Raw genomic sequence first — 115,343 nt, forward strand, 5'->3', positions numbered from 1 at the left:
ACCAATGCCGCGGTCGTCTCGGCGCTGAGGTTGCCCTGCAGCACCAGCATGTCGCCGGGATGGCCCGCCTCGATGGCAGCACAAGCCACCTGCGGGGTCAGTGCGACGGCGGCGGCATTCGTCGTGATGACCGCATTCTCGCCCTCCCGCACTTGCAGGATCGTCGAGGCGTCGCTGGTCACACCGTCGAGTTCCACCAATCGGGCGGTCAGCGGCTCCCGCCGCAAACGGTCCGCGATTTCCGTGCCGCGAGCATCGCGCCCGACCGGCGCAAGCAGCGTCACGCCAACCCCACACCGCGCCAGAACGACCGCCTGGTTCACCCCCTTGCCCCCCAGATCCCGGGCGATCTCGTGCCCGAGGATCGAGGCGCCGGGCTGGGGCAGCGCCGAAACCGCAAGTGTCTTGTCCATGGCCGCGTTGCCGACGACAAAGGCCTGCATGAAAAGCTCCATTGGAGAAAAAGAATGACGAAGCAGCGGATATCCGACCGATCCTCCAACGCCATAAAAGACATCTTCGGACGCGACAAGGCGCTGATCGGGATGGTGCACTGCCCGGCCTTTCCCGGCGCACCACGGTATCGCGGCGAAAGCGTCGACGCGATCTATGACGCCTGCATGCGCGACGCCGAACATCTGGTCGCGGGCGGCCTTCACGGGTTGCTGGTGGAAAACCACGGCGACATCCCGTTCTCCAAACCCGAGGATATCGGTCCCGAAACGGCCGCCTTTCTGTCCGTTGTCACGGACCGTTTGCGCAGCGGCTTCGGCGTGCCGCTTGGCATCAACGTTCTGGCAAATGCGCCCCTGCCCGCCTTTGCCACCGCGATGGCGGGCGGGGCGGCGTTCATCCGGGTGAACCAATGGGCCAATGCCTATGTCGCCAACGAAGGGTTCATGGAGGGGCGTGCCGCCGAGGCGCTTCGCTATCGCTCCGCCTTGCGGGCGGACCACATCCGCGTCTTTGCAGATGCCCATGTGAAACACGGCAGCCACGCCATCGTTGCCGACCGCTCGATCCCGGAACTGGCCCGCGATCTGGCCTTTTTCGACGCCGATTGCATCATCGCCACCGGCCAGCGCACCGGCAATTCCGCCACGATGGAAGAGATCGAAGAGGTCGGCGCGGCAACCCACCTGCCGCTGCTGGTCGGATCCGGGGTCAGCGAGGACAACGTGCTCGACATCCTTGCCCGGACCAGCGGCGCCATCGTGGCGTCGTCCCTCAAGGAAGGCGGGGTCTGGTGGAACCCGGTAGAGCCCGCAAGAGTGCGCCGCTTCATGGAGCGGGTGCGAGAAGGCTTCGATGTCTGAGCGCCGGGCTTCAGCGATCTAGTCGGCCGCGCCCGTCCAGTCCGCCAGAAGCGCTTCATAGATCGACTGCGCCTCGATCAGCCTCGAAATCAGCACGAACTCGTCGGTGCTGTGGGGCTGATCCATCGACCCAGGCCCAAGGATCAGGACGGGAATGTTGCCCATTGCCGGCTTCAGTACGGCAGCGTCGGTGAAATAATTTGCTACCTCGGGCGTGGCCGTCACGCCGGTGATCTCTGCTACCACCGCGGATGCGCGCGCGCACCAGGGGTCATCGGGTTCGCTCCAGACCGCCGGCAGATCGAGCAGGGTTTCGATCCTGACCTCTGGCCCGGCCAGCCGTTCCAGCCCTGCGCGAAGTTCATCGTGCGTGATACCGGCGACAGAGCGAAGATCGAGCGTCATCTCGCACCGGTCCGGCACGGAATTGGTGTTGATCCCGCCATGGATCGTTCCCAGATTGGCGGTTGCCCTGCCCATGATCGGATGGCTGGCCTCCGGGTCGAATGTGGCAAGCCGGGTCATCAGCGGCAGAGCCTTCAGGATGGCGTTCTCTCCCAGCTCCGGCGTCGCGCCGTGGGCAGTTCGCCCCTGCACGCGAAACCGCAGCCAACAGACCCCCTTGTGGCCCAGCAGGGGGCGGTTGTCGGTCGATTCCGCAACGATCATTGCCCCCGCGGGCGGGAGCGCACCCGCCTCCACCAACCAGCGCGCGCCGTCGCAGCCGGTCTCTTCTCCGACACTCAGCACGACCGCGACCCCGCCCCGAACCCGAGGCACCGCCTGACAGGCCAGAATGAACGCGGCGACGCCGCCCTTCATGTCGCTCGACCCCCGCCCAAACAGGTGATCCCCCTCGATATCGCCCGCAAAGGGGTCGTGGCGCCACGGAGCGTTTCCAAGCGGAACGGTATCCAGATGGCCACTGAAGCAAAGCGGAAGGCCGTCCCCCGTGCCACGGGTCGCGACAATGCTGAATCGCGTGTCTGAATGCCGGTGACGGGTGCAGCAGAACCCGGCTTCCTCCAGCCTCGCCGCGGCGAATTCCATGCAATCGGTTTCCTGCCCCGGCGGGTTGATGGTGTCGAAGCTGACGAGCTTTCGGGTCAGGTCGACAAGATTTCCGGCTGTTCTGGTCATCTGGCAGCTCTTGTTCGGGACGGTGTGGCGATGTCCTACATCCGTGGCGCGGCTCATGAAAGGCCCGCACCCGGATCAGGCATCATGCCGAAACCTCGGCCATGAACAGCAGCCGCCACTCCGCCCGGGCCAAACCCAACCACTCATCGAAGCCGGAGGCCGTTTTCGCCGAAACACCGGATATCGTCCGCCATCGCGGTGACGTTCAGCACCGCGCCCTGCCGCGTATCCACGCTTCGATCGACCTCCATCACGCAGTCCACACCCTCTGCGACGGCGCCGTAAAGATAGGTGGTGCCGCCGAGGAATTCTGCAAACTGGGCCGTCACGGTCAGCGCCGGCTCGCCGGGTTTTGCCAGCCTCAGATGCTCGGGCCGGATGCCCAGCAACAGTTTGGTGCCTTCGGCGGGCCGGCTGCGCAGCCCCGGGTCCGGCACCGGGTGGCCTGCGACACGGATCGCCCCGCCCCGCACCTCTGCCGGCAGGAAGTTCATCTTCGGCGACCCGATGAAACCCGCCACAAAGAGGTTGTCGGGATCGTCGTAAAGCTCTGCCGGACTACCCACCTGCTCGATCCGGCCGCTGCGCAGCACCACGATCTTGTCGGCCAGCGTCATCGCCTCGGTCTGGTCATGCGTGACGTAGATCATGGTGTTGCCGAGGCTCTGATGCAGCCGCGAGATCTCGATCCGCATCTCCACGCGCAATTCGGCGTCGAGGTTGGAGAGCGGTTCGTCGAACAGGAACACGTCCGGGTCGCGCACGATGGCGCGCCCGATCGCCACGCGCTGCCGCTGCCCGCCCGAAAGCTGGCCGGGGCGCCGGTCGAGGTAATCGGTCAGTCGCAGCACGTCGGCGGCGGCCGCGACCTTGCCGGTGACCTCCTGTTTCGACCGGCCGGCAACCTTCAGCCCGAAGCCCATGTTCTGGGCCACGCTCATGTGCGGGTAGAGCGCATAGGTCTGGAACACCATTGCGATGCCCCGGTCCGAGGGATCGGCGTCGGTCACGTCGCGGCCGCCGATGCGGATCTCGCCCTCCGTCACCTCCTCCAGCCCCGCGATCAGCCGCAGCAAGGTGGATTTGCCGCAACCCGAAGGACCCACGAACACGACAAATTCTCCGCTCTGGATGTCGAGATCGATATCGCCCAGCACCTGCACCGCGCCGAACCACTTGTTGACGCCCTGCAGCGAGACGCCCGATGTCTTGCGCTCGCCAGCGACGTGGTCGATCCGCGTCATTGGCCGGCCTCCCGGCGCACCCAGACCAGCATCTCGCCGGGCGCGCGGTTGTCCCAGGCATAATAGGGCACGGCCGACAGCACCGTCGCCTCGCGGCTTGGCGGCGCGGTGCGGTAGAGCGCGTTGCCGGGCCAGACCTCGCGCTGCGCTCTGGCGGTCAGGCGGACGATGCCGCCGAGGATATCCTCTTCTGCCGCTTCGAGTGTCACATCATCCCCAAGCACCACCGAATTGAGATCGCTGCCATTGTCCACGCCCTCGAGGCAATAGACAAGCGGCCCCCGCATCAACGCTGTGCGACCCTGATCGGGACTGACCTTGGGATGGGCAAAGACCCGCCGCGGCGCCATGTCGAACGAAAGCTCCACCCGGTCGCCCGAGCGCCAGCGCCGCGAGATCCTGAGATAGCCATCCCGCACTTCGGCGATCTCGGTCTCGCCATTGAGCCTGAGCGTGGCGCCGTCGGCCCAGCCGGGCACCCGGAGCGACAGCGCGAATTCTACCTCCGACGCCGTCCTGAGCGTGATCGCAACCGCGCCGTCGAGCGGATAGCGGGTTTCCTGCGTCAGCGTCACATGTCCGCCCGCGACGTCGATCTCGGCCGTGCCGGCGTTATAGAGATGCACCGCGATCTCGGTGTCGGCCACGCCATAGAAATAGGTGCCGATCGAGGCCACCAGCCGCGAGATGTTCGGCGGGCAGCAGGGGCAGCGGTGCCAGACCCAGCGGTGATGATCGCCCCGGCTTTCGAGCGGATTGTCATAGAAAAACGTCTCGCCGTCGAAGGACAGCCCCGAGAGCGCGCCGTTATAGAGCGCCTGCTCCATGATGTCGCCATAGCGCGCATCCGGCCGCCGCCCCAGCATCCGGCTGGCCCAGAACACCAGCGCCACCGCGGCGCAGGTCTCGGCATAGGCGGTCTCGTTCGGCAGGTCGTAATCGAAGGTCAGCCCTTCGTTCAGCGCCGATGGGCCGAAACCGCCGGTGACGTAAAGGTTCTTCTCCGTCAGGTGCGACCAGAGCCGTTCCAGCGGTGCATCAAGCGTCGTGTCGGCGAACTCGGTGGCGACATCGGCCATCCCGGCATAGAGATAGGCCGCGCGCACGGCGTGGCCCACCACCGCGTCCTGCTCCCGCACGGGCCTGTGGGCCTGGCAATATTCCAGAGTGCGGAAGTGGAAGTCTTCGGGGGTCTCGCCGCGCGCGCGCGCTTCGAGGTCGAAGTAGAGCGGCGGCTGACCGCGTTCGTCGACAAGGAACCGTGCGAGGTCGAGATAGCGCTGCGCGCCGGTGGCCCGGCCGAGTTTTACCAGCGCCAGTTCCAGTTCCGGATGGCCGGGATAGCCGTGTTTCTGCCCCTCGCCCGGGCCGAAGACCTTCGCGATGCAATCGGCATAGCGGCACAGGATGTCGAGGAACCGGCGCTTGCCGGTGGCGTGGAAATAGGCAACTGCGCCCTCGATCAGGTGGCCGGCATTATAGAGTTCGTGCTGGTCGCGCAGGTTGGTCCACCGCTTGCCCGGTTCGATGCGGATGAACCAGGAGTTGAGGTAACCATCTTCCTGCTGCAGCCGTCCGTAGGCGTCGATCACCTCGTCCACCCGCGCCTCCAACTCGGCGTCCGGGGTGCGGTTGAGCGCGTAGGCCGCCGTCTCGATGCTCTTGCCGAAGTCGGAATCCCAGAACATCTGCGTGGTGACGTGCGGATTGTCGTCCTGATAGGGGATGACGATGCCGGGGTTGGGCCGGTCGGGGTCCACCTGGTCGAGCATCCCCGCCTCGATGCAGCGGTCAAACAGCATCTTCGCGGTGGTGGTGGAAATCGTGTCGAGGCGCGGGCCGAAGAAGCCGCCAACCTCGATCTTGTCCACAGACAACGGGCGGAACCTGGAGCGGGTCTTGCCGGCGGCCCTGGGATCGAAGGGTTCGTTCATGTCGTGTCCTTTCGTTGCAGGCGGCTCACTTCACCGCGCCGGCGGTCAGCCCGCGGATGTAGGAGCGTTGCAGGATGAGAAAGAGGATCAGGCAGGGGATCATCATGACGGTCACGCCGGCCTGCACCGCCCCCCAGTCGATGGAGCCGAAACGACCCGAGCGGACGGCGGTCATCAGGACCGGCAGGGTAAACTTGCTCTGGTCGGTCAGCAGGACCAGCGCGGCGAGAAACTCGTTCCAGGCATTGAGGAAGGCAAACAGGCCGACGGTGACAACGCCGGGCAGCACCAGCGGCCCCATGACCTGAACCAGCATCCGCACACCCTTCACACCGTCGATCCGGGCCGCCTCCTCGATCTCTCGCGGCACCGCGTCGAAGGCGTTGCGCATCATGAAGACCGAGAATGGCAACTGAAGGGTGGTGTAGATCAGGACGAGCCCGATCAGCGTGTTCTGCAGGCCGAGCTTCGCCAGCAGCAGGAACAGCGGGGTCAGGATCGACTGGAAGGGCACCATGATCGTCGCCAGGATCAGCAGGAAGACCAGCCCCTTCAGCGGGAAGCGGAAGCGGGAGAACCCATAGCCCGCAAGTGTCGAGACGACGATGGTCAGTGCCGCCGTGCCCACCGCGACGAAAAGCGAGTTGCCGGAATAGTGCAGGATCGACTGGCCGAATTTCTCCAGCCGCAGGTAGCTGTCGATGCTGAACCCCTGCGTCGGCCAGGGGGGCAGCGGCGGCTGGCCGGATTCGGCGGGCGTGCGAAAGCTTGCCGCAACCACCCAGAAGATCGGCGCCAGAAACAGCAGTGCGACCAGCACTGCGGTGACGTGAAAGAGGAGCCGGTGATACCTGATCCGGCCGCGGCCACGGGCGCGCACGGGCGCGCGGACGGCGGGATCCATCGTGGCGCTGCTCATCAACTCTCCCTCCTGTCACGCAGCAGCCGAAGCTGGATGGCGCTCAGCACCATCAGGATCGCCAGCAACACGACCGACAGTGCCGAGCCATAGCCGAGCCGGAACGAGACGAAGGACTCGTTGAAGATGTAGTAGACCGCCGTCACCGTGCGGTTTTGCGGCCCGCCGCTGAGGATGATGTAGAACTGATCGAACGCCAGCATCGAGCCCGAGACGCAGAGGATCAGCGCCAGCGCAAAGGGTCTGCGGACCAGCGGCAGCGTGATGTAACGGAACCGCTGGTGGGCTTTTGCGCCGTCGATGCGGGCGGCCTCGATGTAGTCGGTGGGGATCGATTGCAGCCCGCTCATCAGGATCACCATGTAGAAGCCGGCCATCTTCCAGACCACCATGATGGTGACCGACCAGAAGGCGGGGCCGAAGGTGGCAAGGATGTTGACCGGCTGGGCGGTCAGCCCGAGCATCTGGGCAAGCGGCGAGAAAAGGCCCGAGTCGACGTTGGAAAGCCAGGCCCAGAGCAGGCTCGCCGAGGCGAAGCCCGTCACCACGGGCAGAAAATACGCGGTGCGGTAAAGCGCGACACCCCGGGAGGGGCGCTCTACCATCAGCGCGAGGATCAGGGCGACGCCCAGCAGGCCGACGGTGGCGGCGAGGGTGTATTGCGCGGTGAAGCCAAGCGCGCCCCAGAAGTCGCGATCGCCGAGCATCCGGGAATAGTTGTCGAGCCCGATCCAGCGGGGCTTTCCCATAAGCGGCCATTTGTGAAGCGACATCCAGATCGTCATCCCGAGCGGGATCATGAAGAAAACGATGACCAGCGCGGCGGCGGGCAGGACATAGATCAATCCCTCCCAGCCGGATCCGCGGCGCCTGCGTCGCCGCGGCGGAGGCTTTCCGGCCGGGGTCGCGGCAGGGTCGATTTCGGTCGTGTTGGTCATCTGCGGACCTCTCGCAATGCGATTGGGCTTCGGGCACCGGCGAGGGGGTGAGTGTCGCCGGTGCCCCGTTCGCGGAGCCGTTCCCGGCTCAGCGTGCGGCGTCGATGATCGACTGCATCTCTTCCTGGCCGTCGTCGATGGCCTGCTGCACCTCTGCGTCATCCTTGGCGAAGAATGCCCGGTTCAACATCGTCACCCAAGGGCCGTTGCTCGAGTTGATGAGGTCGTTGAAGACGATGCTGAAGGGCGTGCGCCCGACCGTCATGGCCTTGGCCGATACGAGATAGCGCGCGTCGAGCCCGGCAAGCGCCGCCTCGGCCACGTCTGCGCGCACCGGAAGCGAGCCGTTGTGCGAAAGGATCGTCTGGCCCTCGACCGAATAGGCGAACTCGAGGAACGCCTTGATCGCGTCGATCTTGTCGGTGCCTTCAGAGACAACGAAGTTGTCGCCGCCGGCGAAGGAGGACACGCCGCCGTCCTGCCCGGGCAGGAGCGTGACGCCATAATCGAGGTCGGGATACTGATTGTTCAGTGCGCCGATCGCGAAGGAGCCGGAAGGCGTCACACCGATGTTGCCGTTGGCGAAGGCCGCGAAGAAGTTCGCGCCGGTATCGGTCTGCGCCCCCGGAGGCACCACGCCGTCCTTCACCATGCCGCGGTAGAGATCGATCGCTGCATGCATCTCGGGCGTATCGAGCGTCGCCTTGTTGCCGTCGTCGGCAAAGATATCGCCGCCCGAGGCCCAGATCAGCGGCGTGAAGGTGAAGATGTTGCAGCCGCCGCAGTTGCCCGAGAAATAGAAGCCATAGGTGTTATCGCCAAGCGCGCCGACCGCCGCCGCGGCCTCGCGGATCTCGGCCCAGTTGGTCGGGCCCTTCTCCGGGTCGAGCCCGGCCTTGCGGTAGAGGTCCTTGTTCCACAGCAGCACCGAGGCATCCGCCGAGAACGGCAGCCCATAGATCTTGCCCTCGAAGGTGCCCACCGACAGGTGCGCCGGCGAGAGCTGGTCGAGGTAGGGCAGCGACTTTGCCAGCTCGGTGATGTCCTTGAGCTGGCCGGAACTGGCGAAAGCCGGGGTATAGATCAGGTCGAGCGAAAGCGCGTCTGGCGCCGAGCCGCCGGCCGCCGCGATGGCGTATTTCTGGACCAGTTCGTTCACCGGCACGATCTGCAACTCGGCCTGGTCCCCGCCCTTGGCGTTGAAGGCCTCTACCAGCTTCGGCATGAATTCCGAGCCGTCCGAGCGCACCCACATTGTGAACGTGTCGGCCTTTGCGGCACCCGAAACACCGATGGCGGCAAGAATGAGCGCGCCCGTGAGCGTTGTGATTTTCATTGTCTTCCTCCCTAAGTTGTCCACCCGAGCGGGCGGGTAAGAGTTTCGCGTCTGTGTTCGGCCGTCCGGCGCCTCCTCGCGCACGGGCGGACCGTCATCATTTTTCCGGCAGCGGCACGCTCGAGTCTCGCACGACCAGCCGGCACGGCGTGCGGACGATCCCCGGCTCGACCGCCTTGCCGTCGATCATGTCGAGCATCGCGTGCCCTGCCGTCTGGCCGAGGTCGAACAACCCCATGTCCACCGTCGTCAGCGGCGGGCGCGTGGCCTTGGCAAAGATCTCCCAGTTGTCGTAACCGACCACCGACACGTCCTGCGGCACCCGCAGGCCAAGCAGGGTCAGCCCGTCGATCACGCCGCGCGCGATCTGGTCGTTGCCACAGAAGAAGGCGTCGGGACGCTCTGCCGGACTGTCGGGCCCGAACATGGCTTGCGCCGTGCGATAGCCGAAATCCTCCGACCAGTCCCCGAACATGGCATGACCGAAGGGCGCGAGCCCGTGCTCGTGCAGAACCTCTTGCCAGCCCTGCGCGCGCACCCCGGTGGCCGCAAACTCCCGTGGCCCGGTCAGGTGGGCAATCCGCCGCCGCCCGACCTCGACCAGATGCGTCACGGCGGCGCGCGCACCGCCGAGGTCGTCGGGCACGAAGCCCACCGCACCGGGCGGGCAGGCCGCGTTGACATAGATCACAGGAACGTTCTGCTGCGGCACCTCGATCGGCAGTGCGCGGTCGATACGCTTGCCGGCGACGATCAGCCCGTCGACGCATTTCTCTTCCATCGCCTGAAGGTTCAGCCGCGTCCGCTCCGGGTCGTTCTCGCCGGCGCAGAGGAACACCGAGACACCCCGGTCGACCATGCCCGTGGCAAGTCCCGCGGCGATCGGAAGGGTGAAGCGGCCATAGGTGTCGGTGGTCAGCAGTCCGAGGGTGAACGACCGCCGCCTGACCAGCCCGCGCGCCATCGAATTCGGCCGGTACCCCAGCTGGCCGGCGGCCGCGCGCACCCGTTCCCGCGTCGCCTCGGTCATGCGCCCGACATCGTTCAGGGCACGCGAAGCCGTCGTGACGCTGACGCCCGCAAGGGCCGCGACGTCCCGAATCGTGATCCGCGCAGTCATCCTGTGGCCCGGTTCGGACCCCCGAGGAGTCAACGGCTCCGACTCATCATCCGGCAAGAGAATGTCCTCCAGCTTCCCAAGTGAGCAATCGTTGTCTCAACTTGGGATAACGTTTGCGCACTCAACGTTTCACAATGGGTTTGGCCTGTCAATCCCGCATTGGCGACCCGCCAGCCGCGCCACCCGCGGGGGAACCGGAACTCCGTCGGGCACGTTCCGGGGTCCATGGGTGCTGTAAAGCGCTGCTATCCGCCCTCAGTCGGCTCCTCCGCCCCGCCCACGACACCGGCCGATGCAGCATCGATCGATTGCATTCCGGCCCCTCGATCTGGCGCTATCGGATTGTCCATGACCGTCGAGGGGCCTATTCATCGCGTGACCGGGAACACCCGATCGAGCCTGATTCGACAGGTTGACGTCCGAAGCCACGACAGCGTAACCGGGACCGACGCCTCCGAAGAGGCGCCAGAAGTCCGTTCAGACATCCGAGCCTCCGCTTTGGACACAGCCCCTGGAGACCAAGATGCCGCCACGTGCCGCCAGGACCATCGTCGCCTTTGCCGGTCTCCTGACCGTCGCCGCCTGCTCGGTTTTCGGGGGTCAGGCGGCACCCGAACCGAAATACACCGTGGTCATCGCGGAAGACCCCTTCGAGGTCCGCGACTATGGTGAAATGGTCGTCGTGAAGACGACGATAGCCGATGGCTCGAACCCCGCGTTCCGGCGTCTGTTCGATTACATCTCGGGCCAGAACGAGGGCTCCCGCAAGATCGCCATGACCGCGCCCGTTTTGACCGGCGACGCGGCAGAGGGAACGAAGATTGCGATGACGGCCCCCGTCCTGCAAAGCCGCGAGGGACCCCGCGAAATGATCTTCATCCTGACCGACGCGTTCACCGCTGAAACCGCTCCGGTGCCGACAAACCCGAAGGTCTCGCTGGGCGCAATCCCGGCACGCCGGGTTGCTGTGGTGCGCTATTCGGGTTCGATGAACGGCAAGGCGGCCTTTGCGGAAGCCCGGTTGCGGGAGTGGATGGGGATCAAAGGCCTGCAGCCCAGGGGTCCGGCCGAGGTTGCAGGATATAACCCGCCCTGGACCGTGCCCGCCTATCGCCGCAACGAGGTCATGATCCCGGTCGCAACCGAAAAGTGACATGCGGCACAATCGCTATCATCACCTCAGTTGGCTTCACGGGATCGAACTTTTCGAAGCCGCGTTCAGCACCCAGACCTTTGCGCGACATGCACATGAAGGTTTCGCCATCGGTGCCATTGCCGAAGGTGCAGGTGGTTACGTCTGCCGGGGCGAAAGCATGGTGCTGCCTGCCGGATCCCTTTCGTTGATGAACCCCGAAGAGGCCCATACCGGCCACGCCGCATCCGACCGGGTGCGCTATAACATGCTCTATGCATCCGAGGCAGCCGTGCGCAAGGTACTGGGGCTGCGCGACCTGCCTGGCTTTCCGGCCGTTGCGCCACAGGATCGGGGGCTGAATCTGACTCAGGCGCTTGCCCGTCTGGCCGGATGTCTGAACGACGCCGAGTCCATCGATCATCGGCTTGCGACCGAAGAAGCGGTGCACGAGGTTCTGGCGCGCGCCTTCACCCATTACGGCCGGGCAGAGCTGCGCCCGGCAGGCCGTGAACCGGCCGCCATCCGCCTCCTTCGTGACCGCATCGCCTGCGGGGTCGCCGAGGGCCGGGCCCTGTCGCTCGCCGATCTGGCCGCCGAGACCCGATTGAGCCCATCCTATCTGATCCGCGCGACCGTCCGGGCAACCGGCGTCACACCGCATGGCCATGTGCTGCGCACCCGGCTCGATCATGCGCGTCGCCTGCTGCTGGAGGGCGCACCCGCGGCCGACGCCGCCGTTGCCGCAGGGTTTTGCGATCAGGCGCATCTGATCCGTCAGTTCCGGCGCCACTATGGCGTGACGCCCGGCGCGTTGATCCGGCACTGATCAGGTCAATTTCGTCCAATCCCCACTGACCGAAGACATGGCAAAGCGCCTCCGAAAGGAACCACGCCCATGTCATTCAAACCCGTCATCATCCTTGCCGACGATCTGCCCATTGGCCTCAAGGCCAATTTCGCTGCCGTCCTCGGCATGAGCCTTGGCCAGCTTTGCCCCGACCTGGTGGGGGCGGATACACCGACGCAGGACAGCGTCCAGATTGCAGGCATCACCACCGTCGCGCTGCCGATCCTTTGCGCCCCGGCCGCCGATCTGCCCGCATTGTTCGAGGCCGCGGCCGATCTGCCGGTGCGCCTGGCCTATATGCGGGCCGCATTCGAGGCGCGGGACTATGCGGATTATACCACGCGTATTGCCGCTGCACCGCTGACAGGGCACGAGCCGCAGGCGATCCTGCTGGCCGGACCGCGCAAGGCGGTCGACCGCACCTGTGGCCGCCTGCCGCTGCTGCGCTGAATGGGCAACGGGCGGGATCAGATCTCCCGCCCGGTGCAGAAACTTTCGCCGACAGACGCTTCGAGGCTGCGTCCGTCCGCTATCCGCCTAGACGCCGATCTTGCCGGCGTCGGTCCGGGTCAGCACGACCAGCGAGGGTCGTGCCTGCCCGCCTTTGGCAAAGTCCGGCCAGGTCGTGCCCTGTTCGTCATAGGCCTCGGCATCCTCGTCGTCCTCAAGGCGCAGCTCGCCCGGATGCTGCACCGAAATGAACAGCGATGTCCCGTCCGGCGTGAAGGCCGGCGAGCAGCATTCCGAACCGACGGGCGGCACATAGAACAGTTTCGACAGGCCGCGGGTCTCGCCAACCGTGTCGACCACGAACAAGGCGTCGGCGCCCACCGGCGGCGGGCCATCCGTGGCCACCCAGAGCCGCCCTTCGGGATCGACGGCAAGGTTGTCGGGGTCGGTGAACCAGCCGTTCTCGCTGGTGCCGGGATGGAACATCGCGCCGTCCTCGGGGTTTTGCGGATCGCCGCAGAGCACGAAGACGTCCCAGGCAAAGGTGTCGGCTGCGGCATCGCGCTGGCCGTCCTCGCCCGGAGGCGCGAGCTCCAGGATATGTCCGTGCGGGTTGGGCGCCCGCGGGTTGGCGGCGTTGACCTGCTCGCGTTCGTCGCCTTCGCCTGCCGGCAGACGGTCCTCGCCCTCGGTCATGGCGACATAGATCCGGCCCGTGGCGGGATGCACGATAAAGCCCTCGGGGCAGTCCATCGGCGTGGCGCCCGTCAGATCGGCCGCGACGCGGGTGTTCAGCACAACCTCGGTCTGACTGGCAAATCCGGCTTCGGCGGTCAGCGGACCCTCGCCCGCGATCAGCGGCAGCCAGGTCACCGATCCATCGGCATCGAACCGGGCAACCGACAAGGTGCCGTTATCCAGCAGATCGCGATTGGCGGCGCGATCCGTCGGGTTCCAGGGATCGCGGGTGACAAAACGATAGAGGTATTCGAAGTCGTCATCATCGCCCATGAACACCACGACGCGGCCGTCCGGCGCCACGCAGCATTGCGCCCCTTCGTGGGTGAACCGGCCGAGCGCGGTCCGCTTGACCGGCGCAGCCTCGGGATCGAAGGGGTCGACCTCCATCACCCAGTCGAACCGCATCCACTCGTTCGGCTCGTCTTCGTAGCGCAGGCGCGGTTCGACCCGCGAGGCCGCATATTCGTCGTTTTCATCCTCGTCCCAGCCCTGGCGCTCGACCAGTTCCTGATTGGCAAGCGTGGTATAGTCGCCCGCGAAGACATCCATGCCGCCTTCTTCGCCGGACAGGATCGTGCCCCAGGGGGTGACGCCGCCATTGCAGTTCGAGATCGTGCCGAGCACCAGCTTGCCGGTCGGGTCAGCCTTGGTCTTCAGCCGGTCGTCGCCGGCGGCGGGGCCCGAGATCGCGATCGGCGTCGACAGGTGGACGCGGCGGTTGAACTTGCTGTCGGTCACAACCCGCCAGCCGTCCTGATCGCGCCTCACCTCGAAGATGCTAAGACCGGTCGCGGCCATGGCGGCGCGGATCTGATCCTCGGTCATAGCCTCGCGATAGGTCTCGATGTCCATCCCGGGGAACATCAGCCAGGGCGAGGCATATTCGTGGCTGACAATCATCAGGCCATGCGCAGAGGCTTCCGCACCCTCGCCGAGGGGCAGGTAGACGGTGAAGTCATTGTTATAGCCGAACTGGCGCGCGGCGGCGGCACCGTTCAGCGTCTTGATATCAAACTCCGGCGCGTCGGCGAAAAGCGGGTCGCCCCAGCGCAGCAGGATCTGACGCGCGTAGCCCTCCGGCCAATGGTCGGCGCGGTCGCGCATCCGTGTCAGTTCCGGAAATCCGGCTGTCGGGGAAGCCGCGGCGCTGCGGGGGGCAAGTCCGCCGCCGATTGCGACCAGACCGGCGCCGGCGACAAACCCCTTCAGGACGCTGCGGCGCCCGTAGCCCTTTTCAAGAATCGAGCCGTAGCTTTCGGCAATGCTGCGCCGCGCGGTCGGGCGCGGTCTGCTCTTGTTGCGATCGGTCACGAAACTCTCCTTCAGAGCATCTGCGTCGCGGCACTCTTGACGACGCAGATGACCCGGGAGTGACGGTTCGATGACATTCCGCCCGCAGTGGAACGATAACCCGCGCCTTGAGAGTGTATTGCCAGAACTCCTGCGGGCTGTCCTGCCAGGGATTGCTCGTCCACCCCTTGTCAGAACCCGGCGGGTGGCGGCGTCGAACGGCGCAGCCCGAACAATCGCCCGCCGGGGTTGCCAGCGTCGGCTTGGCGGTGTCCGCGTTCGGCCCGGAACATGCGCGTAGCGCGCAGGTGCCATCGGGCAGGCGCGGCAGGGTCCGCACCGATCTGTAATCGCAACCGGCCTATGTGGCGGCGCCCGCTGTCAGGACGACGACACTTTGCCAGCCGACGGTCAGGCAGTGCCCGCCCAGCTCCGGCAAGGCATCGCCCTCGCCCCGGCTGTCATAGCGCGGGGTCCAGTCGGCATCGGGCAGAGTGAATTCGATATCGTCGCCGCCATTCAGAATGGTCAGAACCTCCGGCCCGTCCTCTGTCCGCACGCGCAGCGCAAAGCAGGTGAGCCCCGCTTCCAGCCAATCATCCTGCGACATCTCGTGCCCCGCCGGGTGGTGCCAGGTCGTGCGATTTCGCCCTGCCTTGTCCGCGCCGGTGGCAAAGCGGGGGTGAACCATTTCGCCGAGTTCCGCGCGCAGCGCCATGACCCGGGACACCCGATCCAGAAGTCGCGGGTTGGCCGCGTCCCAATCAAGCCAGGTCGTTTCGTTGTCCTGACAATAGCTGTTGTTGTTGCCGTTCTGGCTCTGGCCGAATTCGTCGCCAGCGAGGATCATCGGCACGCCCTGGGCGATGGCGATGGTCGAGAGCATGGCCGCGACGCGGCGTTCGCGCGCCTCCAGAATGCCGGGAGCGTCTGTCGGCCCTTCGACGCCGAGATTGTCGGAGATATTGTTGTCATGCCCGTCCCGACCATCCTCGCCGTTCGCCTGATTGTGCTTGTCGCGATAGCTGACCGTATCCCAAAGCGTGAAACCGTCATGTGCGGCAACGAAGTTGACCGATGACGTGGCGGGGCGCTGGCTGTGGTTGAACTGCACGGGCGAGCCCGAGAGCCGCTCGGCCAGCGCCGGGACGAGGCCGGGATCGCGCCGCCAGAAAGCCCGTATGTCATCGCGCGCCTTGTCGTTCCACTCGCGAAACGGCCAGGGGAAACCGCCGACCTGATAGCCGCCTTCGCCAATGTCCCAGGGCTCGGCAATCAGCTTGACCGAAGACAGGACGGGATCCTGCCGGATGGCCGCGAAGAACGCACCATCGCGTTCGAACCCCATGCTCTCGCGCCCGAGGGTCGAGGCAAGGTCAAAGCGGAAACCGTCGACATGCATCACCTCGACCCAATAGCGCAGGCTGTCCAGCACCATGCGCAGGACCATGGGATGCGCCACATTGACCGTGTTGCCGGTGCCGGTGGTGTCGAAAGTGTGGCGCGGATCGTCCGGCGACAGCAGGTAATAACTCGCGTTGTCGATACCGCGGAACGACAGGGTCGGGCCCTTCTGGTTGCCCTCGCAGGTGTGGTTGTAGACCACGTCGAGGATCACCTCGATGCCCGCGCGATGAAAACGGTCGATGGCCGACTGAACCTCGCGGATATGCCCGGTCTTCAGATAGGGGGCGTGGGGCGCAAAGAACGACAGCGTGTTATAGCCCCAATAGTTCGACAGACCCTTGTCGATCAGATGGCGGTCATTGGCAAAGGCATGGATCGGCAACAGCTCGATCGCCGTCACGCCGATCCGGTGCAGGTGTTCGATGATCGGATCGGAGGCAAGCCCGACGAAATTGCCCCGGTCCGCCTCGGCGAGCCCGGGATGGCGCATGGTCAGGCCCTTGACGTGCGCTTCGTAGATGACGGAGCGTTCCCAGCGGTGTCTGAGAGCGTTGCGCTGATCCCATTCATAGCTTGCATCGACGACGACACCCTTCGGGACGAAGCCGGCCGAGTCGCGGTCGTCGAAGGTCCTGTCGTCCTCGCCGACCTTGTAGCCGAACAGACTGTCATCCCAGACAATCGCGCCGCTGATCTCGCGCGCATAGGGATCGAGCAGCAGCTTGTTGGGGTTGAAGCGGTGCCCCTGATCGGGCGCATAGGGGCCATGGACACGGTAGCCATAGACCTGACCGGACCCGATGCCGGGGACAAAGCCATACCAGATGCCGCCCTCCATCTCCGGCAAGGCGATCCGAGCCGTTTCAACCTGCCCCGTCTCGTCAAAGAGGCAAAGCTCGACCTTCTCGGCATTTTGCGAGAACAGGGCAAAATTCGTCCCGTCGTCGCGCGGGGTGGCGCCAAGCGTGTCAGGGCGCGCAAGGGTCTTGTCGAAGGCCGGTGCCGGCCAGGTCTTGTCATTCATCACGATACCCGGATTTTCTGGTAAGAGCGGTAGGCGAGCGCCGAGGCTGAGTGAATTTCGGACGCCCGGTCTCGGGGTCCGGTCTCAGGAATGGTGGGTGTTATGCGCCGCATGGCGCCCTGACCGACACGACACCACCCGGCAGCAGCACGTTGCTGCGATGGACAGAACTCGTTGCAGATTGACGGCATGCCGGATCCGGCCGGCGTGCCGACATTGCGCCCGACAACGGCCCCTCGTCATCCGCTGGCAGACAGACCGAGGCGAGAGCCTCCGCGATGGTGCCAGCACGGATGTCCGGCCGAATTCAGTGCCCTCAGAGCGTCTCGGTCTGCGACCGCGGTCCGGCGAACAGCCAGATCAGGAAGCCGATCAGCGGCAGAACGATCACCAGAAGGCACCATAGCACCTTCGATCCGGTGCCGACACGCGAGCCCACGATCGAGACAATCGCCCAGATGTCGAGCACGAGGACGATCAGCCCTCCGATACCACCAAATGCCATAACGGAACTCTCCTGTTTTTCCGGTGTGCCCTGTAGCGAGGGTCTGCAGGGTAATTCCGGTGGAGCGGAAATGTTCCACACTTTGCCGCTTCGGGCAGAGGTCTCGGGCCGGGGCTGACGTGGCGGCGTCGCCCAAAAGGAAATCCCGCGCGCCAACGCGCGCCATCAAGACGCGCACAAATCCGGGGCGGGAAAGTTTCGTCCCTACCCCAGAAAGCGGCGCAGTTGCACCGGATCGAGCGGTTTGTGCAGCAAGGCCGCCCCGATCTGCGCGCAGGCGGCATCAAGCTCGGTCGATCTGTTGGCCGAGATGATGCAGGTCGGCAGCGCCCCGAAGCGGCGGATGAAATGGGCGATGGCGTCGGTTCCAAGCGCCCCGTCGTCCAGTTGGTAGTCGGCCACAACGGCGTCAGGCGCGATGTCGATTTCGTCGAGCAACGCATCCGCCTCGGCCAGGCCCGCGCAGGGCAGGACATCGACGCCCCAGCCTTCGAGCGTGATCGCAATGGCATCGCGCAGGTCGGCGTCGTTCTCGATCAGCAGCACGATCCGGTGCAGCAGAGTCTGATCGGGCGGCGGCGCCGGAACCGGCCCTTTCATCGGCTTTTCGGTCTGCGCCGGCATCAAGGGCACCTCGACCCGGAAACAAGTGCCTTGCCCAACCGTCGAGCTCAGCTGCAATGGATGTCTCAGCAACCGGCAGGCACGCTCGACGATCGCAAGGCCAAGGCCCATGCCGTCGGCCGGACTGGCCGAGGCGTTCAGGCGCAGGAATTCCTGAAACACCCGTTCCTGCTCGTGCTCGGGGATGCCGGGGCCGGTATCCCAGATCTCCAGCCGCAGCGCGCCGCCGACCCGGCGCGCGCCCACCAGCACCTTGCCGCGGTCGGTATAGCGGATCGCGTTCGAAATCAGGTTCTGCAGGATCCGCCGCAGATAGGTCGCATCGCTCTGCACCGTTGCGTGGGTCGCAACCACCCGGAATTCCAGCCCCTTCTGCTCGGCTATCGGCCGAAGTTCGTCGTGCAGCTGACTGAAAAGACGATCGAGTGCCACCGGCCCCACATGCAGCGCCGCGCGACCTGAATCGAGCTTCGAGATATCCAGAAGCGCGCCGAGGATGTTCTCGACGCTCAAAAGCGCGCTGCTCGCCTTGGCGAGCCGCTCGGCCCGGTCGGGGGTCATCGCCTCGCTTTCGAGCGAAGAGACATAGAGCTTGGCCGCCGACAGCGGCTGCAACAGATCGTGGCTGGCCGCAGCCACGAACCTCGATTTCGAGGCATTGGCGCGCTCGGCCTCGGCCAGCGCATCTTCCAGCTCCAGCGTGCGCTCGGTGACCCGGCGTTCCAGCGTCTCGTTGGCCTCGTTCACCGCCTGCACTGCGGCGCGTTCGGCGGTGACGTCGGTGAAGCTCATCACAAAGCCCTCGTCGGGCATCTGCTGGGCAAAGACGGCAAGCACCCGGCTGCCCATGCCGATCTCGAACGACAGCGGCACCCGCCGGCCGGGGCTTGCCACCCAGCGTTCGATCAGGCCCTCGTCGACGGTGCCGGCGAACCGGACCTCGGGGCGGATACGATCATAGAGCGTCCCGAAACTGGCGCCGAGATGAAACCGGTGGATCGGGATCGACAGCAGTTCGCCCGAGCGCCGGTTCCAGCCGACCAGCCGGCCCTGCCGGTCAAAGATGCAGACCCCCTGGTTCAGATGTTCGAGCGTCGCCCGGATCAGCTTGGCCTGATCGTCCAGCAGCCGCTCGCGTTCCTGGCGTTCGAGCCGCATCATGTCGGTGACGTCGGTCTGCAGGATCACGGTGCCACCGTCCTGCGTGCGATGTTCGCTGACCTGCAGCCAGCGGCTGCCGGCCATCCGGGCATTGAACATCACATGGTTGTCCTTGTGGCGATCCATCCTTTGCGCCGCCCAGGTCTCGGGCGTCAACCCGGCCGGCAGCGACAGGAACGGGCTGGTCGAAACGATGCGGACATATTCGGCAAAGGCGAGCCCGGGCTGAAACTGGTGATAGATATCGCGCATGTGCTTGCCAAAGCGGCTGTTGCACATCACCAGCCGGTCCTCGGCGTCGAACAGCGCAAACCCTTCCTGCACGGTCTCGATCGCGTTCGTGAGGTTGGCACGCGCGGCTTCGGTTTCGGCATTGGCGAGCGCGAGGCTTGCGTTCGATGTATTCAGCAGATCGAGCGCGCGTTCCAGTTCCTGGGTGCGGGTGCGCACGACCTCTTCCAGCATCGCGGCGCGCTGGAAATGCGCATAGGCGACCCCGGAACTGTCTGTATCATTCTCGACACGGCGCATCAGCGCTTCCGAGATCTGGCGCAGCTTCTCGTTCTCGCGTTCCAGTGAATCCTCGCTGTTAAGCAGGGAATTCAGCATGGCACCTCCTCGGGCGGATAGATGGCGACACCGGTCAGGGTCTGGTTGACGTGCATCGAATTGATCTGCTCGCCATAGGTCGAGAACCCGATCACCCGGTTGTCGCGGAATATCTGCGAGATCCGCCCCGACATCTGCTTCTGTTCGGCCTCGATCCGGCGAAAGATGCATTCGCAGGCAAGGATCGTGTCGGGTGGGCCGTTGCGTGCCAGCGCGGCAAGCTCGGCCTCGAGGTGCACGGCCATGTCGGTCGCCTCGGCCAGTGTCAGAACCAGCCCCTCGTCGATTGCCGAAAAGAAGATAAGATCGCCGTTTTCGGCCACCTGCTGGATCGAACGCACATGATGCTGGCCGCCGACGCGCACCACCAGCGGGTGCGCGGCGAAGGTGAAGGAGGTCATCTGATAAGGATCCTTGCCGACGAGTCGCGCGTATTCCCGCGCCGCGGGTTCGGCATTGATCTCGTGCACGATCCGGCGTTCGGGCGAGGCGCGGGTGATCACCATGCGCCGGTCGGTCGGCACGAAATGGTCGGTCTTGAACACCTCGACCCGGCAGGCGGTGCGCACCTGCGTGACCACGGCGGCATTGTTCATGACCCGGCCCCCGCACAGCAGATAGGTCGCGCCGAAGCGTTCCTCATCGCCGGCCGAGCCGCCGAACAGCGGCACCGGCCCGAGGCCCGCGGCAATCTTGGCGGTCAGGGCATCCTCGAGTTTTGACATCCCGTCGATCAGCATGAAGTTGAATTCGTTGCTCCACTCCGGCCGCTCTGCCCGCAGCGCGTTGCGCGCCTGGCTCATGCGCTCTACCACCTGACTGCCATCGAAATGGCTCAGGTCCTCGACCAACAGACAGCGGGCCCGGAACTGTGCCTTCGGCAGACCGACGGCAACGATCTTACCCTCGGAATAGCCTTCGCTCGAGATCTCGCCCGCGGTGGTGCAGCCAATCACCTTGACACCTTCGAACACCGACTGCGCCTCGAGCGCGATCGCCCGTATGTCGGCCCGGGGCGAGATGAACAGCGCCACCAGCTCCAGCGGCTCTTCGCCCATCGACCGGGCCAGCCGGGCCACAGGATTCACGGTATCGCGGTCGACCATTGCGGCGCGCACGATCTTCGGGGCGCTATCCTGCGCCCCGGACGGACCCGACTCCTGGTCCATCGCGTCTCCTCCCCCCTCGATCCAGACCGTTCCGGATCCGGATGATCCGAACAAACGGTCTGTTCCTGTTCCCTCGCCCGAAGCGGGATGAATGGGATCAGAGCCATCCGATCCGCTTTCGGCCGCAAAATGTCTGCAAGCTTAAGCGTGACCGCCCTGGATCTGCAATACGCTTGCAAAGCTTGCCTCGCCCGCCAGCAACACCGCCTGGGTCCGGCTTTGCACGCCGAGCTTGCGCATGATCGCGGTGACATGGGCCTTCACCGTCGTTTCGGCAATCGACAGCTCGAAGGCGATCTGCTTGTTCAGTTTGCCCTCGCAGATCAGCTGCAGGATTCGCGCCTGCTGGGCGGTCAGCAATGCGAGCCGCTGGATCGCGTCCAGCCGGTCGGCGGTGCCGCCGGCTTCCAGCAGATCATAGCCCGCCGGGATATAAATCCCGCCACGCGCCAGCGTGTCCATGGCCTCGCGGAACACCTCGCGCGGGCTGTGTTTGGGCACGAACCCCGCGGCGCCGGCCTGGATGACCGAAGTGATGATGCGGTTGTCGGCCATCGAGGACACCACGACGATCGACGCCCGTGTCGCATTGCGCAGCCGCACAAGGCCGTCGAGCCCGTTCACGTCCGGCAGGTTCAGGTCCAGCACCACCAGATCCGGCTGGCCCGCCGTTTCGATCCGGTCGAGCGCGGCCTGCAGGCAGCTGGCAGTCGCGATCTCGTCAATCGGCGACAAGGCCTTCAGGGTCATCGAAAGGGCGTCGCAGAACAGCGGGTGATCGTCGATGATCAGAACGCTGCGGAACGCTGCTCCGGTCGTTTCGGCGGTCGTTGTCGCCAGCATGGCATGCCCCCTTTCTCTGCGTGATCCGCTCCGTGGTATCGGTCAGCATAGCCCGGCGCGCAGCCGGGCCAAATACGCCGAAGGTCGTAGAGAGTCGATTGTACACCATAGAATGCAAAACGCGCACCCAATCCGGGTGCGCGCCGCAATAGTGAAGAAAGGTCGGGGGGTCAGTTGGCCATTGCCATCTGCTTTGGCAGCTTGAACGTCCAGACCATGCCGCCCTGGTTGAGATAGTTCACCTTCTTGGCAACCTCGCCGCCCCACAGCGGCACCGCGCCGCCCCAGCCCGACAGGATGGAAACATATTGTTCGCCGTCCATTTCCCAGGTGACCGGCTGGCCGACGATGCCCGAGCCGGTCTGGAAGCTCCACAGCTTCTCGCCGGTCTCATCGTCGAGCGCGATGAATTTGCCCTCGGGGGTGCCAAAGAACACGAGGCCCCCGGCCGTCGTCATCACGCCACCCCACAGCGGCGCCTCGTTCTGGTATTCCCATTTCCATTCGCCGGTGTTGGGGTCGATCGCCTTCAGCGACCCGATGTGGCTTTCATAGATCGGCTTGATGGTGAAGCCGGCGCCAAGATAGGCCGCGCCCTTCTTGTAGCTGATCGGCTCGTCCCAGATGTCCATGCCCCATTCGTTCGACGGCACATAGAAATTGCCGGTCTTCTGCGAATAGGACATCGGCATCCAGTTCTTGCCGCCAAGGAACGACGGCGCGGAAAAGACCACCTCGCCCTTCTTGCCATCGACCGAAGCCGCCGGGTTGCCCGGCCGTCCCGCCTCGATAAAGATCGGGCGTCCGGTCTCGTCGATGCCCTCCGCCCAGGTGATGTCGCGGACAAAGGGTTTGGCGCTGACAAAGCCGCCATCCTCGCGGTTCAACACATAGAAGAACCCGTTGCGGTCGGCGGTGGCAAAGCGCTTGTTGCCGTTCGCGTCGACGAAGGGCACCACCTCGTTGACGCCGTCGAAATCCCAGCCCTCGCGCGGCGTGGTCTGGAAATGCCACTTGATCTCGCCGGTATGGGGGTCGATGCCGATGCGGCTCGCGGCATAGAGGTTGTCGCCCTTGTTGCCCTCGGTCGGCTCGCCCGCGTTGCGCAGCCAGCTGTTCCAGGGCGAGGGGTTGCCAGCGCCAAACACCAGCGTGTCGGTGTCCGCGTCATAGGAGCCGCCAAGCCAGGTCGCCCCGCCGCCGGTCTTCCACATGTCACCCGGCCAGGTGGCGTTCAGCGTACCGGTCATGGTCGAAGGCTCGCCGTTCAGCTCGCCCATGTTGCCCTCGATGGTGGGCCGCTTCCAGATCAGATCGCCGTTTTCGGCGTCAAAGGCATAGACCGCGCCGACAACGCCAAATTCGCCGCCCGAGTTGCCGACGATCACCTTGCCGTCGACGATCAGCGGGGCCGCGGTATAGGAATAGCCTTCCTTGTAGTTCTCGATCTTCTTGTTCCAGACCACCTTGCCGGTCTTGAGGTCGAGCGCGACAATGCGGGCGTCGAGCGTACCGAAATAGAAGTTGTCGCCGTAAATGGCGCCGCCGCGGTTGATCACGTCACAACAGGGCAGGATGCCCTCGGGCAGGCGGGCGTCGTATTGCCAGATCTCGTCGCCGGTCTTCAGGTCGATGGCATAGACCCGGCTGTAGGAGCCGGTGACATACATCACCCCGTCATAGATCAGAGGCTGGCTTTCCTGGCCGCGCTGCTTCTCGCCACCGAGGCTGAAGGCCCAGGCGGGGACGAGGTTCTTCACGTTGTCCTTGTTCAATGTCTCCAGCGGGCTGTACCGCTGCAGGCTGCGGCCCATGCCGTTGGTGACCACCTGGGTGGTGATGGTCTGGTCGTTCTTCAGATCGTCCTCGGTCACACCTGCCTGGGCCATGCCCGCAACCAGTGTGCCTGCGACCGCTGCCGCAATTAGTCGTTTCATGAGCATCCTCCCGCCGGAATTCGGTTTGCGCCGGCGCCACGCTGTTGCGCGGCTTCCGGCATCGGCACTGTCGCGTGAAACGCGATTTTGTGAAATTGCACAAAGGTCGTAATAGGTTAGATGGAATTTCTAACACGCAGATCGCCGCCCCGCACCGGCGTGACCGGACGGGGTGGCAAGGTCAGGGTGCCAGGCACAGTTATCGCCTGGCCGCGTTCCGTCGGCGGATCCGAAAGGCTTCAGATCCCGCCGGGACGCGGGATCACTGGTCGATCTGTGATCCGTCGCGGGTCGTGATCGAGGCCAGATAGGCCAGGATGAAGTCCTGCACCGTCGGGTCGGTGATGCCGACGTGGCGCATCTTGGTGCCGGGCATGAAGCCGTCGTTGTCGGCCATCCAGGCGCGCAGTGCGGCAGGTGTCCAGACGATGCCAGACGCCATCAGCGCGATCGAATAATCATAGTCGGGATAGCTGCCAGCCGCACGGCCAACGACGTTCTCGAGCGGCGGGCCATAGCTCGGGTCAGTCGAGTCGGGTGCGTGGCAGCGCCGGCATTCGGCCACGAACAGGGTCTCGCCGGCCGTGATCTTGACCTGCTGGAAGGTGCTGTCGCTGGCAACGGCCGGAACTGCCGCGGACAGCAGCGCCAGGCAGAGCGCATGTTTCAGGAACGTCATGGTGTCTCCTCGCTTTTCGTTTGGCTTGGTGGCGCGGGCCTGAGCGGCCGCCTCATGCAGAAATTCAATCCGATCCGGCGCCGGAATTCTGTTGTGCTTTGGTCCCGGTCGGGGGCGGAGATCGCGGTTTCCCGGCATCGTTCAGGCCTTTCGCGCGACCAGCCCGCGCGCCGGGTCATAGCCCCGGAACGCAAGCGCCAGCAGCAGGACGGTCCAGACCGCAGTCCAGCCGAGTGCCGACAGGTTGATCTGGGCGTAAAGCGCGAAGCGGATCGATTCGACCGCATGGGTAAAGGGGTTGATGGCGCAGATATCGCGCAGGACGGCCGAGCTTTCGGCCATTTTCCACAGCGGGTAGAGCGCCGAGGACAGGAAGAACATCGGGAAGATGACGAAGTTCATCACCCCGGCGAAGTTCTCGAGCTGCCGGATCGTCGAGGACAGCGCCAGCCCCAGCGCCCCCAGCATCAGTCCGGCCAGCACCAGCGCCGGCAGCACCGCGACATAGCCTGCAAGCGGAAAGCGGATGCCATAGGCCGCCGCCACTGCCAGAAACAGCGCCACCTGCAGGATCGAGATCCCGGTTCCCGCAAGCAACCGGCAGAACAGCAGCCACCAGCGCGGCAAGGGGCTGGTCAGCATCAGCCGCATCGACCCCATCTCGCGGTCATAGACGAGGCTCAGCGATCCCTGCATTCCGTTGAACAGCAGGATCATGCCGACAAGCCCCGGCACGATATAGGTCTCGTAGGTAATATAGGTCTGATAGGGCGGCGCGATCGACAGCCCGAGTGCCGCCCGGAACCCGGCGGCGAAGACGACAAGCCACAGAAGCGGCCGCACCAGCGCCGACAGGAATCGCCCGCGCTGATGAAAGAACCGCAGCGCCTCGCGCGCGACGATGGCATTGAGCGCGATCAGCCAGTCGGACATGGCGCCTCCTCCTCGGCGGTGCGGGACAGAAACCAGGCGTCGAGTTTCATGTTGCCCCGCAGCATTCCGCTTTCGCCCTCGGCCAGCACCTGACCGCGGTGCAGCAGCACCAGTTGGTCGGTGTCGCGCAATTCGTCGGTCAGATGGGTGGCCCAGAGCACGGTCTTGCCGGTATCCCCGGCCAGCGCATGGACATGGGATGTGATCGCCGCGCGGCTGGCGGCGTCCAACCCGACCGTCGGTTCGTCGAGCAGCAGCACGGCTGGATCGTGCAGCAGGCTGCGGGCGATCTCGGTGCGGCGCCGGTGGCCGCCGTTCAGGTCGCGCACCCGCTCACCCGCCCGCTCGCGCATCCCCAGCCGGTCGAGTACCGCCTCGATCCGGCCCGCGGCACGGCGCCCCGAGATCCCCTGCAGGGCGGCGAAATAGGAAAGGTTGCGCGTCACCGTCAGGTCGAGGTCGAGCGTCGGTTGCTGGAACACCACGCCGATCTGGCCGAGCGCGCGGCGCGGGCTGCGGGCAATGTCATGCCCCATGATCGCGATCCGGCCCTGCGAGGTGGTGAAAAGCCGGGTCATCAGCGCGAAGAGCGTCGACTTACCGGCCCCGTTCGGCCCGAGCAGCGCGCAGAACCGGCCCGGGGCGACGCGAAAGCTGACATCGCGCAGCGCCTGTTTCGCGCCATAGGCATAGCCGAGCGCGTCGACAACAAGACCTGTCATTCGATCACGATCTCCAGCCGCTGGGTCTCGCCGGTCGTACCCGGGATCTTGAGGAAATAGCGTCCGGGCTTCAGCGCGATGAAGCCGATCTCCATCTCGCCTGCCTCGTCGAACTCGACACTGTCGAGCCCGAGCGGGCGGATCTCGAGCCCTTCGACCACGATCTCGTCGATCCAGATCGCGCGGAAGAATTCGGGGCCGACCAGCGCCAGCTCCTGGCTGCCGTCGCCCTCGATCTCGACCTCGTAATAGGTGCCGGATTTCAGCTGCCAGGGCGCGTCGGCCAGCGGCATCCCGGCCGACAGCGTGATCGGTGGCAGGTCCTGCTTGTTCTTGCCCGAGAGCAATCCGGCGGGGCCAAATCCGGCCGCGTCATCGTCGGCCAGTGCCGGGGTCATCAGCAGGACCGTGGCAAGAAGGGGAGCGAGCGGGTGGCGCATCGGGGCGATCCTTTCGGTGATCGGTTTCAGGGGCGATAGGCTGCGCCCCAGGGGAAGCGGCCGACCTTGACGGTGCGGATCGGTTCGCGGCTGGCCACGTCGATCACGGTCACGTCGCCCGAGACGCCATTGGTGGTGAACAGGCGCGACTTGTCGCCGTTGAAGGCCATGTGCCAGACCCGGCGGCCGACGAGGATGTAATCCTCGACCTCGTAGGTTTCGGCATTGACGACCGCGACATGGTTGGCGGGGCCGAGCGCCACGAAGGCGGTCTTTTCGTCGTCGGTCAGCTCGAACCCGACGGGCTGGATCCGGTCGGGGTGGATGCCCTTGACCTCGAACCGGATCTTGGCCTTTTCGGCTTGAGTTGGCACGTCGAAGACCGTGATGGTGCCGCCGATCTCTGAACTGACCCACAATTCGCTGCCGTTCTTGACGAATTCGGCATGGCGCGGGCGCGCATCGACCAGCGTGTTGCCGACGATCTTTCGGGTCTCGGTATCGATCCAGTGCGCCATGTTCGTGGTTTCGGAGGTCGTCACGACGATCGCGCCATCGGGGCTGACGGCCATGCCCTCGGGCTCGATCCCCACGTCGATCTGATCGACGACCTTGCGGGTCTCGACATCGACGACGGTGGTCACGGCATCGTTCTCGTTGGCGATATAGAGGTGACGATTGTCGGGATGCAGCACGAATTGCTCGGGGTCTTCGCCCGAGGGCAGATCATGCAGGATCTCGCCCGTTTCGGGATCCATCACCTGCACCGTGTCGCTGTCCGAGGCGCAGATGTAGAGCCGGGAGAAGTCGCGGGAGAAGGTGATGCCGCGCGGGCGCTCTCCGGTGGGGATGGTGCGGGTCACCTCGAACCTGTCGGCGTCGATCACGCTGAGCGTATTGTCCTTTTCGTTGCTGACCCAGATCTCGCCCGCGGCGAGCGGCGAGGTCGCGAGGCAGAGCGCGAGCGCACTGATGGCAAGCCGCAGAGGGGGGCTGTCTGCCCCCCGTCGTCCGGCGGTCGCCGGCCGCCTCCCCCCGAGGATATTTCGGAACAGAAGAAATCGGTTCATCGGAAGGCCTCGCAACGGGATTCGGGGGCGTCGAGCCCCAGGGTGTCGAGTTCGTTCGACTGGTGCAGATAGCCCGGCAGCGGCGCCTGATCGGCGAGCGCGCCGCGGGTAACCAGCGGGATCGGCTGGCGCAGCTGACCATTCCAGGGACGGAAGCTGAGCGCGCGGCCCTTGAAGCCGGCAAGTTCGAACTCGGGCGACAGCAGGAAGGCGCGGAGCGTGGCGGGATCGGCGCTGGCGGTTCGGGTGACCGCCTCGCCCAATGCGCGGACTGCGGCCCAGGCGGCATAATCCTCGGCCTGCATGTCGCGCTGCGCGAGGTCGTGGAAGCGGCCCTGAAGCTGGGCTGCGCCCCATTGTTCGACCGGCGCCGCCCAGGCGGTGGGCACGAGCCCCTCCGATCCCGCGACGGGGCGGGGACGCCAGGTGTTGTAGGGGATATAGCGGGCGAAGTCCCCAAGCTCGTCCGCGACCAGCAACAGGTCGTAATCGCCGAGCTTCTGGGTGAAGACCGGCACTTCCTCGGAGGCATTGCGGCGCATGTCGGCGTCGAAGGCCCAGGTCGCCTCGGCGCGGATCTTGAGGCCGAATTTGGCCGCACTCGAGCGCAGGGCCTCGGCGAAGGCCTGATCCTCGGGGTGGCTGCCCGAGATCAGCGCCAGCCGGTCCCAGCGCCGGGCGTGAGCGAACTGCATCAGCGCATCGGCACGCATGGCGCGCGAGGGCAACGTGTGCAGCAGGTTGGCGCGGCAGTCGCCGTCGCGGAGCGCGGTATCGGGGCTTGCAACATCGAACAGAAGCGCGCTCTGCGCCTCGGGCAGATCGGCGATGGCAATGAGGTCCGCGGCCGGAGCCTCGATCATGACCAGACGGGTCTGCGCCAGTGCCGCGCGCGCCGCCGCCAGCGCATCGCCGCCCGGCGCCAGGTCGATCAGCCTCAGGGCGTAGTCATGGCCGAGAAAACGACCGGTGGTGACATTGTCCGCAAGCGCCAGTTCGGCGCCCGCGAGACCAAGGTCGTCCGGATGCGGGTCGAGGTTCGACAGCACCGGCGGACGGTCCTGCAGCAGCCGCAGATAGGCCATCGGAACCGCCAGGTCGGCGCGTGCCGGTGCGGCAGAGACCAGGGCAGCGATTGCAGCGAGGAACAGGGCTGGGGCGCGCATTGATCCTCCTCTTTGCGGCTGTCTCGGGTCTGACCAACTTAGGGTCTGGGCCCCGGAAACGGCCATTCGACCATCGTCGTAGGGGCTTTGTCCCGAACTTCCGACCAAGGTCGCGTATCGTGGCATTGCGGCGACAGGGTACAAACCGAGCCAGCCCTGAAAACGCCAAGACGAACGGGAGGAATACCATGTTCAGACTGCCCCTTGCCGCTGCAGCCATGACGATTGCGGCCTCGCTGGCCCATGCCCACGGAAACGTGGCGCCACAACCGGTGAACACCGATGCCCTGCCCGATGTCGGTGAGGAGTGGCTGACCGAGAACCCCTATCGCAACGCCGGCCCCGAAGTTTGGGCGACGGCAGTCGAGATCGGCGACAGCGGTTTCAACCAGAACTGCGCCCGGTGCCACGGGCTTGGTGCCGTTTCGGGCGGGCTGGCCCCCGACCTGCGGTTTCTCGAGGCCGAGGAATATGGCGACGAGTGGTTCGTCGAGCGGTTTCAGACCGGCTACAGTCAGGACGGCGTGACCAAGATGCCGGCGTTCGGCGAGCTTCTGGGCCAGAAGGCGGCCTGGGCGATCCGCACCTATATCGAGACCCGGCCCGACGACGGTGCGCTCGACGACGAGACGCCGCGGCTGCTGGAAATCCGCGACCGGCTGAAGGAGATGGCGAATGGCAGCGACGGCGATACCGAGGCGCTGCAGGAGGAACTGATCGGGATAGCCGCCGGGGTCGAGACCGGATCCGGGGCGCCGATTGCCGACAGCGCAGCCTACCGGGCGGCAAACTTCATCATGGCCAGCACCCCGAATTATGAGGCGGCGGCCGAGGCGCTGACCATCGGCCTGTCGGCCGCACATTGAGCCCGCACCTCGCGGGCTGCCGCCGCAGCCAGGCGGCAGTCGTGGCGCTGGGGCTGGTCTGCACCGCTGCGGCCCCCGCGCTGGCGGCGCGCTGCGACGATTATGTGCCCGAGGCGCGGCCGCAGAACGCGTCACGCGACATCGTCGGTCAGGATCTGGACACGATCCTCGAACGCGGTTTCATCACCTTCGCCGCCTACGACGATTTTCCGCCCTGGTCCTATGAGGCGGACGGCACGCCTGCGGGTGTCGATATCGAGATCGGCCAGTTGATTGCCGAGGCGCTCGGGGTGGAGCCAAGGTTCACCCTTGTTGCCGCCGGCGAGACGCTGCAGGACGATCTGCGCAACTGGATCTGGAAGGGTCCGGTGGTCAGCGGCAGCGTCGCGAACGTGATGCTGCATGTCCCCTATGACAGCGACTTTGCCTGCCGGGTCGAGCAGGTGGTGTTTACCGGCCAGTATCAGGTCGAGCAGATCGCCATCGCCTATCGCCGCGACGCCTATCCCGACGATCCGCCGGTCCCGGCCTATTTCCGCTTCGACACGGTCGCGGTCGAGAACGACTCGATTGCCGATTTCTATCTGACGAGCTTCCCGGGCGGCCAGCTTGCCGCCAATGTGCACCGCTATCCCTCGACCGCGGCGGCGATGGACGCGCTGGCCGCGGGCGAGAGCATGGCGGCGATGGGACCGCTGGCGCAACTCGAGGCCGGGCTTGGCCCGGAGCTTGCGGTGCATACCCCGCCCCTGCCCGGCTTTGGCGTTGGCCGCTGGACCACCGGGATTGCGGTGAACTTCCACTATCGGGAACTTGCCTATGCGGTCGATGACGCGATTGTTGCGGCCATCGAGGACGGGCGGATGGAGCGGATCTTTGCCGCGCATGGGTTGAGCTTTCACCCGCCCGAGTTGCGCTGAGGGAAGCACCCGACGCCGGGCCGGGGGCGCGGGACGCGGCGCGGTTCATTCGGCCGCCTGCATCCCGCCCGTGCGGACCGGGCGCCGGGCCTCCAGTATCAGGGGAACGCAACGCGCCGGGTCTTCTGCAATCGCGACGCAGTCGAGGCACTGGAAGCACTCCGAATAATTGACCGCGCCCGATTTCGCGATGGAGCCATAGCGGCATTTCACCCGGCAGAGCTGACAGGGGCTGCCGCATTCGGTGCGGCGCGGGATCCAGTCGCGGCCGCGCAGCAGCCCGCCGATCGCCATGACCGCGCCAAGCGGGCAGATGTAGCGGCAATAGCCCTTGAAGAACACCATCGAGCTGAGCAGGATCGCCAGGGCGTAGGCGACATAATACCAGTCGCGGCGAAACAGGGTGGTGATCGCGGTCTTGAAGGGTTCGACCTCGGCTGCCGTGTCGATCCGGCCGGGCGCGACAAAGGCACAGGCCACCAGCCCCGCCAGCACCAGATATTTCCCCCACATCAGCCGCGCGTCCCACCGCGGCGCGGGCCGGAATTGCGGCAGGCCGAGCTTGCGGCCGATCAGATCGGCGAATTCCTGCAGCGCTCCGAACGGGCAGAGCCAGCCGCAGAACAACCCCCTGCCCCAGAGCACGAAGCCGAGCAGCGCCGCGACCCAGATCGTCAGCGAGAACGGATCGTAGAGCAGAAACCCGAGGCTGCCGCGCTCCCACAGGGTGCGCAGAACGCCAAGGACAGTGACAATCGACAACTGCCCCTGCCCCCACCATCCGACAAAGCCCAGCACCAGCGCCAGCACAGCGAAGCGTAGCGCCGGAAACGCCCGTGCCCCGGCAAGTGCCGACTGCCGGAACGCCAGCAGAGCCATGAGGCCCGCCAGAAACACGCCAAGCGGCGCGAGATCCGGCGCGCGCGCCTGAAGCGCGGCGACCCAGGGCGGCGGCGGCGCTGCCACAGGCGCGGGCCGGCGGAAGAACCGCGCCTCTGGGCGATGCGGCACCTCGATTGTCACCGACCCGACCTGAGGCTGGAACGCGCCATGTTCGCGCACTGCGGTCACGGTCAGGTCCCAGTCGCGGCCTGGATCGAAGCCGAGCCTGCGGTCGGTGCGAAGGATCATCGCAACCCCCTCGGGCACGCCAGGGGCGGTCTCGACCATCAGGTCGCTGTCGCGTAGCGCGACCGGCAGACCGTCCTGTTCGGCGGCGATCCATTCGGGCGCTGTGTTGCGCACGAAATCGGGGCTGACGAGTCCATGCCGCGCGGTCTCGATCAGCAGGATCGGCTCCTCGTCGGGGGAGATCGCGAGAAACTCCTGCAGCTCGGCAAGGCTGTCGGGGGACAGTGCCGCGCGGGCGATGGACTTCGGGCCAAGATCCGCGACCCAGAGGTCGAGGTAGGGCGCCTCGGGGTCGGCTTTGGCCTCTGGGTCGTCATCCTCCCAGGTGGTGCCGGCGAAGGCAGCGTCGATCCCGGCGTTGCTGAGCCGCGTGTGCGTGACAAGGCCCTGCGCAACCAGATCGGCCCAGCTCAGATCCTCGTCGACATCGGGGTCGGGATAGGCCGCCGGACCGGCCGCGATCCCGCGCATCTTCTCGCGCGCAACGGCAAGCGCAGCACCCATGATCGATTCATGCGCGATCCGGACCGAGGCGGTGGCCTTGGTCACGCCGTCGAGATGCACCATCCCGCCGCCGGACGCAGCCCCACCATAGGGCGTGCCCACCACCACGTTCTGGTTGATCGAAAGGCCCTGATATTGCTCGAGAAAGCGGTTGAGCGGCGCCTCGCCCAGACCCGAGACGAAAATCGGCTCGTTCTGTTCGATCAGCCGGACCTGCAGAAACCGGCCGTCGAGATCGAGCATCACCAGAAGATCGATTGGCGCGCCCGAAAACCCCGGCAGCGGCGCGAGCGGTTCGGTCTCGAAGACATAGCCCGCAAGCGCGCCGCCCGAATTGAGCAGTTGATAGACGCCACGCTCGTCGATCGGCTCGCCGAGCGCATAGGGTGGCTGGACCAGCTGGGCCAGCGCCGGGCGGTCGAGCGGTGACGCCGGCGCGGCGACCGCCAGCGCCGTCCAGAAACCGGCGAAAAGAAGGAGGATCAGGGCTTTCATGGCCGGAGCGTACAGAAGCCCGCAAGGGCCAGACATTCGACCTTGGTCGTGTTTCGGCGCGCCGATCCATGCCGTCCCGCACCGGCCACGGCGCAATCCGTTCGCGCGGACAGATCATGGCCGCAGCGGGGCCGTGGAGGGGCCCGGCTCCGACCGGCGCAAGTTCGCGTGACGCCACGACGCCCGGGTTTCGCAGCCTGCCCCGGCGCGATGCCGTGCAGATGGCCTCGATTCCTGCCGCACCAAACCCTAGGAATGGATCAGCCGGACGAGCCCCTGAGGGCCGCGACGGCCCATGTGCGAGGTGAACCATGACCTATTCGCTGGCGATCCACGGCGGCGCCGGGACGATCCTGAAATCGCGGCTGACGCCGGAACGCGAGGCCGCCTATCACGCCGGCTTGCAGGCGGCACTGGCGGCCGGCGCGGCAGTGCTGAGGGCGGACGGCCGCGCGCTCGATGCGGTCACGGCGGCGGTCTGCGTGCTGGAGGACGATCCGCTGTTCAACGCGGGCCGGGGCGCGGTCTTCACCTCGGCCGGCGCGCAGGAGATGGACGCGGCGGTAATGGACGGCCGCGACCGGCGCGCCGGGGCGGTGGCGGGGATCTTCGGGCCGAAGAACCCGGTGCTTCTGGCCCGCGCGGTGATGGAGCGGACAGGGCATGTCTGCCTGATCGGACCCAATGCGCTGGAGCTTGCCCGCGCGGCCGGGCTGGCCTTTGAGGACCCGGAATATTTTTTTACCGAGGCGCGGTGGCAGTCGTTGCAGAAGGTGCTGGCACTTGCCGCCGAGGGCCGGGTCAGCGACGATCCGGCGCAACGGCATGGCACGGTCGGGGCGGTGGCGCGCGACCGGGCGGGCGATCTGGCGGCCGCAACCTCGACCGGCGGGATGACGGGCAAGGCGCCGGGCCGGGTCGGCGACACGCCGATGATCGGTGCCGGCACGTTTGCCGACAACGCCACCTGCGCGGTCTCGGGCACCGGGCATGGCGAGGTCTTCATCCGCTGGACCGCCGCGGCCGAGATTGCCGCAAGGATGCGCCATCGCGGCGACAGCCTCGAGGCGGCGGCAAATGCGGTGGTGATGGACGAGCTTGCCGCGGTCGATGGATCGGGCGGCGTGATCGCGGTCGACCGCGATGGCACCATCGCGATGCCGTTCAACTGCGAAGGCATGTACCGCGGCTGGGTCCGCGAGGGTTCTGCAGCGGAGACCGCAATCTATGCGGACGCGCGCTGAGGCGCGCGCCCCTTTGTCGTGTCGCCGGGCATCCGGGACGATCGGGTCGGGGCACGGCGGCCCCGACCGCGGCCTGCATCAAAGTGCGACCTCGCCGCCCCCTGCGACCGCAACGCCCCGGACCGACAAGGGCCGTGCCTCGCCCGCGGGCAGGATCAGGGTGGCTTTCGCAAGTGCCGGCGCGCCCGTCCCCTTCTGCTGCCAGTCGAGCGTCAGGTCGCTCGCGGTTCCGGTCAGCGTGAAGTCGAGCAGGCTCGAAGGCCCCCCCTCGCTGACCCCGTCGTCTTCATAGAGCAGCCCGCCGCCGCTGCCCGCCCCCGGCGCGGGGAACAGCGCCAGCACCCGGCCGGTATCGGCCTCGGGGGCGGCACGGGACGCACCCGCCGAAAGCGGCAGAACCGCGCCTGCCCGCACGAACAGCGGGATCGAGGCCAGATCGACGGACTTCTCGACCACTGTGCCCGGCGCGTGCCAGTCGCCGGTCGCGAAATCCCACCAGCCGGTCGCGTTGCGCGGCAGCCGGATCCGACGTGTCGTCACGCCCTTGTCGAGCACGTTGGCAACCAGCAGGTCGCGGCCGAGCAGGAAATCGTCGGTCTCCTCCCAGGCGTCCGGGTCGTCCGGATGATCGAGGAACACCGGGCGCAGCATCGGCTCGTCCTGATGCACGGACTGCCAGAGCAGGGTGTAGAGATAGGGCAGCAGGCGATAGCGCAGGCGGATCGCGTTGCGGATGTGGTCCGTGACCTCCGGGTACATCCAGGCCTCGTTCACCGTCGCATCGTCGTTCCAGGAATGGATGGTGAAGCGGGGATGCAGGATCCCGTTCTGAACCCAGCGCACGAACAGTTCGGGCTCCGGCCGCAGGCCGGCAAAGCCGCCGACATCGTGGCCGACATTGAACAGCCCCGACAGGCTCATGCCAAGCCCGGTGCGGATGTTGTAGCGCAGCGTCTTCCACGCGGTGCGGTTGTCGCCCGACCAGGTCTGGGCATGGCGCTGGATCCCCGGCGCCCCGGAACGGCAGATCAGATAGGGCCGCTTGTCCGGGGCATGGGCGCGCTGCGCCTCTTCAGAGGCGCGGGTCATCAGCACCGATTGCAGCGGCCGGATCAGGTCGATGTCGATGGGCGTGCCGAAGCCTGCGCATTTCGCCTGGCGGTCCCAGATCTCGTATTCGTTGTTGTCGTTCCAGGTCGAGCCGATGCCATGCGCCAGCAGCTGGGTCGTCACACCGTCTTTCCACCAGGCGATGGCGTCGGGATTGGTGAAGTCGAGGTGCGAGCCCTCGTCGTCCCAAAAGCTCGACCGCTCGGGTGCGCCGGTCTCGCTGTCCTTCACGAACAGCCCGGCCGCTGTCGCCTCGTCATAACGGGGGTGATCCTGCAGCAGGCAGGGCTTGATATTGGCGATCAGATGCACGCCCGCGTCGCGGAACCTGGCGGTCATCCCGTCGATGTCCGGCACCTTCTCGTGGTTCCAGTTGAAGACATAGCGCTTGGGACCGATCGAGGTATAGCCCGAGGACATCTGGAAACTGTCGCAGGGAATGTCGTTCTCGGCGATATGCGCAAGAAAGCCTTCGAGCTGCGCCTGCGCGTCCTCGGCATCGGTATAGGACATGGTCGAGCCGGAATAGCCCAGTGTCCAGCGGGGCGGGAAGGCGGTGCCGCCGGTCAGCCGGACATGGGCCTTGACCAGATCCAGCATCTGCGGCGCCCAGCGAAGGTAATAATCGAGATCCCCTTCGCCGGTCCGATAGGCGCGATAGGGAAGGTGATAATTGTCGAGCTCGTTGCCAAGATCGAACCAGCAGGAGGCGAGGTTGTCATAGAAGATAGACCATGACCCGGCCGCGGCGGTCCGGGTCATGGTGAAGGGGATGTGTTTGTAAAGCGGATCGGTGGTCTCGGCGTCATAGCCCATGGCATCGAGATTGCGCATCTCGAACCGCCGGCCGCGGCGGTCGAGATCCCCGGCCTTTTCGCCCAGACCATGCACCGGCTCGTCCGGATAGCGGCGCAGGAAATGGCCATGGGAATGGTCCTGCAGCCCCAGCAGCGTGCCGCCGGTCGGACGCTCCTCGACAAAAGGCTTCCAGTCGCCGTCGATCCGCGCCGCCCAGGCAAGGTGCAGCGGCTGCGAAATCGTCAGACGCAGGGCGCCGGTCGAAATGACCAGCGCCGCGCCCGTTTCAACCGCGACCTCAGGGCAGGCAAAGCCCGTCAGGTCGTCGCGGTCGCGTCCCTCCCAGGGCATCTCGCCATCGGGCGCGATGGACCAGGTCCGCGGCAGGCGCCAGGCGCCGTCCTTTTTCAGCGAGACGCGGAAGAAGTCCTCCTCCAGCGCCAGGATCCGCAAGGTGTGGCGACCCTCGACGGTCAGTTCGACGCCATTCGGCAGGCGCCGTGCCAGGGTCCAGGTCTTGAGCGTTTTCATGAGCCATATCCAAGAAGCAGGCGCGGCAGGAACAGGCTGATTGCTGGCACGTAGGTCACGACCAGAAGCAGCGCCATCAACGCCAGGAAGAACGGCAGCAGCGGCCGGATCACGTCGGCGATCCGGGTTTCGCCGACCGAACAGCCGATGAACAACGCCGAGCCGACCGGCGGGGTACAGATGCCGATGCAGAGGTTGAAAGCCATGACGATGCCGAAATGCACCGGGTCCATCCCGAGGTCGGTGACGACCGGCAGGAAGATCGGGGTGAAGATCAGCAGTGCCGGCGTCATGTCCATGAAGGTGCCGACGACCAGCAGCGCGACGTTGACGGCGAGCAGGATCATCAGCGGGTTCGAGGACAGCCCGAGCAGCGCATCCGAGATCATCTCGGGGATGCCGGCAAAGGCCATGGCCCGGCTCATGCCGATCGAGGCGCCGACCATCAGCAGCACGATCGAGGTGGTGACAGCCGAATCGACGATGATCCGCGGCAGGTCCCTGACGCTGATCTCGCGATACCAGACCAGCGCCAGGACCAGCGAATAGACCACTGCGATGGCAGACGCCTCGGTCGCGGTGAAGATGCCCGAGATGATGCCGCCCATGATCACGACGATCAGGCCGAGCGGCAGGACCGCATCGCGGAGACTGACCCATGCCTCGTGGAAGCTGGGACGCGGTGCCACCGGATACCCCCGGCGTCTGGCGCCGAAGAAGGCGATGATCATGACGCTCAGCCCCATCAGGATCCCCGGGACATAGCCGGCGACGAACAGCGCCGCGATCGAGGTGCCGCCGGTGATGAGCGAATAGACGATGAGCGTGGCCGAGGGCGGGATCAGCAGCCCGGTCGGGCAGGAGGCGATGTTGACCGCCGCCGAAAAGGCGGGGTCATAGCCCTCTTTCTTCTGCAGCGGCGCCATGACGCCGCCAACGGCCGCCGCCGATGCCACGGCAGAGCCCGAGATCGCCCCGAACATCATGTTGGCAATGACGTTGCAATGGGCAAGCGCGCCCGGCAGACGCCCGGCCAGCACCTTGGCAAGGTTGATCAGCCGCATCGCGATGCCGCCGCGGTTCATGATGTTGCCGGCAAGGATGAAGAACGGGATCGCCAGCAGCGTGAAGCTGTCGAGCCCCGAGGCCATCTGCTGGGCGACGATGAAGATCGACTGTTCGAAGCCCATGAACAGCAGAAAGGTCAGGGTGGCGGAAATGCCGATGGCAAAGGCGATTGGCACGCCGACGACCATCAGGAAACCGAAGGATCCGAAAAGGACCCAGATCGCGGAAGTCATGTGTGCTCTCCTTAGTCCAACGGTCCGGCGACGGCGGCAGGCGACGTTGCCTTGACCTCACCCCGCGCGAGTTCCAGTGCGAAGACGCCGCAATAGTACAGCATGACCAACCCCGAGAACGGGATCGCCGCATAGACCCAGCCCATCGGCATCTGCAGCGCCGGGGTCACCTGCCCCGACGCGAAGGTCTTGGTCACAAGGCTGGCGCCACCCCAGAGCATCACCACGGCGGCAAAGACCGTGATCGCGGCCAGGATGACCGCCTCTGATATGAGCTTTGCCCGGCCCTTCAGGTTCATCGTCAGCAGATCGATCGCCAGGTGCCGCCGCAGGCCCAGCGTATAGGCACCGCCGATCAGCGCCAGCCACATGAACAGGAACCGGGCGATCTCGTCTGTAAGCGTGCTTGGCACGCCGAACAGATAGCGGCTGGCCACCTGCCAGGTCACACAGGCGACAAGAACCGAGAATATGACGATGATGATGACGCGCAGGGTGGTGTCGACGATGTGTCTCATCTGGCGCCTCCCGAATGGGCGACGGGGTGGGTTTCGGGCATTGGACTCCTCCCTTGGTGACGGCGGTCCGCCATCCCATGACTTCGCTACTATTTCCGATTCCGAACAATTGGTCAACCAATTTCGAAATTGGTTGACAGGATTGATCCATTGGTGCACCAATTTGACGGTATTGGTCGACCACAGAGGGTCGCCTTATCCGAAATCCAAATGGGAGGAACCGATGAAGATCACGTTCACCGCCATCCTGGCGACCACCTCGCTTGTCGCATTCGCGGCAGGAGCCGACGCCAAGACCCTGCGCCTTAACCACAACAACCCGCCCGATCACCCGCTGCACATCTCGATGGAGATGATGGCCGACCGTGTCGCCGAACTCACCGACGGCGAGATCAAGATCAAGGTCTATCCGAACGCCCAGCTCGGCAACCAGCGCGAGTCGATGGAACTGGTTCAGAACTGCGCGCTCGACATGGCGAAGTCGAACGCCTCGGAACTCGAAGCCTTCGAGCCGCTCTATTCGGCCATCAACCTGCCCTACATCTTCCAGTCCGAACAGCATTTCAACGACGTGCTCGCGGGCCCCATCGGTGAAGACATCCTGACCGCCTCGGTCGACAACGGCTTTCGCGGCCTCGTGTTCTATACCGAAGGCGCGCGGTCGTTCTATGGCCAGAAGCCGTTCCTGACGCCGGACGACCTGAAGGGCGTGAAAGTGCGGGTACAGCCCTCGCCCTCGGCCATCCGCATGGTCGAACTGCTGGGCGGCAGCCCGACGCCGATCGCCTGGGGCGAGCTTTACAGCGCGCTGCAACAAGGCGTGGTCGACGCGGCCGAAAACAACCCGACCGCCCTGACCACTGCGCGGCACGGCGAGGTCGTCACCGACTTCTCGCTTGACGAGCACACGATGATCCCCTCGGTCGTGGTGATCTCGAACTGCGCCTGGAAGGCGCTGACCCCCGATCAGCAACAGGCGCTGAAGACGGCGGCCATGGAATCGATGCAGTTCCACCGCGTGGAATGGAACAAGGCATCGGACGCTGCCATCGAACAGGCACAGTCCGAGATGGGCGTGAAGGTCCACGAGGTCGACAAGGCGCCGTTCGTCGAGGCGGTGAAGCCGATGTATGACGAGGTCGCAGGTCAGTCGCCGGAAGTCGCGGATCTGATCGAGCGTATCCAGACTGCCGGCTCCGGCTCGTAAGGGGAAGTCCGATGCTTGAACGGTCCGATCTGGCGGAAAACGCGCTTCAGGCGCTGCATGACGAGGACTATGACCGTCCCTTCAACCTGCAGAACCTGAATGCCGAAACCATGATCTTCACCGGTGGGCGGCAAGGCCGCTCACTGGATGGAGACTGGAACTTCTGTGTCGATCTTCTGGACACCGGCCTCCGGCAGAAATGGTTCGCCATGACGCCGGCCGCGCCGGGGGACCGGATCGAGCCCTGGGATTATGACCCCTATGCCGGCGAGACCGTGCCCGTGCCGTCGTGCTGGCAGATGCTGAAGGAGAAGTGGTATTTCTTCGAAGGCTCTGGCTGGTACACGCGCGCGCTCGATCTTGCGCCGCTGCAAGACGGCCGGCGCCGGTTCCTGCGGATCGGCGCCGCGCAATACGATTGCAAGGTGTTCCTGAACGGCGAGTTTCTCGGCAACCACTATGGCGGCTCGACACCGTTCTTCGTCGAACTGACGGGCGCCGCGGACCCGGGCGAGGCCTGGCTGACGCTTTGCGTCGAAAACCGCCGGACGCTCGACCGGGTTCCGATGCGCAACACCGACTGGTTCAACTATGGCGGCGTCTACCGCGAGGTGACGCTGTACGAGACTCCGGCGACGGTGATCCGCGATGTCTTCCTGCGGCTCGAGGGTGGCGCGATCCGCTGCAGTCTGCGGGTCGACGGACCTGCCACGACCGCGCGCCTGTCGATCCCCGGTCTGGGGGTCGACTGCGACGCAGCACTGACCGATGGGGCCGCCGAGTTGACGCTCGACGCCACGCCCGCGCTCTGGTCGCCGCAGAGCCCAACGCTTTACGACGTGACCGTCGAGGCGGGCGGCGACCGCGTGACCGACCGCGTCGGGTTTCGCACCATCGAACGGCGCGGCACCGACATCGTGCTGAACGGGCGCCCGATCTTCCTGCGCGGTATCTCGGTGCACGAGGACGATGCCGAAACCGGCAAGGTGACAAGCGAGGCCGATCTGCGCCGCCGTTTCGCCGATGCCCGGGATCTCGGCTGCAACTTCCTGCGCCTTGCCCACTATCCCCACCACGAACGCGCCGCCCTTATCGCCGACGAACTGGGCCTGCTGCTGTGGGAGGAGGTTCCGGTCTATTGGGCAATCGACTTCGCCAACCCGGCCACGCTGCGGGATGCCTCGAACCAGTTGACCGAACTGATCCGCCGTGACCGCAACCGCGCCAGTGTCGTGATCTGGTCGGTCGGCAACGAGAACCCCGACACCGACGCGAGGCTTGACTTCATGCGCGGCCTCGCGGATCTGGCCCGCGCCGAGGACCCGACCCGTCTGATCGCTGCGGCCTGCCTGATCAACCACCAGAAGCTGAAGATCGAGGATCGGCTCGCCGCCCATCTCGACGTGATCGGGATCAACGAATACTATGGCTGGTACGAGGAGGACTTCGACGATCTGGAGGCGATCGGCCGGAATTCGGCCCCCGACCGGCCGGTGGTGATCTCCGAGACCGGGGCGGATGGCGACCACGAGGCGGGCCCCGAGACCGGGCTGTTCAGCCTCGACTATCAGGCCGAGGTTTATCGACGCCAGATCGCGACACTGCGGCGGCTCGACTACGTCAAGGGCATGTCGCCGTGGATCCTCTATGATTTCCGTGTCGAGCGGCGGCAGAACGTGTTCCAGCGTGGCTGGAACCGCAAGGGCCTGGTCGCCGCGGACAAATCCACCAGAAAGCCTGCATTCGACATCCTGGCAGCCTATTACAGGGAACGGGCGCAGCAGGAGGAAACATGACCCGCATCCGCAAATACCAGGACATCGCCGACCGGATCCGTCACGTCATCCGAACCGAAGGCTATCGCCCCGGCGACCGGCTGATGACAGAACGCCGCCTGTCCGAGCGGTTCGAGGTCTCGCGGTCGGTCGTGCGCGAGGCGTTGATCCAGCTCGAAATCGAAGGGCTGGTCGAGGTCCGCAAGGGGTCGGGGATCTACATTGCCGACGTGGCCACAGCGGCTGACGCCGAGGTCGAGACCTGCGACGACATCGGCCCCTTCGAGCTGTTGCAGGCGCGCCAGCTGGTTGAAAGCGAGATCGCGGCTTTTGCCGCCACCATGGTCACCAAGAACGACATCCTGAAACTGCGCGAGACGCTGGCGCAGGAACGGGCGGGGATCGAGTCGGGGGCACCCGACTACTCGGGCGACCGTCAGTTCCATCGGCTGATCGCCGAAGGGACACAGAATTCCATGCTGGTCGACATGGTCGATGACCTGTGGCTGAGACGCGAGCAAAGCCCGATGTGGGCAAAGTTGCATACCCGCATCTTCGAAAGCGACTATCGCCGCGCCTGGCTCGACGATCATCAGGCGATCTTGTCCGCGTTGATCGCGCGCAACCCCGAGGATGCGCGGCTGGCAATGTGGCGCCATCTCGGCAACGTGCGCGAGACGCTGATGACACTATCCGACGTCGATGATCCCGCCTTTGACGGCAACCTGTTCCAACCCATCGCAAAGCACGGCTGACCGCCGCCGCCTTGCCACGTTCCGAGGTCCGACATGATAGAATCCTGGCGCTGGTTCGGCCCAGCCGACCCGATCCCGCTGTCCGACATCCGTCAGGCGGGTGCGACCGGCATCGTCACTGCTCTGCACGAGATCCCGAACGGAACGGTGTGGAGCCGCGAGGCGATTGCTGAGCGGCAGGCGATGGTGCGCGCGGCGGGACTCGATTGGCTGGTGGTCGAAAGCGTGCCGGTGCACGAGGATATCAAGACCGGCGCCCCGGGCTGGGAGCGTCACGCCGAGGTCTGGGCCGAGACGCTGCGCAATCTTGCCGCCTGCGGCATCCGCACGGTTTGCTACAACTTCATGCCGGTGCTCGACTGGACCCGCACCGATCTTGGCCACAGGCTGCCCGACGGCGCCCGTTGCCTGCGCTTTGATGCCGTCGACGCCGCGGTGTTCGACATCCACATTCTGGGTCGCCCGGGTGCCGAGGCCGACCACCGGCCCGACATCGCGGCCGCCGCGCAGGAACGGGCCAGCACCCAGAGCGACGCCGACCGGCAACGGCTGATCGACACGATCCTTGCGGGCCTGCCGGGGTCCGAGGAAAGCTATTCGCTCGACAGTTTCCGCGCGCGTCTGGCCAGCTATGACGGTATCGGGCCGGAAGATCTGCGCGGCCGGCTGTTTGCCTTTCTCGACCGGGTGCTGCCTGTGGCGCAGGAGGTCGGCGTCGATCTGGCGATCCACCCCGACGATCCGCCGTTCCCGCTGTTCGGCCTGCCGCGGATCGTTTCGACCGCGGCGGACCTCGCGGCGATCTTCGCGCATGATCCCAGGCCCGCAAATGGGCTGACCTTTTGCGCCGGCTCGCTTGGCGTGCGTGCCGACAACGACCTGGCCGCAATTCTCGCGGCCCATGGCGAGCGGGTCTATTTCCTGCACCTGCGCTCGACCGAACGCGAGGGCGACGGCATCAGCTTTCACGAGGCGCCGCATCTTGCGGGTGACGCCGGGATCGTGCGGCTGGTCGCGCGGGCACTGCAGATCGAGGCCGGGACCGGCCGCGAGATCCCCTTCCGCCCCGACCATGGCCACCAGATCGGTCATGACCTGCGGGTGGCGGGGCGCGCGGGTTATCCCTATATCGGGCGGCTGCGCGGGCTGGCCGAGATCCGCGGCGTGGCGGCCGGGCTTGCACTGGCCGCGGAGACGGCCTGACCCCCTGCCCGGCCGCCCACGGATGCGGCGCGGCCGGGACCGAACACCTAATCGCCGGAAAGACGGATCTTGCGGCCGGGCATCAGGCCATCGGCCGCGGCAAGAATGGCCTCCGCGTCGATGCCGAAGTGGTGGTGCAGATCCTCGATGGTGCCGGTCTGGCCGAAATGTTCGACCCCGAGCGGCGCGACGGCATGGCCCGCAACGGCACCGAGCCAGGCCAGTGTCGCCGGGTGCCCGTCGATCACCGTGATCAGCAGGCAATGCCGCGGCAACGCGCCAAGCAGCCGCTCGGCATGGCTGACAGCCTCCTGCCCTCGCGCCCGCGCCCGCCGCGCGGCGGTCCAGCCCGCATTCAGCCGGTCGGCCGAGGTCACCGCCAGAACCGCAATGTCGCGCCGGTCATTGCCGATCCGTCCCGCCGCCTCGACCGCGGCCGGGGCCACCACGCCCTGATAGGCAATGACCAGCTCGCAGTTCGGCCCCGGCGGGCGCAGCCAATAGGCGCCGTCGATCACGCCCCGGGCGAAACCGGCGTCGCGCGAGCTGCGGTGCTGTTCGAGCGGCCGGGTCGAAAGCCGCAGATAGACCGAGCCGCCTGTCTCGTCGCGCAGCCAGGTGCGTTCGTCCGGGTCGCCTTCGCCGTCACGCTGAAGATAGTCGAAGCCCCAGTCCAAAATAACCGACAACTCGTCCAGATAGGCGGGCTCGAAGCTCGCCAGTCCATCCTGCGCCATGCCGATCAGCGGCGTGCCGATCGACTGGTGCGCGCCGCCCTCGGGCGCCAGCGTCACACCCGAAGGCGTGCCGACGATGAGAAAGCGGGCGTCCTGATAGCAGGCATAGTTCAGCGCATCGAGCCCGCGCACCACAAACGGATCATAGACCGTGCCCACCGGCAGCAGCCGTTCGCCGAACAGCGAATGCGACAGCCCCGCGGCGCCAAGCGCCAGAAACAGGTTCATTTCGGCAATCCCAAGCTCGATATGCTGGCCCTCGGGCGAGAAGGCCCATTTCTGGGTCGAGGGGATCCGTTCGGCCCGGAAGGTGTCGCCCCGGCCTTCGCGCGCGAACAGCCCGCGGCGATTGACCCAAGGTCCAAGCCCGGTCGAGGAGGTCACATCGGGCGACAGCGTCACGATCCGGTCGGCAAGCCCGCCACGGGCGCGCCCCATCTCGTCAAGGATTTTGCCGAATCCGGTCTGGGTCGACTGCACCGCATCGTCGAGCCAGACCGGACCGGGCGTGGCGAGCCTTGGCGCTGCAAGCCGCCGTGTACCGCGGGCGAAGAAGTCGATACCGGAGAGAAACCGGCGCAGGCCGTCGGGGTCGGAGACGGCAGCGAGGGGGTCCCACTCCGCGCCCTCCGCGACGCCCATGGCCTGCTGGAACTCGGCCATCTGCGCGGGCGTCATCAGGCCGGAATGGTTGTCCTTGTGGCCTGCAAGCGGCGTGCCCCAGCCCTTGATCGTATAGGCAAGAAAGGCCGTTGGCCGGTCGTCGCCGGCGGCTTCGGCAAAGGCATCGCCAAGGGTTTCGACGCAGTGGCCGCCGAGATTTTCCATCAGCCGTGCCAGCTCGGCATCGCTGCGACGGTCAAGCAGCGCTGTCACTGCCCCCTGATCGCCCAGATCCTCCATCAGCCGTGCCCGCCAGGCCGCCCCGCCCTTGAAGGTCAGCGCGGAATAAAGGTCGTTCGGGCAGGATTCGATCCAGTCGCGCAGCCGCGCCCCACCCTGTTCGGCAAAGGCCGCGCGTTGCAGCGCGCCGTGGCGCAGCCGCACGACCCGCCAGCCGAAAGCGCCGAAGATCGCCTCGATCCGCTGCCACAGCCCCTCGCGCACCACGCCATCAAGGCTCTGGCGGTTGTAGTCGATGATCCACCAGCAGTTGCGCAGATCGTGCTTCCAGCCCTCTTGCAGGCATTCATAGATGTTGCCCTCGTCGAGCTCTGCATCGCCCACCAGCGCCACCATGCGCCCATCGGGCCAGTCGCCGCCCCAGCCGTGGCCATGGATATAGTCCTGAATCACCGAGGCGAAGGCGGTGATGGCAACGCCAAGCCCCACCGAGCCGGTCGAGAAATCGACATCGTCCGCGTCCTTGGTGCGGCTGGGATAGGACTGCGCCCCGCCATAGCCGCGAAAGGCCGCCAGCTTGTCGCGGGTCTGGGTGCCCATCAGGTACTGCATGGCATGAAACAGCGGCGCGGCATGCGGCTTGACCGCCACCCGGTCCTGCGGACGCAGCGCATCGAAATATAGCGCAGTCAGGATCGAGACCATCGAGGCGCACGACGCCTGATGCCCGCCCACCTTGACGGCGCCCTCGGCCTTGGGCCTGAGGTGGTTGGCGTTGTGGATCGTCCAGCACGACAGCCACAGAAGCCGCTGCTCGATCTGTTTCAGCGCTGCAATCCGATCCATGCCGTTCCCTTCCCTGTCGCGCCTGTTCCAACCCGGCGGAGGCGCCGGGATACGATAGCCACGAATCCGGGGCTGGCAATGTCCCCGCGCCGCCGATCCGGGCCGCGGCCGGACTGCAAAGGCCCGGCTGGTCAGGTGGGGTCGAACGCAAAAGGGCGACCCATGGCCGCCCTTCCCTTGTCGTGTCGGTACGCGATCAGCCGTCGTAGCGCGGCATCTGCTCCAGCGCCTCGCGGGAGACGTCGACATAGACCCGCAGCGGGCCGTCCTTGTCCCGCTGGATCGTCAGGCTGTCGAAACCGACGGCGACCGGCTTCTCGCCGATGCCAAGGAACCCGCCGACATCGACGATGCCGGATTCGATCTTGCCCTGGTCGTTCAGGACCAGCCGGTCGATTTCGCCGACGCGTTCGTCGGATGTGTCATAGACGGCGGCCCCGGTCAGGTTTTCGGAGGTCAGGTCCGCAGGATCGGCCGCCGTGTGGCCCAGCGTCGATACATCGGGCGCGGGCGCGTTGAAGATGCCCAGCCCCAATGTGCCGTCGTCCTGATCCATCGCATGATCGTCGGCCACCTGCGTGGAGGTCACCGCGGGCATTGCTGCAGTCTCATCGCCCGGCATGAACTCCGGCGCGTTTTCAAGCTCTTGAAGCGGGCCCGGGTATACGACGAACTGATCCGAACCGTCGGGGTCGTGCATCACGTCAATCGCAGACATCGGCAGCGCGACGGTCTTTTCGCCGATGCCGAGGAAGCCGCCGACATCGACCAGCACCGCCTCGACACGGCCTTCGCCGGAAATCAGGATGTCGCCGATCTCGCCCACGTCGTCCCACTTGCTCGGGATGTCCTTGACCGCAACCTCGACCGGGTCGCCGTCCGAAACATAGAGACGGGTGCCAATCAGGTCCGACGCCTCAAGCGTGCCCGCCGACGGCGTGACGATGAAGTCGGGGGCCATCCTTGCGGCGACTGCGCCCTCGGAGATTCGGGCGGGTTCGGCCGGGGCCTGGGTGGTGCTTTCGGCAAAGCCGATCGCGGGAATGGCAAGCGCGCCGGCAAGGGTCGAAGTCTGGAGGATCCGTTTCAGGGTCAGTTTCATTATGTGTCTCCCATCGGTCATTCGGGTTGCGCGGCAGTCTCGTGCCGCTTGTTGGGAGAACGGGAATCGCCATGCCAAGGTTCCTCGCGCAGGACTTTTTTCTTTTCGGAACAATAGCTCGGCCGATGCGTTGCGATGCCCCTCAGTCGGGGGCACCGGCGTTCAGCCGATCCGACAGGGTGTCGAGCGCCCGGGCATCGGCCGTGGTCCGCGCCGCCGGGCGCAGCCGCAGGATCAGCCCGGCCATGTGATCGCGCGCCATCGGATCCTTCGCCACATAGGGCAACGCCATGGTGAACGAGGATTCGAGCAAGGCCGCAAAGGTCAGTTGCCGTTGCCCCAGCGCGCCGGTTTCGTTCGGGTTCAGGCCGCGCTTGTGCGACAGCGCCAGATGCAGCGCCGCATACATCCGGTTCAGGCAGTCGCAGGCGGTGAAGGGATCGTTGATACCGGGCGACAGCGCACGGGCCGTGATCTCGACCAGCTGGTCGGACAGAAACAGCGGCGACTGATCCTCGGTGCGGTTGTCGCCAAGCGCAAAGCAGGCGCAGAGCGAGTCCTGTTCGGCCGCGGTCGGGGCGGTGTCGGAGTGGCCGGGATAGACGTCGAGAACCGGCGTCTCGGCCGAGACAAAGTCGCCCGGCTGGGCCAGCAGCTGCAACCGCCAGCCATGGCGTTCTTCGAGCTCTGACAGCCGCCCGAAATCCATCGACTGGACATATCCCGACCGCGCCATGGCTGGCCGGGCAAGCGGTCGGCCCGACGGCGCGACGGCCCCCTGGCCCGCTTCCTCGTCCTTTTCATGTCGGTCAATCTCGCGCCGGACCACGATCTCCAGCCGGCGGCCGAGCCCGGCGGAAATGTTCCCGACGTCGATTGTTTCGGGGATATGATGGATGAAATAGATCATCACCAGGACCGAGACCAGCATCAGCCCCACCGCCGTGGTCAGCGCGAGGTGCGGCACGAACTGCTCGCCCTCGGCCGGGCTTTTGACCGCGCGCAGGATCTGCAGGCAAAAGGTGAAGGTGGCGATCATTGCGCCCAGCGACAGCTGGTTGCCGCGGTCGCGCATGAAATTGCCGACCAGCCGCGGACCGAAATTGCCCGAGGCAAAGGACACCGCCACCATGGTCAGCGAGAACATCACGCCCGCGACGCCGATCACCGAGCTTGCCATCAGCGATAGCAGGGTGCGCGCACCCTCGGCCTGGGTGTCGGCCAGCACGCCCGGCAGCAGATGCTGGACCAGCACCGGCAGGCTGCGGTCGATCCACAAGATCACGCCCGCCAGAAATTGCGAGACGATGACCAGCACCACCGGCAGGAACCAATAGCTGGCGCGCAGGTCCCGCAAGAACTTCATAAGCCAGGCGCGCGAACCCATGCAGGCATTCCCCTCGAGCTTCGGGGATCGCCGCATGCGTCCCGTACGTGGCGGACAGTCTAGGCGCCGACCCCCGCGGCGGGCAACCCGGGCCGCGCGGACTGGTATGCGACAGACGCGGCAATGCCGCCCGGATGCAAACACAAGAACGCCGCCGGAAACGTTCCGGCGGCGTCTGGTTCCCCGGCCATCAGGCGGCCAGGGTAATCACGGTGTGGTATCCCAGCGCCTCGGTATCGCCCGAGGCCTGGGCCCGCAGCGCATTCAGCGCAAAGACCACCGGGTTGCGCGGGCTGGCCCAGAGCGCGACCTCGCGCGGCGAGTACCGCAGCAGGATCGCCCCCGACTCGTCCGGCGACTTGCCGGCGAAATAGGCCCCCGTCATCGGTCCCCAGAGCGTACGAAGACGCTCCGGGTTGTCGATCTGTACCAGCGGCCCCAGCAGGCTGAGGTGCACGTCCTCGGCATCGCTGACAATTGTCAGCCTTGCCTCGGCCCCCTGACCCACCGCCGCAACGAGGTCCGACATCCGGTCTGCGATATACCAAAGCTCGCCGGTGTCGCTGTCGAAGTGGTGGGCCATAGGCTGGGGATGCTGCCCGCTCCGGGGCACCCAGAGCATGCCGGCCTTCGTCGCAGAGAGCGTATCGAAGACCAGCGCCTGCGGTGCCTCGCGGGCGCGATCCAGATCAGGCATGGCTCAGACGCCCGCCATCCAGTCGTCGACCTCCTTGCGGGCCTCTTCCTTGGTCTTGCCGTATTTCTTCTGGATAAGACCTTCGACCTGTTCCCGGTCGCCCTTCGCCTGAGTCAGCTCGTCGTCGGTGAGCTTGCCCCAGCTTTCGATCGCGCGGCCCTTCATCTCTTTCCAGTTACCTTGGATTTGATCCCAGTTCATGGCGTTTCCTTTCATTGCTGAGGCCCCGCACCTTGCGGCGCCTTCGGGATCTGAACGCGGGTTTGCCAGGTTTGTTCCAACAGATTTCGACCGGCCCGGCGACGGAGCCCACGGTCTGACAACGCCGGCCTGTCCGGGCCGGATCGTGCCGGCGCGATTGCCCGGAACAATTGTCACGCCCGCGCGTAGTCGTGGCGGAACGGGCCTCTGGCCCTGCCCGGCGCGCGCGGGTCGACCACATTTTCCCTCGTTTCTCCACTGGTCGATCCCGCGCACGTCACATGACCGCCATGGGTCTTTTCGTGCTGAATGGCCCCCGTCGCGGGGAAGCGCGCGCCCCACAACCCACCTCCGGAATTGCCGATACCAGCTGCACAGCGGCCGCGCCGCGCTATGCCTTTTGCAACTCTGTTCGGGCGGACCGCGCAAAGGTCCAACTGGGGCCCGGCAGGGACAGGGTCGAAAAATCCGGGAACAATCCGTCGCCCGCCCCGTTTCCTTCCAAGAGCCTGCAAGGGCCAACCGCTAACGCTAACGCCTCAAACTGAAACCAACCGAAGGAGTCGAGCCATGCTTGGATGGGCCATAACCTTTCTCGTGATCGCCCTGATCGCAGCCCTCTTCGGCTTTGGCGGCATCGCCAGCGCATCGGCCGGGATCGCCCAGATCCTGTTCGTGATCTTCCTGGTGCTGTTCGTCGTGGCCATGGTTGCGCGTGCGCTGCGCGGCCGCACGCCGTGATCTGTCACAGGTAACTCTCTCACGACATCCGACGCGGCCGGTGCGAACACCGCAACGCGAAAGAGCCGATTTTCGGCAGGACGCCCGCGTCCGCCGGAATCTTGCGCCTTTCCCGCCCGTCCGCATCACAACCCTGGAAATCAAGGAGAATACTCATGTCCGACGTATTGAATGCCGCCCCCAAGGCAAAATCTGTCAAGACCGGCGTCCGGGATACCAAGAAGATCGGACAGGCACTGACCGATGTTCTGGCCGATACCTATGCGCTGGTCCTGAAGACCCACGCCTATCACTGGAATGTCGAGGGCCCGCTGTTCTATGGCATCCACCAGCTGACCGAGACGCAATATGGTGATCTGTTCGATGCCACCGATGTGCTTGCCGAACGGATCCGCGCGCTTGGCCTTCTGGCGCCGATGAACCTGTCGGCGATCATCGACGCGTCGGTGATCGAGGATCCGGCCAAGGCGCCGGGTGCCCGCGAGATGGCCGCCGACCTGGCCCGCGACCACGAGCGCGTCGCGTTCCGGCTGCACGCGCTGATCGAGCTTTCCGAGGCGGGCAAGGACATGGTGACAGCCGATCTGGCGACCTCCCGCGCCGCCTTCCACGAGAAAGCCGCCTGGATGCTGAACGCGATCTCGGCTTCGTGACGCCTGCGGGGGCGTTGCACCCCGCGGCGACCCCGATCGACAATGCCTGCCTCTGCTCCTCCGCCTTCGGGCGGGGGCTTTTTCATGGCGCATTGCAACCACGGATCGGGATCCGCTTGACCAAGGCGCCGGCCATCGGCCCTGATCGCGCAGGACCCGACTGCACCAAAACCAAATCGCACCAAAGGATCGTTTCATGACCCGCATTCTCGGCCTCTCCGGAAGCCTCCGCAAAGCCTCGTTCAACGCCGGCCTGCTGCGCGCAGCCGCTGAGCTGACGCCCGAGGGCGCGACATTGACCATCGCCAGCATCGCTGGCGTCCCGCTTTACAATGGTGACGACGAAGCGGCGAACGGCACGCCCGCCCCGGTGCAGGCGCTGCGCGACCAGCTTGCCGAAGCCGACGGGCTGCTGCTGGCCTCACCCGAATACAACAACGGCATCCCGGGCGTGTTCAAGAACGCCATCGACTGGATGGCCAGCGGCAAGGGCGCCGATGTTTTCGTGGGCAAGCCCGTCGCCGTGATCGGCGCCTCGCCCATGGCCTTCGGCACGGTGCTGGCGCAGGACCAGTGGCTGCCGGTGCTGCGCACGCTGAAAACGCGGCCCTGGTTCGAGGGACGGCTGATGGTGGGACGCGCGCGCGATCTGTTCGATGCCGAGGGCAATTTGACCGACGAGGCCACCCGCGACCGGCTGACAGCCTTCGTCGAGGGGTTTGTCGCGTCGATCTGATCGAGGCCGCCCGGTCGAGGACCCGGCGGCCGGATCGGGCCGGCCGCGCCCCCCCCTCGGGTCGGGCCTGACGTCAGTCTTTCGCGTCGCGCAGGGCAATCCAGTCGTGGTCGGGATGGTTCTGGAACCGCCAGGCCCGGCGCGGGCCGGCCATGACATTGAGGTAATACATGTCATAGCCATAGGGCGCGGCGCAGGGATGATGGCCGCGCGGCACCAGCACGACGTCGTGGTTCGATACACTCAACGTCTCGTCAAGGCTGCCATCCTCGGTAAAGACCCGCTGGTGGCCATAGCCCTGCGCCGGGTTGAGCCGGTGATAATAGGTCTCTTCCAGATAGGTCATGTTGGGAAAGTCGTCCTCGTCGTGGCGGTGCGGCGGATAGGACGACCAGTTGCCCTGCGGCGTGAAGACCTCGGTCACCAGCAGGCTGTCGGCAACGTCGAGTTCTTCCATCGCAATGGGGTGGATGAAGCGCGTGTTGGCCCCCTTGCCACGGGTCACGCGCGCGGGCTGCGGCAGCACACGGGCAGGGTGCAGACCCCGCCCCGGGGCGCTGCAGACCGCCAGCGTGCAGTCGGTGACCGCCTCGGCCGACCAGTCGGCGTCGTTCGGCACATAGACGCTGTGGGGCGCCAGCCCCTCGAAGACGTCCATCCGTTCGCCCTGCACCCCGAAATCCTCGCCCGCGGCCTTGATCGCGGCCTTGCCTTCGACCAGCACGAGGATCGCCTCGCGGTCGCCGGTGGCCTCGGACACGATCTCGCCCGCCGTCAGCCGATAGAGACCGAAGCCAACATAGGCCCAGTCGGGCGACAGCGGCCCACCGGCCACGGCAACGGTGATGTCGTGAACCTTGCCGGTTGTCCCCGAGGGCTTGCGCAGCAGTTCGTTCATGTCAGACCCACCTCCTTGGCAATCTCGCGCAGGGTTGCGAATCCAAGGCTTTGGAACGCAAAGGGCTCGTGGATTTCGGGATCCTGCTCGGCCTCGATCACGATCCAGCCGTCATAGCCTGCGTCCTTCAGGATCTGCAGGCAGGGGGTGAAATCGACGCCGCCGTCGGTATCGCCCGGCACGGTGAAGACGCCGGCGCGCACCCCGTCCATGAACGAAAGCCCCTGTTCGCGCACCTGCCGCATCACGTCGGGGCGGACGTTCTTGGCGTGGAAATGGCTGACCCTGTCGGCATGACGTCGCAACACCGGCGCCGGGTCCTCGCCGTTTGCGCCGAAATAGCAATGCCCGGTGTCGAACAGCAGCCGCGTCGCAGGACCGGTCGCCGCCATGAAGGCGTCGATTTCCGCGGGCGTTTCGACCACCGTTCCCATGTGGTGGTGATAGACCAGCGCGATGCCCTGGGCGGCGCAGAACGCGGCCAGCGCCTCGACCTTGGCGCCGAAATCCGTCATCGCCTCGGGGCTCAGCACCGGGCTTTGCGACAGCGGCACCTGCAGACCCTGGATCGAATTCGAGGTCTCGCAGACGATACAGACCTTGCAGTCGTTGTGGCGCAGCTTGTCGAGATGGGACTGGATTGCCGCCTGCTCGGCCTCGACAGGCTGGGTCAGCAGGTTCAGCGAATACCAGCCCGAGATGAACCGCAGGCCATAGCCACCCAGCAACTGTTTCAGTTCCTCGGGATCGTCAGGCCAGCGATGGCCGTTCTCGATCCCGTCAAAGCCGATGTCGGCGGCATCCTCGAGGATCTGTGCGGTCGGGATATGGGCGCCAAGGCTCTGGTCGTCGTCGTTTGCCCAGGCGATGGGGTTGGTTCCAAAAAGGATCATGGTGCTTCTCAGTTGAGGGCGCGGTCGCGGATCTGGCGTTCGTATTCGGCACGCGCGGCGGCGACCGCGTCGCGGGTCGAAACCTCGGGCACCGCCACGTCCCACCAGTGACCGCCATGGGGCGTCGAGGGATAGGGATCGGTGTCTATCACGATCACATAGGGGCCTCGGACCTCGGCGCGCCGTGCGAGCGCCTGTTCCAGTTCGGCAATCGTGCTGACGTGGACCGCGGTCGCGCCCATGCTGGCGGCGTGGGCGGCAAAGTCAATGTGGCTTGGGGTCTCATGGCGGGTGTGGTCGAGCAGATTGTTGAACTCTGCCCCGCCGGTCGCCATCTGCAGCCGGTTGATGCAGCCAAAGCCGCGGTTGTCGGTCAGGAGCACGGTCAGGTCGATCCCCAGCATCGCCGCTGTCGCCATTTCGGAATTGGCCATCATGTAGCTGCCGTCGCCCAGCATGCAGATCACGTCGCGGTCGGGTTCGGCCATCTTGATGCCGATGGCGCCGGCGATCTCGTACCCCATGCAGGAATAACCGTATTCCATGTGATAGGCCCCCGCCCTCGGCGCCTTCCACAGCTTGTGCAGCTCGCCCGGCATGGTGCCGGCGGCGCACATCACGACGGTGTCGGGGCCCGCAGCGCGCTGTGCGGCACCGATCACCTGGCTGTCGCTCGGCAGGGCGTTGTGTTCGCCCTCGGGTGCATCGGTCAGCGGATCGACCGCGGCGAACCAGTCGGCCTTCAGTCCCGGATCGGGGGGCGCGACGCGGTGGCCGCCCAGAACCGCGGTCAGTGCCTGAAGCCCCTCGCGCGCATCGGCCTGCAGCGGCATCGCGCCGTGTTTCATCGCGTCATGGGCTGCCACATTCAGGCTGATCAGACGCCGGACCGGGTTGCGGAACAGCGCCCACGAGCCGGTGGTGAAATCCTGAAACCGGGTGCCGACGCCCAGCACCAGATCGGCCTCGGCGCAGACGATATTGGCCGAACTCGCCCCCGTCACCCCGACGGGGCCGAGGTTCAGCGGATGATCCCACGGCAGCGCCGACTTGCCGGCCTGGCTTTCCACCACCGGAATGCCATGCGCCTCGGCAAAATCCTGCAGGTCCCGCGCCGCGTCGGAATAATGCACGCCGCCGCCGGCCACGATCACCGGGCGGGTTGCGGCACGGACCGCCTCGGCCACCCGCGCCAGCTCGCCCGCATCGGGGCGCACCCGGCGCCGGTGCCAGACCCGAGGCGCGAAGAAATCCACGGGCCAGTCATGCGCCTCGGCCTGCACGTCCTGGCAGAGCGCCAGCGTCACCGGCCCGCAATCGGCCGGGTCGGTCATGGTCGCAAAGGCTCGCGGCAGCGCGGACAGAAGCTGTTCGGGCCGCATGATCCGGTCGAAATAGCGGCTGACCGGCCGGAAGCAGTCGTTGACCGTCATCGTGCCGTCGCCGAAATCCTCGAGCTGCTGCAGCACCGGGTCGGGGCCGCGGCCGGCAAAGACATCGCCGGGCAGGAACAGCACGGGCAGGCGGTTGACATGGGCAAGGGCTGCCGCGGTGACCATATTGGTCGCCCCCGGCCCGATCGAGGAGGTCACGGCCATCGCCCGCCGCCGCCCCGATTGCTTGGCAAAGGCGATGGCCGCATGTGCCATGGTCTGTTCGTTCTGCCCCCGATAGGTCGGAAACTCATCGCCCGCGCCATGCAGCGCCTCACCCAGCCCCGCCACATTGCCATGGCCGAAGATCGCCCAGCAACCGGCCAGAAACGGCGCGCCGTCCTCGGTCATCTGGACGGAAAGATAGCGCACCAGCGCCTGCGCCATGGTCAGTCTGATCGTATTCATGCGTCGGCCTCCTCTCGTGCCCGCGCCTCGTCCCAGACGCGGCAGAGATCGGCGAAGATCGCCCGCATCTGTTCGACCGCGTCCGCGTCGGCCAGCTCGCCCGCCATCCAGCGGCGGGCGACATCGCCAAAGATCGTGCGGCCGACCGCGAAACCCTTGACCAGAGAATGCCGAGAGGCCAGCGCAAAACTTGCCGCCAGCGCTGCGCGCGACGCATCGAGCCCCAGAACGACGATGCCGCGGGTGTGCGGATCGTGCGCCTCGATGGCCGCACAAGCCGCCGTCCAGGCCGCATCGCTGTCGAAAGGTTCAAGCTTCCACCAGTCCGGATAAATGCCCGCGGCATAGACCCGTTCGACGATCGTTGCCGTTGTGGCATCGTTCACCGGGCCGACTTTCGAAGGAATGACCTCGAGCAGGAATTCGAGCCGGTTGCGCCGGCTGGCGGCAAACAGCCGTTGCAGCGTGGCAAGCTGTTCCTGCCACAGCGTGTCGGGGTCGTCGGGATGGCAGAAACACAGGCATTTCACGACATGCTCGGCCGGCCATTCCTGCAACCCGCCCAGATCGGGGCCAAGTTCGGGTTCGAGCGTCAGCGGTCGCGACCCCGGCCATTCGACCGGCCGGCCGATCCACAACCCCTGCCCCGCCGACCGCCACAGCGCCTCGCGTCCGAACCGGCTGTCGCAAAGCAGGCCAAAGCCGGGGCGACCGCCTGCCACCGCCAGCGCGGCATCGAGGCAAAGCTGTTTGAAGGCGCCGATCTTCTGCGGCGTCGCGCCGGGAACATCCTCGAACTGAGCCCGGTGGTCGAAGGCAAAGACTTTCATGCTGGACCATGTGCCCTTGCGGTTCGTCGACCAGTGGATCTGTTCAAGTGCTGCATCGTTGCGCAGATCGGGCCGGACAGTCCCCCGTTTGAGGAAGAACTGCAGTTCCTCCCACGAGGGATAGGACGGCGTGCAGCCATGGCGGCTGACCGCAAAGGCGCCGCAGGCATTGGCATAGGTCAGCGCGGTCGTCCAATCCTCGTCGTCGAGCCAGCCCTTCAGCAGCCCGCCCATGAAGCCGTCGCCCGCGCCAAGCACGTTGAACACCTCGATCGGAAACCCCGGGCCGCTTTCGCCGTCGTCAAGGCTATCGGGGATCGGTCCCGAAAACGCCGTGGCGCCCATCGGCCCGCGTTTGCAGACGAGCGTCGCGTCAGACACCGCCCGCACTGCCCGCAGCGCCGCAATCGTATCGGTCGTGCCGCCCGCGATATGGAACTCCTCCTCGGTGCCGACGATCAGATCGAACAGATGCAGCGTCGATTGCAGTTTCGCCGTCACGGCCCCCGAGGCGATGAAGCGCGCCTCGCCCGCGCCGTGGCCCGCAAGCCCCCAGAGGTTCGGCCGATAGTCGATGTCGAGCGCGGTGCGAAGCCCGCCCTCGCGCGCCAGCCGCAGCGCCTTCAGCGTCGCCGCCTCGACCTGCGGGTGGCTCAGATGCGTGCCCGAGGCCACAACCGCGCGCGCCTCGGCGATGAAGGCGGGGTCGATGTCGTCCTCGCAGAGGCCCATGTCGGCGCAGTTGTCGCGATAGAAGATCAGCGGGAACTGCGACTGGTCGCGGATCCCCAGCAGAACCAGCGCGGTCAGCCGCTCGGGGTCGGTGATGACGCCGCGGGTATCGACACCCTCGCGCGCCAGTTGTTCGCGGATGAACCGGCCCATGTGTTCGTCGCCAACCCGGGTGATGACGGCCGTCCGCAACCCCAGCCGGGCGGCGCCGGCGGCGGTATTGGTGGGCGATCCCCCGATGTATTTGTCGAAGGACCGCATGTCCTCCAGCCGCCCGCCGACCTGCCCGCCATAGAGGTCGACGGAAGACCGGCCGATCGTGATCACATCAAGCGTCTTCATACCGTGCCCCCAAGGCTGCCCTCAAGCTCGACCAGCTCCTGGCCACCTGCCATCATGTCCTGCAACTCCTCGGGGCTGATCTGGCCGCGCTGTGCCGTGCCAAGCGTCCGGCCCCGGTTCAGCACCGTGAACCGGTCCCCCACCGCCATCGCATGGCGCACGTTATGGGTGATGAAGACGATGCCGATCCCCTTCTTGCGGACCTTGTCGATGGTGGACAGCACGTTGGCGGTCTGGCGCACACCGAGCGCCGAGGTCGGTTCGTCGAGGATCAGCACCTTGGCCCCGAAGTGCACCGCGCGGGCAATGGCGACGGTCTGCCGCTCGCCCCCCGACAGGGTGCCGACCGCCTGCGAGGGCTCGCGCAGGTTGATGCCCATCCGGCGCATCTCGTCCATCGTGATCCGGGACGCGGCCTTGAGATCGAAAAACCGGAACGGCCCCACCTTCTTCTCGGGCTCGCGACCCATGAAGAAATTGCGCGTCACGCTCATCAGCGGGATCATCGCAAGGTCCTGATAGACGGTGGCGATCCCGGCCTCCATCGCGTCGCGCGGACTGTCGAAATTCATCCGCTTGCCTTCGAACAGGATCTCGCCCGCGGTCGGCTTGTGCACCCCCGACATGGTCTTGATGAAGGTCGACTTGCCGGCGCCGTTGTCACCCAGCAGGCAATGGCATTCGCCCGGGCGGACATCGAAACTGACCCCGTTCAGCGCGATCACCGGACCGAAGTGCTTCTTGATGCCGCGCATCTCGATGATCGGGTCATGGTCATAGACGGCCATCAGCGTTCTCCCGTGATCATGCGGCGGATATAGGTGTTCAGGATGACGGCAAGGATCAGGATCGAGCCGAGGAAGACCCGGAACAACGAGCTTTCCGCGCCCGAGAAGAACAGCCCCTGCTGCACCACCCCGAAGATCAACGCGCCAAGCGCCGCGCCGATCACCGAGCCATAGCCGCCGGTCAGCAGTGCACCGCCAATGACGACGCAGATGATCGCCTCGAATTCCTTCAGCAGCCCGCGGTCTGCGGCGGCCGAGCCGAACTCCATCACCTGGCAGGTGGCGAAGACACAGGCGCAGAACGCCGTGAACATGAACATCAGCACCTTCACCCGCGCCACCGGCACGCCGACATAGCGCGCCGCCTGCGCGTCGCCGCCCGAGGCGAAGATCCAGTTGCCGAACTTGGTGTGGGTCAGAAGGATGTGGCCGAAGACGATCAGACCGAGCGCCCAGACGATCAGCATCGGAATACCGTCGATCACCGGCTGGCCCTCGCGGGCGCCACGGCTGAAGGTCCCGACCACACCGATCTGTGCCAGCCAGACGAACAACCCCTTGAACACCACGCCGCCAAAGACCGGCGCCAGCCAGTCGCCCTGCGCGGCGTCCTTGACCCCGCCGATGATGGTCTGGCGCGTGGTCAGGATCGACAGCCAGATGGTCAGCCCGCGCAGGATATAAAGGAACGCGAGCGTGACGATGAAGCTTGGCAGCCCGGTCTTGATCACCAGAAACCCGTTGATCGCACCGATGCAGATACAGATTGCAAAGGCCACGAGGATCGCGGCCCAGGTGGGCCAGCCCCATTGCACCGACAGGATGGCGATGACGATGCCGGCAAACCCGATCATCGACCCGACCGACAGGTCGAACTCGCCTGCAATCATCAGCAGGCAGGCCCCGACCGCGATGACGGCAAATTGTGCCGACACCACGGTCCAGTTCATCACGCCCTGGGGCGCGAACATGCCGCTGTCGCCGGCAATCATTGCGAAGAAGGCGAAGACCAGGATGGCTCCGGCGATGGCACCCAGTTCCGGCCGGATCATGGCACGGCGAAGGGGCGAGACCTGCTTGATGCGCTCGTCCGTCATTGCATTCTCGATTTTCTCGGGGGAAAGGCAGGAAACGCGGGGGCGAGCAAGCCGCCCCCGGTCGGTGAAGGGATCAGCGGTAGGTGCCCGCCATTTCCTCGACCATGGCAATGTTGTCCTTGGTGATGAAACCCGGACCCGAGTTGACCGAATTGCTGGGGATCACGCCATAGCGGGACAGGTTGGTCAGGAACACGACCGGCAGATAGCCCTGCAGGAAGGGCTGCTGGTCGATCGCGAAGTTGATCGTGCCGGCCTTGATCGCCTCGGAGATAGCCGAGGACAGATCGAAGGTGCCAAAGAAGACTTCGCCCGAGAGGCCCAGATCGTCGAGCGCCATGATCGTCGGTTCGGCCGAGTTCGGGCCCAGCGTCAGGATGCCGTCGGTGTCGGGATTCGCCGTCAGATAGGCCTTCACCTTGTTCAGCACCTCGGTCGGATCCATGCCGGAATCGATCATGTGATTGCCAAGCTCGACCCCGATGGCATCGGCAAAGCCCTGGCAGCGTTCAACCGAGGCCGGATTGGTGATGTAGTGGTTCACGCAAAGGAAATCGGAGACGCCCGCGGCCTTGGCCTTCTCGCCGGCGCCAAAGCCGGCATCGTATTCGGGCTGACCCACATGCAGCAAGGCGCCAAGCGCCTTCGACTGCTCGATCGTGCCAGAGTTGACGGTGATGACCGGAATACCCTGATCGACCGCCGAGCGGATCGGACCTTCGAGCACGTTGTAGTCGGCGATGGTCACGATGATGCCGTCGGCGTTCGAGGCGGTTGCCTGTTCGACGATGCGCGCCATGTCGGCCAGATCGCCGGTCGGCGGGTTGCGGTAATCGACCGTCACCTGCATCTGGTCGGCGGCAATTGCCAGCGCGTTCTTGATGGTGTTCCACCAGCTGTCGCTGTCGGGGGCATGGCTGATGAACACATAATGCTCATCCTGGGCCATCGCCGGCGCCACAAGGCCGGAAACGGCAAACGCGGCCGCCGCGATGGCAGTCAGGGTCTTCTTCATCGGTATCCTCCCAGATCCTTATTGGCGGGCCCGGAAGAAACCGAAGCCCCGCGTCACGACGGAAGCGGATTCGCTCCGCCCCGATATTTGGAATATTAATTCCATTCAAACAGATTTCAACATGAAAAATTCTATACCGCAGCGCGGCGCGTTCCGATCGCGACCGCAAGGGCCGTGGCAAGCGACAGTGTTGCCGACAACGACCGGAAGGCCCCGACGTCGATCTCGGACACCGACAATGCGATAACCCCCGGCAGCCGCAGCGGGCTGGTGCCAAAATCGGTGATCGCTATGACCGAAAGACCGCGGTCGATCGCCTCCTGGCTCATCGCGATGGTCTCGGTGCTGTAGGGCGAAAAGGTGATGGCGATCACCACGTCGCCCTGCCGCATCGCATGGCGATGGTCGAGGTTGCCCGTACCGTCGTGCAAGATCGCCGGGATCTCCATTTTCTCGAAGGCATAGGCCAGATAGCTTGCAACCGAAAACGCCCGCCGGAAGCCGACGATATGAATCAACGGCGCCTCGGACAACACCGACACCGCCTCGTCCAGTGCCCGCGGATCGACAGAGTTTACAAGTAATTCAAGTGATTTGTGACCGACATCGACAAATTCTGCCAGCAAGGACGCGGGACTGCCGGCACCGCGGCGGCGCAGGTTGTCAAGCCGCGTGGCATAGTCGGGCAACCGCGGCGAGAAGGCATCGCGAAACAGCCGCTGCATTTCGGAATAGCCGGAAAAGCCCAGAAGCTGGCAGAACCGCATCATTGCCGATGGCGGCACGCCCGCAGCCTCGGCGATCTGGGCCACGGTCGACACCGCGATCCTGTCGGAATGGGCGGAAAGGTATTCTGCGCACTGCCGCATACGCTTCGGCAGGTCGCCCGAGATCTCGTTCAGGCGATGCTCAAAGCCCTCGACAGTATCGGGTGCAACGATGATTCTGGTCATGAGCTTTCCTGCGCAGCGGGACACCGATCGGGCCGGCACAGAATGCCGTTGCACAAATCTAGCCTGAATGGAATAAATCTTCCAACCAAAAACGAACACGCGATTCGCAAGGGGAGGAGCCCATGGGACGCACATTCGGCATCGGTCTGATCGGGACCGGTTTCATGGGCAAGGCTCATGCGCTGGCCTGGCGCAACGTCGCGGCGGTCATGGGCGATGTGGCGCCGGTGCGGCTGGAGATGCTTTGCGACACGCCGGCGGAGGCCGCCACCGAAAAGGCGCATCAGTTCGGCTTTGCCCGCGCGACCGCGGACTGGCAGGCGCTGGTGGCCGATCCCGCGGTCGACATCGTCTCGATCACCACGCCGAACCGGCTGCACCGCGAGATGGCGCGGGCGGCACTTGCCGCCGGCAAGCATGTCTGGTGCGAAAAGCCCATGGCGCTGACGCTCGCCGAGGCCGAGGACATGGCGCGGGCGGCCGAGGCGGCGGGGGTTCGCACCATCGTTGGCTACAATTACCTGCGCAATCCCGCCTTCACCCATGCCGGGCGCCTGATTTCTGACGGCGCAATCGGCCGGCCGGTGCATTTCCGCGGCTGGGTCGACGAGGATTATCAGGCCGACCCCGAAACACCATGGACCTGGCGTGCCCGGATCGATGAGGCGGGCCTTGGTGCGCTTGGCGACATCGGCTGCCACCTCTTGTCGATGACCTGCGCGTTGATGGGCCCGATCGAAAGCCTCGTGGCCGACATGCAGACGGTGCACCAGACCCGGCCCCTGCCCGATGGGCCGGGCCGCGGCCCGGTCGAGAACGAGGATGTCGCCACAGCGCTGCTGCGCTTTGCCTCGGGCGTGCACGGCTCGATCAGCGCCTCGCGCACCGCCTGGGGCCGGAAAAGCCGGCTTGCCTGGGAAGTGCACGGCACAGAGGGCATGATCTGCTTCGATCAGGAGCGGATGAATGAACTGCAGCTGTTCCAGAACCGCGGGCCGAAAGCCGAACAGGGGTTCAAGACCATCCTGACCGGCCCCGAACATCCGCCCTATGGCGCCTTCTGCCCGGCCGCGGGGCATCAGCTCGGCTTCAACGACCTGAAGGTGATCGAGGCCGCGGATTTCCTGCGCGCCATTGCCGAGGATCGCCGGGCCTACCCCGATTTTGCCGACGCGCTGGTCCTTGAAACCCTGATCCACGCCATTGCGCATTCCGCCCGTACCGGCGCGCGCGTGACCCTTTGAAGGAGATCTCCATGACTGCCTCTGTCGCCCTGCTCGGTGCCGGCCGGATCGGCCGCGTCCATGCCAAGGCCGTGACCGCACAGCCCGACGCCCGCCTGATCGCTGTGGCCGATGCGGTCGACAGCGCCGCACAGGCCGTAGCCGACGCCTATGGCTGCGAGGTCCGCAGCATCGACCAGATCGCTGTCGCCGCGGATGTGGATGCAGTGATCATCTGCACGCCGACCGACACCCATGCCGACCTGATCGAGCAGTTCGCCCACGCCGGAAAGGCGATCTTCTGCGAAAAGCCCGTGCATCTTGATGCGTCCCGGGTCCGCGCCTGTCTGAAGACGGTCGAGGACACTGCAACACCGCTGATGCTCGGGTTCAACCGCCGTTTCGACCCGCATTTCCGTGCCCTGAAGGCGGCGATCGACGATGGCAGCATCGGCGCGGTCGAACAGGTGGTGCTGACCTCGCGCGATCCCGGCCTGCCGCCGATGTCCTATATCGACGTCTCGGGCGGGATCTTTCGCGACATGATGATCCACGATTTCGACATGGCGCTGTTCCTGCTGGGTGAACCGATCCGCACCGTCGCCGCCAGCGCCGGGACGCTGGTCGAGCCCGAGTTGCGCGCCCACAACGATTTCGACACCGCGACGGTCCTGCTGACCAGCGTCTCGGGCAAGCAGGTCACGATCCTGAACTCGCGCCGCGCGACCTATGGCTATGACCAGCGCATCGAGGTGCATGGATCGAAGGGCATGGTCAGCGCCGAGAACATGCGCCTCGCAAATATCGAGATCGCGAATGGTACCGGCTTTACCCGCCCGCCGCTGCTCGATTTCTTCATGACCCGCTATACCGAGGCCTATGCTGCCGAGATCGCGGCCTTCCTTGCCGCGCTCGCCTCGGGCGGGGCGATGCCGACGACCGGGCAGGACGGGCTGAACGCGCTGCTGCTCGCCGACGCAGCCCTTCAGGCCGCAACCAGCGGACAGGTCGTTACCCTGGCCTGAGCCCCGCGCAGACCCGGTCGGGCCCCTGCCCGGCCGGTCACTTGCGGGTCATCACCTCGATCCCGTCCCAGGTTGCCGACAACCCGCCATCGGCCAGTTCGACGCAGCGCGCCGCCATCCGGCGGCCCACGACATCGTCGGGATTCTGCTGGACAACCTGCGAAAACGTGTTGGTCGCGACCGTCAGATCGCCTGCCTGCAACCGTCGCACCCCGTGTTCGAACAGCTCGCGCGTGGCGAGCTTCAACTCCTGCACTTTGGTGCTTTCCCAGGCAAAAATCTCGAACACGTCGACGGGGTGCTGCTTGCCCAGCACGCGCACAGTCCCGAGCCGGCGATGCGGGAAGCGCTCGGGGTCGGGCAGGCCGATAATCGTCTGTTCCGAGGCCGCGATGCCGATCCCGAACTGGGCGGTCAGCCCCTCGAGCCGTGCGGTCAGGTTCACCGTGTCCGAGACCACGTTGCTGGTGCGGCGGAATTCGTCGCCAAGAACCCCGACGATCAGATCGCCGCGGTGCAACCCGATCCCGGTCCCGATCGGCCGCCGCCCCGATGCGTGCCGGTCGAGATTGAACCGCCTCAGTTCGCGCTGGATCTCGACTGCCGAATGGACCGCATCCTCGGCGCTGCCGGGAAACAGCGCCATCATGCCGTCGCCCAGATACTGGCTGACGACGCCGCCGCTGTTCTGCACGATCGGCCCCATGCGCGAGAAATAGGCGCTGAGAAACTCGAAGCTCTCCGGGGCCGTCAGCTCCTCGGCCAGCGTCGTGAAACCGCGGATGTCGGTGAACATGACCGTCATGGTACGCGCCACGTTGTCGCCAAGCGCAATGTCGAGAATGGACTGGCGGTCGAGGAATTTCAGGAACTCGTTCGGCACAAAGCGCTCGTAGGCGGTCGAGATCCGCGCCAGGTCGATATGGGTCCGCATCCGCGCCGACAGCTCGTCGCGCGAAAACGGCTTGGTCAGATAATCGGTGGCACCTGCATCGAACCCCGCCCGCAGATCCTCGACCTGGTTCTTGGCGGTCAGAAGGATAACCGGCAGACGCGCGGCCGGGTGGGTCCGACGGATCGTCCGGCAGACCTCGTAACCCGACATGCGCGGCATCATCACATCGAGGATAACAATGTCGGGTTCATAGCCTTCCGACAGGATCCTGAGCGATTCCTCGCCGTTCCTGGCCTGGACGACCCCGAAGGATTCAAGCTGCATGAAGTTCTGCAGCACCTGCAGGTTCACCAGATCGTCGTCGACGACGAGCGCGCGATACTGGGTTGCGCCACCCTTCGGCTGGGCCCAGGGACCGCGGCCGGAAAGTGGCAGGCTGACGATTCCGGCGGCATCGAACAGCTCCGGTTCCTGCACGACGGGCAGCAATGGCGTCGGCGCCGGCGTGCGCAGCCGCGCGACCGTCGGGCCGGCACGCAGGGCCTTGCTGTCGCTGGTAGCGGGCAGCGAGAAGGTAAAGCGCGCGCCCTGCCCCGGCACAGAGCGGACCGAGATCTTGCTGCCGTGCAGTTCGACCAGACTGCGGGTGATGGCAAGCCCCAGCCCGACGCCGCCATGGAGCCTCTGGGTCGAGGCATCGGCCTGCTCGAAGCTGCGAAAGATCCGCTCGTGAGCCTCCAGCGGGATCCCTTCGCCGTCGTCGACGACGCTGATCGCGACCTGCCCGGTCCCGGCCTCGGCTTCGGCCTCGACCCGCACGGTGCCGCCGGCGGCGAACTTGCTGGCGTTGTCGACGAGGTTCAGCAGGATCTGCTGCAGCCGGTCCTCGTCGGCCAGCACCAGCGCATTCTCCTTTGGAACCGCGTTGACCAGTTTTGCAGGCTCGGCCATGTCGCGCGCGGCAATCAGCGACAATACAACCTCGACCAGCGCGTGCAGATCGACCGGCCGCACCTCAAGCTCGAACTCGCCGTCGCGCAGCCGCGAGAAATCGAGGATGTCATTCACCAATCCCGAAAGCCGCTTTGCCGACCCCGCGATCAGATCGAGCGTCTGTGACGCCGCCCCCGAAAGCGGGCCCGCCGCCCCGTCGATCATCGATTCCGCCAGACCGATGATGCCGTTCAGCGGCGTGCGCAACTCGTGGCTGGTGTTGGCAAGGAATTCGTCCTTCAGCCGGTTGATCCGAACCAGTTCGCCACTCGCCCGCTTCTGGGTTTCGAGCGCTTCCTGCTGGCGGGCAAACAGCATCGCGTTGCTGAGCGAGACCGCCGCAAGGCTGACGATGGTCGCCACGATCTCGCCCCGTCCTTGCGTGAAGACGCCCCGTGCGAGCGAGTTCTCGAGGTAAAGCACCGCCTTCAAGGAACCGGAGCTGGCGACCGGCAGGCACATCACCGATTTCAGCCCCTTGTTGCGAACGTATTTCAGCGCGTCGAACCGGTGATCCCGCAGGGCATCGGCCGTGATCTCGGTCGCCGAGGTCGCCGCAACCCGGGTCACGATCTCGACCGGATATTCCATCGGATCGAGGGTCTCGAGAGCCAGGAAATCGGGGTGAACCTGTACTTCGGTTTCCGAGCCGACGATCCGCGCCTCGGCCGCCAGCCGCAGCGCGTTCTCCTGTGCAAGATACAGCGCCCCGGAATCGGCGCCGGCGTTTTCCATCGCAATGTGCAAAAGCCGTTCCAGCAGCGTGTCGAGATCGGAAATCTCAAGGATCGCCTGGCTGGCCTTGATGATTGTCGACAGGTCGAGTCCGTCGGCGGACCGGCTAGGCAGCGCGACGGCGGAATCGGCAAAGAGCGTCCGATGGCTTGCGGCGAGCTGGCGCTGCTTTGCAACCGCGCCCCAGTGGCCATAGGCGGCATGGGCGCGCAGGATCAGCCGGTCGCGCGCATCGGCATCCCCCAGCGCCTCGGCCGCGGCCGCCCCGCATTCGGCGGCGATCCCGGCATAGCTCCAGATCCGGTCCGACTCGGCCAGCCGGCAGGCCCGTTCGATCAGGTGCAGCGCGTCCTCGTATCTGCCCCGGACGCGGGCGATCTCGCCCGACAGAAGGATGTGCTGGAATCCGTGGTTCACCGGGAACTTGGTGGCCAGACGCCTCAGCGTCCTGAGGTGCCGGCGGATCCGCGCCCGGCGCCGGCGCCGCGACAGCGGCACCGCCGACAATGGCGCGCGGGTCAGGCTGAGACCCGACAACAGGTGATAGTCGACGAATTCCGGGCCGAGTGTGGTGAAGCCCTCCTCGGCCCGCATCCCCTGATACAGATCGTCCAGCACCGCCCAATCGCCAAAGATATGGGTCATCAGCATCTGGGTGGTCAGGAAACTTCCCAGCGACGCCTCGCCCTGCATCCTCGCCTGCAGCGCGCTGTCGCTCTGCTGCCACATCGTCGCCGAGGCAGGGCCGGTCAAGCGTTCGACCGCACGGCGATAGATAGCGCAGATCGAATCCAGCACCTCGTGGTGCAGACGCTTTTGATAGCGTTCGATGTCGTCCAGCTGATCGACCAGTTCGTTCAGCGGAACGCACATGATCCAGGAATATTTCAGGATGCCGTAATAGAAGTACCCGACATATTCCAGTTCGGCCGCGTTCCAGCTGTTGCCGACCCCCTCGCGCATCAGCTCGCGCAACTCGCCGTATTTGCGGAAATGCCAGGCGATCACCATCGAGAAGGTATAGTAGAGCCGCCCGCGCACCTGGGCGCTGATCCCGCGCGTTTCGAGCAGCGGAAACAGGTTGGTGCCGATCCTGTGCGCCCGCTCGGCCGAGCCGAAGGCCAGGTAGATGACGATGGCATAGTTCTGGATCGAGGCGAGCCCCGCGCTCGTCAGCCCGTCGTGGAGCGTGATGCGGAACATCCGCAGCGCGATCAGCACGAACAGGTCCTTGCTTTGCAGGAATGCCGGGGTCGAGACGATCATCAGCATCCCGATCAGCTGCTCGGAGGCCGCGTTGTCCATCGTCGGCAGGGTCGAGAAATCGAAGACATCGTGGCGCCGGACCTCGATCTGGGTCAGCGCGAGCTGTTTGGCAATCTTCGGCCCATAGGGCTTCGACAGATCGACCCCCAACAGCTTCAGCCCCTTGATGCCATAGTCGAGCGCCTGCGGATACTGCGAGCGGAAGGTGAACAGCCCGACCAGGATCTGATAGACCATGGCCCTGTCGCGGTCTGTCGGCAGGCGGGCAATCAGGGTCTCGAAATGCGGCCTCGCGACCTCGAAGCCCGACAGCAGGAACTCGGTCTCCATGATTTCCAGCTCGAGCGCGCGGGCAACCTCGGGCTCGGTGTCCCAGTCGATCCCGGCAAGCTCGGGCGGAAGGTTCGAGACAGCGGTCAGATAACGCTGCGCGATGTCATAGGCCGCCACCCCCTTGGCACGCCGCGCAGCCGCCAGACTGCAGCGCGTCAGATGCCGGCCAAGCGACGGTTCGGTCAAAAGCTCGATCCCGGCAGCGAACTGGTCGAGCGCCAGAAACAGCCGGTCGTCGATGTCGGGGTTGGCGATGTCGCGCAGCAGGTGGGCGCCGATCCGATAATGCAGCCGCTTGCGTTCGCCCTCGTCGATCAGCTGATAGGCGGACTCGCGCACCACATCGTGGCTGAAGCTCCACTGATCGGAATTGTCGGCGGCGCCGCGCACGACGAATCCCTCGCGCGCGGCCTCGGTCAGGACAGGCTCAAGCTCCTTGCCCGGCCGCTCCATCAAGATCCCCAAGGACTGGACCGAGAAGGTCGTGCCAAGGACGGCGGCATGGGGAAGTGTGCGCAATGCACCGACCGAAAGCCGTTCGAACCGGTCGGTCATCAGCGCGGCGACGTCGGCATCGACCAGCCGCCGCGACACCGCATCGAGCGCCCATCGCCAGCGCGCCGCCTCGACATCGAAGCGGATCGCCCCCTCGTCCTGAAGCGCGATCACCAGGCGGCGCAGGTGGAAGGCGTTGCCCTGGGTCTTGGCATGGACCGCCTCAGCCAGACCACGGACCGCGTCGCCCGGAAGGTGCAGCGCATCGGCAAGCATCGCCGAGGTGTCTTCGACCTTCAGCTGTGCAACATCGAGAAGGCAGGTCGGCACCCGGGATTCCTCCAGCGCCGCGATCAGACGACTGACCCGGTGGGTCAGCCCGACCTCGTTGTCGCGATAGGCCCCGAGGACGATCAGGTTTTCAAGCGGCGCGCTGACCAGCACGTCCTCCAGAAGGTCGATCGAGCCCGTATCGGCCCATTGCAGATCGTCGAGGAACAGAACCACCGGCTCGCTCTGGCTCGACAACAGCTCGAAGAAGCCCTGAATAGCGATCCGGAACCGCTGGTTACGCTCCATCGGGTCCTGCACCGGCGGGGCCGACAGCTCGCCGACCAGCGGCTTCAGTTCGGGCAGGAAGTCCGCGACCACGGCGAGGTTCTCGCCCAGCCTTTCGCGCAGTTCGCCAAGGAACTTCTCCAGCTCGATGGCGCCGCGTCCGATCCGGGTCAGGACGAATTCGCGCAGCGCGTCGAGAAGGGCAAGATAGGGCAGCCGCTGAAGCTCGTCGTACTTGCCCGACAGGAACGTCGCCTGGTGCGAGGCGGTCGCGAGCTCGCGCAGATGCTCGGCCAGCGCCGATTTGCCGGCCCCGCTGCGCCCGCGCAGCATCACCACCTCGGCCTTGCCGGAAAGCCCGCGCGCGAAGACCGCGGTCGCGGTCGCGATCTGGGCTTCGCGGCCATAGATCCGGTCGGGGATCCGGAAGGCTGCCAGCGCATCCTTCTGGCCCAGCTCGAACCCCGGGATCTCGCGGTCGACGCGATAGGCGGCCTCGCAGTTGTGAAGGTCCGCCCAGAGCCCATAGGCGGTCTGATAGCGGTCCTCGGGTGCCTTTTCGAGCAGCTTGCGAACGATCGCGGCCAGTGGCGGCGGCAGGTCCGGGCGCATCCGGGCAAGATCGGGGGGGGCTGCGGCCAGGTGCATGTGCACCAGTTCCATTCGGTCGATGGCCTGAAACGGCGGCCGGCCGGCCAGCATCTCGTGGAACACCACCCCAAGCGCATAGAGATCGGCGCGCAGATCGACCACATTCGCGGTGCGCCCGCTTTGTTCGGGCGCGCAATAGGACAGGTCGGCCAGTTCCAGCCCGTCGGCATCGCCCTGCCGCACCGCCGGCCGCGCCAGACAATCGGGATGCAGCGCCAGCTGCAGGCGCCGGGTTTCGGGCTGGATTCGGAAGGCCGCGGGAGAGATATGGCCGTGCATCATGCCAAGCGCGTGGACCGCCTGCACCGCATTGGCCATCTGCACCGAGATCTCCAGAAAGTGGTCAACGCGCACCGGGCCGGGCTGCACCAGTCGCCCGAGGTCGATCCCCACCGGCTGTTGCATGAACAGGCTCGCCGCGTCGGCATCGACCTCGAATGCCAGTGGCCGGACAATCAGCCCCGGCAGATCGCCGAGCACCTGTTTCAGCCGCGTGGCCCCCCGCGCCGCCTGTTCGGGCGTGACGGTGCGGCCATACCACACCAGCGCGGGCGTGTCGGCGAATCCGGCGTCGGCAGTAATGGGCCCGCGAACCCCGTCGCGTCGTCCCGATTGAACGGTCATGTTTCAGCCCGGTTTGTGGCGTTCAGTGCCGCATTGTCCCGGCGGCCGCGAAATTCGGAGTCGCAACCAGCGAGAAATAGGCCTTTGCAATATCCGGGCCAACGCCGTCGCGAGCAACAGCCAGTTTCACATGGTTCAACCCGAAATCGAGCAGGGTCGGGAATGTCGCCCCATCCAGTTCCCCGATCGTGCGGCGGGGCGCAAGCTGGCCGAGTGCCGCGGCCTTGGCGGGCGAGGCCATTCCTGCGCCGGCAAGACCCGCGACGAGATCGGTCATCTCTCTGCGCGATACGGCCGGGATCTCGATCCCGAGGCCGGGAAGCAGCGCCTGCCCGAGATCGAGGTCGAGCCGCACCGGCCCATCCTGCGCCAGACTCGCCGCCGTGGCGGCAAGGCTGCGCGCGCGCGCGGCGGCACCGGGCCACGCGACCCTGTTCAGAAGGCTCGGGATGGCGGCCGCGGCCAGCCCTTCGATCACCAGCCGCAGCGAGGCAGGACCGCGCTCGTTCCGACCTGCCATGATGCCGATCTGGCGCAGATGCGCCCCGTCCGGCAATTGCGCAAGCAGACGCTCGAACGCGGCCTGCGGCATGTCGCGCCCCAGAGCCTCGGCCAGTCCTCGTGCCAGCGCAACCGTGCCATCGGCATCGACCGGCCCCGTGGCAGGCGCCACAAAAAAACTCGGCAGCCCGGCCGAACCGTCGCTATCGAGATCGAATTCCAGCCAGAGTACACCCGCGGCCGCCGGTGGCATGGCGCTGGCAGTCAAAAGGGATGCGGTCTGACCCAGCAGATCGGGCCGGGCCAGCGCCTGCTGGCGCATCCTTTCGATCCCGTGGCCGGGCAACAGCGCCACCGAATAATCGGCAGCGCCCGCCGGACCATCGAGCCGAAGCTCGAAGACATGCCCGGTGGCGGCATCGGGCAGCAGGGATGCAAACCGCGCCAGACCCCGCCCGCAAGCCGAAGACAAAAGCGCCGGACCAAGCGCCGCAATGGCCGCAGGGACGGCACGCGCCGGACAGATCATTGCCCGCTCACGCCGCCCCCGCGATCATCATGGCTCACCAGAGGTACTTGCAGATGTTGTCGCCGACGAAGTCGCTCAGCTCCTTGCCGCTCTTGCTGACAATGGCGGTCGCCACATCGGTGGGGATGCCCACCTTGTCGGTCAGAAACTGGCCCGCCGAGGCCGGATCCTGAAGATAGATGTTCATGAATTCGCCGCGCAATGCGTCGTTGTCGAAAAGCTTGGCCGTGGCCATGGTCGCATAATACTCGGGCGTACCCTTTGCAGTCGGCATGGTTTGTCCTTTCTGCCGGTTGGAAAATGGTTTCGGGGGTCTGCCCCGCTCTCGCTAGTTCCCCTGAACGGCCGCACTGCGTTGCAGCACGTACTGGTCAAAGGCAAAGATGAAATCGAGCATGCCGCGCTTTGCACCGGTCCAGTCCGGCCGGGCCAGGGCATGACACTGCAGACAGTTCGACTCATTCTGGGTGAAGGTCTCGATCACGGTATTGCCGAGGATCTCGGGCACCGGGACGCCCACGCCCGAGGGGCCGTATTGCTTCCATTGCGTCCCCTTCAGGTGATAATTCTCGAACACCGATCCCTCGAGCGCCATGTGCATGCGGATGTTGATGCAGCTGAATTCCTGGTTGGAGGGCGGACAGGGGTCGTTGCCACTGCTGGCGGCGCCACCGGGAGAAACGGGCCCGAAATAATAGCCCGGCGGATAGTTCTGAACGACAAGCGAGGGGATCTTTTCCAGCGCGGTCTTCGGCGGCCAGTTCGGACCGCGCGATACTGCCTGATCGACATCATAGAAGATCCAGTCGGGCACCGGCTTGCCGTCCTGGAAATGGCCCTGCCCGGTCGCACCGATCTGCGACCAGAGCGGCGCGGCATCGACATGCTCGAAGGTGCCCCAGGCCCAGTCGGGCATTGTCGCCGTCTTGTAGACCAGATGCATCCCGACCAGCCCGACCGGCACCAGCGCGCAGTCGTGGCTGCTGCGGCCGTCGTCGATGACCGGGGTGACATAGGCCCAGGACTTGTGAAACCGTTCGGGATCGTCCTTCGCATCGAGGATTTTCCACGCGGCCTTGGCGATGATGGCGCCGCGCACCGGCGGGTCGTTCGGGTTCGATCCCCAGGTGCCGGAGGGCAGATCGAGCTTGCCCTGCGCTTTCAGATAGGACTCGAGCTGGACGGCATCCCAAAGCCCGTGCGCGACCGTGTAGTCATAGGCCTGACGGTTGAACAGCGACTCGTAGCGCACCGGTTGGCCCGCGGCATCGAGCAGCGCGTCGCCATCGGGATTGACATAGGTGCTGAGCAGTCGCGGTTCGATATCGTTCGGGATCTTATCGGCAAAGGGAACGGCGGCCATGGCAGCCTTTGCATCGATCTCGCTGCAGGCCGCGGGCAGCGGATGCTCGGTGCTGTCCCATGGAAGCGGTGGCTTGCCGGGGCGGAAGATCGACGCCGTGCTTTTCCAGGTGTCCCAGACCGTGGTCCAGTCGCCCTGTCGCGGCGCGGTGAAATCCGGCGTACTGACGATGACCTTGCCGTCCGTTGCCTTGGAAACCGGCCAGTTCAGCGCCACGAAGGCCCGTGAGGACAGCGGATCGACCTGGGTCACCGTGGGAAAGTTCACGTCGCCGATGAAACAGGCCGCCCATTGCGGATCCTGAAAGGTATAGCCCGCCTGCTTGCAGGTGCAGACAAGCTGGTCGGCCGGATCACAGGCAGCCCCCGCCCCCTGTGCTTGCGCGAGGGCGGGAAGGGCGGCTGTCGCGCAGGCGATGAAGGCGGAAATTCGGGCGATCTGCACGGGCAAAATTCCTGTCCTGTCCGATTTCGTCTATCCGGGGCAATCTGGAAACCGTCTCACTCGACCGGAACGCTTTGGGCCCGCTGGTATCCAGGCCGGTCGCACTCCTGCCCGAACAATTCCCGAGTTCGTATCACATCGCAACAAATTTTCTTATACTCTACGGTATATTACCGGCTTTCTGACGGGAAAATACCGAATGCCCGAGGCCGCACTCAACCGGTCACGGCAAGTCCCTCTGCCGTAAAGAAAAGCTGCCATTTCGGGTCAAGGATCAGACCGATGCGATGGCCCGGACGCAGTCCCGCCTCGCTTGGCGCCCGAACCGTAACCTGCCCCAGGTCGCCGCCGTCGATAATGAGATATGTGTCGGCGCCGAGGTATTCGACCACATCGACCGTGCCGTCAAAGGCGCCCTCGCCCTCGGCACCGAGGACGATGTGTTCGGGCCGCACCCCGATGAAATCCGCGGGCGTTGCGAAGGGATAGGCCCCGCCCCGCCCGCCCGGCAAGCGGAACTGCCCCTCCCCGGTCGTGCAGGGCAGAACGTTCATCTTGGGCGAGCCGATGAACTGCGCCACGAACAGGTTGCCCGGGCGTTCGTACAGTTCCTTCGGGCTGCCAATCTGGGCGATCCGGCCCGCCTCCAGCACCACGATCCGGTCGGCGAGCGTCATCGCCTCGACCTGATCGTGGGTGACATAGATCATCGTCGTCGACAGCGCCTGATGCAGCTTGGCGATCTCGTATCGCATCTCGACCCGAAGGGCCGCGTCAAGATTGCTGAGCGGCTCGTCGAACAGGAACGCCGTCGGATCGCGCACGATCGACCGGCCGATTGCCACCCGCTGCCGCTGCCCGCCCGAAAGATCCTTGGGCCGGCGCTCCATGTAGGGTTCAAGTTTCAGCACGCGGGCCGCCTCGGACACCTTGGCCTCGATCTCAGATTTCGGCGCGCCGGCGGTCTTCAGGCTGAACCCCATGTTCTCGGCCACTGACATATGCGGATAAAGCGCATAGGACTGGAACACCATGGTCAAGCCGCGCTTCGCCGGCGGCTCGGCGGTCACGTCGCGCCCGTCGATCAGGATCTGGCCACGCGAGGTTTCTTCGAGCCCGCCGATCATCCGCAACAGCGTGGACTTGCCGCAGCCCGACGGCCCGACGAAGATCACGAATTCGCCGTCGCCGATCTCGAGGTCCACCCCCTTGATGACCTGCACGTTGCCGAACCACTTTTCGACCGCCTTGAGCGTGATCGCCCCCATCAGAACCTCCCTTCTGCCTGCGGCGACGCCCATGCCAGCCACACCGCCGCCGTCCAGGTGAAATGCCCGCCGCCTGCGGGCGTGCCGTCGCGCGGACTGAAATATTCGGCAAAGCCCGAGGCGGCGATCAGCGCCTGCGCATCGCGGCGCAAACGTGCGGCCTCGGCCCCGTGGCCCATCTCGGCGAGCCCGAGCCCCGCGAGCGCGTTCAGGATCGCCCAGACCGGCCCGCGCCAATAACGCAGCGGATCGAATTCGGGATGCGCGGGGTCGAGCGAGGGAAGCATGAAACGCACCTCGTCCGCGATCCGGTGCAGATGCGCCAGCATGCCGGGGTTTTCGATCCCGGCGTACCAGTTCAGAAACGACGCGTTGGAGAGTGACCCGGTGAACGCCCCGCTGCGCAGATCGACCGAATCGTAATAGCCGCCGTCGGGATTCCAGTGGCCCTCCGCGCCCTCTGTCAGCGCGCGGATCCAATCCTCGATCTCGCGGGTCGGCTTGCCAACCTCCTGCGCCAGCACGGCAAGATCCCGGCAGGCGCGCAGCAGGATGAAGCTCATGCCGACATCGGCCACCCGGAACGGCCCGCGGTCGCGGATCGTGGCCTCGTCCCAGCCGCAGTCCCGGCCAAAGCCCACCATGGCCAGATACCGGTCGTATTCCGCCTTTTTCGGCCGCTGGCCCGCGTCGACCTGTTGCAGGTCGCGCCGCTGATAGCTGCCAACGCCCGAGGTATCGACCGCCTGCATTGCAAGGTCCCAATCGGGCGCGTTGTCGCGGCCGGTCTCCCAGGGGTGGGTGACGGCCACCATGCCGCGTTCGACCCGCGCATCCATGAACCAGCGGTGCCAGCGCAGCAGCCCGTCGAACAGCCCCGCGATCCGCGGCCTGCCACGATCCGGATCTGCCATCAGCACCGCGCGCGCCATGGTCGCGACCACCGGCGGCTGGGTGATCCCCGAGGTTGGCGGCTGGTTCCCGACCCCCCAGACCTCGGGTCCGGGGAAATACCCCGGCGCCGGTTCGTGAAAGATCATGTGCGGCACCATGCCATTCGGCCATTGCGCCGCCATCAGCGTCTCAAGCTCGGTCCAGGCGCGCTCGACATCGAAGCGCGAAAATCCCCAGGCCGCAAAGGCGCTGTCCCAGTTCCACTGGAAGGGATAGAGCATCGCCGTCGGCACGGTATAGCGCCCGCGATCGTTGTCGCGCAGGATCCCCCGCGCCGCCTGATCGAGTGTCTCGTGGTGCACCGCGCTATCCTTTCACCGCACCGGCGGTCAGCCCGCGGGTCATGAATTTCTCGAGGCCGAGGAACAGCGCCATGATCGGCAGCGTCGCGATCACGGCACCGGCCATCAGATGCTGGCGCGGCACTTCCGAGGAATTCAGCATCGCCACCCCCCGTGTCAGCGTGAATTTCGACGGATCGTCGAGCAGCATGAAGGCCAGCAGGAACTCGTTCCAGGCGATCATGAAGACATAGAGCGAGACCGAGGCCAGCGCCGGCAGCGACAGCGGCAGGGTGATCTTCCAGATCACCTGCAGACGGGTCAGCCCGTCCATCAGCCCCGCCTCCTCGACCTCGGCCGGAAGACCGCGGAAATAGCCCTGAAGCATGTAGAGCGAGACCGGGATCGTCGTGACCGGATAGATCAGGACCAGCCCGAACAGCGAATTGCGCAGCCCGGTCATGGAAAACGCGATATAGATCGGCAGCGCGACCACGATCATCGGCACCATGTAGATCAGCAGGATCGAGCGGGACAGCGCGGTGCGGCCGCGAAACCGCAGCCGCGCCACCGCATAGGCGCCGGGCACCGAGACCAGCAGCGTGATCGCCACGGTCAGCACCGAAATGACGAAGGAGGTCGTGAGGTAGCGGCCGAAGTGGAATTCCTGAAACAGCTCGCGATAGCTGCGGAACAGATCCGTGCCGCGGCCAAGATCGATCGAGAAATCGAGCGGGTTCTGCATCAGCGCCTGCTGCGACTTCAGCGAGGTCATGACCATCACGTAGAACGGGATCACCACGATGGCGGTGAAGAACAGGTATCCGAAGCCGGTCAGAAACCGGATCACCACCTCTTCGAACTCGTGCCGTGTCATTGCGCCCGCAGGCATGCCACGCAGCATCGCCGAAATCGGCAGCCCGGCCCCGGCCCCAAGCAGCGCCGCGGCGGCGACCCTCTGCATCAACGTCACCTCGGGATCCGCCCGCACCGGCCCGAGCCCTGCAAGGCCGAGCACAAGCGCTGCGGCCGCTGCCAAAAGCACCAGCGCCCAGCCTTTGCGCAAGACGGGCGCTGCCGCACCGACCCCCACGCCGATCAGTACCGAGCCGACCAATCCGGGGCGGAACCCGGCGCCGGTGGCAAAGGACATTGCAACCGCAACGGCCGTCGCTACGACCAGCAACCACAGCACCCCGACGACCGGCCCGACCACACGCCCCTGTCGCAACGACCCCATCACGCCCCCAAGGTTTCTGAGTGGTAAGAAGACGGCCGGAGGCTCACACTCTGCTCTCGATGGCTCACAGACCTTCCTCCCGACTGATGAACCTGAAGAAGAAGATCGAGAACACCAGCAGGCAGCAGAACACGACCACGGCAACCGCCGCCCCCGCCCCGATGTTCGAGATCGCAAAGGCCTGCTCATAGACGTCAACGGTCAGCGTCCGCGTCCCGGCGCTGCCACCCGTCAGCAGGAAAATGTCGTCGAACTTGTTGAAGGTCCAGATGAAGCGCAACAGGAACAGGACCGACAGGATGCCCAGCAGCATCGGCAGGCTGAGATACCAGAATTTCTGGAACGGGCTTGCACCGTCCATGTCGGCAGCCTCGTACATGTCGGCGTCGATCGATTGCAGCCGCGCCAGGATGAACAGGAACGACAGCGGGAAATAGCGCCAGACCTCGAACACGATCACCATGATCAGCGCCAGAGGCCTTGTGCCGAAGAAGTTGATGCCTCCCTCGGTCAGCCCCATCCGGATCAGCAGTTCGTTCGCGGACCCCGACGTGGGGTCGAACAGCGTCACCCAGGTGAAGGCCACCGCGATCACCGGCGCCACGTAGGGAAACAGGTAAAGCCCGCGCAGAACCCCCTTGCCGCGGAAGTCGTTGTTCAGCAGCAGCGCCGCGAACAGCCCGACGACAAGCGCCCCGATGGTGCCAAAGACCGTGTAGATCACCGTCACGCCGAAAACCTGCCAGAACTCCGACCCGTCGAACAGCCGGGCAAAATTCTCCAGCGTGAACTCGCCATTGGTCAGCACGTGATCGGCGCGCCCCGTCACCACGGGTTCGCTGTCCTCGGGGTCGCCGCCCCAATCGAAGAACGCCTGCCCCAACGTCACGTCGATCTTGAAGCGGTCGTTGTAGCCGCCCTCTATGGTGCCAAAATTGCAGAAGAATTCCTGCCCCGCCTCGACGGGCCCGGTCAGCGAACAGCCGTCGGGCAGGTCGCCCGTCACCGTCACCCCGGGCGGCCAACGGTCGCTCAGCGTCACCGCGTCGATCACCGTGTCGCGGCTCGAATTGCGCAGCCGGTATTCCACGGTCGCGATATCGCCCGGGGCCTCGGGGCGACCGCGGATCTGCTCGCGCACCACCGGAACCGGCGCCCGCAGATCCGCAAGCCCGATAGGCTTGAACGAGATCCAGAAAATCGACAGCAGCGGCAGCAGGATGACCATCGCGACGCTGAAGACCGTGGGGAACAACAGCCCCCAGGCCACCCGCGCCTCGCGACGCCCGAGCGGGCCGGTGCCCTTTGGAGGGATGGCTTCGGTCATGTCCGCTTCCACCTGTCGGGGGAGGCGCCCGCGATGGTCCCGGGGCCGGCACAGCCGCCGGCCCGGCCCCTTGGGGTGGGCGCCTGCTGCATCACTGGATCTTGGCCAGTTCCTCGTTCAGCGCCGCAACCGTCGCGGCCGCATCGCGCTGGCCGTCGATATAGTCGCGCACCAGACGGTTGATGACCTCGCTGTTGACCATCTTCGAAGCGAGCGCCAGTTGTCCCTCCTTGACGCCCCAACGCTGCGCCACATCAAGCCCGCCGACGATCTCGTCGATCATCTCGGGCGAATACAGCTCGGACAGCGGCGCCTTTCGGTCCACCCCCACGTCAAGCTGCGACCAGGCCTTGGTGAACTTGTCCGGCTCCTCTGGGGTGCCACGGCGCACCGGGAACTTGCCCTCGGGCGCAATCGCCAGCGTCTCCATATAGCCATCGTCCATCGAGAACTTGACGAACTCGATTGCCGCATCCGTGTCGGCATCGGCCGAAATGCCGAAGAAGTTGGTGTTGGAATAGGCCGCGCCTTCGGGGTTCGACGGTCCGGACAGCTTGGTCACGATCCCGGTTTTCGAGGCAAGTTCGCGGCTCGTCGGATCGTCGTTGATGGTCGGCGGGGCATCGTCGCGCAGCCCGGCAAGTTCGTCGAGGATGAAGGGCGACCAGATGACCATCGCCGCCTTGCCGTCGAAATAGAGCTCGCGCGATTGCTTCCAGTAAAGCTCGCCGGCGGGCGAGGCGTCGGCCACGGCCTTGTAGAACTCCAGAACCTCGATGGTCTTCTTCTCGTCGAGCGGGGCAAACCCGTTCTTGTCCACCGGCGAGACGCCGTTGGCGAGGAACACGTGCTCCAGAACCTGGCTCATGAAGGCCTCGTCCACCTTGGTCGCGGCGACAAAGCCATACATTTCCGGCGGATTGTGCAGCTCGCCAATCGCCGCCATCACGTTGGCATAGGTGTTCGGGGCCGCAAGTCCGGCCTCGTCGAACAGGTCCTTGCGATAGACGATCATCTGGGTCCAGCCGTCGGACGGCACGCTGGCCCAGCCATCCTCGGTCGCGGCCATGGCAAGCGTTCCGGCCGCGAAGGTCGAGGGATCGAGATCCTCGATCACTTCGGTCGCCGCATCGCTGTCAAGGATCCCCGCCTCGACCCAGGGCAGCGCATAGGACAGCGGGTGATAGATCACGTCGGGCAGATCGCCTGCCGCAAAGGCCGCGGTGGCGCGGGTGCCAAGATCGGATTCCGTGACCGGGATGACCTCGACCTCGATCCCGAACTTGTCCGAGAATTCGTCGGCCATCTGCTGCTGCCTTGCCAGGCGCTCAGGCTGTTCCTCGGTGGTCCAGAACCGGATCGTGTCGGCATTGGCGCCGATACCCGACAGAAGCAGCGCCACCGCCGTTCCGGTCAGCCACTGGGTGTGGTTCCCCATCGTCTTCCTCCCTTGCGGTATTCGGATCTCACCGGACGGCCGGGGCGGTCTGCTGCCGCCTGCATGGGTCCGGTGTGGCTTGCGCCAGGATCAGTGGTTCGGGAAAGGCGACCATCGGTGCCCGGTACGGGCACAGTGTGATCGGCCGGATGGCGTGGCATTAGCGCGTCGAGCCACGGGCTGTATGCCGGGCTCTGCCCAGGCACCTGCCCTGTCACTGTCGGCCATACCGGCATCTTCCGCCTCCCTGTCTCACAGAAAAGTCCACGAAAGCGGTTTGGGCAACCCGGAAAATCCAAAAAACGCACAAGGACGTGGGGGAAAGCTGCGGCAGGAAGAACAGCGCCCCCGCATCCGCCCTGAATCGGTCATCACGCCAATAAATGCGCCCCTGCTCTGCCGCCGCCTCGGTTGGCGCACGGACCGCGCACGCAACGTTGTTTTCCCTCGCCCGCGATCTTGCTTGACCGACCGGCCGCGCGCTCCCTACCGATCTCTCAATCTGGTCATTGAAGAGGAGGACGCGCCATGACCCATCCGACCCGGATCGCAAAGGTCGATCTGCCCGATCTCGACACGCTCAGCGACGAGACCCGGGCCTATCTGCAGCTTTGCGAGGAAAAGCTTGGGCTCGTTCCGAATGTGCTGCTCAGCTACACCATCAACGAGGCCAAGCTGAAAACCTTCAGCCGGTTCTACAACGAGCTGATGCTGGGCGACTCGCCGCTGAGCAAGCTCGAGCGCGAGATGATCGCCGTCGTGGTCTCGTCCTGCAACCACTGCTATTATTGCCTCGTCGCCCATGGTCAGGCGGTGCGGGCGCTGTCGGGCGATCCGGAACTCGGCGAGATGCTGGTGATGAACTATCGCGCGGCTAACCTGCCGGGGCGGCAGCGTGCCATGCTCGACTATGCCTGGAAGCTGACCGAAGATCCCCACGCCATCGGCGATGCGGACCGCGAGGCGCTGCGGGCCGAGGGCTTCAGCGACCGCGAGATCTTCGATGTCACCGACACCGCCGCCTTCTTCAACTATACCAACCGGGTGGCGCACGGGATCGATATGGCACCGAACCGCGAATACCACGCGATGAACCGCTGAGCAGGACGCGGTTTCAGACCCTGAAGGCAGCCCCGGCCGCCATGCGGGGCGCCACATCGCGACGACAGGAAGACAAGAGGGAGGACAAGCTCATGCTGGACGAAAGCAATGTCACAGGGGCAACCGACAGCCCGCTGGTGCGCAGCACCATCGGCGAGGCGCTGCGCGAGACCGCCACGCAGCAGGGCGAGGCGCCCGCGATCCTGTCGCCCGAGGGACCGGCAGGGGACCTGAGCTATCGCGCGCTGTATGAACAGACCGGGATCCTGGCCGCAGCCCTGCTGGGCCGCGGGCTGCGCCCCGGCGACCGGGTCGCGATCCTCGCGCCAAACTGCACCGAATGGGCGTTGATGCAGTTCGCGACCGCGCGCGCCGGGCTGATCCTCGTCACCCTCAACCCCGCCTATCGCAGCGAGGAACTGGGCTTTGCGCTGGAAAAGGTCGGGTGCCGGATGCTGGTCAGCACGCGGCGCTTCAAGGGCAGCGACTACCTCGCGATCCTCGGGCTGAGCGAGGGCGGGCCGCTGCCAAGGCCGCTCGAATTTCTGGTCGGCATCGGCGAGGACTGGCCCGAGGGCGTGATCCGCTTCGACAGTCTTCTGACCCCGCCCGACGCCGGCGCGATGGCGGCGCTCGCGGCGGTCGAACCGACGCTCGGCCCGGACGATGCGATCAACATCCAGTTCACCAGCGGCACGACCGGCCTGCCGAAGGCGGTGACGCTGAGCCACTTCAACATCCTCAACAACGCCCGCTTCGTCGCCGACCGTCAGGCGCTGGGGCCGGATGACCGGCTTTGCATCCCGGTCCCGCTCTATCACTGCTTCGGCATGGTCATGGGCAACCTCGCCTGCATCACCCGCGGCGCCGCCTGGATCTATCCCTCGCCCGGCTTCGACGCCGAACGCACGCTCGATGCCGTCGAACAGCGCCGCTGCACCGCGCTTTATGGCGTGCCGACCATGTTCATCGCGATGCTGAACGACCCCACCTTCGCCGGGCGCGACCTGTCGTCGTTGCGCACCGGTGTCATGGCAGGCTCCCCCTGTCCGGCGGCGGTCATGCAGCAGGTGATCGAACGCATGCACATGGCCGACGTCACGATCTGCTATGGCATGACCGAGACCAGCCCGGTCAGTTTCCAGACCGTGCCCGACGACGCCTTCGAGCGGCGCATAGGCTCGGTCGGCCGCATCCACCCGCATCTCGAGGCCCGGATCGTCGGACCGGACGGACAAACCTGCAAGATCGGCGCCGAGGGCGAGATCCGGGTTCGCGGCTATTCGGTGATGTCGGGCTATTGGGGTGACGCTGAGGCAACCGCCAAGGTGATCACCCCGGACGGCTGGATGTGCACCGGCGATCTGGGCCGGATGGATGCCGAGGGCTATTGCATGATCACGGGGCGGTCGAAGGACATCATCATCCGCGGCGGCGAAAACATCTCGCCCCGCGAGATCGAGGAGCTGCTGCATCGCCACCCGTCGATCCGTGACGCGCATGTCTTCGGCATCTCGAACGAGCGCATGGGCGAGGAGATCTGCGCCTGGGTCCTTCCCGCGCCCGGCACCGACCTGACCCCGGAGGATGTGCAGGAGTATTGCCGCGCCCATATCGCCCACTTCAAGGTGCCGCGCCAGGTGCGCATCGTCGACAGCTTCCCGATGACGGCAAGCGGCAAGGTGCAGAAATTCCTGATGCGGCAGCAGGAGGAAAAGCAGACGGCCTGACGCAGGGCTGACCTCAGACGCCCCGGCGCGCGGCTATTCGGGCAGCGCGACGGGGCCGAGTGTCGGGTACAGATCGCCGGGCCCGGGGTTCGTCCCCGGGCTTTCGCCGCCAAGCTGGCGCATCACCCCCCAGACCGCGTTCAGCGCGGTCTGCACCGCACCCTCGACCCAGGCGGGGGTAAAGCTGACGCCGTCGCCGGCCAGGAACATCCCGCGCTGTCCGGGCGGCAGGGTGTCTTGCATGAAATGCCCGTACATCCGCCGGTTATAGCGGTAGTGGCCGGGAAGCGCGCCCTTGAAGGCGCCAAGGAAATGCGCGTCTGCCTCCCAACTGACCGAGATCGGAGTGCCAACGATATGGCCCGCGATATCGAGCCCGGGATAGATCCGCCCCAGCGCCGCCAGCGCCAGATCGACCCGGCGTTCGGTTGACAGCGGCAACACCTTCAGCGCGTCGGTCATCCAGGCATAGCTCAGGCAGATCACCGCCGGCCGGTCGGGGCCGTTGTCGAACAGATAGGTGCCCCGCGTGATCCGGTCGGTCAGGGTCATCGACATGGCATGCCGCCCGGTCGCCGGATCGCGATCCTTCCAGAACGGGCGGTCGACCATGACGAAGGTCTTCGAGGATTGCATATAGCGGGTACGGTCGAGCGCCATCCAGAGCTTCTGATCGAACAGCGCCTCGTCGGTGTCGATTGCCGTGGTCAAAAGGTGGCTCTGGCAGGTTATGATCACCGCCTCATAGGCTTCGCACCGGCCCCACTGGTCGGTCACGTCAAGCTGCCCCGCCGTGTTCCGCACGATCCGCCGCGCCGCCGCCCGGGTCGCGCCGTCGTTCAGCCGGGCAAGGCTGGTGCCAGCAGGCCAATGCGCCATCCGATCCGGCACATGGTCCCACAGCCGGCGCGGCACCTGTTCGACCCCGCCGACCATATAGCGCTGGTCCTCGTCGAATTCGCAGAGATTGACGCGCAGGATCTCCAGCATCGAGTTGGGAAAGTCGCTGTCCCAGCCGCCGGTGCCAAACCCGACCTGGCCGAAGACCTCGAGATGGCGAAAGCCGAGCTTTCGGAACGCGGTCGAGGAGGCAACGAAGTCATAGAAGGTGCGCTCGTCCCAGTCGCGCACCAGCGGGTCCCACAGCGCCTTGATCGCCGCCGCATCGCGGGCCCGGATCGCGGCCTTCAGCGCGCGAAACTGCGCGCCTTCTTCGAGTGCGGCGTCATAGGCGGCGGCCACCTCGTGGAACAGCGGCGGCAGGTCGGCCAGCGTCTCGGCATAATGGGTGTGGCCCTCGAGGTCGATCACGGTCGACCCGGCCGCCGGGGTCAGCGGGTTCGGAAACGGCCGGCTTTCGACCCCGACCTTGTCGACATAGTGATAGAAGGCGGCCGAGGAGGTCGGAAACCGCATGCCGCCCAGTTCGGCCACGATACTCTCGGCCCCTTCGAAGGGCTGGGACCGCAGCCTGCCGCCGAAACGGCCCGATTCAAACAGGATCGGGCGCAGGCCGAGGCGCATCAGTTCGTATCCCGCGACCAGCCCCGCGGCACCGGCGCCGATCACTGCGATCCGGGCGCCATGGCGTTCGGCCGGCACCCGGCCGAGCCCTGCGGGGTGGCCCAGCCAGTCGTCATAGGCAAAGGGGAAATCCGGCCCGAAGGCAGTCAGCGGCCGGTCGCCGGCGTCGTGCTGCGGCAGCTCCGCCATGGATGACACACCCTTTCCAGTCACGGCACACCTTCGCGAGACCTACTCCCCGTATAGGCAGCCTGCGGCCACCCGTACAGCCCCCGGCCCGCCCCGATACCCGGCGTCGGATCTGCCATACGGTGACATTTCTTTTCGATACCTCCATGTTACAGGTCACATCAGGATGGTCCGACCCGCGGCCACCGGAGGCTCGAGATGCGACTAGCCCTTTGCCAGCCAGTACCGACCGATGGCGTGATCGAGACGGCCTTTGCCCGCCTCGATCAGGCGCTGTCAGCAGCCGCGGCGGCAGGTGCAGACATGCTGCTGCTGCCCGAGCTGTTCCTGCCAGGATACAATCGCCCCGATCTTCACGATTCCCTCGCGCAGCCGGCCGATGGGCCATGGCTCGACCGGGTGGCCGGGATGGCAAGACAGGCAGGGTGCGGCGTGACGCTCGGCTGGGCCGAGCGTGCCGAGGGGCGGCTGTTCAACAGCGCTGTCTGCTTTGGCCCGGACGGGGCACTGCTGGCGCACTACCGCAAGCTCCAGTTGTTCGGCGAGATGGAGCGCACCGGCTTCACCGCTGGCACCGGCTATTGCCTGTTCGCGCTTGGCGACCGGATCGCCGCGCTGCTGATCTGCTTTGACGTCGAATACCCCGAGCACGCCCGCGCGCTGGCCGCTGCGGGAGCCGAACTGCTGCTGGTGCCGACCGCAAACCCGACGGGCTATCCCCATGTCGCCGATCTGATCGTCCCGGCGCGGGCGGCCGAAAACGGCCTGACCGTCGCCTATGCCAATTATTGCGGCGAAGAGAGCGGGCTGGAATTTGACGGTGGCTCGGTGATCGCGGGGCCGGACGGGCAGGCGCTTGCCCGCGCAGGCGCCGCCCCTGCCCTTCTGGTAGTGGACCTGCCGGCGTCGGGCGCCGGCGGGCGGCTGGGCCTTGCCACCCGACCGGGCGACACCATTGCGCCCGCCTGACCCGCCGTTGCCTGACCGACCATTGCCGGCAAGAACACCGACATGGGCGGAACCGCGTGGGTCGTGCAGTCCGGGGTTCAGGGTCTCGGGCAGGTGCCGGACCGACCCGAGCGCAGGGCTTTGGCGCAACACTCGGAGACGCTGGCATAGAGGTCTGCGGTTTCTCGATTTCGAACTGCGGCCGGCAATCCGCAGCCTCACCCGGCAAGGTCAGGATGCTCGCCTCCGTGCCCGAGCGTTCGATCTGCTGACGTTCCTGATCGAACACCGCGACCCTGTGGTGGGACGCGACGAGCTTATAGAGGCCTGCACAACGAACGGCCGGAAGAGGATTGGGGGGCAAGCTACAGCGGTACCATCGGCAAGTTCTTCGCTGTCTTCCAGTCGCTGCCGATCCCGCCGGAAATAAAGGCGACATTCGCAACCATGGACGAGTCGTTGGTCCATGGTGTCTTTGGCGGACGGACGGATCGCGAGGCTTGCATCGCAGCCTACACCCAGGAACAGCGAGAAGGTGGGCCTGCTGGTCTTCACGCCCTCGGACGGCTGGGGGCCGCTGTGCCGGTTTCTCGAACTTCCGGTGCCCGCCGGGGAAAGTGCCGGAACGGCGTTCGGGGCTGCCTGCATCGGGACGGCAGCGGCCCGTCATTGTACCGAGGCGGCGATACCCAGAGCGGCATTTTGTGGCATACGTTGCCGTCAGGACCCGCGATGACCCTTCGATGCCGGAGCCACGATGCACGCTGTGACCGACCCCTACACCCATCACCCCGAACTTCGGGGCAAGATCGTCGACCCGCTGACCTCGTTCTTTCGGACTTTCAGTCTCGACTCGATGCTCGCGCGGTATCCGGAACTGGCGGCGGCGCGAAGCTGGGCACATAGCGACAGCCACCGCGAAGGCACCCGCGCGCGGACCCTGGCCGAGCACGGCGCGGGCGATCTGTGGATCTTTGCCTACGGGTCGCTGATGTGGGATCCGGCGTTCCAGTTCGCCGAAGTGCGCCGCGCCTCGGTCCCCGGATACGCCCGGCGCTTTGTCCTGAAGGACATTTACGGCGCGCGCGGCACCAGGGAGGCGCCGGGACTGATGGCCGCGCTCGACCGTGGCGACGGCTGCGAAGGACTGGCCTTCAGGATCGCCGCGCAAGAGATCGAGGCCGAGACCGAGATCCTGTGGCGCCGCGAGATGATTGGCCCCGGCTATATCCCGACCTTCGTTCCCGCCGTGATCGACGGGCAACCGGGGAATGCGCTGACCTTCGTGGCCGACCATTCCGCGGATCAGATCTGCCCGGAGCTGACCCGCCGCGAACAGGTTCAGTTCATCGCACAGGGCAAGGGATTTCTGGGCACGAGCAAGGATTATCTGTGCAACATCGTCAGCCAGTTCGCTGCCCTTGGTATTGTCGATGACGACTGCACCTCCCTGCTACAGGAGGTGGAAGCCTGCCTTGCCGCACAAAAGTCGCGTCGCCCCATCGAGCCCCGGGACGGTGCGGGTAATGACGGACCGGATCCAAGTCTTTGACGGACACAGTGATTTCCTGCTGCGGTTGATGCAATCTTGCGACCCGCGGCAGGAAACCCGGCTTGGGTCGGCAAGAAAGGGACATCCGGCAGAGTTGCCTCGAACGCCATCGGCATTTACCGGAGCGCGTCGCCTCAGTGGGCCTCAGACGGCGGATGCCCCGCGCCCGGGCGCAGATAGACGAACCAGTAGAGCAGGCCGACCAGAACCCCGCCGCCGAGAATGTTGCCGATCGTGACCGGCACCAGGTTGGCAATCAGGAAGTTCGCCCAGGTGAGGTCGGCAAAATCGGCGGCGGTCCTGCCGGTCTCGGCCCAGAACTCCGGCCCGACGGCGTCCCGGGTCAGGATCGCCATCGGGATCTGGAACATGTTGGCCACGCAGTGTTCGAACCCCGCCGCGACGAACATCGCGACCGGCAACACGACCGCGAGCAGCTTGTCGGTCACGGTGCGGGCCGAAAAGGTCATCCACACCCCGAGGCATACCATCACGTTGCACATGGCCCCGAGCGCCACCGCCTGCACGAACCCATGATGCAGCTTGTGCTGGGCAACCTGCATGTAGTTGATGCCAAGCTGGCCGTTCGCAAATTCGTAGTGCCGCGCGGCCTGCATGATTGCGACAAGGCCAATCGCACCGACGAAATTCCCGGCATAGACCAGCGCCCAGTTGCGCCCAAGCTGGCCCCAGGTGATCTTGCCGCTGGCCTTCGCCACGACCGTCAGCACCGTCGAGGTGAAAAGCTCGCCGCCATTGACCACCACAAGCATCAGCCCGAGGCTGAAGGCGATCCCGCCCAGCATCCTGTTCGCGCCCCAGCCCATGTCGTTGCCGGTCGTGACCACGGTGTAAAAGATGAACCCGATGCCGATGAAGGCGCCCGCGCTGATTGCCAGCACGAAAGCGGTCAGCGGATCCTTGGTCGCCTTGGCAACCCCCAGCTCCTCGGCCTTGCGGGCCATGGCCTGCGGAAGCAGGGCGTCGAAGGTGCCGAAATTCTGGTGCTGCATTTACTGCGGTCTCCGATAGGGCGCAAAGGGCGGGAGGATGCGCCCGCCGGCGCGGGGCGCTCAGGCGGCGGTCAGGCCACGGCTGCGAAAGACCTCGCGCGCCGCATGGGTTTCATCGGGTGTCGGGGTGGGTGTGTCGCGCAGGCGGTAGTCGAGCCCCAGACGGTCCCATTTCGAGATGCCCATCTGGTGAAACGGCAGCACCTCGACCAGCTCGACCAGAGGGCCAAGCCCGGCCACATAGTCCGCCATCCGCGCCACGTCGTCCGCCGCATCGGTCCAGCCCGGCACCAGCACATAGCGGATGCGCAACGGCTTGCCGAGGCGCACCATCCGCTCGGCGCAGTCGAGCGTCGGCTGCAGCGGCTGGGCGGTCAGGACGCGGTATTTCCCGGGATCGATCTGCTTGATGTCGAGCATCACCAGATCGATATTGTCGAACCATTCGTCCGCGACCGTGCCATGCAGGAACCCTTGGGTATCGAGCGCTATATGCAGACCGTAGCGATCCTTGATCGCCGCCGCCGCCGCCCCGACAAAGGCCGCCTGCAACATCGGCTCGCCACCCGAGAACGTGACGCCGCCCGCGAATTTCAGGAACCCGGCATAGGACCCGACCTCGGCCAGGACGTCCTCGACCTCGACCCGGCGGCCATTGTGCAGCTTCCAGGTGTCGGGGTTGTGGCAATAAAGGCAACGGAACTGGCAGCCCGCCATGAAGAAGACGAACCGCATCCCCGGCCCGTCGACGGCCGCGCCCGATTCCACCGAATGAAGAAACCCGTGGCCGGCATGGGCATGCACGCCGTCGAACGTGTCGCCAGGGGTCGAGACAGTCATGGTCATGCTCCGGGCAAGACCGGGGCACCCGAAGGCGCCCCGGCGTGGTGCGTTACATCGATCCGTGGAAGGTCCGGCCGATCACGTCAAGCTGTTGCTCGCGGCTCAGCTTGACGAAGTTCACCGCATAGCCCGAGACCCGGACCGTCAGCTGCGGGTATTGCTCGGGGTGCTCCATGGCGTCGAGCAGCGTCTCGCGCTTCAGCATGTTGACGTTGACGTGGAAGCCACCCGCCTTGGTGAACCCGTCGAGGCAGTTGGCCAGGTTGCGCACCTGCTCTGCCTCGGTATGACCCATCGAGTCGGGCGTGGCCGAGGCAGTCCAGGAGATGCCGTCCTGGGCATATTCATAGGGCAGCTTGGCGACCGAGGCGCCGGCTGCGACAAAGCCCTTCTTGTCGCGCCCGTTCATCGGGTTCGCACCGGGGGCAAAGGGTTCGCCCGCGCGCCGGCCACAGGGTGTGTTGCCGGTCTTCTTGCCGTAGACCACATTCGAGGTGATGGTCAGGATCGACTGGGTCGGCGTGGCGTTGCGATAGAAATAGGGCTGGGCCTCGATCTTCTTCATGAAGGTCTCGGTCAGCCAGACGGCGATATCGTCCACCCGGTCGTCGTTGTTGCCAAAGGCGGGATAGTCGCCCTCGATCCGGTAGTCGACCGCCAGACCCTCGTCGTTGCGGATCACGTGCACCTTGGCGTGCTTGATGGCCGACAGCGAATCCGCCGCGATCGACAACCCGGCAATGCCGCAGGCCATGGTCCGCAGGATGTCGCGGTCGTGCAGCGCCATCTCGATCCGCTCATAGGCATACTTGTCGTGCATGTAGTGGATGGTGTTCAGCGCCTTGACATAGGTCTTGGCCAGCCAGTCCATCGTCTTGTCGAACTTTGCCACGACCTCGTCATACTCGAGAACGTCGCCGGTGATCGGTTCGAAGCCATGGGCGACCTTCTTGCCGCTCTTCTCGTCCACACCGCCGTTGATCGCATAGAGCAGCGCCTTGGCAAGGTTGGCGCGGGCGCCGAAGAACTGCATCTGCTTGCCGATGGCCATGGCCGAAACGCAGCAGGCGATGCCATAATCGTCGCCCCATTTCACCCGCATCAGATCGTCGTTCTCGTACTGGATGGCCGAGGTGTCCTTGGACACGCGGGCACAGAAATCCTTGAACCCGCGGGGCAGTTGATCGGACCACAGAACGGTCAGGTTCGGCTCGGGCGCGGGGCCGAGGTTGTAGAGCGTGTTGAGGATCCGCATCGAGGTCTTCGTGACCAGCGGCCGACCGTCGAGCCCGATGCCGCCGATGCTTTCGGTCACCCAGGTCGGGTCCCCCGAGAACAGCTCGTCATATTCGGGCGTCCGAAGGAACCGCACGATCCGCAGCTTGATCACCATGTCGTCGATCAGTTCCTGCGCGGTCGCCTCATCCAGCAGACCACGGTCGAGGTCGCGCTGGATATAGATGTCGAGGAAGGTCGAGGTCCGGCCAAAGGACATCGCCGCGCCGTTCTGTTCCTTCACCGCGGCGAGATAAGCCAGATAGGTGAACTGAACCGCATCGTGCGCGGTCATCGCGGGGGCGGCCATGTCGACGTGGTACTTCAGCCCCATTTCGTGCAGGTCGTCCAGCGCGCGGTACTGCTCCTGCAGTTCCTCGCGCAGACGGATGGTGGTGTCGTCGAACACGGCATCGTCGAGCTCGTGGAACTCGCCCAGCTTCTCTGCCTTCAGGAAGTCGATGCCATAGAGCGCCACGCGGCGATAATCGCCGATGATCCGGCCGCGGCCATAGGCGTCGGGCAGGCCGGTGATGACGCCGGATTTGCGGCAGGCGATGATGTCGGAACTGTAGACGTCGAACACGCCCTGATTGTGGCTCTTGCGGTGTTTGGTCCAGATCTCGTGCACCGTCGCGTCGGGCTTGAAGCCGAACGCATCGAGCCCGTTTTCGACCATCCGCAGCCCGCCGTTCGGCATGATCGCGCGTTTCAGCGGCGCGTCGGTCTGAAGCCCGACAATCAGTTCGAGGTCGCGGTTGATGTATCCCGCGTCATGGGCGGTGATCGACGAGGGCCGGTCGGCCGAGACGTCGAGAACGCCGGCTTCGCGCTCTTTCTTCAGCAGCACGCCAAGCTCGTCCCAGAGTTTGCTGGTGCGCTCGGTCGGGCCGGCCAGGAAGGCGGCATCGCCCGCATAGGGTGTGTAGTTCGCCTGGATGAAGCCGCGCACGTCCACTGATCGGCGCCACGCACCATCGGAAAATCCTTCCCAGGGATCGGTCAGCGGCGTCTGGATCATTACGTTCATTTTCGGCTCCTGAATTCCGCTCGGGCGGAATCGATTTCCGTGACAGTTGCAGACAATTCACCCGGAGGCCGACAATCTGCATTGTCGGCGGAGGCTTCCGGATAATTCTGAGGCAAGGTGTTAGCGCCTTCGCTGCGGCTACATAGCGGCAAACGGCGGTCGGTTTCAATTGCCGGGGCTATTCGCGCCACAAATTTTATTGTTTTATTTCAATGCGTTGCTTGCATGATATTCCGGCAATGTCGTCACCGCATCACAGGTGTAGCAATCATGTTGCGCCGCCGGCGGGCGGCGTTTTCAAAAGATGCGCGGCCGATTTCCGGCGATCTGGCGCAACCGAATTTGTGACGATCATTCCCCGCGACCGGAAAACAATTTTCCGCCCGGGTGCGCGCTATCGTTCCCTGACAGCCGCCCCGGTCACGCGGAGCACGCGCACCGAAAGAGCCGCATTGGTCGCCACCCCGAACAGCAACGCCCATACCGGCGCGCCGATGCCGAAAAAGCCGATGCCCGAGACCGTGGTCATGAAGGTCACCAACGCGGCCTCGCGCTGGTTCTGGGACGACAGCGCAGCGCTGAGGCTGTTGCCGATGGTGTTCAAAAGCGCAAGCCCCGCCACCGTCACCACAAGCGCCTTTGGGGCGATCAGAAACAGGCTGATGACGGCCGCGCCCAGCAGACCGACGATGCAATAGAGGATGCCCGCCACGACAACCGCCTTGTAGCGGGTCGCCGGGGTCTCGTCCGCCTCGGGCCCGGCGCAGATCGCGGCCGTGATGGCGGCGAGATTGAAGGCATAGCCACCGAACGGAGCCAGAAGAAGCGTCGTCAGGCCGGTGACGGCGATGCTGGCCGAGACCGGCGGCCGGTAGCCAGCCGTTTTCAATGCCATGACCCCCGGCACATTCTGGGAGCTCATCGTGACTATATAGAGTGGCAGGCCAACGCCGATCAGCACCGGCAGCGAAAAGGCGGGCACGGTAAAGACCGGCCGCGCCAGCGAGAAATCGAACGGCGTTCCGGCCTGAAACGCCGCCGTCGCCCCGCAGATCCCGCAGCCCGCCGCCAGAACCGCCGGGATCGTAAAGCGTGCGAACCATCGCCGTCCGGCGAGATATGTCAGGCACATCGCAGCAACCAGCGGCAGGTTATCTTCCATCGAGTCGAAGACCCCGAGGCCGAAGCGGAACAGGATGCCCGCCAGCATGGCGCTGCCGATCGCCTCCGGTATCAGGTGGGACAGTCTCTCGAACCACCCGGTCAGACCGGTCAGCGTCAGCAGCAGGCCGCAGAACACAAAGGCCCCGATCGCCTGATCCATCGGCACACCATCGAGGCTGATGACCAGAAGCGCCGCGCCCGGTGTCGACCAGGCTGTCAGGATCGGCATCCGATAGCGCAGCGACAGGACAAGGCCGCTGATCCCCATGCCAAGGCCAAGCGCCAGCATCCAGCTGTTGGCCTGGGCCTGGGTCGCGCCCAGAACGTCGATGGCCTGAAAGATGATCGCGACACTGCTTGTATAGCCAAGAAGGACGGCAACGCAGCCCGCGACAACATGAGAGAGCTTCAATCCGGCGATCATTCCATCCGTGCCTTTCCCGGCCCCGGGCGCTACGACTGGAGAACACCGCGCCCTTCTCCGGCCGTTATAACGGACGGGCGTTATAACGCACAACAGCTTTGATGCAGATGACAGAGACGAAAATCCGGATCAACCTCAAGGCCGTCCGCACCCGTGCGGGGCTGAGCCTGTCGCAGGCAGCAGAGTTGACGGGTGTCAGCAAGGCGATGCTCGGCCAGATCGAACGCGGGGAATCGAGCCCCACCCTCGCCACGCTGTGGAAACTCGCCAAGGGGTTTCACCTGCCGCTGACCGCCTTCATCGAGGATCTGGTCCAGACCACCGGCATCTTTACCCCCGCTCGGCCAGATCCGGTCAGGTTTCAGGGCAGCATCGGCTTTCACACGATCTTTCCCTTCGATCCGGTCTTCGGCTCCGAGACCTTTCTGATGACACTCGATCCGGGGCAAACCCATGTCTCGAACCCGCATGACGCAGGTGTGGTCGAAGACGTCTTCGTGACCCGGGGCGAGATTGAAGTCCTGCTGGATGGAAACTGGAAGGTCTTTCGCTGTGGCGATGGTATCCGCTTTCCCGCCGACCAGCCGCATGGTTATCGAAACATGACGGACGACCCGGCCCAGTTCCACAACACGATGCACTATCCAAGAACCGCGCTGTTCGAGGAGATCAGCGACGGCTCGTGACGCCCGATGCTGCCGCTTGCATCAGTCTTGGGGATGGTCTCGCCGATCTCCCCGGCGATCTGTTGACCGAGATCCGGCTGGTTCGATCCCCATCAGCGAACCGGCCATCGCGGTTGTTCGGCCCGATCCTCCTCGGATTCTCAGGATCGGCGCCAGATGCCGTTGTTCAGGTCGGCCTAGTCGGTCAGAAGCGCCGAAAGATCGCCTGCTGCCTGTCTCAAGGCGTCCAGATGTTTCAGCGCGTCCTCCATGGAAAGGCGTTGCGCCGGCGCATGAAACGACAGGGTCGAAACCAGCCGACCGTTGGCTTCGGTGATGGCAACACCGACCGCGACCATCCCGTCCATGAATTCTTCGTTGTCGACCGAATAGCCCTTTTCGCGCACACCCGCTATTTCCGCCAGCAGGCGTTCGGGATCGGCAAGGGTCTTGTGGGTGAACTGTTCGAATTCGACAGTATGGGCGTAACGTTCGAGATGTTGCGGGCTGAGCGAGCTGAGGTAAAGCTTGCCGCTGGCGGTACAATAAAACGGAACCCGTGTGCCGACCGGCAACTGAATGCGCAACGGCCATTTGGTTTCGACACGATCTATATAGATCATGCCGTCGCGTTCGGGCAGTGCCACGTTGACCGTCTCACCGATCTGCTCGGCCAGGCGGGTCAGGATCGCACCTCGCACGGTTCGAATGCGCAGCGATGACAGGATGCCCGAGGACAGGTTTCGCATCCGCGATCCGGGCGAGAAGCTGCGCCCGTCTATTTCGCGTTGAATGAATCCCTCGTGTTCGAGCGTGGCGAACAGGCGGTGGATTGTCGGCTTGGGCAGACCGAGGATCTGGTTGACCTCGGTCGGAGTTACGGGAACTCCGGCCGAGGCCATTTCTTCAAGGACGATCAACAGCCGGAGGTTGGTCGCAATGTTGTCTTGCTTCGAAGAGTTTTCGCTTTCGGTCACAAATATTCTCTAGATTTGCGGCACCAGTATCAGGGCCAGATCCGGTACCAAAGCCACCAAGAACCAGACACTGATCAGCGCAAACAGATAGGGCACCGTGTATTTCAGCAGTCGGAAGTACGGGACACCGGTCACGCTTGAGGCAACATAGAGGTTCAACCCGTACGGCGGGGTAATAAAGCCTATTGACGCACCAACAAGGAAAATCACCGAGAAATGTATCGGGTCGATACCGACCGTTGCCGCGATCGGCGCCAGGATCGGGGCCAGAATGATCGTGACCGGCAGCGATTCAAGGACCATGCCCGCGACAAAGACAATCGCCATGCTGGTCGCGAGGATCGGATAATAGCCCCCCATCCCGGTGACAAATTCCCCAATCACCTGCTGGGCCCCCAGCAGCGACAGGTTCTGTTGCATCACGACCGAGACACCGATCAGCGGTGCGAGAATGCCGGTGATCTGCGCCGAACGCACGACGACCGAGGGGATCTCGGTCAGTTTGAAGCCCTCGACGACCAGCATGTCGGCATATGTCTTGTCAGCGACGGGCGTGTCGGCATCGTTCTTCATCATCCTGTTCAGCGGATAACAGATCACCCCGACGATCAGACAGAAGCCGACAGTCACACCAGCGGCCTCGGTGGGCGAGAATTTCCCGGTGTAGATGCCCCACAACACCAGACCGATCGCGAAGAACCCCAACCATGCGCCGAAGCCGGTTTTCAGGATCTGGTTCAGGTTCAGCGGGATCAGGTGTCCCCAACCGTTGATGCGGCAGATGATCCAGCAGGCAAACTGCATGGCAACGACCATGAGCATGCCGGGCAGGATACCGGCGATGAACAGATCGGAAATCGACAGGTTCATCAGATAGCCATAGACGATGAAGATGATCGACGGCGGGATGATGATGCCCACGGTGCCGCCAGCCGCAGCCGTTGCCGCCGAAAACCGTTCGTCATAGCCGCCCTTGACCATTTCCGGGTGCAGCATCGACCCGATGGTGGCCGTGGTGGCCGAATTCGAGCCCGAGATTGCCGCGAACAGGCCGCAGGCGCCGATCGCCGCCATCGCAAGTCCGCCGCGCATCCAGCCAAGGCAGGAATAGGCAAAATCCGACAGGCGCTTCGCGATGCCGGATTTGTTGATCAGATCCCCGGTCAGGATGAACAACGGCATCGCGAGCAAGGCAAAGCCATCGGTGAAGACATCGGACAGGGCCGAGCCCACATTATCCAGCGTCTGTCCAAGGACAAAGGTCGTTCCAACCACCCAATAGGCAATGATCAGGAAAACCGGGACCCCGAGCATGAACAGGAACGTGACGCCGAGCGAAATGATGGTGATGATGGTGCTGTCGGTCATGATCAATCCGCTCCGATCACGGTGGGCCTGATCAACTGTTCGCCGCGGCGAAAGTTGGTGAAATCTTCAAGCCAGTTTTCCATGACGCGGCCTGCCATGAGGATAAAGGCGATGGGAACGGTGACCAGATACCACCACTGCATGAAATTGTCGGTCCCGGCGAGGATCTGAAAGTTCGAGGCCGAGTTCACGGTGACCCGCGTGCCCGTGACCACGACGATGACACAGAATCCCAGCCACAGAACCGCATCCAGCGACAGGCACAGCATTTGCAGGCTGCGCGGCATGGCATTGCGAAATTCGGCAAAGGCCAGATGGGTGCGAAGCCGGATATTGTAGGAACATCCGAACCAGGTCATCACCAGAAACAGGACTGGCGGAAGTGTCGTGGACCAGGGCGCCTGAACCGAAAAGGCAAAGCGGCGGATCACCTCGACAAAGATGATGATCGCAATCGCGAGGTAGGTGTAGACCATCACGCTGCGTTCGAAATGCCGGTCGATCAGCGGAAACCTGCTGTAAAGCACCGATACGATCAGGCCCCCCAGCACAGTCGCGAGGGTACCGACGACCCAGACTCCCTGGGTGGATAGTGATTTGCTGATTGTCCAGGCGTCTCCGCTGCCGAAGGCGGACAATATTCCAATGACATCTGACCATAGCGACATGGTCATCTCCTCCGTGGTGGGACCGCCCCCGCAACGGCGGGGCCTCCGGTCAATGTTCGCAAGTTGACCGGCCACCCCGAAAAAACGGGGCGGACCGGATGAGCCATCGGCTGTCTGTCAGCCCTTCCACCAGCGGCGCGGTTCGACGTTTTCGGCCCGAGTGTCGAGCGGGATCTGGCGCGCGATGTCATAGATTTCCTGATAGGTGTCGATCCCGCCGGCCCAGGCGTTCAGGCGCTCGCGCCACTGTTCCCAAAGCTGCGGCTGGTATTGCGGCGAACACATTTCTTCGGCGATCTTGATCTCGCTGTCGGGCAGGAAGGCGCAGCGCACGTTGTCCTGGACGAACATGGTGTCGGGCAGCTGCGGGTCTGAAAAGCCGACCGTATTGACCAGCGCCGCCTCGTTGGCGCCCTGCACGTGAACCTGGGCCCAATAGGCAGATTCCATCACGGCGTCCTGAAGGTAGCCCTCGAGGCTGTTGAAGACCTTGGTCGACATCGAGGTATGTTCGGTGCCGCAGAAGAATTTCAGGTCGACGGATTGGGACACCACGGGCGTCATCCCCGCATAGGCCACCGCAGAGGCCCAGGTTTCGGCGCCGTCGATCAGACCCTGGCGCAGACCGTCCAGAGTTTCCTCCCAGGCGACCGGCACCGGGTTGAGGTTGAGCGCCTGCATCGCGATGCGGCCAAGTTGGGTTCCGGTCACCCGGTTCTTGGTTCCGAACAGCTGTTCCACCTTGGTGACGGTCGGCTGCTTGTCCCATTTCATGCCCATTTGCAGGCCGCGCAGTTCACAATGCGAGAACAGGAATTTCAGTCCGTGGCGCTCTTCCAGGGGGTCGCGCAGGATGCGCTGCGAGTCGGGGCTGTACAGGAAATGGTACTGCGACGCCCGGGTCGGGAACATGTAGGCATAGTCCAGAACGTTCAGATAGGGCGCCGCACCGGCTGAGTTCTGGGTCGAGGCGGCATAGATGTCGACGATGCCGAGCTGGGTCTTTTCCACACAGCTTGTCTGACCGCAGATCTGGTTGTCGCCGATGAACTCGATGCGGATCTCGCCGTCGGTCCGACCCTCGAGATCGCGGGCGAATTCCAGCGCCCCCATGCGTTCGATCAACAGGTTACGGGAGTTGAAGCCAGACGCGCCGAATTTGAGCGTGTGCTTGGCCGGCTTGGAAAAGCGGCGGTCATAGGTCGATTCCGCTGCCCTTGCCAGACTGGCGATGCTCATCGCGCCGCCAAAGCTGCTGGCTGCCAGCAAAGTCGAGCTCATGCCGTATTGCCCTGCCAGCTTGAACAGGTCCCGTCTGTTGATCCGGCTCAGTTTCTCTCCGACACCCATGAGGTTCCTCCCTTTATGGTGTTTATTTTTTTGATACTTGTGGTCTCATTATTAGTCACTTATTGAAATATCACGCAAGGTAAAAGATTCACCGCTCAAGACGCCAGCTCAGGAGGAGGATGCGATGGGAATGACCGAGGCGGACTATGTGGTCATAGGCGCAGGCTCGTCCGGGTGTGTTCTGGCAAATCGCCTGAGCGCCGATCCCAGGGTGAAGGTCGTCCTGCTCGAAGCGGGAGGCCGCGACTGGAACCCCTGGATCCACATCCCGGTCGGCTACTTCAAGACCATCCACAATCCGAACGTCGACTGGTGTTATCAGACAGAACCCGACCCCGGTCTGAACGGCCGGTCGATCGAATGGCCGCGCGGCAAGGTTCTGGGCGGGTCATCCTCACTGAACGGGTTGCTCTATGTGCGCGGGCAGCCGCAGGATTACGACCGCTGGCGGCAGATGGGCAACACCGGCTGGGGCTGGGACGACGTGCTGCCGCTGTTCAAACGGGCCGAGCGGAACGAACGCGGCGCAGACGAGTTTCACGGCGATCAGGGGCCTCTCTCGGTCTCGAACATGCGCATCCAGCGCCCGATCACCGATGCCTGGGTCGCCGCCGCACAGGGCGCGGGGTACAAATTCAACCCCGACTACAATGGCGCCGATCAGGAAGGCGTCGGTTTTTTCCAGCTGACCTCGAAGAACGGGCGGCGGTGCAGTGCCGCGGTTGCCTATCTGAACCCGGTCCGCTCGCGCGACAACCTGCGGATCGTCACCCGCGCGCAGGTCGAACGGATCGTGATCGAAGACAAACGCGCCACCGCCGTGACCTATACCGACCGCAGCGGCACGGTGCAGACCGTCCGCGCCAACCGCGAGATCATCCTGTCGGGCGGCGCGATCAACTCACCGCAACTGTTGATGCTGTCGGGGATTGGCGAGGCCGAGCAACTTGCCCGCCACGGCATACCCGTGCAGCAGGATCTCTATGGCGTCGGCAAGGGCCTGCAGGACCATTTGCAGGCGCGTCTCGTCTATAAATGCAAGGAACCAACCCTGAACGACGAGGTGTCATCGCTCTATGGGCAGGTCCGGATCGGGTTGAAATACCTGATGTTCCGCGCGGGTCCGATGACCATGGCAGCCAGTCTGGCGACCGGATTCCTGAAGACCAACGAGGATCTCGAGACCCCTGACATCCAGTTCCACGTTCAGCCGCTGTCGGCGGAAAACCCCGGCAAGGGGGCTGACAAGTTCTCGGCATTCACCATGTCGGTCTGCCAGCTGCGCCCGGAAAGCCGGGGCGAGATCCGGCTGGCCAGCGGCGATCCCCGCGCCTATCCGAAGATCATTCCAAACTACCTGTCCACGGAAACCGACTGCCGCACCATCGTCGCCGGCGTGAACATCGCGCGCAGGATCGCCCGCCATGCCCCGCTGAACACCAAGATTTCCGAGGAATACCGCCCGCACCCGGGTCTCGACATGAACGACTATGACGCGACGCTCGACTGGGCGCGCAACAACACCGCTTCGATCTATCACCCGACAGGGACCTGCAGGATGGGTCAGGGCAAGACCGCGGTCGTCGACGAGCGTCTGCGCGTCCACGGCATTCGCGGCCTGCGGGTGGCGGATTGCTCGATCATGCCGGAAATCGTCTCGGGCAACACCAACGCGCCGGCGATCATGATCGGCGAAAAGGCGAGCGACCTGATCATCGCCGACCGCAACCAGCCGATCTGATCCCTTTCAACCTGACAACACACCATTCGCTTTGTGGAGGAGCCCCCAATGAAAATGACGACAGAAGAGGCCTTTGTTAAGGTTCTGCAGATGCATGGCATCGACAATGCCTTTGGTATCATCGGGTCTGCAATGATGCCGATCTCGGACCTTTTTCCGGCCGCGGGGATCAAGTTCTGGGATTGTGCCCATGAAACCTCGGGCGGCATGATTGCCGACGGCTACACCCGCGCCAGCGGCAAGATGAGCATGGCGATCGCGCAGAACGGCCCCGGCATCACCAACTTCGTCACGCCGATCAAGACCGCCTACTGGAACCACACGCCGATGCTGCTGGTGACGCCTCAGGCGGCCAACAAGACCATCGGTCAGGGCGGTTTTCAGGAAATCGAGCAGATGAAGCTGTTCGAGGACATGGTCTGCTATCAGGAAGAGGTTCGCGACCCCTCCCGCATGGCCGAGGTGCTGAACCGCGTGATCGAGAAGGCATGGCGCGGATGTGCGCCGGCGCAGATCAACGTTCCGCGCGATTTCTGGACGCAAGTGATCGACATCGAGCTGCCGCAGATCATTCGGCTCGAGCGCCCGCAGGGCGGCACCGAGGCCGTCAGGGAAGCGGCGAGGCTGCTGTCCGAGGCAAAGTTCCCCGTCATCCTGAACGGCGCGGGGGTCATCCTGTCGGGCGGCATCGACGCCTCTGTCAGGCTTGCCGAGGCGCTCGATGCGCCGGTGGCCTGCGGCTATCAGCACAACGATGCCTTCCCGGGCTCCCACCCTCTGGCGGTCGGTCCGCTGGGCTACAACGGCTCCAAGGCGGCGATGGAACTGATCCGGCAGGCCGACGTCGTTCTGGCGCTTGGCAACCGCCTGAACCCGTTCAGCACCCTGCCGGGGTACGGCATCAACTACTGGCCGCAAGACGCCCGGATCATCCAGGTCGACATCAACTCTGACCGCATCGGTCTAACCAAGAAGGTCGACGTGGCCATTCAGGGCGACGCAAAGCTGGTGGCCGAGCAATTGCTGGCACAACTCGCCGATGGCGCGGGCGACGCCGGCCGCAAGGAGCGCAAGGATCTGATCGCGCTGACCAAATCGCGTTGGGCGCAAGAGCTGTCCTCGATCGACCACGAGGACGACACCGATGAAGGCGTGACCTGGAACGAGCGTGCGCGAAATCGCCAGCCCAAACATATGTCGCCCCGTCAGGCCTGGCGCGCCATCATGTCTGCCATGCCGAAAGACGCCATCGTGTCTTCGGACATCGGCAACAACTGTGCCATCGGCAACGCCTATCCGTCGTTCGAGCAAGGCCGCAAATATCTGGCGCCGGGTCTCTTCGGCCCCTGCGGCTATGGCTTGCCGGCCATCCTCGGCGCCAAGATCGGTTGCCCGGATGTGCCGGTGGTGGGCTTTGCCGGTGACGGGGCCTTCGGCATTTCCATGAACGAAATGACGTCCTGCGGCCGTGGCGACTGGCCTGCGATCACCATGATCGTCTTCCGCAACTATCAGTGGGGCGCCGAAAAGCGGAACACCACGCTGTGGTTCGATGACAACTTCGTCGGCACCGAACTGAACGAGGGCGTCAACTATGCGGAAATCGCCAACGGCTGCGGCCTCAAGGGTGTTCAGGTGACCACGATGGAGCAACTGACGGACGTGCTGAACACGGCCATCGAAGAGCAGATGAAGGACAACGTCACCACCTTCATCGAGGTGGTTCTCAACCAGGAACTGGGTGAGCCGTTCCGCCGCGACGCGATGAAAAAGCCCGTGAGCGTTGCCGGGATCGACGCCTCGGACATGCGCCAGCAGCAGATCGGCTGATGGCCACGAAACCGAGGGGGGCCTGTGTCAGCGTCTCCCTCGCATTTCCTGACCCCGCCACCGTGGCGGGGCACGCCATCACCTGTTTGCACCGCCCGGCGTCAAGCATCTGGCGCACGGTCAAGGCGGCCCTGTCCGATGCCCGGTCCGCGCCAGTTCGTTTCGGCAACGAACGGCAGGCCGGGCACCCCCGGCATTCCCCCCTCCCCTGAATTCCCGGAGCCTTGCCATGAAACCTCTGCAAATCCTGCTGGCAAATGCCGCGAGGTCGGATCGCAAGATCGCGCTCAGCGAAGGCACCGACCCGCGGGTGATCGAGGCCGCGGTCATGGCCCGCCAGCAAAGGGTCGCCCGCATCGCGCTGGTGGGAAGTACCGCAGAGATCGCAGCCGGGCTGGCAGCGGCGGGTGGTGCCGCGCTGGACGGGATCGAAATTCACGACCCCACCGCGACGCCGCTGGCCCGGCCGATGGCGGATCGCTATCTGGCGCTGCGCAAGCATAAAGGTGCCACAGCCGAAACCGCCGCCGCCGCGATCCGGAACCCCCATGTCTTTGCCGCCCTTCTTGTCCGTATGGGGCTGGCCGATGGCACCGTCGGCGGTGCCGCAACCACCACGGCGGAGATCGTGCGCACGGCAATCCAGACGATAGGCAAAGCGCCGGACGCAAAGCTCGTCTCCAGCTTTTTCCTGATGCTGTTCTGCAAGGATCACCACGAAACAAAGGGCGCGCATGTCTTTGCGGATGCCGGACTGGTCATCGACCCGGACGCCCGTGAAATGGCCGAAATTGCCTGCGCCTCGGCGGCGTCCTTCAAACAACTGGTGGGCGAGACGCCACGCGTTGCCATGCTGTCGTTTTCCACACGCGGCAGTGCCAGCCATGAAAAGGTGTCAAAGGTCGTGCAGGCCACCCGACTGGTGCGCGAAATGGCCCCGGACATGATCGTCGATGGCGAGATTCAGTTCGATGCCGCCTTTGTGCCCGAGGTGGCCAGATCGAAGGCCGCCGATTCCGCGCTGGGAGGCGCTGCCAATGTCTTTGTCTTTCCCAACCTCGATTCGGGCAATATCGCCTACAAGGTTGCGCAGCGCGTTGGCGGGGCCGTGGCAATCGGGCCGATCCTGCAGGGGCTGGCCAAACCCGCAAACGATCTGTCGCGTGGCTGCAGCGCCGAAGATGTCCTGCACATAATCGCGGTGACCGCCGCACAGGTGGGCTAGAACGCCCCGACGCAATCCTTCGCACGCGACCCAACCTCGCGCCAGAAAATCTGCCTGCATTCCAGAGGCATAGACTGTCGCCTTTCCATCAGGCCCTGATGCCGGGACCGCCCAGTGCCGACGCGCGGCGGATCACGGCTTTGCCGGCGGAATGACGGATTCCCGTTCGACAAGCGCGCATTCCAGCTTGATCGGATTGCGGGTGACGGCAAGGCCGTCGGGGCCGTCGAACGCCTGTTCGACCGCCCAGCGACCCATCGCCCGGCTTGGCAGGATCAGCGAGGTCAATGGTGGCGACATGTGGCGGGCAACTTCGGTGTCGTCATATCCGACAACCGAGATGTCCTCGGGGATCCTCCGCCCCATCTCCTTCAACGCCTCGTAGCAGCCGATCGCCATGCGGTCGTTCTGACAGAAGATCGCCGTCGGCGGCAGGTCGAGCGCCATCAACGCGCGCGTGCCCCGGTATCCCGCACTGGGGGACCAGTCTCCCTCGACCACCAGTTCGGGGGCAAAGGGGATGTCGGCGGTCGCAAGCGCGTTGCGATAGCCCTGCAGACGATCCTGCGCCGCCTCCATGAAGATCTCGCCGGTGATGGTCCCGATCCGGCGGTGCCCGGCATCGAGAAGCGCATTGGTCGCCCTGTGCCCGCCCGCGATCTCGCCCGGCACGACTGCCGGCAGGGCGCCATCGCGGGAATAGCAGTTCAGCATCACGACCGGGATCGAGGTTTCGCGCAGCGCATTCGGGATCTCGACCACGCGCGTGAAGATGCAGGTATAGATGATCGCCCGAACTTCCATCTCGATGAACATCTCGACGGTCCGCGGCTCCAGCATCGGATCGTTGTCGGTCTCGGCCACCAGAACGATGGCATCCATCTGGCGGGCGATCTGGCGTACCCCGTCGAACATGACGATGCCCTCGGGGCTGGTCGAGATATTGTCGATCACCAGCGCGATCGTGCCTTCGCCACTGCTCCGGTTCCGCCGCTGTCCCGACATCTGCGCAGGCTTGTAGTCGAGGTCCCTTGCGACCTGCAGCACCCGCTGGCGCGTCGGCTCGGAAATATTGGCAGAGGTGTTTCCGTTCAGGACAAACGAGACCGTCGATTGCGAACATCCCGCCACGCGGGCGATGTCCTGCATGGTAACGCGCTGCGTGCCCGATACCTTTCCCACCCCCGACTTTTCGCCCTGAGATTTCATCCGATCCTCGCCTGGCATCCGCCCTGTTTAGTCTTCCGCCCGGCGCGTTCAAGTGGCGGCGCCCCCCTTGCCGCGCTGTCGTCGCCCCGCCGCGCGTCAGGTGACGGCAAGGACCCGCGCCGCGGGGAAACCTGCCGCGATCGCCCCGCTCCAGTCCTCGACCTTCTCAGCCGGCACCAGAGCGACGATCGAGCCGCCAAAGCCGCCGCCGGTCTGGCGCGCGCCGAGCGCGCCGAGGGCAAGTGCCGCCTCGACAAGGGCATCGGTCTCGGCAACCGTGATCTCGTAGTCGTCGCGCTCGGACGCGTGGCTTTCGATCATCAGCCGGCCGAAAGCCGCGGCGTCGCCCGCTGTCAGGGCGGCAAGCCCGTCAAGCGCACAGCGATTGTCGGTGACGATATGGCGGGCGCGGCGGTTCAGTGGCGCGGGCAAGGCAGCGATCCGGTCCATGTCCTCGGGTCCAAGGTCGCTCAGCATCCCGACCCCCAGCGCTGCACAGGCGGCATGGCATTCGGCCACGCGCGTCGCATAGCCGTCTTCGGTCAACTGGTGGCTGACACCGGAATGGACGATGACGAACCGGTGCCCGGGCAACGAGGGGGCGGGCGTATAGTCGAGCGTGCGGGTGTTGAGAAACAGCACCTTGCCCGGTTCGCCGACCGAGGATGCAAACTGGTCCATGATCCCGCAGGGCATCCCGACAAAGTCGTTTTCGACCGCGCGCGCCTTGATCGCGGTTTCGACCGGGCTCAACACCTTGCCGAACAGCGCATTCGCGGCGCGCAGGCTCGCGACCTCGAGCGCCGCCGAGCTCGACAGCCCCGCCCCCATGGGCAGCGTTGTGATAAGCGCAAGCCGCACGCCGGTCTCGGCGACCTCCTCGGCCACGACCGCCTTCAGGCAGCCAAGGACATAGTCCGACCACCGCCGCTCGGCCCCGTCGGTGATGGCGCGGGTCTCGGCATCGTGGAAGGTGTCGGAATAGGCTTCGATGACGCCCGGGGCCGATCCGCGCCCCATGGCGATGGCAACCCCCATGTCCCGCAACGCCATCGGCAGCACATAGCCCCCGTTATAGTCCGTATGCTCGCCCAACAGGTTGACCCGCCCGGGCGCGGCAACGACGGTCTCGGGGGCTTCCCCGAACCGCGCCTCGAAGGCGGCCGCAACCGCCTGCAATTGTTCGGCTTCGGTCATGCGCCACTCCCCTGCCGCAGGGCGTCCTTGTAATGCACCTCTGAAAGATCCCGCAGTCGCGCTGCGGCCGTCTCAGCGGTCAGATCCCGCTGCGCCTCGGCCAGCATCTCGTAGCCGACCATGAACTTGCGCACCGAGGCCGACCGCAGCAGCGGCGGATAGAAATGCGCATGAAGCTGCCAGTGCCCCCACCGACCCGGCCGCGTCGGTGCCCCGTGCCAGCCCATGGTATAGGGGAACTCGGTCTCGAACAGGTTGTCATAGCGGGTGCAGAGCGATTTGAGCACCTCGGCCAGCGCGTCCCGCTCGCTTGCGGTCAGATCGGGCAGCCGCAGCACCCGGCGTTTCGGCAGCACCAGCGTCTCGAACGGCCAGACCGCCCACCATGGCACGACGACGATCCAGTCGTCGTTCTCGACGACGACCCGCTCGCGCTTTTCGGCCTCGGCCAAAGCATAGTCCAGCAACAGGACGCGCCCGGTCTCCTGCATATGGCGGGCCTGGCAGGCGTCTTCGCGGGCAACTTCGTTCGGCAGGAAATTCGAGGCCCAGACCTGGCCGTGGGGATGAGGCTGCGAACAGCCCATGACAGCGCCCTTGTTCTCGAACACCGCAACCCAATCGTATCTCGCGCCCAGTTCCTCGACCTGCGCCGCCCAGGTATCGACGATCAGGCGGATCGAGCCGAGGTGCAACTCTGGCAGGGTCAGGTCGTGGCGTTCCGAGAAACAGATGACACGGGCGGTGCCGCGGACGTTCTGCGCCCGGAACAGCGGATCGCCGGTCGTGCCGCCATCGGGGCTGTCGGACAACAGCGCCGGGAAGTCGTTGTCGAAGACAAAGGTTCCCTTGTAGTCGGGGTTTGTCGCCCCCGAGTTCCGGGTGTTGCCGGCACACAGATAGCAGCCCGGATCGTGCCGTGGCTTGTCGTCCAGCACGGGTTCTTCCTGGCGTCCCTGCCAGGGCCGCTTGTTGCGATGGGGCGAGACCAGCACCCATTCGCCTGTCAGCGGGTTAAAGCGACGGTGCGGCGCATCGCTGGAAGCAGTTTCTGTGGCCATGTCCACGCGGTTCCTTACCTCGCCCCCGCGAAGGGGCCGTAACTTGGCGCCTGGTGCCAGCGCCAGGCGGTTTCGATGATGGTCTCAAGCTCGGCATAGCCCGGCTTCCAGCCGAGCAGCGATTTGGCGCGGGCGCTGTCGGCCACCAGAATACCGGCATCGCCCGCCCGCCGGGGCGCCATCTCGAACGGGATCTCGCGGCCGGTGACGCGGCTTGCGGCCTGCATCACCTCGAGCGTGGTGAACCCGTTGCCATTGCCAAGGTTGAAGACATGGGCGCCCGGCTCGTCATCCATGAAGTCGAGCGCCTTCAGATGCGCCGAGGCGAGGTCCAGCACGTGGATATAGTCGCGGATGCAGGTGCCATCGCGGGTGTCGTAATCCGCGCCAAAGACGCTCAGCTTGTCGCGCAGCCCCAGCGCCGCCAGCAGGACCAGCGGGATCAGATGGGTTTCGGGGGCGTGCGCCTCGCCGATCGTGCCGTCGGGATGGGCGCCCGCGGCGTTGAAATAGCGCAGGCAGACCGACCGCAGGCCGTAAGCCGTCGCCATGTCCGACAGCATCTGCTCGACCATCCGCTTCGACCAGCCATAGGGGTTGATCGGCGCCAGGGGATGGGTCTCGTCGATCAAATCGGTCAGCGGATTGCCAAAGACCGCGGCGGTGGAGGAAAAGACCAGCTTTTCCACCCCGGCCGCCCGCATTGCGTCAAGCAGGTTCAGGGTTCCGACCACATTGTTGCGATAGTAGAGGTCGGGCGCGGCAACCGACTCCCCGACTGCGATCAGCGCCGCAAAATGGATGACCGCATCCACATTGTGGCGATCGAAGACCCCTGCCAGATCGGCGGGGTTCAGCAGATCGCCCCGCTCCAGCGTCACCCCCGCGATTGCCTGTTCATGGCCCTGCGAAAGATTGTCGAAGACCACGACGCCGTGGCCTGCTTCCTGCAGAAGCCGGACCATGTGAGAGCCGATATAGCCGGCCCCGCCGCAGACAAGAACATTGCGCTTCATTTCCGCTCTTTCGTATCCGGGGTCCCCGCCGGCATCGCGCCCGGCCGAGGTTCGAAGACAACGCCGCAACCCGGCACTTCGACGTCTCCGTAGCAGATCGTTTCGGGGCTGTAGTTCAGCCAGATCCGGTGCGTGACGGTGTCTCGGCGCCGAAGGCCATCGGGCAGATCCTCGGCCGTCAGCCCGGCTGCGGTAGACGCCCTGCGCAACACGCGGTCAAGCGCGATCTGATCCGGCCAGCCGCCCAGATACCAGACCCCTCCGGTCGCCATCAACGCGGGCACGCCATCGACCGCGCGCATCAGGACATCCGCCGTGCCTTCAAGCTCCTCCCGCCAATGACGGAAGACCCCGCCACCGTCGAGCGGCACGACGCTGACCGGCGGCAGGCTTTCGACCCGCGCCACAGTGCAGTCGAGCCCCGGCAGCGCCGGCGGCAACGGCACCGGGATCGCGAACTCTGCCGTCTTGCAATTGCTTCGCGGCCCAAGGATGGCAATGCCGTCAAAGCCTGCCAGCGCGGTGCGCAGGTCGTCGGGCAGCGTGGCGAGCCCCGGCGCCAGCACCATGCGATATCCCGACAGATCGCGCGTCGTCGGCGGCACGATGTCGATGTTGAACCCAAGCCGCCGCAAGCCGCGATAGACATCGAGCATCAGCGGGAAATATTCGAAATCGCGCCCCTGCGGCTGGGTCTTCCAGGCCCAGGCGCTGGCATAATCGTAGACCAACGCAACCTCACCCGGCGCGCAACCGACCTCGCCCAGATCCTCCATCTCCGCCAGCTCGCGCGCAACTTGCGCCGCCTCGGCCAGCGCGGGGGCTGGCGCGCTGTCGGGGCGCAGCAGGCCCGCGTGCATCTGTTCCTGCGCAAAGGGCGCTTGACGCCAGCGGAAATAGCTGACGGTTTCAGCCCCATGGGCGAAGGCCTCCCAAGCCCAGAGCCGGGCCATTCCGGGCAGCGGAGCCGGGTTCCAGGCGGCCCAGTTCACCGGCCCGGGTTGTTGCTCCATGACCCACCAGCGGCCGCGCCCCACCGCGCGATAAAGGTCGTGGTGAAACGCCTGCATGTCCGGGTCGCCCTGACGCAGGAAGCGATGGCGATGCGTTGCGTCCGTGGTCAGATGATCGGAGAGCGAGCCCAGCGGATAACTGTCCCAGCTTGCGACATCGAGATCCGCGCCAAGGTTGAAATGGTCGAAACCGGTTTCGCCGCCCATGTAGTTGTGGATCAGCGGCGCATCGGTAAAACGGCGCAGCACTTCGACCTGCACCCGGTTGAACGCTGCCACCTCGTCCGAGGCGAAGCGGCGGAAATCCATCACCTGCGCCGGGTTCGGTTCCGTCACCGTCAGGTTCGGCAATCCGATCTGGTCGAAGCTCGTGTATTCCATCGACCAGAAGACATTGCCCCAGGCCCGGTTCAGCGCCTGCGGCGACTGGTATTTCTGCGCCAGCCAGTCCCGGAAGCCTGCAAGCGCCGACGCGGAATAGCTGAGCGTCGTGTTGTGGCAGCCATATTCGTTGTCGATCTGCCAGGCCGCGACATGCGGGTTGCGGCCATAGCGTTCGCCAAGGCTGGTGACGATCTTTGCGCATTCCTCGCGATAGCCGGGATGGCTGAAACAATAATGCCGGCGCGAACCGAAGCCGCGGGGGTGTCCGTCCGCGTCGAGCGCCAGCATGTCGGGGTGCCGGTCGAGCACCCAGCGCGGCGGCGTGGCCGTCGGTGTGCCCAGCACCACCTTCAGCCCGGCGGCGCCCAGCGTTTCAATCGCGCGGTCGAGCCAGTCGAACTCGAACCGGCCGGGCTCGGGCTCCATCCGGGACCAGGCGAACTCGCCGATCCTGACCCATGTCAGCCCCGCCTCGGCCATGCGCGCGGCATCTTCGGCCCAGACCGCCTCGGGCCAGTGTTCGGGGTAATAGCAGACGCCAAGGCTGCGTTTCATCGTGTCCTCCAATGTGCTCTCGGATCGGCGTTCACAGACGCACGCCCTCCAGCACCCACATGGTTTCCGGGAAGGCCCAGGGCAGCGTCACGCCGCGGCCCATCAAGGCCGCGCCGCTGAGGCTCAGCGGCCGGGATTTGAGCGTCGGCGACCCGCGCGACGGTCCGGGCGCATCGCCCCGGTTGATCAGCTCGACGCGGTAGCGCGCGGCGGGATCAAGGCGCGTCAGTCGCAAGGGCCGCGGCGAGATCTGGACCGAGGTCGCTGCCCGTCCGGCAAAGACGACAAAGCGGCTGCCATCCTCGGCCATCTGCTGTTCGGCAATGATGGCGGGGTCAGCGCTGTCGAGCCGCAGGATGTCGGCGCGCACCGTCCAGTCGCGGTTCGCCTTCCACCAGCCGGTCACCTCGCGCAGCACGGCCGCCTCGTCCGCGGTCAGCTCGCGCGGGTCCATCTCGAACCCCATGTGGCGCTGTGCGGCAACCCAGGCGCGGAACCGGATGTCGAGAACCCGCCCCGAGGTGTGGCAGGTCCGCGGGCCGACATGGCTGCCGGTCACGGCCATCGGCAGGAACAGCGCCGCGTCGCGCTGGATGCGCAGGCGCTCCAGCGCATCGTTGCTGTCCGACAGCCAGACCCGGTGGCTCCGCGACAGCACGCCAAAGTCGATCCGTCCGCCGCCCGAGGCGCAGCTTTCGAACTCGACGCCCGGATGGGCGGCGCGCAGCAGGTCGAGCAGGGCATAGAAACCGCGCGCCTGAGCGGCATCGGGCGCGGGCAGCACCCGGTTGTGATCCCATTTGACATAGTCGACGTCACAGGACCCCAGCACGGCGTCGATCTTCTGAAACAGATGCTCGCGGACCTCTGCCCGGCTCAGGTCCAGCACATATTGCTGGCGGCCGGGGATCTGGCTGACCGGGCCGAGGCGCCAGTCGGGATGGTGGCGGAACAGTTCGCTTGCCTCGTTGACCATCTCGGGTTCGAACCAGAGGCCGAAGGTCATGCCAAGACCGTGGATATGCTCGACCAGCGGTCCGAACCCGTCCGGAAACTTGCGCCGGTCGATGTCCCAGTCGCCGAGCGACGTGGTGTCGTCGTCGCGCCGCCCGAACCAGCCATCGTCGAGCACGAAGCGTTCGGCGCCCAGATCGGCGGCGCGGCTGGCGATGTCCTTCAGTTCGGCAAGATCATGGCGGAAATAGACCGCTTCCCAGCAATTGTAATGCACCGGCCGCGGTCTGGCCGGGTCGGGCCAGGGCACCACCCGGTCGCGCAGATGGCGCTGAAAGGCAACGGCACAGCCATTCAGCCCCTGCGTGGAGAAAGCAAGGCAGAGCGTTGCGGTCTCGAACCTCGGCGCCGCTTCCCGCTCGCTGCCCGCAGCATGGCCGAACTGGATCTGACGGCGGCCATCGGGAAGCTCTTCGGCCAGCATCCGGTGCCCGCCCGACCAGCCATAATGCAGCGCATGGGCCTCGCCGCCGGTATTCGTGGCGCCGCGGCCGGGCAGGAAAAGACCCGGGAAGTGGGAATGATCGGTGCGGCCGGTCGGGTTGTCGCGCGCGCGGATCCCCGCGGACCAGGGGCTTCGTACGGGCTGAAACTCGCCGCACCAGCGCCCGGCGAAGTCGATCATCTCGTCGGCCAGTTGTGGCCCGGGCAGCACGGGTGCCGCCAGCCAGTGCAGCCGCAGCGGGCGGTCGGCCTCGATGGCGGCGGCGGTCTCGATCACGCCCGTCGCGGGGACGGCCGCAAAGCGAGCGACATAGCTCAACCCAAGTGCCGGATCGGTGCAGGTGAAGGTCAGCGTACCGTCGCCATCCTCGGCCGCGGACAGCCGGAAGGCGGGCAACAGCGGCGCACCATCGGCTTCGGCCACAACCAGACCGGGCTGTCCGGGAAAGCTGCGCCCAGCCTCGGGGCAGATCGACAGTGGTGGCGGGGCGTCAAGCATCCCGCCGGTCACGTCGATCACGGCGGCGGCGGCAAGGTCCGCGAGGTCTTCCCCCTCGGGCAGCGCCGGCCCCCAGTAGATCGCTTCGGGCATGCCAAGCGCGCCGTCCTCCGCGCCGCGCGCGAAGGCGATGGGACGGGCCGCCAGAACCAGCGTCTGGCCCGGCGTGTCGAGGCGCCAGCAACGGGTCGCGTCCTGGCTCACTTGACCGCGCCCAGCGTCAGACCGGCGATGAAGTGCCGCTGCATCAGGAAGAACATGGCGACGGGCGGCAGGGCCGCCACGATGGCCCCGGCCGACACCAGCTGCCATTGGGCAATCCACTGGCCATTCAGCGAATAGAGCCCCGCCGTCACCGGCTGGGTCGAGGATGAGGTGGTCAGCACCGTGGCCCAGAAATAGTCGTTCCAGATGAAGGTGAAGATCAGCACCGAGAGCGCCGCGATCGCGGGCCGCATCAGTGGCAGCACCACGTACCAGAAGATGCGGACCTCGCTGACGCCTTCGACGCGCGCGGCCTCGATCAGCTCGCGCGGCAACATGCGGATGAAGTTGCGCATGAAGAGCGTACAGAACCCGGTCTGGAACGCGACGTGGAACAACACCAGCCCCAGCGTGGTGTTATAAAGACCCATGTTCACCGTCATGTTGCGCACCGGAACCATCAGGATCTGGAACGGCACGAAATTGCCCGCAACGAACATGAAGAAGATCCACAGATTGCCGCGGAAGCGATAGATCCCCAGCGCAAAGCCGGTCAGGCAGGACAGCGTCAGCGTGCCGATCACCGTCGGGATCGTGACCTTGAACGAGTTGAAGATGTACTGCCCGATCAGCGAGTTCTGGAAGATGTCGGAATAGTTCGAGAATGCCAGACTGGATGGCGGACCGAAGTAGTTGCCCGAGGCAAGGTCCGAGGCGGGCTTGACCGAGGTGATCGCGACCCCGATCAGCGGCAGCAGCCAGACGATCAGTGCCACGGGCAGCGCGAGTTGATAGCCGATGCGGACGGCCGGCGAGGCCTGTTCTACGGGGCGTGGAAACATCTCAAAGCCCTTTGCGCTCGTCGTCCACCATCTTCCAGATGAAACCGGAGATGAAGACCATCATGATGAGGAACAGGATCACGGCGATGGCGGCGCCATATCCCATGCGATAGCCGTATTCCGACAGCGCCTGCTCGTACATGTAGAAGCTGAGCACGCGGGACGACCCGAAGGGGCCGCCATCGGTCATGATCGAGACCAGATCGAAACTGCGCAGCGCGCCGATCACGGTCACGACCACGGCCATGAAGGTGGCGGGGCGCAGCTGCGGCAGGATCACATACCACAGCATCTTCCAGCCCTTGGCGGCATCGAGACGCGCGGCCTCGACCTGTTCGGGATCGACGGCGTTGAGACCGGTCAGGAACAGGATCATGCAATAGGCGATCTGCGGCCAGAGCCCGGCCAGGATGATCCCGTAGGTCACGAGGTTCGGATCGGCGAGGATCGCGACCCCGTGCCCTGTGGCCCATTCGATCAGGCGATAGAACAGGCCGAAATTCGGCGCGTAGAACCACGAAAAGATCAGCCCGACCACAACCTGCGAGATCACGAAGGGAAAGAAGAACAGCGACTTGTAGATCCGGATGCCGCGCACCGTCTGATTGAGAAAAATCGCGATCCCCAGCCCCGCCGGCACCGCCAGCATGTAAAGGACCAGCCAGATCACGTTGTTCTTCAGCGAGGTATAGAACGCCTCGTCGTCGAACAGTTCCGTGTAGTTGCCAAGGCCCACCCATTCCTTCGGACCGAGACCGTCCCAGTCGAAGCCCGAGAGCCAGAAGCTCTGGAATACCGGGATGATGACATAGACCATGAAGAACAGGACGCCCGGAACCAGAAACAGGTAGGGGGTCAGTCTTTGCTGGTTCTCACGCCACCACGTCCGGCGCGGTGTGCCCGTGCTTGCAACGCTCATCTGTGCTGCCCTTCCGACTGTCCTGCGGGAACGGGTCCGCCCTGCGGCGGACCCGAAGGCGGTGCGGCCAGACGGGCCGCATCGGTCAGTTTACTTGTAGACCCGCTGCCGGGCCTTCTCGAGCCGGTCGAGGATATTGTCGAGCTGGCCGGGCTGCACCATGAACTGCTGGAACCCTTCCATGCCGATCTTGGCCATCTCGGCCGGCGCATCGCGGTCGAAGAACTGCGCAATCCCGCCCGGCGTGGTCGACAGCAGCTCGAAGCCCGCCTGCACGAAGGGATCGTCGGCCACCTCGGCATTCTTGTTGACCGGCAACTGGCCGATGGTCGCGTTGACCACCGACTGCGCCTCGGGCGTGGCGACGAAGGCGAGGAATTTCTTGGCGTCCTCGGGGTTCTTGGCGCCCGCCGGGATGTGCATGCTTTCGGTCGGCGCGTCTTCGGCCCTTGGAACGTCCGGGTTGATGGTCGGGAACGGCATGAAGCCGATCGACTCCTCGGACATCCCGCCTTCCTTCAGCACCGCCACCAGGAAGTTGCCCATGACATAGTTTGCAGCCTTGCCCTGCACCATCAGTGCCGCGGCATCCTGCCAGTCGAGCGCGGCGTGGTTCGCGGTGATGTATCCCGGCGCCACCAGCTTGTCCCACTCGGCGAACACGGCCTTCACCCGGTCGTCGGTCCAGGGCACCTCGCCGCCGGTCAAGGCCATGTGGAAATCATAGCCGTTGGTGCGCAGGTCGAGATAGTCGAAGATCCCCGCCGCCGGCCACAATGCCTTGGTCCCGGTGGTCAGGCAATCGACCCCGGCCTTCTTGAACACTTCGCAATTGGCGAGGAATTCATCCCAGGTCGAGGGCACTTCGAGGCCAAGCTCGTTATAGACGTCGCGATTGTAATAGATGCCCCACTGGTAATAGGACCACGGGATGCCCCACTGCTTGCCGTCGATGGTCATCGAGGCCAGTGCCGAACTGAACGCATCCTTCAGCCCGTTTTCCTCCCAGACATCCGACACATCCAGGAACTGCCCCGAGTTGACGAAGGGCGCCATGCGGTTGCCGGAATACCAGTTCACCACATCGGGCGGCTCGGCGGTCAGGAAGTTGCGGATCGAGGTCTTGTAGCCCTCGTGGTCGAAATTCTGGAACTCGATCTTGATGTCGGGATTGGCCTCCTGAAAGGCGTCCATCACCTTCTGCATGCCCTCGAGCACCGTCGGATCCATATCCCCGTAATAGCTCACGACCCTCTGCTGCCCGAAGGCCGCCGTTGCGGCGATGACGGCCAGTGCCGAGATCGACGCCGATATAATGGAACGCATAGTTTCCTCCCTATTGCGTCATGCATTTAGTTCCATTATTTGGAACCATAGATTTGCATATTGAAACCATAACCTCGGAGGCCCTAGGGTTGTCAACAGCCGAACGGGTGAGTCCCGGGCGCACGACGCCGCAGTGCCCGAGCGGAGGGAGAAAACGTGGCCAGTCAGGAAAATAGCACCGATGGGACCGTGGGGAAGGCCCTGGACGTGCTCGAACTCGTCGCCCGGCAGGGGCGTCCGGTGCGCTTTGCCGAGTTGCTGCGGCTCAGCCCGCTGCCAAAGGCCACACTTTACAGATTAGTGAAGACATTAGTAAATCAGGGCATGTTGGCACAACTCCCTGAAAACGGTCCCTATGCGCTTGGCCCGCGCCTCGCCCGGCTTGCCGAAAGCTCGATGCGCCAGGTCTCGATGGCCGACATTGCAGGCCCGCATCTCGATGCACTCGCCCGCGATACCGGGCTGACGGCGGAACTGGCAGAACTCGATCACGGCCATGTCCTCTGTCTCGACCGTCGCTACGGGGTCGGGACGGCGCCGGGCCGCGATGCCGGCGGACGAATCGCCCCGGCCTATTGCACCGCCGCAGGCAAGGCGATGCTCGCCTTCCTGCCGGAGGACGCGCTGGACATGGTCCTGCGTTCGCAGACCTTTCATCGCTATACCTCGGCCACGCTGGCAAGCGAGGCCGTGCTGCGCCAGTCTCTGGTGCGTATCCGCAACCGCGGTCACGCCATAGACCGCGGAGAATACGAGCCCGGGGTTCTCGGGATCGGAATGCCGGTCGTGGGAGAGGGCGGCCGGCTCGTCGGGGCGGTCAGTTTGAGCGCATCGGTGCATCAGACAGATCTGGACAGGCTCGAGGCAATGGTGCCGCAGCTCGCAAGCTGCGTGAAGGCCATTGCCGAAGAAGCCACGAATTGGACGTTCTCCGTCGAGGGAACGACAGAGACCAAAGGGAGGCAGGAATGGCCGGTGTCGTTCTAAACAATGTCGTCAAGAGGTTCGGCGAGATCGAGGTGATCCACGGCGTGGACCTCGATATCGCGGACGGAGAATTCTGTGTGTTTGTCGGCCCGTCCGGCTGCGGAAAGTCGACCCTGCTGAGGATGGTGGCCGGGCTTGAGGCGACCACCAAGGGCGCAATCCAGATCGGCGAGCGCGACGTGACCAGGCTTGATCCGTCCGAACGCGGGGTCGCGATGGTGTTCCAGACCTATGCGCTCTACCCGCACATGACGGTGGCCGAAAACATGGGCTTCGGGCTGAAGATGACCGGCCATCCGAAGGACGTCATCACGCAGAAGGTGTCCGAGGCCTCGGCAATCCTGAAGCTCGACCCCTACCTCGACCGCCGCCCGAAGGCGCTGTCGGGCGGACAGCGGCAGCGGGTCGCGATCGGGCGCGCCATCGTGCGCGGACCCGACGTGTTCCTGTTCGACGAACCGCTGTCGAACCTCGATGCCGAACTGCGGGTCGAGATGCGGGTCGAGATCGCGCGGCTCCACAAGGAAATCGGCGCGACGATGATCTATGTCACCCACGACCAGACCGAGGCGATGACGCTTGCCAACAAGATCGTCGTGTTGCGGGACGGCCGGGTCGAACAGGTCGGCGCGCCGTTGGAACTGTACCGCGATCCCGACAACCGCTTCGTCGCCGGTTTCATCGGCTCGCCGGCGATGAATTTCTGCCCCGGCAAGGTCGTGGACGGCAAGGTCAAGGTGCCGGGGCTGGGCGCCGAGCCGCTGTCGCCGCGGGTCAGGCTGCCCGCGACCGGCACCGAAGTGGTGGTCGGGGTGCGTCCGCAAAAGCTTCACGTGGTGCCGGACGGATCGACCCACAAAGTCGAGATGATGGAGGCCCTTGGCGGCGTTTCGTATGTCTATCTGCAAGGCGCCGGCGAGCGGATTATCTGCGAGATGCACAGCGAAGACGTCTATTCCAGCGGCCAAACCGTCGGGATCGCCTTCGAGGACGAGGATCTGATGGTCTTTGACGCGACCTCCGAACGGCGCATCCGCTAGGACAGACAGGTCTCTCGCCCGGCCACCAGATCGGCCAGCATCCGGCCGGTGCCGCAGGCTTGGGTCCAGCCGTTCGATCCGTGGCCGAGGTTGAGAAACAGGTTGGGCAGCCGGGTTCGTTCGACCCGTGACGCACCCTCGGGCGTCATGGGGCGAAAGCCGTGCCAGAACTCTGCGGTGGCAAAATCCGCCGCATCCGGGAACAGCGCCGCGACCCGGTCGCGCAGGCCATTCAGAACCGCAGGGCGCATCGAGGGATCGAACCCCGCCAGTTCGGCGACACCGGCGGCCCGCAACCGTTTCCCGAGACGGGTAACCATGACCTTGGAATGCTCGTCCATCACGGACGAGCGCGGCGCCGCCTCGGTGTCGGTGATCTCGCAGGTCAGCGCATAACCCTTGACCGGATAGATTGGCAGCGACAGCCCGAGCGGCCGCAACAGGCGATTGGCCCAGGGGCCGGTCGCCAGCACCACCGCGTCGG

At 65.3% G+C, this 115,343-nt stretch carries 93 protein-coding genes (1 of these 93 running past the window's edge); 27 read left to right on the forward strand and 66 right to left on the reverse strand.

Annotation, left to right across the window (positions count from 1 at the left end):
- Positions 1 to 443: PfkB family carbohydrate kinase (locus tag DQG17_RS16335; RefSeq protein ID WP_232829479.1), on the reverse strand; the 443-nt coding region annotated here is incomplete at its 3' end.
- Between the two features lie 24 nt (positions 444 to 467).
- Here DQG17_RS16335 and DQG17_RS16340 point away from each other — a divergent pair.
- Positions 468 to 1,316, forward strand: coding sequence for a BtpA/SgcQ family protein (locus DQG17_RS16340; RefSeq protein ID WP_116133946.1), 849 nt, complete (start codon positions 468 to 470; stop codon positions 1,314 to 1,316).
- Between the two features lie 18 nt (positions 1,317 to 1,334).
- On the opposite strand, the gene DQG17_RS16345 is transcribed toward DQG17_RS16340, so the two are convergent.
- From DQG17_RS16345 to DQG17_RS16375, 7 genes are all read right to left on the reverse strand, one after another.
- Complete coding sequence (locus DQG17_RS16345; RefSeq protein WP_116133947.1) at positions 1,335 to 2,456, reverse strand: M20 family metallopeptidase; 1,122 nt, start codon at positions 2,454 to 2,456, stop codon at positions 1,335 to 1,337.
- 143 nt (positions 2,457 to 2,599) lie between these two features.
- Positions 2,600 to 3,700: an ABC transporter ATP-binding protein gene (locus tag DQG17_RS16350; RefSeq protein WP_116133948.1), complete on the reverse strand. Its 1,101-nt coding sequence runs from the start codon at positions 3,698 to 3,700 to the stop codon at positions 2,600 to 2,602.
- Positions 3,697 to 5,634: a glycoside hydrolase family 127 protein gene (locus tag DQG17_RS16355; protein WP_116133949.1), complete on the reverse strand. Its 1,938-nt coding sequence runs from the start codon at positions 5,632 to 5,634 to the stop codon at positions 3,697 to 3,699. Before DQG17_RS16355 ends, DQG17_RS16350 begins: the two co-directional genes overlap by 4 nt.
- Before the next feature lie 25 nt (positions 5,635 to 5,659).
- Positions 5,660 to 6,553 carry a carbohydrate ABC transporter permease gene (locus tag DQG17_RS16360; protein WP_116133950.1) on the reverse strand — a complete coding sequence of 298 codons (894 nt, stop codon included), beginning with the start codon at positions 6,551 to 6,553 and terminating at the stop codon, positions 5,660 to 5,662.
- Positions 6,553 to 7,491 (reverse strand): carbohydrate ABC transporter permease, encoded by a 939-nt coding sequence (locus DQG17_RS16365; RefSeq protein ID WP_116133951.1) that lies wholly within the window; start codon positions 7,489 to 7,491, stop codon positions 6,553 to 6,555. The genes DQG17_RS16360 and DQG17_RS16365 overlap by 1 nt, the downstream gene beginning before the upstream one ends.
- A gap of 88 nt (positions 7,492 to 7,579) precedes the next feature.
- Complete coding sequence (locus tag DQG17_RS16370) at positions 7,580 to 8,827, reverse strand: sugar ABC transporter substrate-binding protein (RefSeq protein WP_116133952.1); 1,248 nt, start codon at positions 8,825 to 8,827, stop codon at positions 7,580 to 7,582.
- A 97-nt stretch (positions 8,828 to 8,924) separates the two neighbouring features.
- Positions 8,925 to 9,947, reverse strand: coding sequence for a LacI family DNA-binding transcriptional regulator (locus DQG17_RS16375; RefSeq protein WP_116133953.1), 1,023 nt, complete (start codon positions 9,945 to 9,947; stop codon positions 8,925 to 8,927).
- A 523-nt stretch (positions 9,948 to 10,470) separates the two neighbouring features.
- Between DQG17_RS16375 and DQG17_RS16380 the strand changes: the two genes are divergently transcribed.
- The 3 genes from DQG17_RS16380 (at position 10,471) to DQG17_RS16390 (ending at position 12,379) form a co-directional block, all read left to right on the forward strand.
- On the forward strand, positions 10,471 to 11,100 hold the full coding sequence (locus DQG17_RS16380) for a heme-binding protein (RefSeq protein WP_116133954.1): 630 nt from the start codon (positions 10,471 to 10,473) through the stop codon (positions 11,098 to 11,100).
- A gap of 1 nt (position 11,101) precedes the next feature.
- On the forward strand, positions 11,102 to 11,908 hold the full coding sequence (locus DQG17_RS16385; protein ID WP_116133955.1) for an AraC family transcriptional regulator: 807 nt from the start codon (positions 11,102 to 11,104) through the stop codon (positions 11,906 to 11,908).
- A gap of 69 nt (positions 11,909 to 11,977) precedes the next feature.
- Positions 11,978 to 12,379 (forward strand): DUF2000 domain-containing protein, encoded by a 402-nt coding sequence (locus DQG17_RS16390; protein WP_116133956.1) that lies wholly within the window; start codon positions 11,978 to 11,980, stop codon positions 12,377 to 12,379.
- Positions 12,380 to 12,466: 87 nt separating this feature from the next.
- On the opposite strand, the gene DQG17_RS16395 is transcribed toward DQG17_RS16390, so the two are convergent.
- The 13 genes from DQG17_RS16395 to DQG17_RS16455 all read right to left on the reverse strand — a co-directional run bounded on the left by DQG17_RS16395 (position 12,467) and on the right by DQG17_RS16455 (position 28,699).
- On the reverse strand, positions 12,467 to 14,431 hold the full coding sequence (locus DQG17_RS16395; protein WP_116133957.1) for a PhoX family phosphatase: 1,965 nt from the start codon (positions 14,429 to 14,431) through the stop codon (positions 12,467 to 12,469).
- 340 nt (positions 14,432 to 14,771) lie between these two features.
- Complete coding sequence (gene glgX, locus DQG17_RS16400; RefSeq protein ID WP_116133958.1) at positions 14,772 to 16,841, reverse strand: glycogen debranching protein GlgX; 2,070 nt, start codon at positions 16,839 to 16,841, stop codon at positions 14,772 to 14,774.
- A 316-nt stretch (positions 16,842 to 17,157) separates the two neighbouring features.
- On the reverse strand, positions 17,158 to 17,346 hold the full coding sequence (locus DQG17_RS16405; protein ID WP_116133959.1) for a PLD nuclease N-terminal domain-containing protein: 189 nt from the start codon (positions 17,344 to 17,346) through the stop codon (positions 17,158 to 17,160).
- Between the two features lie 204 nt (positions 17,347 to 17,550).
- Positions 17,551 to 19,740, reverse strand: a complete 2,190-nt coding sequence (locus DQG17_RS16410) for a PAS-domain containing protein (protein WP_116133960.1) — start codon at positions 19,738 to 19,740, stop codon at positions 17,551 to 17,553.
- Entirely contained in the window at positions 19,734 to 20,909 is a 1,176-nt protein-coding gene (locus tag DQG17_RS16415; RefSeq protein WP_116133961.1) for an FIST N-terminal domain-containing protein, read from the reverse strand. Before DQG17_RS16415 ends, DQG17_RS16410 begins: the two co-directional genes overlap by 7 nt.
- Before the next feature lie 141 nt (positions 20,910 to 21,050).
- A complete protein-coding gene (locus DQG17_RS16420; RefSeq protein WP_116133962.1) occupies positions 21,051 to 21,752 on the reverse strand; it encodes a response regulator transcription factor in 702 nt (233 codons plus the stop codon).
- 170 nt (positions 21,753 to 21,922) lie between these two features.
- On the reverse strand, positions 21,923 to 23,689 hold the full coding sequence (locus tag DQG17_RS16425; RefSeq protein ID WP_116133963.1) for a PQQ-dependent methanol/ethanol family dehydrogenase: 1,767 nt from the start codon (positions 23,687 to 23,689) through the stop codon (positions 21,923 to 21,925).
- 262 nt (positions 23,690 to 23,951) lie between these two features.
- Positions 23,952 to 24,368, reverse strand: a complete 417-nt coding sequence (locus DQG17_RS16430) for a cytochrome c family protein (protein ID WP_116133964.1) — start codon at positions 24,366 to 24,368, stop codon at positions 23,952 to 23,954.
- Between the two features lie 141 nt (positions 24,369 to 24,509).
- Entirely contained in the window at positions 24,510 to 25,301 is a 792-nt protein-coding gene (locus DQG17_RS16435) for an ABC transporter permease (protein ID WP_116133965.1), read from the reverse strand.
- The gene (locus DQG17_RS16440; protein WP_116133966.1) at positions 25,286 to 26,023 is read right to left on the reverse strand and encodes an ABC transporter ATP-binding protein; all 738 of its coding nucleotides are present in this window, start codon (positions 26,021 to 26,023) and stop codon (positions 25,286 to 25,288) included. The genes DQG17_RS16435 and DQG17_RS16440 overlap by 16 nt, the downstream gene beginning before the upstream one ends.
- On the reverse strand, positions 26,020 to 26,463 hold the full coding sequence (locus DQG17_RS16445; protein WP_116133967.1) for a hypothetical protein: 444 nt from the start codon (positions 26,461 to 26,463) through the stop codon (positions 26,020 to 26,022). The genes DQG17_RS16440 and DQG17_RS16445 overlap by 4 nt, the downstream gene beginning before the upstream one ends.
- 26 nt (positions 26,464 to 26,489) lie before the next feature.
- Positions 26,490 to 27,533, reverse strand: a complete 1,044-nt coding sequence (locus DQG17_RS16450; protein WP_116133968.1) for a YVTN family beta-propeller repeat protein — start codon at positions 27,531 to 27,533, stop codon at positions 26,490 to 26,492.
- Positions 27,530 to 28,699 carry an ABC transporter substrate-binding protein gene (locus DQG17_RS16455; RefSeq protein ID WP_116133969.1) on the reverse strand — a complete coding sequence of 390 codons (1,170 nt, stop codon included), beginning with the start codon at positions 28,697 to 28,699 and terminating at the stop codon, positions 27,530 to 27,532. The genes DQG17_RS16450 and DQG17_RS16455 overlap by 4 nt, the downstream gene beginning before the upstream one ends.
- A 188-nt stretch (positions 28,700 to 28,887) precedes the next feature.
- Between DQG17_RS16455 and pedF the strand changes: the two genes are divergently transcribed.
- A complete protein-coding gene (gene pedF / locus DQG17_RS16460; RefSeq protein ID WP_116133970.1) occupies positions 28,888 to 29,565 on the forward strand; it encodes a cytochrome c-550 PedF in 678 nt (225 codons plus the stop codon).
- The gene (locus DQG17_RS16465; protein ID WP_369908057.1) at positions 29,562 to 30,485 is read left to right on the forward strand and encodes a substrate-binding periplasmic protein; all 924 of its coding nucleotides are present in this window, start codon (positions 29,562 to 29,564) and stop codon (positions 30,483 to 30,485) included. Before pedF ends, DQG17_RS16465 begins: the two co-directional genes overlap by 4 nt.
- A gap of 45 nt (positions 30,486 to 30,530) precedes the next feature.
- Here the strand turns inward: DQG17_RS16465 and DQG17_RS16470 are convergent, their stop codons facing one another.
- Positions 30,531 to 32,615: a 4Fe-4S binding protein gene (locus DQG17_RS16470; RefSeq protein WP_116133972.1), complete on the reverse strand. Its 2,085-nt coding sequence runs from the start codon at positions 32,613 to 32,615 to the stop codon at positions 30,531 to 30,533.
- A gap of 311 nt (positions 32,616 to 32,926) precedes the next feature.
- On the opposite strand from DQG17_RS16470, the gene DQG17_RS16475 reads away from it, so the two are divergent.
- A complete protein-coding gene (locus DQG17_RS16475; protein ID WP_116133973.1) occupies positions 32,927 to 33,859 on the forward strand; it encodes an isoaspartyl peptidase/L-asparaginase family protein in 933 nt (310 codons plus the stop codon).
- A 78-nt stretch (positions 33,860 to 33,937) separates the two neighbouring features.
- On the opposite strand, the gene DQG17_RS16480 is transcribed toward DQG17_RS16475, so the two are convergent.
- The 3 genes from DQG17_RS16480 to DQG17_RS16490 are packed head-to-tail and all read right to left on the reverse strand — an operon-like array spanning position 33,938 to position 38,117.
- Positions 33,938 to 36,298 (reverse strand): TIM-barrel domain-containing protein, encoded by a 2,361-nt coding sequence (locus DQG17_RS16480; protein ID WP_116133974.1) that lies wholly within the window; start codon positions 36,296 to 36,298, stop codon positions 33,938 to 33,940.
- Positions 36,295 to 37,599, reverse strand: a complete 1,305-nt coding sequence (locus DQG17_RS16485; protein ID WP_116133975.1) for a TRAP transporter large permease — start codon at positions 37,597 to 37,599, stop codon at positions 36,295 to 36,297. Before DQG17_RS16485 ends, DQG17_RS16480 begins: the two co-directional genes overlap by 4 nt.
- A gap of 11 nt (positions 37,600 to 37,610) precedes the next feature.
- Complete coding sequence (locus DQG17_RS16490; protein ID WP_116133976.1) at positions 37,611 to 38,117, reverse strand: TRAP transporter small permease; 507 nt, start codon at positions 38,115 to 38,117, stop codon at positions 37,611 to 37,613.
- A 223-nt stretch (positions 38,118 to 38,340) separates the two neighbouring features.
- Here DQG17_RS16490 and DQG17_RS16495 point away from each other — a divergent pair, with 223 nt between their 5' ends.
- From DQG17_RS16495 to uxuA, 4 genes are read left to right on the forward strand one after another with little or no spacing between them, the layout of a single operon-like run.
- Positions 38,341 to 39,324 carry a TRAP transporter substrate-binding protein gene (locus DQG17_RS16495; protein ID WP_116133977.1) on the forward strand — a complete coding sequence of 328 codons (984 nt, stop codon included), beginning with the start codon at positions 38,341 to 38,343 and terminating at the stop codon, positions 39,322 to 39,324.
- Between the two features lie 11 nt (positions 39,325 to 39,335).
- Positions 39,336 to 41,120, forward strand: coding sequence for a glycoside hydrolase family 2 protein (locus DQG17_RS16500; protein ID WP_116133978.1), 1,785 nt, complete (start codon positions 39,336 to 39,338; stop codon positions 41,118 to 41,120).
- Entirely contained in the window at positions 41,117 to 41,854 is a 738-nt protein-coding gene (locus DQG17_RS16505) for an FCD domain-containing protein (RefSeq protein ID WP_116133979.1), read from the forward strand. Before DQG17_RS16500 ends, DQG17_RS16505 begins: the two co-directional genes overlap by 4 nt.
- Positions 41,855 to 41,887: 33 nt before the next feature.
- Positions 41,888 to 43,057 (forward strand): mannonate dehydratase, encoded by a 1,170-nt coding sequence (gene uxuA / locus DQG17_RS16510; protein ID WP_116133980.1) that lies wholly within the window; start codon positions 41,888 to 41,890, stop codon positions 43,055 to 43,057.
- A gap of 47 nt (positions 43,058 to 43,104) precedes the next feature.
- On the opposite strand, the gene DQG17_RS16515 is transcribed toward uxuA, so the two are convergent.
- The 5 genes from DQG17_RS16515 to DQG17_RS16535 form a co-directional block, all read right to left on the reverse strand.
- Entirely contained in the window at positions 43,105 to 45,483 is a 2,379-nt protein-coding gene (locus DQG17_RS16515; RefSeq protein ID WP_116133981.1) for a transketolase, read from the reverse strand.
- A gap of 196 nt (positions 45,484 to 45,679) precedes the next feature.
- The gene (locus DQG17_RS16520) at positions 45,680 to 46,585 is read right to left on the reverse strand and encodes a PRC-barrel domain-containing protein (RefSeq protein WP_198666162.1); all 906 of its coding nucleotides are present in this window, start codon (positions 46,583 to 46,585) and stop codon (positions 45,680 to 45,682) included.
- 142 nt (positions 46,586 to 46,727) lie between these two features.
- The gene (locus DQG17_RS16525) at positions 46,728 to 47,972 is read right to left on the reverse strand and encodes a DUF2254 domain-containing protein (protein ID WP_157973639.1); all 1,245 of its coding nucleotides are present in this window, start codon (positions 47,970 to 47,972) and stop codon (positions 46,728 to 46,730) included.
- Between the two features lie 190 nt (positions 47,973 to 48,162).
- A complete protein-coding gene (locus DQG17_RS16530) occupies positions 48,163 to 48,669 on the reverse strand; it encodes a pyridoxamine 5'-phosphate oxidase family protein (RefSeq protein ID WP_116133984.1) in 507 nt (168 codons plus the stop codon).
- A gap of 3 nt (positions 48,670 to 48,672) precedes the next feature.
- A complete protein-coding gene (locus DQG17_RS16535; protein WP_116133985.1) occupies positions 48,673 to 48,870 on the reverse strand; it encodes a CsbD family protein in 198 nt (65 codons plus the stop codon).
- 570 nt (positions 48,871 to 49,440) lie between these two features.
- Here DQG17_RS16535 and DQG17_RS16540 point away from each other — a divergent pair.
- The 3 genes from DQG17_RS16540 (at position 49,441) to DQG17_RS16550 (ending at position 51,000) form a co-directional block, all read left to right on the forward strand.
- Positions 49,441 to 49,611 (forward strand): DUF1328 domain-containing protein, encoded by a 171-nt coding sequence (locus DQG17_RS16540; protein WP_116133986.1) that lies wholly within the window; start codon positions 49,441 to 49,443, stop codon positions 49,609 to 49,611.
- 155 nt (positions 49,612 to 49,766) lie between these two features.
- Entirely contained in the window at positions 49,767 to 50,264 is a 498-nt protein-coding gene (locus DQG17_RS16545; RefSeq protein ID WP_116133987.1) for a Dps family protein, read from the forward strand.
- A 196-nt stretch (positions 50,265 to 50,460) separates the two neighbouring features.
- Entirely contained in the window at positions 50,461 to 51,000 is a 540-nt protein-coding gene (locus DQG17_RS16550; protein ID WP_116133988.1) for an NADPH-dependent FMN reductase, read from the forward strand.
- A 73-nt stretch (positions 51,001 to 51,073) separates the two neighbouring features.
- On the opposite strand, the gene iolB is transcribed toward DQG17_RS16550, so the two are convergent.
- The 8 genes from iolB to DQG17_RS16590 all read right to left on the reverse strand — a co-directional run bounded on the left by iolB (position 51,074) and on the right by DQG17_RS16590 (position 60,389).
- On the reverse strand, positions 51,074 to 51,898 hold the full coding sequence (gene iolB, locus DQG17_RS16555) for a 5-deoxy-glucuronate isomerase (protein ID WP_116133989.1): 825 nt from the start codon (positions 51,896 to 51,898) through the stop codon (positions 51,074 to 51,076).
- Entirely contained in the window at positions 51,895 to 52,791 is an 897-nt protein-coding gene (iolE, locus tag DQG17_RS16560) for a myo-inosose-2 dehydratase (protein ID WP_116133990.1), read from the reverse strand. The genes iolB and iolE overlap by 4 nt, the downstream gene beginning before the upstream one ends.
- Before the next feature lie 8 nt (positions 52,792 to 52,799).
- Positions 52,800 to 54,632, reverse strand: coding sequence for a 3D-(3,5/4)-trihydroxycyclohexane-1,2-dione acylhydrolase (decyclizing) (gene iolD, locus DQG17_RS16565; RefSeq protein ID WP_116133991.1), 1,833 nt, complete (start codon positions 54,630 to 54,632; stop codon positions 52,800 to 52,802).
- A complete protein-coding gene (iolC, locus tag DQG17_RS16570) occupies positions 54,629 to 56,536 on the reverse strand; it encodes a 5-dehydro-2-deoxygluconokinase (RefSeq protein ID WP_116133992.1) in 1,908 nt (635 codons plus the stop codon). Before iolC ends, iolD begins: the two co-directional genes overlap by 4 nt.
- Positions 56,533 to 57,324 carry an ATP-binding cassette domain-containing protein gene (locus DQG17_RS16575; RefSeq protein WP_116133993.1) on the reverse strand — a complete coding sequence of 264 codons (792 nt, stop codon included), beginning with the start codon at positions 57,322 to 57,324 and terminating at the stop codon, positions 56,533 to 56,535. The genes iolC and DQG17_RS16575 overlap by 4 nt, the downstream gene beginning before the upstream one ends.
- Positions 57,324 to 58,421: an ABC transporter permease gene (locus DQG17_RS16580; protein ID WP_116133994.1), complete on the reverse strand. Its 1,098-nt coding sequence runs from the start codon at positions 58,419 to 58,421 to the stop codon at positions 57,324 to 57,326. The genes DQG17_RS16575 and DQG17_RS16580 overlap by 1 nt, the downstream gene beginning before the upstream one ends.
- Positions 58,422 to 58,494: 73 nt before the next feature.
- Complete coding sequence (locus DQG17_RS16585) at positions 58,495 to 59,436, reverse strand: sugar ABC transporter substrate-binding protein (protein WP_116133995.1); 942 nt, start codon at positions 59,434 to 59,436, stop codon at positions 58,495 to 58,497.
- A gap of 131 nt (positions 59,437 to 59,567) precedes the next feature.
- Positions 59,568 to 60,389, reverse strand: a complete 822-nt coding sequence (locus DQG17_RS16590) for a MurR/RpiR family transcriptional regulator (RefSeq protein WP_116133996.1) — start codon at positions 60,387 to 60,389, stop codon at positions 59,568 to 59,570.
- Positions 60,390 to 60,511: 122 nt separating this feature from the next.
- Here DQG17_RS16590 and DQG17_RS16595 point away from each other — a divergent pair, with 122 nt between their 5' ends.
- Both DQG17_RS16595 and iolG read left to right on the forward strand, forming a co-directional pair.
- Complete coding sequence (locus tag DQG17_RS16595; protein WP_116133997.1) at positions 60,512 to 61,633, forward strand: Gfo/Idh/MocA family protein; 1,122 nt, start codon at positions 60,512 to 60,514, stop codon at positions 61,631 to 61,633.
- Between the two features lie 11 nt (positions 61,634 to 61,644).
- The gene (gene iolG, locus DQG17_RS16600; RefSeq protein WP_116133998.1) at positions 61,645 to 62,637 is read left to right on the forward strand and encodes an inositol 2-dehydrogenase; all 993 of its coding nucleotides are present in this window, start codon (positions 61,645 to 61,647) and stop codon (positions 62,635 to 62,637) included.
- A 37-nt stretch (positions 62,638 to 62,674) separates the two neighbouring features.
- Here iolG and DQG17_RS16605 read toward each other — a convergent pair whose 3' ends face one another.
- From DQG17_RS16605 to DQG17_RS16645, 9 genes are all read right to left on the reverse strand, one after another.
- Positions 62,675 to 69,187 carry an ATP-binding protein gene (locus DQG17_RS16605; protein ID WP_116133999.1) on the reverse strand — a complete coding sequence of 2,171 codons (6,513 nt, stop codon included), beginning with the start codon at positions 69,185 to 69,187 and terminating at the stop codon, positions 62,675 to 62,677.
- 22 nt (positions 69,188 to 69,209) lie between these two features.
- Positions 69,210 to 70,217 carry a hypothetical protein gene (locus DQG17_RS16610; RefSeq protein ID WP_116134000.1) on the reverse strand — a complete coding sequence of 336 codons (1,008 nt, stop codon included), beginning with the start codon at positions 70,215 to 70,217 and terminating at the stop codon, positions 69,210 to 69,212.
- Positions 70,218 to 70,251: 34 nt separating this feature from the next.
- On the reverse strand, positions 70,252 to 70,491 hold the full coding sequence (locus DQG17_RS16615) for a hypothetical protein (RefSeq protein WP_116134001.1): 240 nt from the start codon (positions 70,489 to 70,491) through the stop codon (positions 70,252 to 70,254).
- 54 nt (positions 70,492 to 70,545) lie between these two features.
- Positions 70,546 to 72,024: a hypothetical protein gene (locus tag DQG17_RS16620; protein WP_116134002.1), complete on the reverse strand. Its 1,479-nt coding sequence runs from the start codon at positions 72,022 to 72,024 to the stop codon at positions 70,546 to 70,548.
- Positions 72,025 to 72,239: 215 nt separating this feature from the next.
- Positions 72,240 to 73,292 carry an ABC transporter ATP-binding protein gene (locus tag DQG17_RS16625; protein ID WP_116134003.1) on the reverse strand — a complete coding sequence of 351 codons (1,053 nt, stop codon included), beginning with the start codon at positions 73,290 to 73,292 and terminating at the stop codon, positions 72,240 to 72,242.
- Complete coding sequence (locus DQG17_RS16630) at positions 73,292 to 74,548, reverse strand: hypothetical protein (RefSeq protein ID WP_116134004.1); 1,257 nt, start codon at positions 74,546 to 74,548, stop codon at positions 73,292 to 73,294. The genes DQG17_RS16625 and DQG17_RS16630 overlap by 1 nt, the downstream gene beginning before the upstream one ends.
- Positions 74,549 to 74,552: 4 nt before the next feature.
- Positions 74,553 to 75,767 (reverse strand): carbohydrate ABC transporter permease, encoded by a 1,215-nt coding sequence (locus tag DQG17_RS16635; protein WP_116134005.1) that lies wholly within the window; start codon positions 75,765 to 75,767, stop codon positions 74,553 to 74,555.
- 64 nt (positions 75,768 to 75,831) lie between these two features.
- The gene (locus tag DQG17_RS16640; protein WP_116134006.1) at positions 75,832 to 77,094 is read right to left on the reverse strand and encodes a carbohydrate ABC transporter permease; all 1,263 of its coding nucleotides are present in this window, start codon (positions 77,092 to 77,094) and stop codon (positions 75,832 to 75,834) included.
- 91 nt (positions 77,095 to 77,185) lie between these two features.
- Positions 77,186 to 78,532 carry an ABC transporter substrate-binding protein gene (locus DQG17_RS16645; RefSeq protein ID WP_116134007.1) on the reverse strand — a complete coding sequence of 449 codons (1,347 nt, stop codon included), beginning with the start codon at positions 78,530 to 78,532 and terminating at the stop codon, positions 77,186 to 77,188.
- Between the two features lie 528 nt (positions 78,533 to 79,060).
- Here DQG17_RS16645 and DQG17_RS16650 point away from each other — a divergent pair.
- Together DQG17_RS16650 and DQG17_RS16655 are read left to right on the forward strand one after the other, a co-directional pair.
- Entirely contained in the window at positions 79,061 to 79,633 is a 573-nt protein-coding gene (locus DQG17_RS16650) for a peroxidase-related enzyme (protein WP_116134008.1), read from the forward strand.
- A 92-nt stretch (positions 79,634 to 79,725) separates the two neighbouring features.
- Positions 79,726 to 81,363 carry an AMP-binding protein gene (locus tag DQG17_RS16655; RefSeq protein ID WP_116134009.1) on the forward strand — a complete coding sequence of 546 codons (1,638 nt, stop codon included), beginning with the start codon at positions 79,726 to 79,728 and terminating at the stop codon, positions 81,361 to 81,363.
- A 33-nt stretch (positions 81,364 to 81,396) separates the two neighbouring features.
- Here the strand turns inward: DQG17_RS16655 and DQG17_RS16660 are convergent, their stop codons facing one another.
- Complete coding sequence (locus tag DQG17_RS16660; RefSeq protein WP_116134010.1) at positions 81,397 to 83,076, reverse strand: NAD(P)/FAD-dependent oxidoreductase; 1,680 nt, start codon at positions 83,074 to 83,076, stop codon at positions 81,397 to 81,399.
- A gap of 198 nt (positions 83,077 to 83,274) precedes the next feature.
- Between DQG17_RS16660 and DQG17_RS16665 the strand changes: the two genes are divergently transcribed.
- The 3 genes from DQG17_RS16665 to DQG17_RS16675 all read left to right on the forward strand — a co-directional run bounded on the left by DQG17_RS16665 (position 83,275) and on the right by DQG17_RS16675 (position 85,576).
- Positions 83,275 to 84,045 carry a nitrilase-related carbon-nitrogen hydrolase gene (locus DQG17_RS16665; RefSeq protein ID WP_116134011.1) on the forward strand — a complete coding sequence of 257 codons (771 nt, stop codon included), beginning with the start codon at positions 83,275 to 83,277 and terminating at the stop codon, positions 84,043 to 84,045.
- A gap of 445 nt (positions 84,046 to 84,490) precedes the next feature.
- Positions 84,491 to 84,760 (forward strand): sulfotransferase, encoded by a 270-nt coding sequence (locus DQG17_RS22170; RefSeq protein ID WP_369908058.1) that lies wholly within the window; start codon positions 84,491 to 84,493, stop codon positions 84,758 to 84,760.
- 21 nt (positions 84,761 to 84,781) lie between these two features.
- The gene (locus DQG17_RS16675; protein ID WP_116134013.1) at positions 84,782 to 85,576 is read left to right on the forward strand and encodes a gamma-glutamylcyclotransferase; all 795 of its coding nucleotides are present in this window, start codon (positions 84,782 to 84,784) and stop codon (positions 85,574 to 85,576) included.
- A 134-nt stretch (positions 85,577 to 85,710) separates the two neighbouring features.
- Here DQG17_RS16675 and focA read toward each other — a convergent pair whose 3' ends face one another.
- The 4 genes from focA to DQG17_RS16695 form a co-directional block, all read right to left on the reverse strand.
- Positions 85,711 to 86,589, reverse strand: coding sequence for a formate transporter FocA (gene focA / locus DQG17_RS16680; protein ID WP_116134014.1), 879 nt, complete (start codon positions 86,587 to 86,589; stop codon positions 85,711 to 85,713).
- 60 nt (positions 86,590 to 86,649) lie between these two features.
- Positions 86,650 to 87,429, reverse strand: coding sequence for a pyruvate formate-lyase-activating protein (gene pflA / locus DQG17_RS16685; RefSeq protein ID WP_116134015.1), 780 nt, complete (start codon positions 87,427 to 87,429; stop codon positions 86,650 to 86,652).
- 52 nt (positions 87,430 to 87,481) lie between these two features.
- Positions 87,482 to 89,737, reverse strand: a complete 2,256-nt coding sequence (gene pflB, locus DQG17_RS16690; RefSeq protein WP_116134016.1) for a formate C-acetyltransferase — start codon at positions 89,735 to 89,737, stop codon at positions 87,482 to 87,484.
- 394 nt (positions 89,738 to 90,131) lie between these two features.
- Positions 90,132 to 91,325, reverse strand: a complete 1,194-nt coding sequence (locus tag DQG17_RS16695) for a benzoate/H(+) symporter BenE family transporter (protein ID WP_116134017.1) — start codon at positions 91,323 to 91,325, stop codon at positions 90,132 to 90,134.
- A gap of 107 nt (positions 91,326 to 91,432) precedes the next feature.
- Between DQG17_RS16695 and DQG17_RS16700 the strand changes: the two genes are divergently transcribed.
- Entirely contained in the window at positions 91,433 to 92,011 is a 579-nt protein-coding gene (locus DQG17_RS16700) for a helix-turn-helix domain-containing protein (protein WP_116134166.1), read from the forward strand.
- 176 nt (positions 92,012 to 92,187) lie between these two features.
- On the opposite strand, the gene DQG17_RS16705 is transcribed toward DQG17_RS16700, so the two are convergent.
- The 4 genes from DQG17_RS16705 to DQG17_RS16720 form a co-directional block, all read right to left on the reverse strand.
- On the reverse strand, positions 92,188 to 92,967 hold the full coding sequence (locus DQG17_RS16705) for an IclR family transcriptional regulator (protein WP_116134018.1): 780 nt from the start codon (positions 92,965 to 92,967) through the stop codon (positions 92,188 to 92,190).
- A gap of 9 nt (positions 92,968 to 92,976) precedes the next feature.
- Entirely contained in the window at positions 92,977 to 94,335 is a 1,359-nt protein-coding gene (locus DQG17_RS16710; protein WP_116134019.1) for a TRAP transporter large permease, read from the reverse strand.
- 2 nt (positions 94,336 to 94,337) lie between these two features.
- Positions 94,338 to 95,003 carry a TRAP transporter small permease gene (locus DQG17_RS16715; protein WP_116134020.1) on the reverse strand — a complete coding sequence of 222 codons (666 nt, stop codon included), beginning with the start codon at positions 95,001 to 95,003 and terminating at the stop codon, positions 94,338 to 94,340.
- 117 nt (positions 95,004 to 95,120) lie between these two features.
- Positions 95,121 to 96,353: a TRAP transporter substrate-binding protein gene (locus DQG17_RS16720; RefSeq protein WP_116134021.1), complete on the reverse strand. Its 1,233-nt coding sequence runs from the start codon at positions 96,351 to 96,353 to the stop codon at positions 95,121 to 95,123.
- Between the two features lie 130 nt (positions 96,354 to 96,483).
- Here DQG17_RS16720 and DQG17_RS16725 point away from each other — a divergent pair, with 130 nt between their 5' ends.
- From DQG17_RS16725 to pta, 3 genes are all read left to right on the forward strand, one after another.
- Positions 96,484 to 98,094, forward strand: coding sequence for a GMC family oxidoreductase (locus DQG17_RS16725; protein ID WP_369908074.1), 1,611 nt, complete (start codon positions 96,484 to 96,486; stop codon positions 98,092 to 98,094).
- Positions 98,095 to 98,142: 48 nt separating this feature from the next.
- Complete coding sequence (gene xsc / locus DQG17_RS16730) at positions 98,143 to 99,924, forward strand: sulfoacetaldehyde acetyltransferase (protein ID WP_116134023.1); 1,782 nt, start codon at positions 98,143 to 98,145, stop codon at positions 99,922 to 99,924.
- A gap of 229 nt (positions 99,925 to 100,153) precedes the next feature.
- A complete protein-coding gene (gene pta, locus DQG17_RS16735; protein WP_116134024.1) occupies positions 100,154 to 101,149 on the forward strand; it encodes a phosphate acetyltransferase in 996 nt (331 codons plus the stop codon).
- Between the two features lie 132 nt (positions 101,150 to 101,281).
- Here pta and DQG17_RS16740 read toward each other — a convergent pair whose 3' ends face one another.
- The 9 genes from DQG17_RS16740 to DQG17_RS16780 form a co-directional block, all read right to left on the reverse strand.
- Positions 101,282 to 102,358, reverse strand: coding sequence for a LacI family DNA-binding transcriptional regulator (locus DQG17_RS16740; protein WP_116134025.1), 1,077 nt, complete (start codon positions 102,356 to 102,358; stop codon positions 101,282 to 101,284).
- A 96-nt stretch (positions 102,359 to 102,454) separates the two neighbouring features.
- A complete protein-coding gene (galK, locus tag DQG17_RS16745; protein ID WP_116134026.1) occupies positions 102,455 to 103,555 on the reverse strand; it encodes a galactokinase in 1,101 nt (366 codons plus the stop codon).
- A complete protein-coding gene (locus tag DQG17_RS16750) occupies positions 103,552 to 104,616 on the reverse strand; it encodes a UDP-glucose--hexose-1-phosphate uridylyltransferase (RefSeq protein WP_116134027.1) in 1,065 nt (354 codons plus the stop codon). The genes galK and DQG17_RS16750 overlap by 4 nt, the downstream gene beginning before the upstream one ends.
- Before the next feature lie 14 nt (positions 104,617 to 104,630).
- Positions 104,631 to 105,632 carry a UDP-glucose 4-epimerase GalE gene (gene galE, locus DQG17_RS16755; protein WP_116134028.1) on the reverse strand — a complete coding sequence of 334 codons (1,002 nt, stop codon included), beginning with the start codon at positions 105,630 to 105,632 and terminating at the stop codon, positions 104,631 to 104,633.
- The gene (locus DQG17_RS16760; protein WP_116134029.1) at positions 105,629 to 107,584 is read right to left on the reverse strand and encodes a beta-galactosidase; all 1,956 of its coding nucleotides are present in this window, start codon (positions 107,582 to 107,584) and stop codon (positions 105,629 to 105,631) included. Before DQG17_RS16760 ends, galE begins: the two co-directional genes overlap by 4 nt.
- Positions 107,585 to 107,615: 31 nt before the next feature.
- Complete coding sequence (locus tag DQG17_RS16765; RefSeq protein ID WP_369908059.1) at positions 107,616 to 109,745, reverse strand: alpha-galactosidase; 2,130 nt, start codon at positions 109,743 to 109,745, stop codon at positions 107,616 to 107,618.
- Positions 109,742 to 110,587, reverse strand: coding sequence for a carbohydrate ABC transporter permease (locus DQG17_RS16770; protein WP_116134031.1), 846 nt, complete (start codon positions 110,585 to 110,587; stop codon positions 109,742 to 109,744). The genes DQG17_RS16765 and DQG17_RS16770 overlap by 4 nt, the downstream gene beginning before the upstream one ends.
- A gap of 1 nt (position 110,588) precedes the next feature.
- Complete coding sequence (locus DQG17_RS16775; RefSeq protein WP_116134032.1) at positions 110,589 to 111,506, reverse strand: carbohydrate ABC transporter permease; 918 nt, start codon at positions 111,504 to 111,506, stop codon at positions 110,589 to 110,591.
- Between the two features lie 90 nt (positions 111,507 to 111,596).
- A complete protein-coding gene (locus DQG17_RS16780) occupies positions 111,597 to 112,832 on the reverse strand; it encodes an ABC transporter substrate-binding protein (protein WP_116134033.1) in 1,236 nt (411 codons plus the stop codon).
- A 189-nt stretch (positions 112,833 to 113,021) separates the two neighbouring features.
- Between DQG17_RS16780 and DQG17_RS16785 the strand changes: the two genes are divergently transcribed.
- The gene (locus DQG17_RS16785; RefSeq protein WP_198666163.1) at positions 113,022 to 113,819 is read left to right on the forward strand and encodes an IclR family transcriptional regulator; all 798 of its coding nucleotides are present in this window, start codon (positions 113,022 to 113,024) and stop codon (positions 113,817 to 113,819) included.
- The gene (locus DQG17_RS16790; RefSeq protein WP_116134035.1) at positions 113,801 to 114,859 is read left to right on the forward strand and encodes an ABC transporter ATP-binding protein; all 1,059 of its coding nucleotides are present in this window, start codon (positions 113,801 to 113,803) and stop codon (positions 114,857 to 114,859) included. The genes DQG17_RS16785 and DQG17_RS16790 overlap by 19 nt, the downstream gene beginning before the upstream one ends.
- On the opposite strand, the gene DQG17_RS16795 is transcribed toward DQG17_RS16790, so the two are convergent.
- Positions 114,856 to 115,343, reverse strand: partial view of a D-amino acid dehydrogenase gene (locus DQG17_RS16795; protein ID WP_116134036.1) — the 3' end only. It continues 736 nt past the right edge of the window; only the last 488 of its 1,224 coding nucleotides appear in the window; its start codon lies beyond the right edge, outside the window; it ends in the stop codon at positions 114,856 to 114,858. The genes DQG17_RS16790 and DQG17_RS16795 overlap by 4 nt on opposite strands.

Origin of the sequence: Tropicimonas sp. IMCC34043 (assembly GCF_003390845.1) — a bacterium.
Classification (GTDB): Bacteria; Pseudomonadota; Alphaproteobacteria; order Rhodobacterales; family Rhodobacteraceae; genus Tropicimonas.

What these genes read in the sequence shown, in the direction of transcription:
- DQG17_RS16340 (WP_116133946.1), top strand. Translation starts at nt 468, where the DNA reads ATGACGAAGCAGCGGATATCCGACCGATCCTCCAACGCCATAAAAGAC.
- DQG17_RS16345 (WP_116133947.1), bottom strand. Translation starts at nt 2,456, where the DNA reads ATGACCAGAACAGCCGGAAATCTTGTCGACCTGACCCGAAAGCTCGTC.
- DQG17_RS16350 (WP_116133948.1), bottom strand. Translation starts at nt 3,700, where the DNA reads ATGACGCGGATCGACCACGTCGCTGGCGAGCGCAAGACATCGGGCGTC.
- DQG17_RS16355 (WP_116133949.1), bottom strand. Translation starts at nt 5,634, where the DNA reads ATGAACGAACCCTTCGATCCCAGGGCCGCCGGCAAGACCCGCTCCAGG.
- DQG17_RS16360 (WP_116133950.1), bottom strand. Translation starts at nt 6,553, where the DNA reads ATGAGCAGCGCCACGATGGATCCCGCCGTCCGCGCGCCCGTGCGCGCC.
- DQG17_RS16365 (WP_116133951.1), bottom strand. Translation starts at nt 7,491, where the DNA reads ATGACCAACACGACCGAAATCGACCCTGCCGCGACCCCGGCCGGAAAG.
- DQG17_RS16370 (WP_116133952.1), bottom strand. Translation starts at nt 8,827, where the DNA reads ATGAAAATCACAACGCTCACGGGCGCGCTCATTCTTGCCGCCATCGGT.
- DQG17_RS16375 (WP_116133953.1), bottom strand. Translation starts at nt 9,947, where the DNA reads ATGACTGCGCGGATCACGATTCGGGACGTCGCGGCCCTTGCGGGCGTC.
- DQG17_RS16380 (WP_116133954.1), top strand. Translation starts at nt 10,471, where the DNA reads ATGCCGCCACGTGCCGCCAGGACCATCGTCGCCTTTGCCGGTCTCCTG.
- DQG17_RS16385 (WP_116133955.1), top strand. Translation starts at nt 11,102, where the DNA reads ATGCGGCACAATCGCTATCATCACCTCAGTTGGCTTCACGGGATCGAA.
- DQG17_RS16390 (WP_116133956.1), top strand. Translation starts at nt 11,978, where the DNA reads ATGTCATTCAAACCCGTCATCATCCTTGCCGACGATCTGCCCATTGGC.
- glgX (WP_116133958.1), bottom strand. Translation starts at nt 16,841, where the DNA reads ATGAATGACAAGACCTGGCCGGCACCGGCCTTCGACAAGACCCTTGCG.
- DQG17_RS16405 (WP_116133959.1), bottom strand. Translation starts at nt 17,346, where the DNA reads ATGGCATTTGGTGGTATCGGAGGGCTGATCGTCCTCGTGCTCGACATC.
- DQG17_RS16410 (WP_116133960.1), bottom strand. Translation starts at nt 19,740, where the DNA reads ATGCTGAATTCCCTGCTTAACAGCGAGGATTCACTGGAACGCGAGAAC.
- DQG17_RS16415 (WP_116133961.1), bottom strand. Translation starts at nt 20,909, where the DNA reads ATGGACCAGGAGTCGGGTCCGTCCGGGGCGCAGGATAGCGCCCCGAAG.
- DQG17_RS16420 (WP_116133962.1), bottom strand. Translation starts at nt 21,752, where the DNA reads ATGCTGGCGACAACGACCGCCGAAACGACCGGAGCAGCGTTCCGCAGC.
- DQG17_RS16425 (WP_116133963.1), bottom strand. Translation starts at nt 23,689, where the DNA reads ATGAAACGACTAATTGCGGCAGCGGTCGCAGGCACACTGGTTGCGGGC.
- DQG17_RS16430 (WP_116133964.1), bottom strand. Translation starts at nt 24,368, where the DNA reads ATGACGTTCCTGAAACATGCGCTCTGCCTGGCGCTGCTGTCCGCGGCA.
- DQG17_RS16435 (WP_116133965.1), bottom strand. Translation starts at nt 25,301, where the DNA reads ATGTCCGACTGGCTGATCGCGCTCAATGCCATCGTCGCGCGCGAGGCG.
- DQG17_RS16440 (WP_116133966.1), bottom strand. Translation starts at nt 26,023, where the DNA reads ATGACAGGTCTTGTTGTCGACGCGCTCGGCTATGCCTATGGCGCGAAA.
- DQG17_RS16445 (WP_116133967.1), bottom strand. Translation starts at nt 26,463, where the DNA reads ATGCGCCACCCGCTCGCTCCCCTTCTTGCCACGGTCCTGCTGATGACC.
- DQG17_RS16450 (WP_116133968.1), bottom strand. Translation starts at nt 27,533, where the DNA reads ATGAACCGATTTCTTCTGTTCCGAAATATCCTCGGGGGGAGGCGGCCG.
- DQG17_RS16455 (WP_116133969.1), bottom strand. Translation starts at nt 28,699, where the DNA reads ATGCGCGCCCCAGCCCTGTTCCTCGCTGCAATCGCTGCCCTGGTCTCT.
- pedF (WP_116133970.1), top strand. Translation starts at nt 28,888, where the DNA reads ATGTTCAGACTGCCCCTTGCCGCTGCAGCCATGACGATTGCGGCCTCG.
- DQG17_RS16470 (WP_116133972.1), bottom strand. Translation starts at nt 32,615, where the DNA reads ATGAAAGCCCTGATCCTCCTTCTTTTCGCCGGTTTCTGGACGGCGCTG.
- DQG17_RS16475 (WP_116133973.1), top strand. Translation starts at nt 32,927, where the DNA reads ATGACCTATTCGCTGGCGATCCACGGCGGCGCCGGGACGATCCTGAAA.
- DQG17_RS16480 (WP_116133974.1), bottom strand. Translation starts at nt 36,298, where the DNA reads ATGAAAACGCTCAAGACCTGGACCCTGGCACGGCGCCTGCCGAATGGC.
- DQG17_RS16485 (WP_116133975.1), bottom strand. Translation starts at nt 37,599, where the DNA reads ATGACTTCCGCGATCTGGGTCCTTTTCGGATCCTTCGGTTTCCTGATG.
- DQG17_RS16490 (WP_116133976.1), bottom strand. Translation starts at nt 38,117, where the DNA reads ATGAGACACATCGTCGACACCACCCTGCGCGTCATCATCATCGTCATA.
- DQG17_RS16495 (WP_116133977.1), top strand. Translation starts at nt 38,341, where the DNA reads ATGAAGATCACGTTCACCGCCATCCTGGCGACCACCTCGCTTGTCGCA.
- DQG17_RS16500 (WP_116133978.1), top strand. Translation starts at nt 39,336, where the DNA reads ATGCTTGAACGGTCCGATCTGGCGGAAAACGCGCTTCAGGCGCTGCAT.
- DQG17_RS16505 (WP_116133979.1), top strand. Translation starts at nt 41,117, where the DNA reads ATGACCCGCATCCGCAAATACCAGGACATCGCCGACCGGATCCGTCAC.
- uxuA (WP_116133980.1), top strand. Translation starts at nt 41,888, where the DNA reads ATGATAGAATCCTGGCGCTGGTTCGGCCCAGCCGACCCGATCCCGCTG.
- DQG17_RS16515 (WP_116133981.1), bottom strand. Translation starts at nt 45,483, where the DNA reads ATGGATCGGATTGCAGCGCTGAAACAGATCGAGCAGCGGCTTCTGTGG.
- DQG17_RS16520 (WP_198666162.1), bottom strand. Translation starts at nt 46,585, where the DNA reads ATGAAACTGACCCTGAAACGGATCCTCCAGACTTCGACCCTTGCCGGC.
- DQG17_RS16525 (WP_157973639.1), bottom strand. Translation starts at nt 47,972, where the DNA reads ATGGGTTCGCGCGCCTGGCTTATGAAGTTCTTGCGGGACCTGCGCGCC.
- DQG17_RS16530 (WP_116133984.1), bottom strand. Translation starts at nt 48,669, where the DNA reads ATGCCTGATCTGGATCGCGCCCGCGAGGCACCGCAGGCGCTGGTCTTC.
- DQG17_RS16535 (WP_116133985.1), bottom strand. Translation starts at nt 48,870, where the DNA reads ATGAACTGGGATCAAATCCAAGGTAACTGGAAAGAGATGAAGGGCCGC.
- DQG17_RS16540 (WP_116133986.1), top strand. Translation starts at nt 49,441, where the DNA reads ATGCTTGGATGGGCCATAACCTTTCTCGTGATCGCCCTGATCGCAGCC.
- DQG17_RS16545 (WP_116133987.1), top strand. Translation starts at nt 49,767, where the DNA reads ATGTCCGACGTATTGAATGCCGCCCCCAAGGCAAAATCTGTCAAGACC.
- DQG17_RS16550 (WP_116133988.1), top strand. Translation starts at nt 50,461, where the DNA reads ATGACCCGCATTCTCGGCCTCTCCGGAAGCCTCCGCAAAGCCTCGTTC.
- iolB (WP_116133989.1), bottom strand. Translation starts at nt 51,898, where the DNA reads ATGAACGAACTGCTGCGCAAGCCCTCGGGGACAACCGGCAAGGTTCAC.
- iolE (WP_116133990.1), bottom strand. Translation starts at nt 52,791, where the DNA reads ATGATCCTTTTTGGAACCAACCCCATCGCCTGGGCAAACGACGACGAC.
- iolD (WP_116133991.1), bottom strand. Translation starts at nt 54,632, where the DNA reads ATGAATACGATCAGACTGACCATGGCGCAGGCGCTGGTGCGCTATCTT.
- iolC (WP_116133992.1), bottom strand. Translation starts at nt 56,536, where the DNA reads ATGAAGACGCTTGATGTGATCACGATCGGCCGGTCTTCCGTCGACCTC.
- DQG17_RS16575 (WP_116133993.1), bottom strand. Translation starts at nt 57,324, where the DNA reads ATGGCCGTCTATGACCATGACCCGATCATCGAGATGCGCGGCATCAAG.
- DQG17_RS16580 (WP_116133994.1), bottom strand. Translation starts at nt 58,421, where the DNA reads ATGACGGACGAGCGCATCAAGCAGGTCTCGCCCCTTCGCCGTGCCATG.
- DQG17_RS16585 (WP_116133995.1), bottom strand. Translation starts at nt 59,436, where the DNA reads ATGAAGAAGACCCTGACTGCCATCGCGGCGGCCGCGTTTGCCGTTTCC.
- DQG17_RS16590 (WP_116133996.1), bottom strand. Translation starts at nt 60,389, where the DNA reads ATGACCAGAATCATCGTTGCACCCGATACTGTCGAGGGCTTTGAGCAT.
- DQG17_RS16595 (WP_116133997.1), top strand. Translation starts at nt 60,512, where the DNA reads ATGGGACGCACATTCGGCATCGGTCTGATCGGGACCGGTTTCATGGGC.
- iolG (WP_116133998.1), top strand. Translation starts at nt 61,645, where the DNA reads ATGACTGCCTCTGTCGCCCTGCTCGGTGCCGGCCGGATCGGCCGCGTC.
- DQG17_RS16605 (WP_116133999.1), bottom strand. Translation starts at nt 69,187, where the DNA reads ATGACCGTTCAATCGGGACGACGCGACGGGGTTCGCGGGCCCATTACT.
- DQG17_RS16610 (WP_116134000.1), bottom strand. Translation starts at nt 70,217, where the DNA reads ATGATCTGTCCGGCGCGTGCCGTCCCTGCGGCCATTGCGGCGCTTGGT.
- DQG17_RS16615 (WP_116134001.1), bottom strand. Translation starts at nt 70,491, where the DNA reads ATGCCGACTGCAAAGGGTACGCCCGAGTATTATGCGACCATGGCCACG.
- DQG17_RS16625 (WP_116134003.1), bottom strand. Translation starts at nt 73,292, where the DNA reads ATGGGGGCGATCACGCTCAAGGCGGTCGAAAAGTGGTTCGGCAACGTG.
- DQG17_RS16635 (WP_116134005.1), bottom strand. Translation starts at nt 75,767, where the DNA reads ATGGGGTCGTTGCGACAGGGGCGTGTGGTCGGGCCGGTCGTCGGGGTG.
- DQG17_RS16640 (WP_116134006.1), bottom strand. Translation starts at nt 77,094, where the DNA reads ATGACCGAAGCCATCCCTCCAAAGGGCACCGGCCCGCTCGGGCGTCGC.
- DQG17_RS16645 (WP_116134007.1), bottom strand. Translation starts at nt 78,532, where the DNA reads ATGGGGAACCACACCCAGTGGCTGACCGGAACGGCGGTGGCGCTGCTT.
- DQG17_RS16650 (WP_116134008.1), top strand. Translation starts at nt 79,061, where the DNA reads ATGACCCATCCGACCCGGATCGCAAAGGTCGATCTGCCCGATCTCGAC.
- DQG17_RS16655 (WP_116134009.1), top strand. Translation starts at nt 79,726, where the DNA reads ATGCTGGACGAAAGCAATGTCACAGGGGCAACCGACAGCCCGCTGGTG.
- DQG17_RS16660 (WP_116134010.1), bottom strand. Translation starts at nt 83,076, where the DNA reads ATGGCGGAGCTGCCGCAGCACGACGCCGGCGACCGGCCGCTGACTGCC.
- DQG17_RS16665 (WP_116134011.1), top strand. Translation starts at nt 83,275, where the DNA reads ATGCGACTAGCCCTTTGCCAGCCAGTACCGACCGATGGCGTGATCGAG.
- DQG17_RS22170 (WP_369908058.1), top strand. Translation starts at nt 84,491, where the DNA reads ATGGTGTCTTTGGCGGACGGACGGATCGCGAGGCTTGCATCGCAGCCT.
- DQG17_RS16675 (WP_116134013.1), top strand. Translation starts at nt 84,782, where the DNA reads ATGCACGCTGTGACCGACCCCTACACCCATCACCCCGAACTTCGGGGC.
- focA (WP_116134014.1), bottom strand. Translation starts at nt 86,589, where the DNA reads ATGCAGCACCAGAATTTCGGCACCTTCGACGCCCTGCTTCCGCAGGCC.
- pflA (WP_116134015.1), bottom strand. Translation starts at nt 87,429, where the DNA reads ATGACTGTCTCGACCCCTGGCGACACGTTCGACGGCGTGCATGCCCAT.
- pflB (WP_116134016.1), bottom strand. Translation starts at nt 89,737, where the DNA reads ATGAACGTAATGATCCAGACGCCGCTGACCGATCCCTGGGAAGGATTT.
- DQG17_RS16695 (WP_116134017.1), bottom strand. Translation starts at nt 91,325, where the DNA reads ATGATCGCCGGATTGAAGCTCTCTCATGTTGTCGCGGGCTGCGTTGCC.
- DQG17_RS16700 (WP_116134166.1), top strand. Translation starts at nt 91,433, where the DNA reads ATGACAGAGACGAAAATCCGGATCAACCTCAAGGCCGTCCGCACCCGT.
- DQG17_RS16710 (WP_116134019.1), bottom strand. Translation starts at nt 94,335, where the DNA reads ATGACCGACAGCACCATCATCACCATCATTTCGCTCGGCGTCACGTTC.
- DQG17_RS16715 (WP_116134020.1), bottom strand. Translation starts at nt 95,003, where the DNA reads ATGTCGCTATGGTCAGATGTCATTGGAATATTGTCCGCCTTCGGCAGC.
- DQG17_RS16720 (WP_116134021.1), bottom strand. Translation starts at nt 96,353, where the DNA reads ATGGGTGTCGGAGAGAAACTGAGCCGGATCAACAGACGGGACCTGTTC.
- DQG17_RS16725 (WP_369908074.1), top strand. Translation starts at nt 96,484, where the DNA reads ATGACCGAGGCGGACTATGTGGTCATAGGCGCAGGCTCGTCCGGGTGT.
- xsc (WP_116134023.1), top strand. Translation starts at nt 98,143, where the DNA reads ATGAAAATGACGACAGAAGAGGCCTTTGTTAAGGTTCTGCAGATGCAT.
- pta (WP_116134024.1), top strand. Translation starts at nt 100,154, where the DNA reads ATGAAACCTCTGCAAATCCTGCTGGCAAATGCCGCGAGGTCGGATCGC.
- DQG17_RS16740 (WP_116134025.1), bottom strand. Translation starts at nt 102,358, where the DNA reads ATGAAATCTCAGGGCGAAAAGTCGGGGGTGGGAAAGGTATCGGGCACG.
- galK (WP_116134026.1), bottom strand. Translation starts at nt 103,555, where the DNA reads ATGACCGAAGCCGAACAATTGCAGGCGGTTGCGGCCGCCTTCGAGGCG.
- DQG17_RS16750 (WP_116134027.1), bottom strand. Translation starts at nt 104,616, where the DNA reads ATGGCCACAGAAACTGCTTCCAGCGATGCGCCGCACCGTCGCTTTAAC.
- galE (WP_116134028.1), bottom strand. Translation starts at nt 105,632, where the DNA reads ATGAAGCGCAATGTTCTTGTCTGCGGCGGGGCCGGCTATATCGGCTCT.
- DQG17_RS16760 (WP_116134029.1), bottom strand. Translation starts at nt 107,584, where the DNA reads ATGAAACGCAGCCTTGGCGTCTGCTATTACCCCGAACACTGGCCCGAG.
- DQG17_RS16770 (WP_116134031.1), bottom strand. Translation starts at nt 110,587, where the DNA reads ATGTTTCCACGCCCCGTAGAACAGGCCTCGCCGGCCGTCCGCATCGGC.
- DQG17_RS16775 (WP_116134032.1), bottom strand. Translation starts at nt 111,506, where the DNA reads ATGAGCGTTGCAAGCACGGGCACACCGCGCCGGACGTGGTGGCGTGAG.
- DQG17_RS16780 (WP_116134033.1), bottom strand. Translation starts at nt 112,832, where the DNA reads ATGCGTTCCATTATATCGGCGTCGATCTCGGCACTGGCCGTCATCGCC.
- DQG17_RS16790 (WP_116134035.1), top strand. Translation starts at nt 113,801, where the DNA reads ATGGCCGGTGTCGTTCTAAACAATGTCGTCAAGAGGTTCGGCGAGATC.